The sequence below is a fragment of the Nostoc sp. genome (assembly GCF_036919675.1).
GTDB lineage: Bacteria > Cyanobacteriota > Cyanobacteriia > Cyanobacteriales > Nostocaceae > Nostoc.
In genome coordinates this window covers 1-92482 of the sequence record NZ_JBALCP010000054.1, presented here as the reverse complement: position 1 = coordinate 92482, position 92482 = coordinate 1, and the positions used below count along the sequence as shown (strand labels likewise).

Below are 92482 nucleotides of genomic sequence, written 5' to 3'. Positions count from 1 at the left end.
TTGAGGTGGATGAACGAGTCTTTGAGGTGGATGAACGAGTCTTTGAGGTGGATGAACGAGTCTTTGAGGTGGATGAACGAGTCTTTGAGGTGGATGAACGAGTCTTTGAGGTGGATAAATCCAGTTTTAACTCTCCCCTACTCCCCTCTCCCCTGCCCCCTGCCCTCCACTTAATTATGATGGGATTAATTAAACAACTGCGACGGCGAACCCCTCTAGGATGGCTGCAACTGAATTATGAAAAAAGCCGTTTGTTAGTGGCATTGTCAGGCATTGCCTTTGCGGATCTTCTCATGTTCATGCAGCTAGGCTTTCAGACTGCGCTGTATGACAGTAACACTAGACTGCATCGCAGTTTGCAAGCAGACATTGTTTTAACCAGTCCCCAAGCCCGTAACTTGCCAAGCTTGTCTACATTTTCTCGTCGGCGACTTTATCAAGCAATGGATATACCAGGGGTGAAGTCGGCAGAACCAATGTATTTCAACAACACAATCTGGAAGAATCCCCAAACACATCGTGAGACGGGGGTGTTAGTTATTGGCTTTAACCCAGACAAGCCAGCCTTTGACTTAGCGGATGTTAACCAGCAATTGCAGAAAATTAAGCTGCCAGATACCGTTTTGTTTGATCGTGGTGCAAGAGGAGATTATCAAAAAGCGATCGCTCAAATTGACCAAGGTAAAACCCTAACCACGGAAATAGAACGGCGCACAATTACCATTAGCGGCTTATTCCGAGTCGGGGCTTCCTTTGGCGCAGATGGCAACCTGATTACCAGCGATCAAAACTTTTTGCGGCTATATTCCGGGCGACAGTCCAGCAGTGTCAGTCTAGGTTTGATTGTTCTTAAACCAGGCTATAACCCGAAAAAGGTGGCAGCAACATTGAAAGCCTACCTGAGAGATGATGTCAGAGTCTTAACCCATGCCGAATTTATTGAATTTGAGAACAGCTTCTGGAGAACAAATTCCCCAATTGGATTTATTTTCAGCCTGGGTGTATCGATGGGGTTTGTGGTGGGCGTGATTATCGTCTATCAAGTCCTCTCCACGGATGTTAATGCCCATGTTCGGGAATACGCCACCTTCAAAGCAATGGGATATCGCAATTATTACCTGCTAGGTGTGGTGCTTGAAGAATCGTTGATATTGGCAGCACTGGGCTTCTTCCCCGGATTGGGAGTGTCCTTAGCACTTTACCAACTGACTCGCACAGCTACAAATTTGCCCATGTACATGACTGTGATTCGGGCATTGCAAGTATTAGTGCTGACTATCATTATGTGTGCAATTTCTGGTGCGATCGCCACCCGCAAACTCCAAGCCACCGACCCCGCTGATATGTTTTAAAAATGGGCATGGGGCATTGGAATAATTAACAATCCAAAATCCAAAATCCAAAATCCAAAATTGTTATGCTTCCCGTCATTTCCATCCATAATCTCGACCACTACTTTGGTCACGGCTCACTCCGGAAGCAAGTTCTATCTAACATCAACTTAGAGATTAACGCCGGTGAAATTATTATTATGACCGGGCCCTCTGGTTCTGGAAAGACTACCTTGCTGACCTTAGTCGGTGGGTTACGTTCTACCCAATCTGGTAGTTTGCAGGTGTTGAGACGTGAACTTTGTGGTGCTAGTGCAGAAGAACTAGTGCAGGCGCGACGCCGTAACGGTTATATTTTCCAAGCACATAACTTGCATGGTAGTTTAACGGCATTGCAAAACGTCAAAATGGCTTTGGAATTGCACAAACATCTTGGGTTAAAAATGATGCTAGCTAAGTCAGCCCAGATGCTAGAGCAGGTAGGATTAGGAAATCACCTGCATTACTATCCTGATAAACTGTCTGGGGGACAAAAACAAAGAGTAGCGATCGCTCGCGCCTTGGTCAGTCATCCTCAAATTATCTTAGCGGATGAACCCACCGCCGCCCTTGACAGTCAATCAGGACGAGATGTAGTCAATCTCATGCAAAAACTGGCAAAAGAACAAGGCTGTACCATCTTGATGGTTACTCATGACAACCGCATCCTAGACATTGCTGATCGCATCGTTCACATGGAAGATGGTAAGCTCAAGTCAAAATTAAAACTATTAGCTTAGAGGATGAGTCCTCTCCCAAAGGGAAACGATGCCGCGCAACGAGCGTCACCCGTTCGCCCTTGGCGTTCCCGCAGGGTAGGGCGGTTCGTTTAATAAAAATTAAGTGCATCTTCATAGCGAATTGGTATAAGTTCTGGAATAATCCAGGCAAAGATCGTTGAAGCAGGAATTATGCCACTTCAAGTGGTGTGAGATTTAAAAGCGTTCATTACTCAAGCTCAGGACTCGTAACATCGAGCTTTTTACTCCATTATTCCAGATCAGAACTCGAAACGAGGAAATTTTAGGTAAAATCGCTGCTATTTTACACCCTATCTCAAAACAATTAAAAAATGTTATAAGTATATAAACGGTAATTAGGGTAGGCAAACTGACGCCACAGTATACTAATTAAGTTTTAAGATCATTGACAATGTAATACACCTTGGTTATTAAAGTTAATATCAATTCATTAAATTACAGTTACAAATCATTCTCCCTTGTCTCCTACCCCTGCCCCTGTGCTTTCCATAAGTCCCTAGACGATTTCCCAACATTTGTGGTTTTCAACAACATTTGCTTCAAACAGGAAACACTAGTAGAAATAAGCTAGTCTATTTTCCAATCTAAGCAAGGTATTTTTTATAGCTCTATGATTACTGAGAATCGCGCTAATAATTCAAACAATAAGTTGCTCGGTTTTGATGTCAAAAGTTTGACACCTAATCGCCGTGCAATAAATGTGTTAAAGGGAATATTTGCTGTTCTCCCTCTCACCTTGGCATTGCCTGTAGATGCTTTACAAGTAAAAGTGACTCCAACTAATCCTAAATTAGGAGATACGCTCTCAGTGGAGATTAATCTAGATCATCAAGAGAATGGTACAAATCCAACAGTAGCTAGTGGTAATAATACATACCCAGTCTTTAAAATTGCCCCCAATCAGTATCGGGCTTTTGTTCCCACAACTCCACTAGAAAAAGCTGGAACTAGACCACTTAGGGTTGCAGCCGATGGTCAGGTGCAAAACTTGGCAGTGAATGTGCTAAATCGTAAATTTCCTATACAGCGCATAACTTTGCCACCTGGCAAAGCCGGAGTCGATGCCACAGAATATGAACTAAAACGGGTGGCAGCTTTCAAGGCACTACAAACACCACAAAAGTATTGGAATGGAGCATTTCTGAAGCCCAATGCTGGGCGGATGAGTACAAACTATGGTGTACGCCGCTACTATAATGGTACATTTGCAAAAGACTACTATCATCGTGGTCTTGACTACGCTGGTGCTACCGGTTCACCCGTGATTGCCCCAGCCGCTGGGCGAGTTGCTTTGGTAGGTAGGGTATCGCAAGGGTTTCGGGTTCACGGTAACGTAGTTGGCATTGACCACGGTCAAGGAGTAATCAGTATTTTCATGCACCTGAGTCGTATTAACGTTAAAGAAGGTGATTTTGTGAAAGCTGGTCAACTAATTGGCGCAGTGGGTTCCACAGGTGCTGCTACGGGCCCACATTTACACTGGGGTCTATATGTCAACGGACAATCTGTTGATCCAACACCTTGGCGAACTAAGGTTGTTAACTAGTAGAGGCGGAATTGATCGCGTCTGTGCATAATTTGTGTTTTTTTTGCTGAGAATTAGGCAAAAGAAATTGGATTGATACCGTCCCTACCTTGCTTGGCTAACATAAATGATGATCAGCGTTATGAGTATCGAAAAAATTGTAGAACAAGCTCTCCAGGATGGTTATTTAACACCAGCAATGGAAGCAGAAGTCGGTAGAATCTGTGACAATGCCTCGGAACTCTCAATTGAAGAGTATATGGCACTCGATCGGCTGATGGGAGCACTATTGACTGGTGAGGTAGTGGCGGTACCTCGGAAACAATTCATTAACGTCATGGAAGAATTGGTACTGACCGAAGCGATCGCCCGAGTTGCAGAAATTGAAGCCACCAGCGAAAGTTCTCTAGATGTCGGCGATATTGCTGCTTACGCTCTCAATCGGCTACCACCTTTGTATGCTACTACAGAAGAAGGTGCTACCTTCCAGCGCCAAACGGCTCGGGCACAACTGCAAGAATTAATTTCTCAGCAAGTAAGTGAGGCAATTAACCGTTACCTTGATCGACCCCATTTCTTCCCAGAACGGCAAGCCTTAGGTAAAAACACTGGCAATGAGGTTGTACGCCAAGTTAGTGCTTTACTCCAGACATACGCACCTAACTTTGAGCAAAAATTATAACTTTAAGAGTCATTAGTCATTTGTCAGGAGTTTTAGACAAAAGACAAAGGACTCTTAATTAATCATTCACGCACTAACACTGTTGTCCCTAAACTCACTTGCTCATACAACAATCGGACATCAGAATTACGCATCCTTAGGCAGCCGTGGGATACAGCCGTTCCTACCAGGCCAATATCCGGTGTGCCATGAAAGCCAATTTCATTCCTTCCATCTGACCAAAAACCAATCCATCTGTCTCCCAAGGGACTATCCGTACCAGCCTGAAATACTTTACCAGTGATCGGGTGACGCCAGATTGGATAATGTCGCATGTGGATCACCTGGAAAGAACCTGTAGGCGTTTCCCAACCTTTCTTACCTACAGCAATTGGGTAGCTGGCTATGACCTCATCTCCTGCGTATACATAGGTGCGGCGATCGCTTAAATCAACCATTACTTGCGTCTTGGCATCAGCCAGCCTATTAGATGGTATTTGTTGGGCTGAAGCCTGAGACCATAGAGCTTTTGGCCAACTATCCGCAACTGGATTTTGTCTTTCTGCTTGCGCCACCAGCCGCGTCTTAGTTGGTAGGTCGGTTGCTTCAGCTAGATTATTCTGAATTATTTGGGGCTGAGTTTGAGGTTTAATAGCAGCAGACCTGAGTGTAGGCGTCCTCCGAACAATTGTGTGTGTATCAGTTGCTTTCGCTACATTATTCTTAATTATTTTCGACTGAGTTTGAGGCTTAATAGCAGAGGACTTTGGTGTAAACGCCCTCTGAGGAGTCAAGCCTTGGGTAACTTCACCAACTGGCACAGGTGCACCCAGCGCAATTTCCCCTAAACTCACTTGTGAAACATTCTTGTAGACTTTCTCTGGGCGGCTTCCCTTAGGATTGGTTAGGGTAGAATCTCGCCGCATCGAAGTAGATGCAGACTTCTCAGACTGCCCTTGGGCCGTAGTAATGCGCCAATGGACAGCTAAAGATAAAAATGCTGTGCCAAAACAGAGCAACATTACCATCCGCCCTACAGATTCGTTTCTTACCATTGCCATCGCCTATTGTTTATCCCTGACATATCCAGCCGAGCAATTGGATGTGTTCATCATCCGATTATCAAAAATTTATCAATACTTATCATTTCCGATATAAATCTGCCAACACCTATGGGCAAACTAAGACTATGCAAATTGTCCCAGCAGCAAAACTCCAAGTGACCAACCTCATTCCTCCAAAGTTCTGGGGGTTGTAAGCCAATACTCGGACTTTCTGGTGGAACTTTTGAAATGTAGCAATCAATCATTAATGGTGTAGGTGGGAGAAAAACCATGTTTGAAAAACTATTGCTAGCAGTCACAATTACATTTTCCCTCAATTTCTTTTTTCAAGTTCGCGTACCAGAGCAACAAAACTCTGGTGCTACCTACGGTTCACAACCAGAACAATCAGCAACTATTCTGGTAATAAAATCAAAAAAATAAATCACCATTATAGTAACCACAGCAACCCAACTTCCAGAAATTATTGCCTGAATTTTAAAGGTATCAAGAAGTTAGAATTACAAAATTTTTATCTTCATCCTTATAACTAGATTTAATTATTTTTATCAAGCGTATATACCCAGTTGCTAAAATTACAAAAATGTGCATATTGCTGCGCCTTTGTTAGTTGATGGGTGCAAGGGCAACTATGCGAACAGTATAAGGAAAAAGTGGCTCTCTTTATTGCTATAAATGTATCCAAAATTGTATGCTTCAGTGTTCCAGTCATAAATCCGTCACCTTAGCATGGAACTTCTGTCCCATTAGCAGGTCTAATAGATAGGGATGATTTAGAGCCAGTACGATCTATGAGTCAGTCGATTACTGTATCCTGGTCAACGGTTGATGCAAAGTATCCAGAAGCATCAGTGCAAGTTGACAAACTCCCTAATCACGATTTAATTTTGCGCTGTCAAGCGGGACTGCGACCAGATCGTGCTGCGTTTGCAGAACTATTACGCCGCTATCAAAGTCAAGTTGATAAAGTTCTATACCACCTGGCTCCAGATTGGGCTGACAGAGCCGATTTGGCTCAAGAAGTTTGGATTCGAGTCTATCGGAATATTAACCGATTACAAGAGCCTGCTAAATTTCGGGGCTGGTTAAGCCGCATTGCCACCAACTTGTTTTACGATGAGTTGCGTAAACGCAAACGGGTTATGAGTCCTTTGTCACTGGATGCTCCCCGCTTGTTAGAGGACGGTGAGATGGATTGGGAAATCGCCGGCGATACCCCAGGTCCTGAAGAAGAACTGACAACTAGAGAATTTTACGAGCAACTGCGGGAAGCGATCGCGGATTTACCAGAAGTCTTTCGTACTACTATTGTCCTCAGAGAAATCGAAGGCATGGCATACGAAGAAATTGCCGAAATCACTGGAGTTTCATTAGGAACTGTGAAGTCAAGAATTGCCAGAGCTAGATCGAGGCTGCAAGCTCACTTGCAGAATTATCTAGACTCCTAATTTACAGCATCTAGCCTCTGCCCAATGGCAGAATTTAAGTATTGATTAAGAATTATCACAAAGATGTAGATTGCCTCTGCCCTTAGGAGGAAAATTGGCTAATTTTTCCGAATTTCCGTCCAGTTTACCCGTGTTTGAATTGGTAATAATGTTAAGATGACTACTGATTCTCAGTTTTACGACCGTTCTCCTTTGCAACTTCCTCAAGATTTGTCAGATGGAATGGCCAAGCATACCAATGAATCAACGGGTCTTATGGATATGGTGAAGCGCGATCGCTTCGAGTTATTGAGTGCTTATCTCGATGGTGAAGTCACAGCCCCAGAACGCAGGCAAGTAGAAGAATGGCTGGCAAATGATGCCTCAGTTCAATGCTTGTATGCCCGACTCTTAAAGCTGCGCCAAGGCTTGCGGACTCTCCCAGTGCCAACAGCCCAACAGTCACCAGAAGCAACAGTTCAGCAAGTATTGACACGTTTGCGCCGCCGTTCCCGTTTAAACTGGATGGTGGGAGGTGCAGCCATTGCGGCTTGTGTAATCGGTGCAGTATCTGGCTTAGTATCTGGTGGTTCGAGTCCGCGGCAACTGGCACAACGACCAGAAATAGAACCGATACAAACGTCCTCAGCGTCTATGGTTCCACTTTCCCCGCTGATGGTGGGACTAAATAACCCGGTAATTGAAATTCCTAAAGCAGCAGTAGCTTCTCCAGAAAATCCAATCTATCCGGTACAGCCGCAACGGCACGACTCTAAACAGGATATAAACTAATCGCAAAGTTAACAGTTCACAGATCATAACTGTACTTTGCTGTTAAACCACAGCCTGTCCACCAGCCGTCAGGTTGGAGGAATCCTCCTAATTGGTTAACTTGGTCTAGAGTCATCAAATAAACCCAAGCCCAACCCAGAGAGAGCGACTGTGGCTGATAAACCTCGATAATTTGTCGATTATAGAGGTTTTCTGGTGGTTGTCTAGTGGGCTGGTAATTTTCCAGCACATCTAGCTTATTTAAAATCCTTGGGTTAGAAAAAGAAAGTAAATATCCGTAAACTTGGGTATTCCCTAGTGTCATCGCTGGGTAGCCCATTGGCAGAGCAAACAATTTACCTTGTACAAAAGCTCTTTTAACATCTATTATCTTGTCAGCACAGTATTTTTTATAGTTAGCTTCACCTGGTTTGAGTGTGCCGTAGACAAAAACCCGCACCAAATCGGAAAATTGTATATTTGATTCAACCATCTAACCCTTCATCAAATGACTCTTGCTATACCTGAAACACTAGCAGTTCGGGCATAATCAGGCTGATGCTCAATTATATAAATCTGTGAGTAGTTGACCTACAATATAGGTTAACCTAGCAGGTTGACATAGCAGGTTAACCTAGACAGACCCAGTAGGAGAATTTTTTTGGTGGATTCCCGATATAACCCAGCAGCGATTGAGGAAAAATGGCAAAAAACATGGGTAGAACTTGGCTTAAATCAAACACCTACAGCTAGCAACAAGCCAAAATTTTACGCTTTATCCATGTTCCCTTATCCATCGGGCAGCCTACACATGGGTCACGTCCGTAATTATACGATTACCGATGTGATTGCCCGTCTCAAGCGAATGCAAGGGTATCGGGTAATACACCCAATGGGTTGGGATGCCTTTGGGTTGCCGGCAGAAAATGCCGCCATTGACCGTGGTGTGCCGCCAGCAAAGTGGACTTATCAGAATATTGCTCAGATGCGGCAGCAATTGCAGCGTCTTGGTTTATCCATCGACTGGGAATGTGAACTTGCTACCTGTTCACCGGATTATTACAAGTGGACGCAATGGATTTTCTTGCAGTTTTTGCAAGCTGGGTTAGCTTACCAAAAAGAAGCAGCGGTAAACTGGGACCCCATTGACCAAACTGTACTGGCAAATGAGCAAGTTGATAACGAAGGGCGTTCCTGGCGCAGTGGGGCAATAGTTGAGCGCAAATTATTGCGGCAGTGGTTTTTTAAGATTACTGACTACGCCGAAGAATTGCTGAATGACTTAGATAAATTGACAGGTTGGCCGGAACGCGTCAAGTTGATGCAGGCAAACTGGATTGGTAAATCTACAGGCGCTTACTTAGAATTTCCGATCATTGGGATAGATGAAAAAATCGGCGTGTACACCACACGTCCAGATACCGTTTATGGTGTCAGCTACTTAGTGTTAGCACCAGAACATCCCTTAACAAAGCGCGTCACCACAAAAGAACAACAAGCAGCGGTAGAAGCCTTTATTAAAGAGGTTTCCAATCAAAGTGAGTTGGAACGGACTGCTGAAGACAAACCTAAGCGGGGTATCCCCACAGGTGGGGTGGCAATTAACCCGTTTACAGCAGAAGAAGTGCCCATTTGGATTGCTGACTATGTACTGTATGAGTATGGTACTGGGGCAGTGATGGGAGTACCAGCACACGATGTCCGGGATTTTAAGTTTGCCAAAAATTACGATTTGCCGATTGATTTTGTTATAGCTTCCCCAGATGATGTTGCAGGTTTTGACTTAAGTCCAACATCAGAGATTGATGAAGTCACACAACTGATCCAAATTGAATATAACCAGGCATACACTGAACCAGGAATTTTAATTAATTCTGGGCCTTTTACTGGTATGGCTTCCGCAGATGCTAAACAAGCCATAATTGGATACGCCGAACAACAAGGTTTTGGTAAAATGCGGGTGCAATATCGCTTGCGGGATTGGTTAATTTCGCGGCAGCGTTACTGGGGCGCACCAATACCTGTAATTCACTGTCCCAAATGTGGGATAGTGCCAGTGCCTGATAAAGATTTGCCAGTTCAGTTGCCAGAAGAGGTGGAATTTTCTGGACGTGGCGGTTCACCTTTAAGTCAGTTAGAAAGCTGGGTAAATGTGCCTTGTCCAACTTGTGGCACTCCGGCGAAGCGCGAAACTGACACGATGGATACTTTTATTGATTCGTCGTGGTATTTCTTGCGCTTCCCTGACGCTAAGAATGAACAACAAGTTTTCGATTCCAGTAAAATTAACGACTGGATGCCAGTGGAGCAGTACGTAGGTGGGATTGAACACGCGATTTTACATTTGTTGTATTCGCGGTTCTTTACTAAGGTGCTGCGGGACAGAGGTTTGTTAAACTTTGATGAACCCTTCCAACGCCTTTTAACTCAAGGTATGGTACAGGGTTTAACTTACCTAAATCCCAACAAGGGCGGTAAAGATAAATGGATTCCTTCTAATCTGGTCAATTCTGCCGACCCCCGTGACCCCGATACAGGCGAACCATTACAACGTCTCTACGCCACAATGTCTAAGTCAAAGGGTAACGGTGTAGCGCCAGAAGATGTAATTTCCAAATACGGTGTAGATACAGCACGGATGTTCATCTTGTTCAAAGCACCGCCAGAAAAAGACCTGGAATGGGATGAAGCCGATGTGGAAGGACAATTCCGCTTTTTAAATCGGGTTTGGCGTTTGGTGACAGATTATGTTGCGGCTGGGGTATCCTGTAAGCAAGCCCAATCTGATTTAACTAAGGCAGAAAAGGAATTGCGGCGGGCGATTCATACAGCTATTCAAGCGGTGACAGAAGATGTGGAAGGTGAATATCAATTCAACACAGCTATTTCAGAATTGATGAAGTTGAGTAATGCCCTAACTGATGCCAGCGGCAAAAATTCACCAATTTACGCAGAAGGTATTCAGAATTTGGTGCTATTGCTAGCACCATTTGCACCACACATTGCTGATGAATTATGGCATTTATTGGGTGAAACTGATTCAGTTCACACTCAAACTTGGCCATCTTTTGACCCGGCTGCTTTGGTAGCTGATGAAATCACTTTAGTGATTCAGATTAATGGCAAAACTCGCGGCACAATTCAAGTGCCAGCGCAAGCAGATAAGGCAGCGCAAGAGAAGTACGCCCGTGAATCAGAAGTTGCCCAGCGTAACCTTGAGGGTAAAGAGATTAAAAAGGTGATTGTGGTGCCTGGAAAGTTAGTGAATTTTGTAGTCAGCTAAGAGTAGAGGGAAGAGAACACGGTAGGCGTTCATGCTGACCAACCATTGCTAAATCACATCTGAATTCATAATCTCTGTACTCCTATTTTTTAATGCCTGATTGCGATACCAAGCGGGGAACCGTATCGTCATCAAGATGGCGATCGCAACCAGGACAATGTGTAGAATTGTAGAAACGTTGAGCGGCAGCAGCCAACTGATCAATGCACTCAGCGCGAAGGCAATCCCCCAAGTCAGGGTAAGAATCTGATTCACGCGAATAAAAATAGGACTATTCCAATGTTCTTGAGTAATTTGCTCACGGGCATACTGAATCGTAAATGGGATACCCACGAGTAAGGAGCCAATCGTAATTACCGCCAAGGCACCGTCGGCAAAAAGTCCTGGATGTTGCGTAATGAAAGGATGCCGCAAGTAAACACCCACAACTAGAACGAAGGCAAAAAAGACAACCGTACACCAATCTAAAATGAAGCCTTTACGTAAATTTTCACGTCCAAGAATGAACGTCAGGACGAGTGCAATAATTGCCCCGTGGAGGATACCACTCTCCCCTCTGTTTGCCAACACAGAATAAATGATCCAGGGTAAGAACCCTAAGATAACTCTTTTCATCGTGTTTGTTCTTCCTAATGCCTGAGCAATGGACTTTGTATATTGAGAGAGTGGCAGACCGAATTTGATCTATCCCGACATCTCCCCAGAATCTGCTAAACGTTAGTCTCAGACGGAGAGTACACATTCCTAAATCGTACTAAATCATTTCTTGCCCGTTTCGTACAAGTGCTACTAAATCGATTTCTAAATCAATTTTGCGACCATTGCCTTGGCGGTTATCGTAAGGATTTAAATCGTGTTTGGCGTTGTGGTGATCAAGTCTGTAGAATTTCTTTAATTGTGGCAGGCTTGCTACCTGTGAGACATTGGATAGCAGTCTGATTAATATACCTACTGTTGTTATTGTGCATTTCCAGAGCGTATATAGCGCGTCTTGCTAGTTTATCTGCTCTGCCTAGATGAGTCTTATAGGAGTCACTTTTTAATTCTTCTGTAGGGATGTTAAAGCCATGAAGCATCTGTTGCAAGAAGTTTTGTAACAGTAGTTTCTTTCTCTGGTATATGTGTATTTAATAACATCTATATGATCGTCCAGAGAGTAGGACTGTTTGATTTATACACGAAAAAGCGCTTGAGAGTTTTGCTCACTCAAGCGCTTTCCCGTAAAAGCTTATACCAACTCACTCGTTTGATGTAACATTTGAAATCTGCAACACTCCCTTGACAGGGAGTATTGCGGGGATAACTTGTGACAAACATGTGGTGAAATGGTATCACTCCTTGCACTAACTAAGAATATCTCTTTTGCAAGAAAACCGGGGATCTGGTGAGTGACAGTTTATGAACTGACACTAGTTAAAAACGACTCACCATGAATGGTAACTAACAAGACTAAGCACAATTGTACAATTGTAGCAATTTTGTAAGTATAGTATAAAAATTTATAGTTTCTTCGCGTAGGCGTAGCCCGCAGTAGGCATCGCTTACCACTGAGTGCCGGTTCACAATGTGCAGCATTTGGTAGCATAAATATCTCAACTTCTGCGGCAAATGAATCGCCATCGAGTAAGCCAGAGAAGTCTTGGATATTAGCATCGAAGCGATTTGGACTCAAATAAATCGTCACCTCCTCTATAGATGGAGGTATTCTTTAGAGAATGGCAATTCAATAACAAATCTTCGACCCAAGCAGATTGAAAAATTTGGGTTAGGTATTTTCTATCTCTTAGCAAACGGTGACATCCTAGTCTTCCGCATAGTGTAGGAGGTTACTTCCTTCGTTGAAGCAAAACATAGCTTTTTCACCGACAATTGCCGCGATATTCAAAACGATTTTGCGTGTTTCAATAAAAACAACACAGGCGGATTATAGGTAAGATTTAAGAATTTTTCATACCTGTGCCTAAAATTGTAAAAGTCTAGATAGACGCTTCGCCCTTGGCTAAAATAGCCACTCCCCTACAAACTAGACGCCTTAACCTGGCATCTAGGTGTGTGGTAAAATTGCCTGGAACAGAGGTTTCATCTGAGTTGGAGTCTCATATAAATTGCAAAGGTCAAACTTACCGATCAATAACTCCCACGATACTTTTTCTATGGATTCGGAAAATATACAACAAGACTGGTGACAAACTGAGTGTAATTTGTAAATGAATATCTAGAATTTGCTACCAGACTTAACCAACTTCCCACAATTTTGACTTCTATTTAACTTTAGGATAGACACATGAACGATAAGCTGATGCTGATGATTCCTGGCCCAACCCCGGTGCCAGAAGCTGCCTTACTGGCATTAGCCAAGCATCCGATTGGGCACCGCACCAGTGAATTTAGCAAGATATTGGCAGAGGTGACGGAAAATCTCAAATGGCTGCACCAAACTAAAAGTGATGTGCTGACGCTGAATGTCAGTGGTACAGGTGCTGTAGAAGCTGGAATAATTAATTTTCTCTCTCCAGGCGATCGCATTTTAGTTGGCTCTAATGGTAAATTTGGCGAACGTTGGGTAGAAATCGGTCAAGCCTACGGTTTGAATGTAGAAGAAGTTAAGGTTGAATGGGGAAAACCCTTAGTTCCAGAGGTATTTGCCGAAAAACTCCAAGCAGATACCCAAAAGCAAATCAAAGCCGTAATCATTACCCACAGCGAAACCTCGACGGGTGTGTTGAATGACCTAGAAACCATTAACCGCCATGTCAAAGAACACGGTGAAGCTTTAATTATCGTTGATGCCGTGACTAGCTTGGGTGCGTTCAATCTACCTGTAGATGCTTGGGGTTTGGATATAGTCGCCTCCGGTTCCCAAAAAGGTTATATGATTCCACCGGGATTAGGTTTTGTCTCTGTCAGCCCCAAAGCTTGGGAAGCTTACAAAACTGCGAAGCTACCGAAATATTACTTGGATTTAGGCAAATATCGGAAAGCCACAGCCAAAAATACAACTCCATTTACTCCGCCTGTAAACTTGATCGTAGCGCTGCACACCACGTTGCGAATTATGAAAGAGGAAGGCTTGGAGTCAATATTTGCTCGACACGAACGGCTCAAGAATGCTACCCGCGCCGCCATTCAAGGGTTAAATTTACCTCTGCTTGCAGCAGATAGTTCCGCCAGTCCGGCGATTACGGCTGTAGCACCGCAGGGAATTGAACCGGATAAGATTCGGTCATTGATGAAAAAACGTTTTGATATTGCCCTAGCAGGCGGTCAAGACCATTTGAGTAACAAAATTTTCCGCATTGGTCACTTGGGTTTTGTGAGCGATCGCGATATCCTTAGCTGTATAGCATCCTTAGAAGTTACCCTAAGAGAACTTGGCTACGAAGACTTCACCCCTGGATCTGGTATAGCGGCAGCAGTTAGAGTATTTAGTCAGTCCTGAGTACTGAGCACTAAATCAAAAGAGCGAGTTAAATTATCAACTCGCTCTTTTGATTTGGATGTAAATGAGTAGAAACCGCCACAGTCAATAGACCTATGTATCAAATTTTACACAGGGTAGAGCTGATCTAACAAGCTTTAATTCTCTTAGATGATACCAACTTGCCCTAGATAGTATTATTTACTCCGGAGACAGTCGCACAGCGTATTTGAGACTAAACAATACTAACTTTGGTAACTTAGTATGATCCTAAATTGGCATAAATGCATAAATAGCATTGTTTGAGATTCCGGTAACAGCCTTTTGGTAGAGACTTTTAATCCCTGATGCTCGATAGCACAGCATTAGAGAGTCCGCAAGCGTTTGACTCGTTCTAAGCGAACGCGAACAGCGTCTCGTATAGAAGCCATGCCGTTGGCGTATCCCTACGGGGAAGCAAGCTACGCGGAGCGTGTCGCAGACAAGCCTCTCGTTCACGTAGCCTCTCCCTTTGGGAGAAGAGAAGGCTTTACGCTACGTTATGTGCGGTATCGTCTCACGCCACTTGACGCCAGTCCGCTCAAGTCGGCAGACCCGCCCATACGGCTGGCTCCTCTACTTGGGGAAACCCCTTTGAGCGAGCGTCTCCCCTTCTCCCAAGGGAGACGCTCGCGCCTGCCGTAAGATGCCCGAACGCAAGAGTGTCTCCTGTCTTGAGAAGGGCTGTAGCGAGAAAACTGCGCTGCTTCACCAAAATTCAAAATTCAAAATTCAAAATTCAAAATTCAAAATTGGTATGATCTACGCTGTCTCCAGCCAATCATAAATTTGGTCTAACTGCTCTAGAGTAATTAACCCATACTGCCAAAGAATCATTGCCAAAGGGCCTGGATCTTGCTCTCGATGCCGAAGCGCCACCGCCAGCGATGCTGTGGAAATTGCCAAATCTTCTTGCAAAAAATGAATAAGTCGAGAATATTTTGATGGTGACATTTGTATCTCACCTCCTTGTGCAGAATGTATTGTCATATATTCAGTTCACCATTGCTCGGTAGCCAGTAGCCAATATTTCATCTGTCACTGTGCCGTTATCGGCTATACACCCCAACACAGTTTTTTAATCTGCCTTAAAGAAAGGCTTTTCATAGAGGGTCTGAGAAATAGAAATTTCCGTACAAATCATCTGCTCGATTCTCAAGCGGTATTTTTACCTAGTTAAATTGACTCAATCTTGTTTACTTTTATGCTTTATTTAATTACACATCTAGTAACAAAGATTCCATAGCCTATATTCTCTTATTGGCGACTATTTACATTTACGCCGAAGGGAATATTTTGCAACCAAACCTTAAAACTGCGATTTGAGCTTGGAGACAGTAGAATTTTACATTATTATCACAGTTTTTAAATAGTAGCGTTACAGATGACTGTTTTACCACAATACGTGACATTTTTTACAAAAAAAATATATATTTCGATAGTATCGGCTCTGAACAGAGCAACCACCAAAATCTTTATCCTCACAAAGCGCCGGAGTTTCAAAACTCAATTTTGACAATATCGCCCACTTTCAACTTCAATTCGGCAGCTCTTCCAGAGCGAAGTTCAATCACCTTATCGATTGGTGTATTGGGGCCATAGGTAGGACAAGGCTCACTTGCACAAGGAGGTGCAGCAGCCTGAATATATTTAACTACACCCTTATGTAGAAATACCATATCCAAAGCCACAGGTACATTCTTCATCCAGAAACTGACTGGTTGTGCTGAAGGGAACCCAAACAGCATCCCTCGGTTATCTGGCAAAGCTGGTCGATACATCAATCCCTTCGCTTGCTGTTCTGACGTCTGCGCCACTTCTAGCTGAATCGTTGTGCCATTAGGAACAATGGCTTTTGCAGAAATTGGTAGTGTTTGACCTAAACTCTCTGGTGCTGGATTTTGAGAACCAGACGTAAGGGTGGGAGGTTTAGCTGTTGTTGGCACAGAACAGCCGATCAGAAAAATACTCAGTAACATCGAGAGCAAACCTAGCCAACGAGTCATAATTCTTTTTGATTTTGTAATTTAGATTTCAATTTTACAGTGTTGTAGGCAGAAACCGTTGGGGTGGGAGGCAGCAGCCCCCAAATGTGTATTCCCAGTCTGAGACTGGGAATGAGGCAACGAATCCCCTTGTTAAAGATAGGCAAACTTCCACCACAGCGTACTAGGATTCTCTTAAAACGTACCCTACGCCTCGCACTGTCTGAATAAGGCGCTTTTGACCTTCATCTTCAATTTTTAGGCGCAAGTAGCGGATGTACACTTCAATTACATTTGACTCACCGAGAAAGTCGTAACCCCAAACATTTTCTAAAATTTGTTCGCGGGTTAACACCTCACGAGGATGTTCCATTAAGAATTTTAATAATTCAAATTCCTTCATTGTCAAGTCAATTGCCCGTCCGCTGTGTATGGCACGGCGAGTTGCGATGTCTAAAATCAGATCCCCAAAGCGTAATTGCTCCGTGGTATCCAAATCAGGTTTTAAGTAGAGGCGAATTAACTTTAAAAAGTCTTCTGAGCGGTAAGGCTTGAGGATATAATCATCGGCTCCAGCTTCTAGACAAGCTACACGATCATCGACTGTATCCCTTGCCATTAAAATCAATACAGGCGATCGCATACCAGTGCTTCTCAGATTTTTGCACAATGAGAGTCCTGATTCGCCTGCTAGCATCCGGTCTAAAACAATTAAAGCAGGCTGGCGATCGCGGCAGTGTTGCAAACCACTCGTTGCATCATGAGCCAAAATTGATTCATAGCCGGCTTCTTGCAAATCGCAAGAAAGCTGATTTGCTAGGCTCTCATCGGTTTCAATCACCAAAACACAGGGACTTTGAGCAACTGTCATAACAATTTAGGATATTGGATTTGGGATTGTAAATATATTCCAGTGAAAATCTTTACATCAGTTAGAAGTGCAATTACGAGTTTGTAGTGATGGAGCAATCCTGATTTGACACGTGGCTAAGGATCTTTTAGCACGTTCAGGTGTCAGCCATTGAATTCTCGGATGCAATCTTAATAACTAACTCCAAATACCATCTCCATACCAGTAATTCTGGAAGGAAATCAGCAAATTGAGCATCGGGCATGGGAGCAGAGGAACAGAGGGAAAGAATTTTCTGTTTGCTTCCTCGCTTCTTTAACAATGCCCTGCTTGGCCAATAACTAAGGTAATTCTACCGAAGTTGGTTTTGCGATATGTGGCAAACCCCAACCTAATTTTTCTCGTAAAATTCGGAAAAACTCAGGCGGTTGCAGGCGAATAAATCTGGCACTATATTGCGATCGCTCCATATATACTCTATCTTCTGGTAGGATATAGCACCCGCCATTACCATCCACCACCATCACCAGTCGAGGAATATTGACTGGATAGATGTTGACAGATTCAGTATCTGGAAATACCAATGCTCTAGAAGCTAGGGAATGGGGACAAATGGGTACTAGCTGTAAAGCAGGTACGCCAGGAGTCACCACTGGGCCACCAGCACTCAATGAGTAAGCTGTAGAACCAGTAGGCGTAGAAACAATCACACCATCCGCCGCAATATCTACTGGCGCATGACGCCCGATGGCAATTTCAAAATGGCACATAGAGGTCAAAGGTTCCCGATGCAGCACCATTTCATTCAAGCAGAGGGCTTCCCATAGCACTGAATCTCCCCGAAACACTTTGACAGTGAGCATGGCTCGTTCTTCAATTTCATACTCACCCGCCATCAACTGTTCTAGTGCTTGGGGCAATTGATTCAGGAAGGTTTCCGTCAAAAATCCCATGTGGCCGGTATTCACTGTTAGTAGTGGGATACCACAGGGGGCTACCTGACGAGATGCTGCTAAAACAGTGCCGTCTCCCCCTAACACCACTGCAAACTCCATATCTGAGTCAAAACCAGGGGGTGTCAGACCGTCAATGGGGGTGTGGCAAACAGGACTATCCGGGTTAGAGTAGCCCAGTATGCCACCGATACTCGATGTGATACATACATTCCAACCGGCTGCGGTTAGCTTGTCTTTCAACTCGATAGCGATACGACTCGCTATCGGTTTAACGTCATTGTAGATAATGCCTGCTTTCGGCACACTCAAATATCCAAGTTTAGGCGATGCTCTGTATTATGTAATCCTTACACATTTTTGACCATGTAGTCATTAATCTAGAGTCAAATATCCAGAGTCTAGAGTTTTACGACTAATGTCTGTTTTTTAATGACTATTGACTATTGACTTTTGAAGACTGTTTAAAAGGAGTTTTTTTAGGTTTCTGCTTTTTGGTTTTATTTTTCTGGTAGTCTAACTCCTTGAGCTTCTTCATAATTCGGCTGAAGTACTCTTGTAGATAGCTTTCTAGCGTTGTGGTTTGTTGCTGATCTAAGCCAAAAACTGTATATACTTCATCCATTGGAGCATTTAACTCTTTACCACTAGCCAAGACTTCTGTAAACGCTAGCCTATCTGCTACGTTCCATCCCCATTGAAAGAACCGCATTAAGCCCCGCACAGTACGCAGCAAGTTTATTGGCATCCGCGTTACCCTGGCATCTTTTCCAGATAAGCGTTCGCACAGGTTGATGATTTCCTCTGCACTCCATGCACGAGTACCGACTACAGGAAAAGCTTGGTTTTCCGTTTCGGGCAGACTCAATGCTCGAATAGCAAACTTAGCAATGTCTTGAGTGTCCATATAGGCGATGGGAGAAGAATTACCAGTCACCCAAACTGGTTGTGCTTCCAAAATCGGAATCCCATACTGACTGATTAATCCTTGCATAAACCCAGCTAGCCGCAAGATGGTGTAATTCAAGCCAGACTCAGCCAGGAAGAGTTCTGTACATCGCTTAATTTCCATTAGCGGCACTTCTGGGTATTTATCAGCATCTAAAATCGAAAAGAAGATAAAACGCTCTACACCCGCTGCTTTTGCAGCTTGAATCAATGCTACTTTGCCGTCCCAGTCTACTTGTTTAATACTCAGTGAATCTGTAGGGCGAGATGTTGACGCATCAATAACTTGGGTTACACCTGACAATGCTTCCGCTAGACTTTCGGGGTAACGCAAATTTCCCGGTACGAGTTCTGCACCCCATTCTTTGAGAAAAGCTGCTTTTTTACTGCTCCGAACAAGACAACGTACTTTATATCCCTCATCGATTGCACGACGAGCCACTTGTCTTCCTAAGGTGCCAGTGGCACCGACAATTAATAATGTCATGAGGGTTGTAATAAATTTTAATGTTTTATGAAAAGAATGTTATCAGAATAACCTATGCAAACAAAAGTTTACATCTTTTCTCAGAAAATCAATTTATTTGGATAGGCTCATGGGAAAATGGCTGTCCGGTAAACGGACAAGCTTTTTTCCCAATTAGCGAAAAGTATGAACGCCAGTTTGAGGCGAACAGAACTTTTCAAGGCAAAGGAAAACCTCTTCCCTCTCAATAGCCGATTACTGTAGGGATTATTCTTCTGTGCCTTGAATTTTCAGTAACAAAGCGCCTAAGCCCCAGCCCACGAAGATTAAACCGAAGGACAATAGAGCTGCATCCAAAATTTCGCCGCCCATTGGTGTGATTCTCCTTATGCAAAGTGGTGTGTAAACTAGGTCTACCAGAAGCTTTTCAATAGTTGCTGTAGGATTAGACCTGTGTAAATAATTTTAAACTAGTTTAGCAGGTAATCCCTACTGGTTTAGAGGGCAATCCCTACTGTTGGCAGAGAGGGAGATGGGGAAATTGGGAAAGTTGATGATAATAATTATGAAGAGATTTTATGTATCAAAATAATCAAGATAATTTAGTAAATTTTTGCAAAGAGAATCGTCCGCGTTTGGTGCTGACGGTGGGAGATCCGGCGGGGATTGGGCCGGAGGTGATTTTGAAAGCTTTAGCAGATCCGGAAATTAGTAAAAAATATGACGTTACAGTGGTGGCTAACCGGGATTTGCTGGCACAGAGTTATCACAAACTGAATTTAACTGAGAATTTAGCAGCTTTGGCAAATCCAGACGAGTTGTCAATCAGCGATGTGCAGTTGGATGGGGAAATTAAAGGTGAAATTATCACCGGCATAGGTAATGCAGCGAGTGGTGCGGCTAGTTTTGCCTATATGGAATATGCGATCGCTCAAACACTCGCTGGTAAATTTGATGGTATTGTCACCGGGCCGATTGCTAAATCTGCTTGGAAAGCCGCAGGATATAATTATCCAGGGCAAACGGAACTTTTGGCACAAAAATCAGGTGTTGACCGTTTTGGGATGTTATTTGTAGCGCGATCGCCCCATACTAATTGGATACTCCGCGCTCTACTTGCTACCACACATATTCCCCTACGTCAAGTAGCCGATACATTGACACCGCAGTTGTTGACACAAAAACTGGATTTGCTGGTGGAGTGTTTGGAGAAAGATTTTGGCATAGATAGAGGGAGAATTGCGATCGCAGGTTTGAATCCTCACAGTGGCGAACAGGGACAATTGGGACATGAAGAACAGGATTGGCTTATTCCCTGGTTGGAGCAAGAGCGGCAAAATAGACCACAATTACAGCTAGATGGGCCGATACCGCCAGATACGATGTGGGTTAAGCCTGGTCAAGCTTGGTATGGAAATTCTTTAGTACAAAATCCTGCTGATGCCTACTTGGCACTTTACCACGACCAAGGCTTAATTCCTGTGAAGCTGATGGCGTTTGATCGGGCAGTTAATACTTCTATTGGTCTTCCTTTCGTTCGGACTTCACCAGATCACGGGACAGCGTTTGATATTGCGGGTAAGGGAATTGCTGATGCTACGAGTATGAAAGCAGCAATACATTTAGCAGCTGAGTTGGTTAGTCGAAGGCTGGCTAAGAGAAATTATGAATGATTATGTCTAGAAATATAACTTCTCACCAAGTACTAATTAGAAGTATTTAAGTACAGCTTTGCTCCAAACGAGAAATGCTCATTTTTCCGTTGGTTGTTAACCTTGGTTGTGATCAAGAGTAATTTAGACGTGCGTTTGCTCTGAGCAAACTGTGACGTTGTTTTGTCAAAAAAACAATTATTTTTTAGTACATTTTTCATTTGAATTAACAGCATCATCATAATCTTTATTAGATGGGATACAACTTTTATAAGTATTATTGGCATTAAGATAATCCTGAAGCAAGTCCTCAGATTCTTTCAAAAAACCATCTTTTTCTATTAATTTGTCCGTATATTTTGATAAAATAAATCTGGATTTACGATAAAATCTTGTATGTGCTTCTCCAGCACTTAGATGTAATTCAATCTCTTTTTGATAATTAAATAAATGTTTGAAATGCCGCTAAAGATGCGGAAACAATAGCTAAAAATCTTACAAAAATTACCGTATATTTCAGCGTTAAAAGTTCAAGCAAAGGAGAAAGAATTATAATGTTTATTATAATAATGCATCCACCAACAATTTTATGCTTAACTTGCTTTTTTTGAAAAGCCAGATAATGCGCGGTTTTAACAGTTCTAGAATCTGAGTTTAATTTTTCGACTTCTTGAACAATTTTCTCCATAGGTCTTAAACGAACGTTAGCTCTAATATAGCAATCTGAAATTCTTTGTAAAAAATTACTGACGGGTTAACTCTAGAAACCATTCTCTATCACCCACCAAATCTGACTCTTTCACCTGATACTTGAGAATTTCTGGGATAAGTAGTGAGGGGTTATGATGCTTTGCGATCGCGCTAGTATGAATAATTGGCTGGTAATCAATCCGTAAGCACTGCTGCCACAACGCTACCCATTTGGCATAAGAAAGATAGCCATGACTGAAATACGAAGGCGGTACCATTGCCAAAATATGTAAATGCGGGTGTGCCGAGACTCCATCTTTACTTTTAGTCACTTCAGTGGACTTCACCCAACCTTTCGCAGGCCATGCTTTCAACTCAGTCAATCGCTTAAAAGCTTTATTTATCGAATCCAAGTTATCCTTGAGTTCCTTAATTTGGCAATTCTTTACAGTCAAGGTAATAAACAGCCAACGGTGCTTGGGGTAATCAGTGACAACCTGTGGGAGAATTTTGTAAGCCCTTGCTTTCCACATGAGCGATCGTCGCCACTGACAAATTGGACAGTGACGAACCCTACAGAATCGGGCATCTGATAGCTTTAACTTGAGAATACCTTCCGATTCGTCTGGCACTAATTGAAACTCCAGCAACTCGGAACAGATTCTCATGCGCCAAGCATACTGCTGAAAAAAATGCTCGTCTGCTTTGGCATAATAATGCAAGAGTTTATCAGTATTAGCTCTGTGCTTGTCCCAAATTTTACCTATAGGCGAAACTTCGGATAAGCTCTGTATATTTGAATTTTGTTGAAACTTATCTTGAAACGATATATTAAAAGCAATAAAGTTACTGTCTGAGGCTTGAGCAGACACGAAATTACTAAATCAGTTTGTATCAATGTCCCAAATTAACGCAAGTTATCCAGTCAAGCCTCAGTAAAAGTATTTAAGTAAGCAATAAGACTAATGCTGACTTATCTGAGTCGTTCATTATTATCAAGTACTGCCGAAATCAGAAAGATCAGGAATCAGTATTTTCGTCGGGCGCTTCAAACTTGTAACCATAGCCCCGCACAGTTTTAATAAACTCCGGTATGCTGGCATCGACTTCCATCTTCTTACGAAGCTGACCAATATGCACATCAACCACTCGGCCATCTCCTATGTAGTCGCAACCCCAGATTTTTTGGATTAGCTGTGGACGACTCCAAGCCTGATTAGGATGACTTGCCAAAAAATGTAAGATATTAAATTCCAGCGCTGTTAAAGCCAGAGGTCTATCATTAAGTGTTACCTCCCGACCCTCTGGGTTAATTGCTAGCTGCTTAAAGAGAATACGTTGTGTTGGGGAGGGGTTGATGTAGCGTATCCGCCTTAAAAGAGCTTCTACTCTAACTTCAACTTCTGCAAGACTAAATGGTTTAGTCATGAAATCATCAGCACCTGCGCTCAAGATTTTAATTTTATCAGCCTCGTCAGTCCTACTAGTCAGTATCAGCACTAAAACATTAGTACGACTCTGCATTTCTTGGCAGAGGCTATAACCATTAACATCGGGCAAATTCCAATCCAGAATTACTAAAGTTGGATTGAATTGCTCAAACAACGACAAGGCAGTCTTACCATCTGCTGCCGACTCTATTTGATATTTCCGACTTAAAAAACGATACACGAGATTTCGGACACCGAAGTCGTCATCAACGATCAGAATTTTGGGAGTAGTCTCAGAAACCATAACCATAATGCTGCCTATTGTGGATTGGGCGATTTGCTGTTGTGCCAGTTTTGCTTGAGGTGTTTCTGTTGAGAATGTATTCACACGCGTCTATGCTGAGTACTATCGCTACTGTAGTACTTGTGTACAATTAATTTTCCATAAATATGAAAACTTCAATCATCTAATGCTTATAGAATATATAATTATTGGATGATTTTTGTAAAATTTTTAATTTTTATTGTATAATCATAAACTTTTATAGTGAAGATGAGTGTAATTGAAGACCATCTCCATAACCGCAAATAGTCGAGAGAAATAACAAACACCACAGCAATTGCTACAACTTTGGAAGAGTAACGCACTACCTGATTAATTAGGTATCTACAAAGGCTCACAAACAAAGCTATAAGCCAAACTAGATTCTAAACTCCTATTTCCCCAAATGTACTCTAGGCAACAGGTATGTCTTCTTGAACAGGGTCTACGAAAATTTACTCAGCGTGCATTTACATGTAGCTACCCTCTTAAGCATATAGTATACTACAAGTTTCAGCATAAGACTATGACAAGTCTTGGACTGGCGGCAAGCTAAGGGTCATGTTGCCAGTTTTGCCAAAATTTTTGTCAGATCTTAATCTGGCGAAGGGGAGTCTTGCAGATTGAGATTGGAACCCCACCTGATTGAAAGCCACCAAAAGTTGGTGCTTTTACATTAAACCCGCATCGGGTTGCCGCCTGTGCATTGGGATAGGGAAACAATTTCCCCAAGTCTCCAAATCTGGCCATACCTTGAGTCCTCTTGGTAAAGCCTGGGATGAACAATTAAGAGATATGCTGATTAAGTATCACAATATTGGTTATGGGCAGTTTAACGAACCGCAAAAAGAATTGCTTCAGCAATATTAAGATATCAATAAATTACTGGTAGATTGCTTTAATATAGCGGTTCCCGCATGGGTAAGATACAGAAAAAATAATTAATCACAGATGAACACAGATACAAGGTAGGACACGGCAATGCCGTGTCCTACCTTGATATCTGATTCAAATGAGAATCGCTATAGCGCTGCTTGTATAACTCTAACAGTGCAGCAAGAGATTGAAAAGATATTATTGTTAGCGATCGCAGATATTGAAAAAGTCCAAAATTACTATATTAATGATTGAATATTTTTAATTTTAAACTAAGATTTTTTCAGTTATGTAGGGATTATAGTAAATTTAATTTTATTTAAATTTGGCTGGATTATTCAATATCATCAACATAAAATTTAAATATATTTAATTAACTTAATATAAAATATTGTCTTCTTATAGTCTTAAATGGCTTTATTGGCAATTGATTAATTGGTAGAAATTATTTAAATTACCCACTCTATCTGAGGAGAGAGTTTGAAAATATTCATCCCAGAGAAAGAGCAATTAAATATGCTTAGTCCATTAAATTGCTATTAATATCGTCAATAAAGAATAATTATGACTAACAATTTAGCAGGCGGCATCATTCCCCCACAGCCACCAATAGAAGCACAATCTGAAGCTCATGTCTTGAAGACTCGTCTAGAATGGGGCGAACCAGCTTTTACAATACTGGATGTGCGCGATCGCAACACCTTCAACGAAGGTCACATTATGGGAGCGATGCCGATGCCAGTAGATCAATTAGTAGAGCGGGCAGTAGCTTCTTTGGCTAAGAGCCGGGATATTTACGTTTACGGGGCTAATGAAGAAGAAACTGCCCAAGCCGCACAACAACTGCGTTCTAATGGATTTGAGCATGTCTCTCAACTCAAAGGTGGTCTTGCTGCGTGGAAGGAGATCGGTGGCCCAACAGAAGGCATTGTCGAATCAACAACTCCTCCAGGTGCAGATGACTACAATGTGGTAGATCGGCTAAAAAATCACCAAGAGAATCTGCAAAAGGGAGGCACTAGCCCGACAGAAGCCATTAAAAGGGGAGCCAGTAACCTAAAAGAAGGCATTCAAGAGGGGGCCAGTAATTTAAAGGAAAGCATTCAAGAGGGAGCCAGTAACCTAAAAGAAGGCATTCAAGAGAAAGCCAGTGACGCTAAGGAGAAAGCTAGTGACGTCAAGGAAGGCATTCAAGAGAAAGCCAGTGAGGTAAAGCAAGACATTCAAGAGAAAGCCGGTGACGTCAAAGAAGGCATCCAAGAGAAAGCCAGCGACGTGAAGCAAGACATTCAAGATAAAACCAGTGACGTGAAGTAAGACATTAGTGAATCTAGAACTCCTACAGGTTCAGATGATTCCAATGTTGGCTCTTATGCATAAAATAAGTTAGCAAATCAGCAATAGACTTCTTGCAAAATCTGAATTTCTCGTGAGGAAATAAGTCAGAATTCACAGAGAACTCTGAGCCGCGGCTTTTGCCATTCCCCGTACCCCAATGAGGAAGCAAGCTACGTAATAGCGTGCAGGAGAACAAGTTGCCGTTCGCCCTTGGCGTTGACTATAAGAAAAGGCATGTGATAAGTTGAAGAGTCAGGAGACAAAATATTCTGCCTCCAGAGGCTTGTCCTCCAGAAATATAACTTTTGCAAGAGGTTTACTGTTTGATTCAGTGTTCAAACAAATCCTTGAATTGCAACAAATCCAAAGAAACAATTGTTGGTAGAAATTCAAAACATTCTTGAGCAATTTCCCAACGTTCTTCTCGTTTGAGCATTTCTGTTAACTTCTGCCGCACACTAAGTAAGTAGCGCACATCATTGGCAGCATAACTCAGTTGAGCTTCAGATAAACTAGCAGCATTACCCCAATCAGAACTTTGAGAGCTTTTATCCAGTTCCACTTTTTCTAACTCTTGCACCACATCTTTGAGTCCGTGGCGATTTGTGTAAGTACGGGCTAACTTACTAGCAATTTTGGTGCAAAAAACAGGCTGAACCTGAATCCCCAGATTGGCTCGTAAAGTGGCAAGGTCAAAGCGAGCAAAGTGAAACACTTTTACAACATTTGCCGCTTCCAAGAGTTTTTTTAAGTTTGGAGCGTCAGCTTGTCCTTTGACTATGCGAATTGCAGTCACTTTTCCTTCTAGATTGCACAGCTGGACAAGACACAAGCGATCGCGTTGCGGCAATAATCCCATCGTTTCTGTATCAACTGCGATCGCTGTAGATTCTAAATACTGGCTAAGGGCTGCGTCACTGAGGTCGCGATCACTCACCTGAAAATCTAATAATGTCATGAATTGTTCAAAAATAATTGCAGTGTCCAGCAGATAAAAGTCTTGTCAGACACTACATTATTATTGTGCAAAAAAATCAGAAATTAAATCTACCTAGTGCGAAAAAACATTTGTGTAAGGTAGACTTCGCCTTGATTATTAGTAGCAACGCCAATTCCAGTCAGGTTATAATTTCCTTTAAGATTTTTTAAATGTCCGGGACTGTTGATCCAACCAGTAACAGCTTCGTCCACAGGGTTGCTATATCCCCGATTGAAAGCAACATTTTCCGCCGCACTGTTGTAGCGAATAGGGATAGCTTTGACTCGCCGTTCAAATCCTTGATGGCTAAATGGCGTTTTACCTTTAGCCATATTTTGACTATGAATTCTTGCCTGTCGAGTGATATTTGCATTTGTGGTCAACTTTGGCAGTCCTTTAGAAGCCCGATATCGATTAATTTCGTCAAAAACTGATTTTTCTAGCTCTGTAGTTTTAAAAGTAGGAGTCGATATTGCAACCTGACTGGAAAAAAGTGACAACAGCTTATTACGGGTGGATGTATTTGTAGAAGGATAATTTGGTATCGGAACAGTCGTTAATCCACTAGCAAGGACAAGCGCACTTAAAGCGATGCCAAAAGCAGTTTGTCGGAACATGGAGAATTGCGTAATGTGTAGAGATGACTTCTACTCTATCCTATAGTTCCAACAATATATACCATGATCCTATTAAGGATTGATGAATTTCGGCAATCTGGCTACATCGTTGTACAGGAAGTATAAACAATCATTTCCAATTGTCAATACTTCAATAAATAAGCTTCATGAAATCACGGTTATTTTTACTGATAATTTAAGAATTTTCATCAATTACTCAAAAAATAATCTTGTCTTCAATAGACAAATGTCATTGAAACTACATTATTCAGCCTGCTAGCAGGCTGAAGTCTGGGGAATTTGAGAAAACAAACCTAAATTTTACCAAATCTATCAGCGAAGGAAAATTTGTGTGAAGTAGATTGCGCCTCTACTGTTGCTAGCGACACCAATCCCCGTCTTATCATAATTACCTTTGATATTGGCTAGATGCCCTGGACTTTTGAGCCAGCCTTGAACAGCTATTGTGGCAGGATCACTATATCCCTGGTTGTAAGCAACATTTTCACCAGCTGCTCTGTAAGGAATACCGATTGCTATAACACGTTCTGAAAATCCCGTATGTCCAAAGGAAACTGTACCATTAGCCATGTTCTGACTGTGAATCCTGGCTTGATTCTCGATGGCAGAATTACGAGTCAGCGCTGGTAGCCGTTGGGAAGCTCTGTAGTTATTAATTTGGTTGAAAACCGACTGTTCTAAAGTAGCAGTGTCTATTCTAGATGCTGCAATATTAAAAGTATCACTTAATACATATGAGCTTTTTGATGTAAAAGTTTGATTTGTTACCGGAGTAGCGATCGCTCCACTATTGAGAATAATGCTGCTTAAAGCAAGTCCGTAAATTGTTGTTTTAATCATTTGCTGTAACTAAAGTTACAGACAATCTAACCAAGCTAGGTCAATGTGACAAATTGGTTATCGGTCTATATACCTCTGTTTATGAGGTTTTATGTTCAAAAACTACCAGCAAACGTTTAAATTCACGATTTTACGAAAGTTTCTTCATATTTATAAAAAATTGCCATCTACCATTAGTATGATAATTTTTAGATAAGCCCCTTTATGCACTTCATTGTGTAATACACGAATATTTCCAATATTTGGCTAATAATGGTTAAAAAATAATCAAAAATTCCCAACAATTAGCAGTATTAATATTTAGTAAGAATAATTATTATAAACTATTTTTGAATGTAAAGAGATAAATATACTAAGTACTAATACTGTTTAAATTGCGAAATATAGAATATACAGCAGTTTTCTTTTGCATGAAGTACAAAGCTACGGGTTTGGAGGCAGGAGGTAAAAACTCTTTATATCTGATTTTGAGTCCTGCCTTTTGTAGCTCACTTACTTGCAAACTGCTGTAAATGGCATAAATTTTTTCACTAAAACTTCTGGGCGACTAGCTTTGGTTGAGAGTTTCTAACTCTTCCTGTACCACGCGCAACACCCGCGCAATATATTCTGCACGCCACTGTTCCCGTTCCTTAGTTACTTTGGCATCCGGCTCGTAAGCTTCAATCTCAGTAGCCGATAAAATCCCTTTAACCTCTAACACCTGTTCAATGGTGTCCAGCCGCTCACGCAACACGGATACCTCACCAGTCAAAGCCATGACGATCGCCAACAATTTATCGCTTTGCGGATTGTCTAAGTAAACAGGTCGTTTACCCTTAGCTATTTTTGCCATCCTAATACCAATTCTCCAAAAATAAGACTACACATACAAAAGAAAGAAACCCAGATAAAATCTGACTTTCTCAATTACGTTAGGGAGTCCGCGTTCCTTGCGCGTCTCGTAGAGAGCGTCATTACGATTTACGTTAGCGAGTCCGCGAACGTGATTACGAATTGGTATACTTCCTCTGCTTACTTAGTTGCAGCAACTACAAACCAAGTGCCTTGGCTGCCTGAGTTACCCTTTTTAAACAGGTCATTAGTTACTTTTGCTTTCCATGCCCCATTAGGGACAAACTTCTCGAATGTCTTATCTGCTGCAAAACCAGCCTCAGTAGCTAGCGTCACTAAATCCAGATCGCGTACAGCACTCCAGAAGGGTTCGTTGTTGTTAGCGGTTTGCCAATCAAACATGAACTGTGCATACACATCCATGTGACGATAGAGAGGTGCTTCCACATGGAGCATCATTCCACCAGGAGCCAGTAGACGATAAGATTCTTGCATAACTTTACGGACGGCTGGCGGGGGAATTTCGTGCAGCAAAATGTGAGAAACCACTAAGTCAAATGATTCATCTGGAAAGTTAGTGTGTTCGGCATTTTGCTGAGAGAAGTGTACCCGTTTTCCTAAGGATTCGGCTCTTGCATGAGCATAACGCAACATGGGTGCGCCTACATCTATGGCATGGACTTCTGCATCTGGGAAACCATCTACATAGGGTAATGTGCTATTGCCGGCAGAACATCCCATATCGAGAATTTTTCTGGGTCGAAAGTCGGGATATTCTGGTAGGATGTAGTTCTGGACTATAGATAGCCCTATATCATCGTTAAGCGGCCCCAACCAACCTACACCATAAACGTAAGAGCCGCGATCATAAGTTGCACCAGCAGCTATATCATCAGCAGTGAATTCACTGTGATATCCTCCGGGCATACAGTGAATGTCTACAGCCTTTTCATAAGTAGGTATTTGAAAATTTGGGTCGAGGGTTAAAGTACCCAGTTCACTACCCTGATCTTTGGCACGCTCAATCAACTCTGGCAGTTGTCTGTCAACGCTGGTATTTACAGCATCCCATAACATTTCCTGGTTGATTCGCTTCAGGGCACCCGTCCAGCGGTAGTAGGGTTCATCCTGCATTACTTCCCGAATTTCATAACGATTCTGGGGAGGACGCTGATGTTCTTGTTCAAACTTCGGCTTGGCTAGTTTTTCATAAAGTACTTTATTCCCAGGATAGATATTTCTGGAAATGTGCATAGTCAGACTTTGCACAAAGTTTTGGCGTGCCAACTCGTCGTGAGTGGGTTGCGGTAGCATAGAGTGTTGGAATTGTTGATCCATTATTGCTTTCTCTCAAAAATTAGATATACATTTTTTACGCATCATTTAATAACTTGGCTACTGTATGTACATCCTTATCGCCGCGTCCAGAGCAGTTAATTACAATCCGCGGACTGTCGGTTAGTTGGGGACATAGAGTTTCGAGGTAGGCGATCGCATGGGCTGTTTCCAATGCCGGGATAATCCCTTCCAATTTTGACAATCGCTGGAATGCCGCCAAAGCCTCTGCATCCGTCACACTATAGTATTCGGCACGACCAATATCCTTCAAATAGCTATGTTCTGGACCTACACCGGGATAATCTAAACCTGCACTAATTGAGTGTGCCTCAATGATTTGCCCATCCTCATCTTGCAGGAGATAGCTCATTGCTCCGTGCAATACACCAACTCGTCCTTTTGTCAAGGTTGCTGCGTGTTTTTGGGTATTGACACCTTCTCCGGCTGCCTCAATCCCAATAAACCGTATAGAAGACTCATTAATAAACTCATAGAATAGTCCCATAGCATTGGAACCACCACCGACACAAGCCAAGAGAATATCAGGCAATACACCCCACTTTTCGATTGCTTGGGCGCGAGTTTCTTGGCCAATTACTGCATGGAAATCACGTACCATCATCGGGTAAGGATGGGGCCCTGCTACCGAACCCAGGATGTAGTGAGTTGTTTCCACATTTGTCACCCAATCGCGGATTGCTTCAGAAGTGGCATCCTTGAGCGTTCCTGTTCCCGCTTCCACCGGACGCACTTCTGCCCCCATCAGTCGCATTCTGAACACATTCAAAGCTTGGCGTTCCATGTCATGAACGCCCATGTAAATTATGCATTCCAGCCCAAAACGAGCGCAAACTGTTGCCGTAGCAACTCCATGTTGTCCAGCACCTGTTTCGGCAATAATTCGTTGCTTACCCATGCGCTTTGCCAACAATACTTGACCAAGGGCATTATTAATTTTGTGAGCACCAGTATGATTTAAATCCTCACGCTTTAAATAAATTTGTGGCCCTGTGCGATCGGGTCGGGCATAATGAGCAGTGAGGCGTTCAGCGAAATACAATGGTGTGGCACGTCCTACATAGTCCCGTAATAACTGCTGTAGTTCTGCTTGAAAACCAGGATCATTGCGGTATTGCTGATAAGCTGTTTCTAATTCAGCAAGGGCAGGCATGAGCGTTTCAGGTACATACTTACCGCCAAAGCGTCCAAAGCGGCCTAGCGTATCGGGAACCTGAGCAATTGAACTTGGAGATAGGGGAGTGGTAGTCACAAGCTAATTTTGATGACGGGAATGACTTAATTATTATAGAAAAGTCTGGGGCATATATGGGGAATGGTGATTAGGAACTAAATTCTTCGTTGATACTCAATGCCCAATACAACTCTTGGAGAGGCTGCGCCAACGACGCCGCTCAGTACAAGTGCCCCATGCCCAATTCCTTTAAATCCCTTGCAATGTATTTGTGATGTTAGCCTAGAAATTGATATCCCAGCAGAATGGTTGCGTAGAAGTTTCCACTGCCTTTGAAATTTTCTTAAACATTCATTTTATGTCTTCTTCCAATCCCAAATCTTCTGACAAAAGCTTTGTCTACCGCGAATTTGGCAACGACAACTCCGCCGCCACAGAAAGACCAATTCCAGAACTGCCCTCACAAGAACAAAATCTCAAAGTACAAGCTTCCCGCAAAGGACGCAAAGGCAAAACTGTCACGGTGATTAGCGGTTTTCAAGCCAAACCAGAAACCTTGGCAGATTTGGTGAAACAGTTGAAAACCCAGTGCGGCACAGGTGGGACAATTAAAGATAACGAAATTGAAATTCAGGGCGAACACAAGCAGAAAATTGTCGAGATTTTAACCAAACTAGGTTACAAAGCCAAAATCAGCGGTGGCTAATCTTAAGTGCGGTTTACCGGATCTCAACCGTGACCTAGATTGAGAGGGGCAATGTTATCTTTGAGAGGTACAAATATACTTGAGCAGTGGTGAATCACTTCACCGACAAGCTGTCTTTGGTGAGATTAATAGGAGGTTCAAATGGATTTAGTTCGTCTTTTGTGTGCCATTTTCTTACCGCCTTTGGGAGTTTTTTTGCAAGTAGGTTTTGGTGTAGACTTTTGGATTAATATAGTTTTGACGCTTTTTGGTTACATTCCTGGGATTATTCATGCAGTGTGGATAATTTTGAAGAAATAATTCTTTGTAAGTGGAGGTTGGGTGTACCAACCTTGACAGAGGCAATTCATAAATTGCCTCTAGAAAAAGACTTAAAAATTGGATATCTGCAAAGTTTTGAACAAGAATTTAGAAAAGAGCATTCTGAATTGTGGATTTTACATTCTTATTCAAAAGTTTGCCGGAGGTAAGCTGTTACATATACAACTTGTATTATCAGGCCGGGCAGGATACCCACCCCATAATCATCTTGAAAAAATATTAGTGCAAATTAAAAGCGCAACAGCTTATTACAAGACTGTAGCGAAAAAGTAATTATTTCTTTTACTTAAAATAAAAACTCTAAAGACACGAGCAATCATGTCTCCAAAGTATAACTTTCTGTGGCACTAAATACCGAATTGACTATCATTTTTTAACATGGCGTAGAGTCTAAACTCTAGAAGCAAGGGGCAAGTGTGCAATTGCCATTGTTTAGTTAAGACGTTCAAATCTTTGATCAACCCAGTGCTTATATCTAGTACCCAGCCATGAACCATAGGCGCTTTTCGCTCATAGAGTACCTGACGCATGATGGAAGTTTGGTAAATATTTTTTACTTGCGCCACAACATTGATCTCCGCCAAACGATTCAGACGTTCTTCTCTTGTTGGCAAGGCATCAATTTCTTGTTGTTTCTGTAAATATAGTTCTCGAATCGGATTTACCCAGTTATCAAGAATTCCGATGGTTCTCCCTTCTAAAGCCGTCTTAATTCCTCCGCAATCGTAGTGACCACAAACGATAATATGTTCCACCCCAAGATGTAAAATCGCGTATTCTAAAACGGCTAAAAAGTTAATATCCGTTAGAGAAACTTGATTGGCAATATTACGATGTACAAATAACTCTCCCGGCTCTGTACCGGTAAATCTTGTTAATGCCAGACGACTATCAGAACATCCGATGTATAGAAAAGGTGGTGTTTGTCCGCTAGATAATTCTTGAAAGTAAGTTGGGTCTAGAGCCAGTTTCTCGGTAACCCAAGCCTGATTATTTCTCAATAGTTCATCAATGCTGTTATATTTCATCTTTCGTCCAATTCGAGAGAGAATATCATAAATATTTTAACTGATATACAGTTTTTTCTAAATCAATATTAACTTTTTCAGAGCTAAAATTATTGTGAAGATTACATTTTTTTTATACAGCATTAATTATTGTATGGCTTAGAAAAAGCTAACTTAGTCTTTAGGTAAAAAAGCTATGTATAATTTGATGAAATGAGCTAAAAAAAGTAATATACATTGCTCTATGAATATAAAATTGGCAAGATGCATTACTAAAATGAAAATAATTGAAGTTATAGCGGTTGTTACATACAATATTTGCTATAACAACCCGATTTGATTGCGTGAAAAAATCTAAGTATATGTAGCGTGCGTTATGGACATTAGTCCAAACGCACCAAAGCTTTCGGACGGTGCTTTATACCATTTCAGATTAATAATCATACAAATACGTTTGTAGGGGCATGGCAATGCCCATTAGTGTTAACTTAAGCTATAAACCTCGTAAAATCTCGTTTCCAGTCTCTGGCTGGAAATGCATACCCTGGCGGCTCTGCCGCCAAGAGAGGGAAAGCTTTGTCTACCGCGAATTTGGCAACGACAACTCCGCCGCCACAGAAAGACCAATTCCAGAACTGCCCTCACAACAACAAAATCTCAAAATAGTAAAAGTTATTAAATCAGCGAGTTTAAGAAGTTCAACAGTCAACTGGCGATCGCAATCCGGTTATCTCAGCCAAGGACGCTCTGATTTTGAACGCATCGCGGCACACCCTACCAAGAATATCTTTGCAGCTGTTTATAGACGTTTATAGATGCTCCCTCATCCGGAATTAAAATCTAAGATAAGGAAGCACACATTTGTATTACACTTTCTGATGGTGATAAGCTAACTTAACAAAGATACCAAATTTGAGGTTGAAATATTAAGTTATCAGCTTCAATCGGGGACAACAACTTTGCTACCGTTATGATGGTTGATCGACCAACGGTGATCAACAGTAACAGAGGAAAATTCGCAAATTTCTTCTAGTCGTTTTTGTTGGACGGCAGCTTTGCGGAGAGTAATAATTAGCTGATTCACCTGATGCCGTAAATCTGGATTATCATTTACCGCTAACATGGTTTGTCTTTCTAAAAGTTGAAGTATAAGTTCGTAGTGAATAGGTGAAGGTAGAGGAATTTGCTCCATGAAGTTAAATTTTGATTTCATATTTGGAATTTTGTATTAGTAAAAATTTATCTCTTGTAAATGGATTGTTACATAATAAATAACTACTTGCTTATGGTTTTAATTTGATTAGCAATGAAGATTTGGTAAAGATATTGATGATATTTGATGGCAAAGTGCTGCGTATCTACGCATAGTGTGCCCGATTGCCCAACAATTCAGTGTGGTTAGTTGCCCTGCACTAAGGGGGCAGGGGAGGTGTTTTTTTCAGAAATTCTTCGGCAATATATGGGCGATCGCAGCGCCGGGATCTGGTTGTTTTACCAATGATTCTCCAATGAGTACAGCTGATGCACCTGCTGTAAGCACCAAACTCAAATCATCTGGGTTGTGTAGTCCTGATTCGCTGACAACAAGGATGTTTTTCTCCTGCAATTGGCTACTCCTTGCAGCTAAAACTTGGCAAGTAGTTTGCAGGTCAACAGAGAAATCTTCCAAATTGCGATTATTTATTCCTACTAAGGATACCCCATCTAAGGCTAACACACGGTCAAGTTCTGCCAAACTATGGACTTCAATTAAGGCTGCCATTTTCAGGTTATTAGCAATTTTGAGAAAGTATTTCAAATCTTGATCGCTCAGGATAGCTGCAATCAACAAAATAGCATCTGCACCATGAACCCGCGCTAAGTATATTTGGTAAGCATAAATGACAAACTCTTTGCACAGTAGGGGCAAATCTACCGCAGCCCGAATCTTGGCTAAGTTCTCAAAACTACCTTGAAAGAACTTGACATCTGTTAGCACAGAAAGACAACTTGCTTTGGCTTGCTGATAAGAAAGGGCGATCGCTACTGGGTCAAAATCTTCACGGAAAACGCCTTTGCTCGGTGAAGCTTTTTTAACTTCTGCAATCAATGCTGGCTTAGTCTTACCTTGGCGCAAGGCGGCAACAAAATCACGGGTTGGCGGCGCACTAAGTACCTGCTTCTGCAATTCCTGCAAAGGAACCTTTTCCCGCATTTGGTCATATTCTACTTCTTTCTGCCAGACAATTTCCTCCAAGATGTTGTTTGGCGCTGCATCAGGCACGACAGCCTGATAACGTAATATGGATACATTAATAGCTGGGTTAGGGGAACGGCGACGAATTTGCATAATTAGTGTTGAGTTAGGAGTTATGAGTTAGGAGTTATGAGTTATTCAATTTTGGATTTTAGATTTTAGATTTTAGATTTTTTCTTAAATCCCTTCGGGTTCAGCAGTCGCTCATGGGGGAGACCCCCAAGAACGCGCTGCTTCACCAAAATCCAAGTTGCGCTGGAAGCGCACCAAAGGTGCGACGCAAAATCTAAAATTGACAGAGTTATGAGTTATTAACTCCTCACTCCTAACTCCTCACTCCTAACTTATTAGATAGCGATCGCTCGTTTATAAGCTTCGTCCAGCACTTCCGAAAGTGACGGGTGAGCGTGAACTAGATGTGCGAGACTTTGGACAGATTGACGGTTAGCGATCGCGGCTGACGCTTCGTGAATTATGTCTGAGGCGTGCAGTCCGAAAATGTGGACGCCCAAGACTTCTCCTGTGTCTTTGCGATATATCACCTTGGCAACACCATCGGCTTCATTTTCAGCCAACGCTTTGGAATTTCCTTTGAAGTAACTTTTACTTGTGGCGATTTCAAACCCTTCGGTTTGTCCCAACTCCTTAGCTGCGGTTTCCGTTAAGCCCACATAGCTGATTTCTGGGTGGGTAAACGCCGCTGCGGGGATGCTGCGATAGTCTACTATTCTTTCCCTACCAACTATATTTTCCACCGCGATGATGCCTTGAGCAGAAGCTGCATGTGCCAACATAATCTTCCCGTTAGCGTCGCCAATTGACCACAAATGCGGCACTACTTCACCAGATGATAGCACTGCCATGCGATCGTCAACTGGGATAAAATTCCGCCGATCAAGTTCCACACCCACAGACTCTAAACCAAGATTTTGTGTCGCCGGGATGCGTCCTGTAGCCACTAAGCAAGCATCTACTTCGATGACATCTACATCTTCTTTGGTTTTGAAATCTGCTAACTCAATCACCACAGGTGAACCTGGGATGATTTTTTTGGCATATATCCCTACTTTGGTTTCAATATCGCGGGGAGTAATCAGCACCCGTTCAGCAAGTTTGGCAATGTCGCGGTCAAATCCTGGCATTAGCTGATCTAGGGCTTCAATCAAGGTGATTTCACAACCCAAAGCTGAGTAAATGTCAGAAAATTCCAAGCCGATGTAACCACTACCAATAATCGCCACCCAGTCTGGTAGCGACTCCAACTTAACGCCTTGGTCGCTGGTAAAGACAGTTTTGCCGTCTACTTCAATCCCTGGAGGCACAAAAGGAATTGAACCAGGCGAAAGGATGATGTCTTTGGCTGTGATCGTTTTTTCGCCACCGTCTCCAGTAACAGAGACTTTTTGCGCCCCAGCGATTTTTCCCCAACCCCTGATAATATCGACTTTTAGACGTTTGAGACTGTTGGTTAAGTCGCCTTGAATTTTTGATACCAGATTATTAGCATGATTAGCGATCGCTTGGCGATCAAATTCCACGCTACCAATTTGAATTCCCAGCGACTTGAGGTGGTGGGCATTGCGTAACTCCCGCACACGTCCAGATGCAGCCAGCAGCGCTTTAGAAGGGATACAGCCCCGATTAACACAGGTTCCTCCCATATCAGCAGCTTCAATAATCGCTGTTTTCAGACCACAACTTACGGCGTGTAAGGCTGCGCCATGTCCGCCTACACCAGCGCCTATAATTACTAAATCGTAATCAAATTCTTGACTCACGTTAGTTTCCCTGTGTGCTTCGCCTATTTATTCTCAACTTGACCGACAATCAGCGCAACCCCTTTAACAGTTAGTTATCAGTTTTGTTGCTGGGTTTAAGCCCCCAGCACACAGTTATCAGTGAACATTGGGAATTGGTAACTGATTTAAATCCCCTACCATCCGCCTGATAACTTTTTACTGATTTAACGTTCGGGTGTTGCTAACTTAAATTATGATTCACTCACTTCTGGCAAAAAGATGGATGTTTTCAGTAATTATAGTCAAATCTAGATACTTATTTTTTTTATACTGCAAAGAAAGTGGGGATTAAGGAGTCGGGAGTAAGGAGTAGCCCTGTTAAGGTGACATGTAGCTTTATCTTCAAACCATATTCAAAATGGATTAGAGGATGAATAAATTCGATAATGCTTAATATGTCATTATACCACTTTCTTTGCTCTAAATCTTTTTGCTTATTTTCTGAAGTAATAAGTGTAACCTGGATCGGTTTATCTACCTTTAACAAAGGGATTTTGCCCCAAGTCTTGTTAATTATACCTCTTACATAAATTTAAATTGTCATGTTGAGCGGAGCGGAGCGAAACAGAGTAGTGAGATTCTTCTCTCCACTGCGTTTTGCTCAGAATGACATTCCTGATTTTTTGACTTTTGCAAGAGGTCTATTGAGATATAGCAATCCTAAATGAGTCGTGAAAATCTCCGATTCCTCTCTCTGCGTCTCTTTAGCCTCTGCGGTTAATTTCTTTTTACAAATGATTTAGGACTGCTTATAGTAGGTGGATTTACACGCCGTGCTGTACTAGGTCTATTTCTCTTGCAGCAACAGATAATTCCAACATATCTGCTTGCTTATGCAGTTTGAACACCATCAATGTTTTTAAGTCTGCAATAACCAGATGATTTAGCTTTTAAATTGAGATTTGCCCAAGATATCAACTTTAGCGGCAAAACATGAAGTAAAATTCACATCTGAAGCACTCCCCGTATAATCCCATAATTCCTAACAAAAAATAGTCCAGTGTGATGATTGATAAATATCCTCAGAATCTTATAGTGTCCTGCTTACCGCTGAGTATGCTTGTATTACTCAGCAGCATATTTTCTAGTCCACTAAAAGCCCACGCTGTTGATACTACACAATTACCAACTAGTAATTTCATCCTTTCACAAAGAATTCCACCACCACAGGATGTCCAACCACCCGCACCTTCGCCACTTCCCTCACCCGAACTGCCACAGCCACTCCCCCCACCAGCAGAACTATTTCCCCCCTCTGCCCCAACTCCCACACCTGAGGAACCACTCCCTGGCAACTTTCCTCAAACTATTGTTGTTGAACGGTTTGAAGTTGTTGGTAGTACAGTCTTCAGTCCTGAAGAGTTAGCCCTCGCCACTGCTGAATTTACCAAACGACCGATCTCACTGGTTCAACTGTTTCAAGCCAGTTCTAAAATCAATGATCTATACGTCAACAATGGTTACATTACTTCTGGTGCGTATATTCCACCCCAAACACTCCAATCCCGTGTTGTAAAAATTCAGGTGGTTGGAGGTAAATTAGAAGTACTCAAATCCCATATTGTCAAAATTCAGGTGGTCGAAGGTAAATTAGAAGATATCCAGGTAACTGGGACTCGGCGGTTGAATCCGAATTATGTCCGCAGCCGACTAGCAATAGCGACATCACCACCTCTTAATCGCCAGCGTCTACTAGAGGCGCTACAACTTTTGCAACTTAATCCTTTGATTCAAAAGGTGTCTGCTGAACTCTCAACAGGATCGCGGGCTGGTACGAGTCTCTTAGAAGTCAAGATCAGCGAGGCAAAAACCCTTAGTAGCCAAATAGTTCTTGATAATGGGCGATCGCCTAGCGTTGGTAGTTTCCGCCGCCGATTACAATTGAACGAAGCCAACTTATTGGGACTTGGAGATTCTCTGGGTATAGCTTACACTAATACCGATGGTAGCAACTCCTTTGACGCCAACTATACATTACCACTCAATCCCAAGAACGGAACCCTCACTTTCAACTATGGCACTACATCGAGTCATGTCATTGAACCTCCTTTCGACTTTTTAGATATCGAATCAACTTCTCCCTATTACGAACTGACATTCCGCCAGCCAATAGTTCAAACTCCCACACAAGAATTCGTCCTTGGATTAACGGCGTCTCGACGGGAAAGTGATATTTCGTCCTTGCTACAGAGAAATGGGTTTCCCGGTTCTGTACTTTCGCCTGGAGCGGATGAACAGGGACGCACCAAGGTATCTGCGTTGCGATTTTTTCAAGAATGGACGAGTCGTAATAGCCGTGAAGTCATCGCCCTCCGCTCTCAATTTAGCTTGGGTATAAATGTGTTGAATGCCACAATTAACCAAGATGCTCCCGATAGCCGTTTTTTTGCTTGGCAAGGGCAAGCGCAGTGGGTACGCCTTTTAGCTCCTGAAACCTTACTGTTACTTCGTTTAAATACGCAACTCGCATCCAGAACACTTTTGCCTTTAGAGCAATTTGGCTTAGGTGGGCAAGATAGTATTCGAGGCTACCGTCAAGATTACCTGCTGACAGATAATGGCACTTTTGTTTCTGCTGAAGTTCAAGTACCGATTCTGCGCTTACGCCAGATAGATAGCACGTTACAGGTTGTCCCGTTTATAGATTTTGGTATTGGCTGGAATAGTTCTGGTAGAGAAAATCCCGACCATAATACTTTAGCTGCTGTTGGTCTGGGGTTGCGTTGGTCACAGGGCGATCGCTTCACCGTTCGTCTTGACTGGGGCATTCCTTTAGTATCTGTTGACTCAAATGAGAGAACATTACAAGATAACGGTCTGTATTTTAGTTTACTTTATAATCCTTTTTAAAATTTAGGGGTTCATTGTCCTTCCTTTCGCTACCATAGGCTGCGCCAACAAGAGTTGACGCCATTGAAGCAACTGGCGTGCGATTTCTAATTGTCAGATATTTTTTACCAAGTGGGATGCGTGCAATTAATTTAATTCCTGCCTTGCTCTTATCTATTTCACAAAATTCTGTGAAGCAGTACTAAATAGCTAGGCCTAAATAAATTAAAGTTTGTAGTAAGTTAGCGCGGTCTTCTCCCTACAGCCCTTGTCAAGACAGGAGACGCTCTTGCGTTCGGGCATCCTACGGCAGGCGCTAGCCTCTGGCAATGTGAGAAGGGGAGCCACTCGCTCAGAGAGAGGAGTTTTCCCAAGTAGAGGAGCCAGCCGTGTGGGCGGGTCTGGCGACTTGAGCGGACTGGCGTCAGCCCCTTCTCTTCGAGACGCTACGCGAACGGGGAAGTCAAAAGTCAAAAGTCAAAAGTCAAAAGTCAAGTGGCGTGAGACGATGCCGCGCATAGCGCAGCGTAAAGCCTGCGGTATGGCAACTCTTAGAGACGCTACGCGAACGCTTAGAGCGAGTCTGCGTTCGCGTAGCGTCTCTAAGAGAGCGTCTAGGGGTTTTCCTGATGAACGACAACTTTCCCGTTGGGTAAGGACTTTAGTCCTGATAAACGTTGCTATGAGCGAGAAATTGCTCACTACGAACTAGGATTTTATTGTATGTTTAATTATGCTTACTTATTTATTTAAGTGATTAAAAAATCAAAATCAGATAGTTATTTATATAATTTGGAGTTTCCCCACTACTCAGAATAAAAATCCGCAAATATACCATGTGTTCTATTCAGTATTTGATTTTATTCTGGGTATCCTAAGGAAGACAAGGTTGGATGATATAGACAAAGGGACAAAGTTTATAACTTATGTATGAATGGAGAAAACAGCTAGAACTTCTACTGCAAAAACTGATTGAACAATTAGCCATCTCATTCCAGAAGGTCAATCATGAAGAGAAGGGCTGGTTTGCACCCTCATACCAATTTTGGGATCACAAACAGTGACAACTTTAATTGAGCGAATTTTCCATAAGTTCAGCCTGAAAGTCTTAAATCTATGGCAATACGCTTGGTGTTAGTGATATTTTGCCCCGGAAGATCCCCCCAAGTGGAGCAAGTGGCTTCCCTTAAAAAGGGGGATTTAATTCCCTTCTTTTTAAGGAGGATTAGGGAAGATCAAGCCTTAACCTAAGTGGATTGGAACTTCTGGCAGTAGTATTTTTTAGACTAAGACATAAAGATATGAGAATTTGAGGAATAGCCATGCTAGGAAATGAGCGGGAAAAAATACGCCATATGTTGGTCATCCAAGACCTGCAAGGGCAGCGAACTGTCGTTTTGCAAGAGACTACTTATTCTTTAGGGCGGCATCCCGCAAACACTATTGTCTTGGCTTCCCGGTCAGTATCAATGCAACATGCAATTTTATTGCGAGTAACTGTTCCACAGACTGACCAATACGGCTTCCAGATTATTGATGGCAACTACAAGGGGAAAGGAAGTACTAATGGCTTATTTGTAAATGGCACTAAATGCTTCTCTCATAATCTCAGAAGCGGAGATGTCATTGCCTTTGGCGGTAATCAAGCTCAAGCAAAATATTATGCTATTTCCAACCTCTCAGAACAAGCATTTTCTGAATCTTGTGATGTTGAAGACTTATCTGGTTTCCTATCACAGCAAGCCAGTCCTGCCAATCCTTTTCAAACCCTAGCTATCGATCCCACCTTTGAAGCAGCTAGTGAGTCCGCCCTAGCTCGCCTAGCATCCTTCCCTGAACTCATCCCCAATCCAATTATTGAGATGGATTTTGAGGGAACAGTGACTTATCTCAATCCAGCCGCAGCTCTCAAGTTTCCCAAACTTAGAGAAGTTGGGACACAACACCCTATTTTAACAGGACTCTTGGGTGCAGTTAACAATCTAGAAAAAAATTCTTTTGTGCGGGAGGTGGAAGTAGGTGCAGAAGTTTTTGAACAATCCGTTCTCTACCTTCCTGAAAGTGATTTAATTAGAACTTTTATTGTTAGGGATATTACAGAGCAAAAGCAAGCCACAGCCGAACTGCGCCAGCGCGATCGCTTGCTACAGGCAGTCGCAGAAGCCGCTAATTATTTGCTAGGGGAAATGAATTCCGAAACTGGTATTGATCGAGCTCTAGCTGTATTGGGTGAAGCTGCCAAGGCAGATCGTGCCTATCTCTTTCAGAACCATCCCCATCCTGCTACAGGGGAAATAGCAGTCAGCCTACGGTTTGAATGGACGCACTCCTTTATTGAACCTACCCACCACCATTGGCAGAATCAGCCTTATCAAGCTTCTGGATTAGCCCGTTGGCATACTGTTCTCTCTCGCGGCGAGTTAATTAGCGGACTCACCCAAAAATTTCCTGTCGCCGAACAAGAATTCCTGATTAGAGATGGCATTCAATCGCTTATCCTGGTGCCTCTCCGGTTGGAGAACGAATTATGGGGTTACCTTGGCTTGGCAGACTGCACCTTTGAGCGGCATTGGTCAAGGCATGAAGAATCTACCCTTTTGACGATGGCCGCCAGTATCATTAGTACGCAGCAGCGTCAGCAAGTAGAAGAAAAGATTCGCTATCAAGCCCTTCATGACCTGCTGACAGGGTTGCCTAATCGCCTACTATTTAATGAGCTGCTCAGTAAAACTCTGCCAAACGCCACTCGGAATGGCGAAAGTTTAGCTGTGATCTTCCTCGACCTGGATCGCTTCAAGGTCATTAATGATACTTTAGGGCACACTTTGGGAGACCAATTGTTACAAAGTGTCACTCAAAGATTAAAAGACCTACTCAGAGGCGGAGACACCATAGCCCGTTGGGGAGGTGATGAGTTCACTATCTTACTCCCCCGAGTCAATGATATTGAAGAGGTAAACCAGGTGGCGCAGAGAATCTTACAAGCCTTAGAGGATGCTTTCCATCTTCAAGGGCATGAACTTTACGTGACTGCTAGCCTCGGTATTGCGTTGCTTGATGACAACAGTCCTGACGCCGAAACACTAATCCAGCACGCGGATGCCGCTTTATACTACGCCAAGGACAAAGGGCGGAATAACTACCAATTTTACAGTGTTTCCCTGAGCGCTAAAAATCCTGAACTCCTGACTTTAGAAAAGAGCTTGCGCTATGCCTTAGAACGCAATGAATTTACGGTATACTATCAGCCTCGTGTGAACATTATCACAGAAGAAATTACTGGTATGGAGGCTCTGTTGCGTTGGCAGCACCCAGAGATGGGCTTGGTTGCACCCAGTGTCTTTATTCCCCTCGCCGAAGAAAGTGGATTAATTGTCCCCATTGGTGAATGGGTGCTGCGGACAGCCTGTAGCCAAAATAAAACCTGGCAAGATGCAGGATTACCACCCATCATGATCGCTGTCAATCTTTCTCTTAAGCAGTTCCACCAACCCAAATTGGTGGAAATTATAGCCGAGGTTTTAGAACAAACGGGGCTGGAGCCGCGCTTTTTAGAATTAGAAATTACCGAAACTACAGCTATTGAAAATTTAAATTTTACCAGAAAGGTATTACAAAATCTACAGCAGATGGGTATTTACATCTCTATAGATGACTTTGGTACAGGTCATTCCTCGCTCTCGCGCCTACAGCTTTTGCCACTCCACAATCTGAAAATAGATAAATCTTTTATTCAAGATTTGACACAGGATGTCAAAGTAGCTCATATTATCAAGGCTATAGTTAGCTTGGGACACAGCTTGGGATTGAAGTTGACAGCCGAAGGGGTAGAAAAAGAAGAGGAACTGGAGTTCTTGAAATCTATCAACTGTGAAGAGGTACAGGGCTTTTTACTCTACCGGCCGCTTTCTGCAAAAATTGCAACAGAAATCCTCGAAAGTAAACGACCAATGCTCTAGTACCGCAAGGCGGAAGTCAAAAGTCAAAAGTCACTTGTACTGAGCGTAGCCGAAGTAAAAGTCAAAAGTATTATGGAATAAGCTCTTTAGGGCTTTTCAATGGTCTGCTTATTTACGCCGTGCTGTACTAGTACAAGGAAAAACTGTTTGTACCAGTGAAGATACAATAGCATTCATTGCCCTGCTGCCAACCTTTTTCGTCTTATGCTGCCAGTCATCTATTCCGACGAATTTTTAGATCACAAGACTGGAAAATACCATCCCGAAAGGCCAGAACGTTTAAGTGCGATCGCCACTGCCCTAAAAGCAGCTACCTTTGCAGATAAAATCATGTGGCGATCGCCCACACCAGCATCAGAACAGCCATCACTGATGTCTTCGTTGGTTAAAGCTCATAGCCCAGCTTATATCAAAAAACTTTGGCAAATCGCCTCTAGTGGCGGCGGCCCTTTGGATGGAGATACGCCAGTTTCCCCTCGCAGTTATGATGTGGCATTGTTGGCAGTCAGTGCCTGGTTGGATGGAGTTGAGGCGGTGTTAGAGTCGGCTAATCCGGCTTTTGTACTAGCACGTCCCCCAGGACACCATGCAGAAAGTGATGCAGGAATGGGCTTTTGCCTATTTTCTAATGCAGCGATCGCAGCTTTATTTGCCCTAGAACAACCTGGAATTAACCGCGTCGCCATCCTCGATTGGGATGTGCATCACGGTAATGGTACTCAGGCGATCGTCGAAACTGAAGCACGCATCGCCTACTGTTCCCTACATCAGTACCCATGCTATCCCGGTACTGGAAGATCGACAGAACGCGGCTTTCATAATAATGTCTTAAATTTACCAGTCCGCCCTGGTAGTGATATTGCAGTATATCAGCCACTATTTGAAACACAGGTTGTACCGTTTTTAGCTAACTTTCAGGCGGATTTACTGATTGTAAGTGCTGGTTACGATGGCAATGCCGCAGATCCTTTGGCAAGTATCAATTTGCAGCCAGAAGACTACGCTTTATTTACTGATTATTGTCTAGGGTTAACTCGTATAATTCTGTTTGGCTTAGAAGGTGGCTACGACTTTGAAACTCTTTCTCAATCAGTTGTAGCGACGATTGAACGCTGTTTACTTTAAGCTTTCCTTGTTTACCTGATTGCCGGACAAAAGTTTACAGAAATGATCTACGCAAAGGTTTCTTGACCAAAGGAGCAGAAGGGAAATTGCAGTAAGTCTTTCTTCTCTGCCCCTTCGCCCCTCTGCCCTTTTTTGTAAACTTCATCGAATCTTCAGAAAGAAAAGTTTGAGTTGGTTCAGAAAGAGCTAAAGTTTTGTTAAGATGCAATTGCCAGCAGTTTCTCAGCGAAATTCACCTATCGGGGTGTGGAGAAATAAAAAGTACTAGCAGCACAAAGTTCAAAAGGTGAAGCAATGACCACCTACATTTTTTTCGATGAAGCCTTACGGATGCTGATCAATGCCTATTTGATATCAGTAGTACTGTTAATAGCAGCTTCTGGTATAGGTTTGGCGGTAATTGAAATAATAGAAAAGACAGGAGAACCTTAAGTTTACAGATGGCACTGTAGTTCTTGCCAAAAACCATTGGGTGCAGGTGTTCGCCGTGAATAAATCTTGGGAACACTAAAGCATGAAAGTCTCACAGCGTTGCAGTCTTACCTGGAAACCCACCAAACACACAGGTAACTGTAGCGCTATTGGGACTCTAACCAAGGAGCTACTACAATGGGTCTATTCGACGCCGTGTTGGGTACAGAAAGCCAAACCCAAGCAGCACTCAATCCAGAAGAAGCTTTTGCTGTCATTATCTTGGTGGCAACAGCCTCAGACGGTTACCTTTCTGTTGAGCAAGCAAATTCTATCACTTCTGTGCTGTCCCGGACGAAACTTTTTAAAAGTTATCCCCATGAGATGATGAACAGGCTGTTTGACAAAATCTTGGGCATTCTCCAGGGTGATGATTTTAATACTTTATTTGATGCAGCAAAAAATTCTCTATCTCAAGACTTGCGGGAAGCAGCCTTTGCAGTAGCCACCGATTTAGTCTTAGCTGAAGGTATTGTCGCTGAAGAAGAAAAATACTTCTTAAATGATCTATATCAAGCTTTAGGTGTTTCTAGTGAGATAGCAATCAAAATTGTGCAAGTAATCTTGATTAAAAACCGGGGATAGGACGATAAAACATATGCTTAATTAAACTATATAAATAGCTGATAAACAAAGTGTGCCAAAGGAGTTAAGCTTCTTTGGCACTATTTTTGGTGTTATTGTGACCAAAGAGGGTAAAAAAGGTAAAGCAAGAACAAAGAAATCACTTTTCCCCACACGTTACAAAACAAGTATTTTTAAATATGGGGTTCCCTTTCCTCATCTTTTTCATTAGGCTTAGATTCGCGGCTTTTCCCTTGAAGTCGCAAATCTTGTTGTTTAATGCAGTATTATGTCATAATTCGATTTTATAATTTTGAACTTTAAATTGTAAATTACTTATGCATTGTTCTGCCACCCTAACCCAACTGGTTGAAGTTCTTTTGGCCAGTCCGATAAACTTATCTGAAACTGCTTTAACACAAGTAGGTAGCGGTATACAAACAGATAGCCGTACCCTGAAACCGAGTGAAGTATTTTTAGCTTTGCGAGGCGATAAGTTTGATGGACATGAATTTGTGCCAACTGCGATCGCAAAAGGTGCAATAGCTGCAATTGTAGATTTTGAATACGAAAATCCTGGCTTTCCTATATTACAGGTCAAAGACACCCTCAAGGCATATCAGAAAATTGGCAGATGGTGGCGCGATCACTTCAACATTCCAGTGATTGGCGTAACAGGTTCCGTGGGCAAAACTACAACCAAGGAACTGATCGCCGCAGTTTTAGGAACAAAGGGACGAGTTCACAAAACTTATGAAAATTACAACAACGAAATCGGTGTTCCAAAAACTCTCCTAGAACTTGGCACAGAAGATGACTACGCCGTGATCGAAATGGCGATGCGCGGTAGGGGACAAATTGCTGAACTGACGCAAATAGCGCATCCAACAATTGGAGTGATTACCAATGTTGGGACAGCGCATATTGAGTTACTGGGTTCCGAAGAAGCGATCGCTCAGGCAAAATGTGAATTATTAGCCGAAATGTCTGCTGATAGTGTGGCAATTCTCAACCACGACAATCCCCTATTAATGGCCACAGCGGCGAAAGTTTGGCACGGACAAGTTTTGACTTACGGCTTTTCTGGTGGGGATATCCAAGGGCAGTTAATTGATCACCAAACTGTGGAAGTCTCAGGAATTCAACTACCTCTGCCGTTGCCTGGGCGTCACAATGCGACTAATTTTTTGGCAGCTTTAGCGGTGGCAAAAGTGTTGGGGATCGATTGGGCAAGCCTGAAAGCAGGTGTGGTGGTGGATATGCCCACAGGGCGATCGCAGCAGTTTGCCTTACCCAACGATGTGGTAATCTTAGATGAAACTTATAATGCTGCACCAGAAGCTATGATAGCAGCCTTGCAATTATTGGTAGACACACCCGGAAAGCGAAAGATTGCCGTATTGGGTGCAATGAAAGAATTGGGAGAGCGATCGCAGCAGTTGCACCAGCGAGTGGGAGAAACAGTGCGAAAATTGAATCTAGACGGCTTGTTGGTTTTGGTAGATGGACAAGATGCCGAAGCGATCGCCCTTAGTGCCGAAGGTATCCCATCAGAGTGCTTTGCAACTCATGCTGATTTGGTGGCTAGATTGAAGACATTTGTGCAAGCAGGCGATCGTTTATTGTTCAAAGCCGCCCATTCCGTGGGACTAGATCAGGTAGTCAATCAGTTACGTGCAGAATTTCCCAAATGATACCGCTAGAAACCCAACGTCTGATACTGCGAGACTTTGTGGAATCAGATTGGCAAGCAGTTCATAAATACGCCAGCGATCATGAAGTTGTGCGTTATTTGACCTTTGGCCCTAATAGCAAAGAAGATACCAAGAATTTTTTGCAAAGAGAGATTTCATTGCAAGGCGAAGAACCCCGTCAGCATTTTGCCTTGGCAGTGACTTTAAAAGCCCAAAAGCAATTAATTGGTATCTGTCGCATTTCTACTCTAGATACTGGCAACAAAATAGGCTCTATTGGATACTCTTTTAGTAAAGAATTTTGGGGACAAGGATATGCGACTGAAGGTGTAAAAGCAGTTATATCATTTGGTTTTCAGGAGTTAGGCTTACATTGCATTTTTGCGACTTTTCACCCAGAAAACATTGCCTCAGCACGAGTTATGCAAAAAATTGGAATGCAACAGAAAGGATATTTGCGAGAACACCATTGGATTAAGGGAGAATGGCGAGACTCTTGGCTATATGCGATCCTTGAGCATGAGATGAAGAAGCGTCACCCCCGAACCTGTTGGCGCAGCCTCTCGTAGAGAAGGACTTGTCGTTAGACATCGCTCGGATGTGTAAGGGACTGACAAAAAATAAATTATCCAAAATTAATTTGTACATTTGTAGGGGCACAAAGTCTTATGCCCCTACGATGGGATATTTTTTTAACTGGAAGTCCCTAAATTTTAGGCGTTGTTGGAAAGACTAGGGCTGTTACCATAGCGTCTTTGAAAAAGAATTGCTGCCAAATTAGTCACCAAACAAGTAATTGCTAACCACAGCAAGATATAAGTAGGAGCCATCACCACCCCAACCATGAACCAAGTATATACGTGCATTATCATTACGGAAGCGAAAAAGCTGGCAATTCCAGCAGATTGCCAAACTTGATATGATGGGCGACGTAACGCTACCAAGCTCATCGTTAAAATTGTGACAAGCAAGTTCGCTGGTACGAGAAATGCACAAATACTTATGCAGTTGCCACGAGAGAACTCAACTAAGCTGTTAAAATCGAGCATTTATTTGTTGGGATAGACGTTAGCTTTTTAAGAATTTAATTTATTCTATTTTAAAATAACTAAATCTACATTCATATATGAGTGAGTAATCACATTGCAAATATAACATAAGTTAAACTATTTAGTTGCATTTGGATACTACCAATAGTTAGTTAATTATAAAGATTTTGGATAAGTAGGGTGGAAAACACCCACCCTAGCTGAATTAACCCGGTAAAATTACTGTATCGATAACGTGTACCACACCATTATCAGCTTCGATATCTGCTGCTAGAACTGTGGCATTTTTAACTTCAAAGCCATCAGAAGAATCAATTTTAATGGGTGAACCTTCCACAGAATTAACCGTACCGAGTTGTGCCAAATCAGCCTTTAGCAGCTTTCCTGGAACGACATGATACTTTAAAATCCGCGTTAGCTGGGGAATATTCTGTAACAGAGTTTGGATAGTTCCCGCTGGTAACTTGGCAAAAGCATCGTCATTTGGTGCAAAGACAGTGAACGGGCCAGGACTTTTTAATGTTTCTACTAAACCAGCAGCTTGTACAGCCGCCACCAGTGTTTTAAAAGACTCAGCCGTAACTGCAATATCAACAATATCAGCCATATATCTTACCTAAATCTCTGCAAAAAATTTTAAAGGATAATAAACCTATTTTAAGTTTTATGAAACAAAATAAATTTAAAATCAGATGTTAAATAAACTACACGTAGATGTGTACTTTCCGTCAGACATCTCCGAAACAGTTCTGAGTGCTGAGTAATATCATGTCCGACTAATCAACCTGAATAAAAAATGTTCCTAGTCAGGACTAAAGTCCTGATTTTGTTCGCCTCTGCTCTGGTAGAGAAGACTAAATTCCTGACTAAAAACCAAAGTTTTTATCATGGGTTATTTTGAGGGACATTATATAACGAGTGCGGAGTAAAAAAGTAAAATTAATTACACTGATCCTGGTGGGATAGGTGAAAACTTATGAATGCATGATCAGCGATCGCTTCATTCAAACAATGCCCGATTATACTCTCAAGATGAAGCCTTACCGCCCCAGCATGAAAATTGACTACGACAAAGTAGTTTAGGATAAAACTCATCGCTTCGCAAGTATGGATGTTTGACAAACACGCCTTTGCTACCCGTCTATCAAGGAAACTGCCTTTCTAACTGTTTTCTACCTCTTCATCAGCATCACTAAGTAAATTTTGGGAGTATAAATAATCAAAATTCGCCTTTGCTTGATATTCAAAACGAAGCGAATAATCTTACTAAATGCTTGCCTACAGTACGTTTGCTTCAAAATACAAAAAGGGTATTTATCCCATTTGAGTGTAATTGATGACACCATTGCCAAAATGAGTTACAAATGAGCAGTCATTGACTTGGAAAGTGAACATCTAGTCAAGACACATTAGAACTATTCGTTGGAAAAAATTCTTTTCATCCAAAGGCAGTACTTGCAGCCAGGGTTATTCATGCCCTGGCTATTCTCTGATTTTCATATCCGCATCAAACAAACAGTAATATCTTTAGGAGACACTAACTCATGGACTATCAAAGCCCTTTAGGCAAGAATTCCTCTCGCCGGGCGCTAATAGTGAGTGGAGCAGTCGGTGGTATAGCAACTGCGTTAGGTTTGCCCCTGATTGCCCAAAAAGCTGATGCTCGGACAACAAGTTCTGGGCGAAACGATGCAAAAATTCTGAACAATGCTCTTTATTACGAACACCAGGCGATTTGGGCTTATAGCGCTGCTGCTGGCAAGCTAAGTACTACTGAGGTTGGTAAAGCTGTTTTGGCTTTGGCGCTCCGCAACCAAGCTGATCATAAAAAACATCGGGATGCTCTAGCAGCTACTATCACCAGTTTGGGGGGAACTCCACTAAAAACACAGTCTAGCTATGATCTTTCATCCTACATCAAAAAGGGTGAGGGAAACTTGGATAGCGATGTGAATATTGCCAAGCTGGCTTTAGCTTTGGAGACTGATGCTGCGATCGCCTATAGCCAAGAAATTGCTAAGTTGAAAACTCCAAAATTGATTACTGTCGGGGCGAGTATCGGCTCTACTGAGGCTGCCCATGCTGCGGCTATTCGTGCCACTTTCAAAGCTCTGGGAGTAAATCTCGAAATCGTACCAGCATCTTTTCTTAGCTTTGAAAATCGTGAAGCCTGGGTGTTGAAGGTTTAGATAGGGAGTAGGGAGCAGAGGGGAAATTGCAGTAAGTCTTTCCCCTTCGCCTCTTGTGCCCAATGCCCATTAATTATGATTTGCTTTCCAGTTTGCTAGATCAGTTAAAGAGCGATCGCGGTAACGTCCATAACGCTCTTGTTTACTTTTGATTTTCGCACCCAGTTCGGGAAAAATCCCAAAGTTGGGCGGCATTGGTTGGAAATGCTTCGGCGAAGCAGAACTAATAAATTCCAATAACGCACCCATCATTGTTGTTGGTGGTAAAACTAAAGCTTCTTTACCCAAAGCTAGCCGTGCTGCATTAATTCCCGCCAAGCAGCCACCCGCAGCGGCTGCGGTGTAACCTTCAGTACCAATCAACTGTCCAGCTGCTAACAATGTCGGACGCTCTTTAAATTGCAGAGTAGGATGCATTAGCTGAGGAGCATTAATAAAAGTATTGCGGTGCATCACTCCCAAGCGTACAAACTCCGCCTTTTCCAAACTTGGAATTAGCTGAAATATTCGCTTTTGCTCACCCCAACGCAGATTAGTTTGGAATCCTACCATATTCCACAGTTGACCGACTTTATCTTCTTGTCGTAACTGCACCACAGCATAAGGACGTTCCTCTGTGCGAGTATCTGACAATCCCACTGGCTTTAGGGGGCCGTAGCGCATGGTATCTTCCCCCCGCTGTGCTAGTTCTTCAATGGGTAAACAAGCTTCAAAAAATTTTGCCGTTTCCCGTTCAAAACCTTTGAGTTCTATTTGTTCAGCTTTACAAAGTTCTTCTCGAAACTGCAAGTACTGCTCTTTATTCATTGGGCAGTTGAGATAAGCGGCTTCACCTTTGTCATAACGTGATGCCATAAAAGCAACGTCACGATTAATCGATTCTCCCACAATAATCGGACTAGCCGCATCGAAAAAGCTGAGGTATTCCATCCCGGTAAAGCGGTGCAAATCTTGGGCTAAGTTGGGACTGGTTAAAGGCCCAGTTGCCAAAACCACAATTCCTTCTGGAATCGCAGACACTTCACCCCGACGAAATTCAATTAAAGGATGGCTAGCTAAAGTTTGAGTCAAGTCTTGGCCAAATTGTCCCCTGTCTACAGCTAGCGCCCCACCCGCGGGAACGGCGTGTTCATCAGCTTTAGAAATGACGATAGAGCCAAGTTGGCGTAATTCTTCGTGTAATAATCCAGCTGCGCGATCGCTTGCCATTGCCCCAAAGGAATTACTACATACTAATTCTGCCAGATGTTCTGTATGATGAGCAGGGCTGAAGCGTTTTGGACGCATTTCATGGAGAATTACTGGTACTCCAGCTTGGGCTATTTGCCAAGCTGCTTCAGTTCCAGCTAGTCCACCTCCAATTACTTGTATCGGTTGTTGTTCCATAGTTAAATTTTTAGTTACCAACTTCAATTCACCCATTGACAGTGCGGCGATAGAAGCTCAAGTGCAACGAATCGAATCCTCGCTGAACAATATTACCAAAATCAACACTAGTCTAACCAAATTACCAAAATCAACACTAGTCTAACCAATATAGAAAAAAATACTGAGGGGATTCGGCTAAAGCGTTGAGAAACGAAATTCGGAGTTATTTAAAGGCAATCACTAAAGCTATCAGTAAAAGTAACCAGTAGGTATAATTAAGTTGGTTTGACACTCTCACCGCCAAGCTACGCTGTGGCGGGAGATTCTTGTTTCTCAGAAACCCGCTTTTTGGCACAAGTACCAACGAGTCTTACAGTCTCTCCACAAGCTTGAAGTTCCGAGTGTCCCTCGGTATTTGTTAACAGCCCAACTCTTGGAGCCGCTACGCAAAAGTATGGAGGCTGAGTGTCTTGTAACCAACATTCCGTACTTCAATATGTAATATATTAATATTCAAGAATATTTCCTAATAATCGTTAATCATTAAGTATTAATACTGGCAATGATTGAGAATTTGTATCGCTATTTAACTACCATTAGCCAGTTGTTAGAAATATTCATGTATTACACTATGAAGTGCGGGATGTGGGGTATAGTTACGATTCTTGTTTTACATCGCCAATAGGATTAATTTCTCCAACAAATTTCAACAAATCCACGATGGTAAATGTACCAGGGTTTTCGGCAGGCAATGTTGGTCTCCAATCTGGGTCAGTCGCCAAAAATGAGTTGCTGTCTTCTTCTAGTAAGCCAACAAAAACTTCAGCCAGAATCCGGCTTCCTACCTGACCCAAACGTTGACCTTGATTCTGAATTTGGGCTTCTTTAAGAATGTAGTACCACAACGGTGTCTCAATATCAAACTTATGCTTGGCTGCAACTTCTCCATCAGGGCCAGTGGAGATTTCATCCCTAGTCAAAGGTTCTAATTTCAGGAACCGAGCTACTCTTTGACCGGATGGCAAGCCGACACTCCGACCGCGAAGTAAATTTCTTACAGCGAGTGATTTTGGCTCTGGAACATTGGGCAAATTCTTTAAAGGTTCAACAAGAAAAGGATCTATGTTGCGGCTGTGATTAACTTGCACATCAGAGTCAATCTCAAAAAATCTTCTCCAGTCAATAACCCAATCACTGGGAATCGGAATATTAAAAGGGTCGTCTAACTTCCCTGATTTGGCAGTGAAAGCAAACAAAAGTTCCAGAGTTGCGGGTGCGAATCCACCAGGAAGAGGAGTAAAAACACGGTTGTAGTCATAAACTGCACGCACCATACTATGACCAAGACGATAGGCAGCTACAGAAAACTCTACAGGAATAAATGGCTGCTGATCCTCCTTCAATATAAAAAAGCGTCTGCCCTCTTTAAGCACTAGTTCTAGCTGTTCTTTGTCAATAATGCGAGTCAAGAAGTCATGAACTACTATCCATTGATAGTGCCAAATTACTAATTCTCTGGCCTTTTCAAAATCCGACTTATCTATGGACTTTGATGATTCAATGGTTTTATTCTTGATACCTGTAATTACTTTGTTGTGAAATTTCAGAAAAGCCAGGTGAAGCTGTGCAACGATTAAGTTTTCATCGTTGCGCGGATCTCCAAGTAGTCCCAGACCGCTAGAAGCGCGAGGAAGATCGTTGGGCAATTCTGGGGGAACAGTGGGATCTCCTACTCCAGGGTCTTTATTAGTTGTGCCAATTAAAAACAGATCCTGGTCAGGAAGTTGGTATAGATACGGTTGTACGTCAGGCCCAGAACCATAAATACTATCAAGATCAAGTGCTGGTGTTCGGAAGTTTGTCACAGCCAATGGATCGACAATGATCTCTTTAAGAGTAGTGGTGTCTAAGGTAATATCATGATCGACAAATTGACCGAAATAGGTAAAGCCTGCGGGGATGCTTAGATTGTCTCCCTCCGGTGTATTCGGGCTAGGATCGCTTAATGCATTGCCCAGTTCTTTTAAACTTTCTTCAGATGGAATAAAAGGACGAAGTTTTGGAAATAATCTGCCAAACTTACCTGTTTGGGCAAATTCACTTAGTGGTTGATGTTCACCTTTACGAGGAGTGAATCCATGCTGTCTACTCATACAAGCTCCTTTGGATAAAAAATTATTTTCTTGTTTAAAGAATACTTGCATTTTAGGATGAAAAAATAAGTTCTAATATTACCCTTATGGGTACTATTTCTCTTCTGATCTGCTAGTAAAAACAGAGTGTAAATATCGAGATCACACAAAGCCTGTGCATGACTTGGGAGTTACTCTGATTACTCATTTACCCCCTTTAGCTGATCAAATTTATAAATTAAGATTGCAGGCTGGAGTGCCTTAATGCCAGTAATTATTTTATTTGTAGTTAACCCGCAACTGGGGTTACTAGTTCATGATGGTTATAGAAATTAGGGAATAGGGTAAGAGTTTTTCCCAATCCCTAGTACAACACGGCGTAAATAGAGCAACCATTTAAAAACCCTAAAAAGCCTATTCCGTAATACTTTTGACTTTTGACTTTTGACTTCCGCCTTGCGTTACTAGTCCCCAGTCACTTTATTTATTATGGAAATTTCCGATCGCGCACTTCTACAGCATAATCTTGCACGGCTTTGGTAATCGTCTCGCGCAAATTTGTGTAAACCTTGGCAAAGGGTGGCTGCTTCTCTGTAAGCCCGATTACATCTGAGGTAACTAAAACTTGTCCATCGCAGTGAGTTCCTGCACCGATACCAATTGTTGGAATGCTCAGTTTTTGGGTAATCTGCATTGCTAAATCTGCGGGGATATGCTCTAACACTAGAGAAAATACACCAGCTTGTTCCAGAGCGATCGCTTCAAGTAAAATCCTCTCACTCGCTTCTTGCGTTTTCCCTTGTTGTCGCAAACCAAGTTGATGTACTGATTGCGGTGTCAAACCTATATGACCCATTACCGGAATTCCGGCTTCTACCAAACGAGCCACTGTTTCTGCGATCGCTGGATAGCCACCTTCCAATTTTACCGCTTGAGCGCCTGTTTCCTTCAGTACCCGCCCAGCTGAATGCATCGCTTGCTGGAGACTTTCTTGATACGTCAAAAATGGTAAATCTACAACCACTAATGCGCGTTTAACTCCTCGACGCACGGATTTGGCGTGGTATATCATCTCATCCAAAGTTATTGGCAGTGTTGTTTCATACCCTAAAACTACTGCCATAGAGTCACCCACAAGGATTAAGTCTACACCAGCTGCGTCAAGGAGTTGAGCGATCGCATAATCCCAGGCGGTCAATGCCACAATTGAACGTCTCTGTTGTTTCCATTGAATTAATTGCTGGGTAGTGATTGCCATTGCCAATTTTAGATTTTGGATTTTGGATTGGGGATTAGGTATTGGTTATTAAGTATTGGGTATTAGGAATAAATTTTCCTAGTCCCCAGTCCCTAGTCCCCAGTCCCTACTTAACGGCGCGACTGAAAGCAATATGGGTTTTTGCACTGTTCGTTTTGGGCATTAACCAAGCTAGACCTTCACTAGTACCTATCCATAATTTATTGCCGATGTCAGGTGCAAGGGTAAGAACCCGACTTGAAGGAAGTCCAGCAACTTCTGGGTCTAATACAGCTCCTGTATTTGGATTTAATCGTAACAAACCATTGTTAGTCCCGACCCAAACACTACCATCTTTAGCAAAACGTACTGCTGTCACGTTACGCCCACGTAAGCGAGTCACAGACCGCAACACTGCACCAGTTTTTGGGTTAATAACTAGCAAATTATTCGGCATTCCCGCCCAAATTAATCCTTCTGGACTAATAGCTAAAGCTTGTACAGTCGTCCCTGGTAAATCGGCTATCCGCTTCATAATCGCTGCACTAGCAGTATTTACCCGCACTAATCCATCAAGAGTGCCAACCCACAGTTGACCTTCAGCATCTAAAGTCAAGGTGTTGGCGCTGACACCAGGCAGATTTTTTAATGTTGTCATAATCAAGCCTTGGTCGGGACTAATTAGGGCTAAACCACTATCGGTTCCAGTCCACAAATAACCCCGCTTGTCAAGTAACAGTGACAACACCCGTTTAGAAGGCAAAAATAAATTCTGCGCGGTGATTTCGTTAGTGCGGGGGTCTACTCGGATTAATCCCTCATAACTTCCCACCCACAAACGTCCAACTTTGTCTTGGGCTAAAGCACCAATGGTAACATTCGGTAAACTAACACGAGAAACAATCTTGCCGGTTTTAGGATCAATCCGCGATAGTCCCCGCCAAGAACCTATCCAAAGATTGCCCGTAAAATCTTCTAGTAAGTTGCCGACACGATAATCAGTTTCTGGCGAATGTTCTTGCACTCTCCGCTCATCGGGTAAGGGTTCTACTCGCGGTGGCGGTGCAGAAGGTGGGTAAACTGGGGTTAAATCAGATGAATTAGTGTCAGGGGTTTTTTGTGCCCATCCGATACTTGGCACAGCTATCAACCCCAGCAAGATAGAAGTAATCAATAAACTAGCACGCTTGTAAAACAATACCACGGTGACATTTCCTTTGGAGACAGTACCCATAGCTGTTACCTAAACTGGCTTTGGGTTAATTCCAGTGTTCCCCTAGCTGGGATTAATTAAACGTCATCTGGAATTTTTCTCAAATTTAATGGGCATTGGAAAAGTTTTTCCCAGTTCCCAATCCCTAGTCCCCAGTCTCCAAAGGCTCTATACAGTTATTAATGACACTTTGTAAAGTATTTGTAACAAAATGTTTAAATCTTTATGTAATAACAAATTCATATAGTTAAGTTAAAAACTTTCAAAGAATAACTTATCAATTTCTTGATATATTGTGAAACAAGTTACAAATTACGTGGTGTGGAATTTTTTATCTTTCGCTCACCACTCTGCTAAATCTCTGTCAAGTCAATTTTTTTCTGGTATCTTTTCCATCAACGGGGAAGATATAAGGAGTGTAGAGGCGGGAATGTGTGCCAGCCAGCCCAATCCCCTGAATACCCCAATTTATAAGGGAATTATCTCAATGCTGCCCGCAAAGCGCGGAAGTTTTGGTGAAGTTGAGAAGGTTTAGTTGGGTGCGAAAAAGAGATAAAAAAGAATTTTGATTCGTAGGAAAGGGGAAAAGTAGAAGCGCTAGGACGTGTACCCCTAGAAGGGGAGAACACTGGTAAGGCGGGTTACAACCGCTACCAAAGTGTCTGCCGCAAAAAAACTGCTACCTTTTTCCAAAGACAACCCCTAACAAAAAATTTCCCTGATCTTCTCCCCACAGAAGGGGGGAAAGAGCGCGGTGAAGGGAAGTTGCACAAAACGTGATTTGATAATTAAAAAGAGTGATTTCAGGGAAGGATAAAATATGTCTTACGCTCAAACGAAGACTCAGAGCAAAACTGGGTATAAAGCCGGTGTTCAAGATTACAGACTAACTTATTACACACCCGATTACACACCAAAAGATACCGATCTTCTAGCTGCGTTTCGCATGACACCCCAGCCTGGTGTTCCTCCCGAAGAAGCAGGTGCGGCTGTAGCGGCTGAGTCTTCCACAGGTACTTGGACAACTGTGTGGACAGACTTGCTCACCGACCTCGATCGCTACAAAGGTCGTTGCTACGATATCGAACCAGTTCCCGGTGAAGACAACCAGTACATCTGTTACGTTGCCTATCCTCTGGACTTGTTTGAAGAAGGCTCTGTAACCAACGTCTTGACCTCAATTGTCGGTAACGTATTTGGTTTCAAAGCTCTGCGGGCACTGCGTCTAGAAGACATCCGCTTTCCAGTAGCTTACATCAAGACCTTCCAAGGGCCTCCTCACGGTATCCAAGTTGAGCGCGACAAGTTAAACAAATACGGTCGTCCTTTGCTGGGTTGTACAATTAAGCCCAAATTGGGTCTTTCCGCTAAGAACTACGGACGCGCTGTATACGAGTGCTTACGCGGTGGTTTGGACTTCACCAAAGACGACGAAAACATCAACTCCGCACCATTCCAAAGATGGCGCGATCGCTTCTTGTTCGTAGCTGAAGCTATCAACAAAGCTCAAGCAGAAACCGGTGAAATTAAAGGTCACTACCTAAACGTCACCGCCCCCACGTGTGAACAAATGTTGCAACGGGCTGAGTACGCGAAAGAACTCAAAATGCCCATCATCATGCATGACTACCTCACCGCAGGCTTCACCGCCAACACCACATTGGCTCGTTGGTGCCGTGACAATGGTATCTTGCTACACATTCACCGGGCTATGCACGCCGTAATTGACCGTCAAAAGAACCACGGTATCCACTTCCGTGTATTGGCTAAAGCCCTACGTTTGTCTGGTGGTGACCACATCCACACCGGCACCGTAGTTGGTAAGTTGGAAGGTGAACGCGGTATTACAATGGGCTTCGTTGACCTGTTGCGTGAAAACTACATTGAGCAAGACAAGTCTCGTGGTATTTACTTTACCCAAGACTGGGCTTCTCTACCTGGAGTATTTGCAGTTGCTTCTGGTGGTATCCACGTATGGCACATGCCCGCGCTGGTAGAAATCTTTGGTGATGACTCCGTACTACAGTTCGGTGGTGGTACTCTGGGTCACCCTTGGGGTAATGCTCCTGGTGCAACCGCTAACCGCGTCGCCTTGGAAGCCGTTATTCAAGCTCGTAATGAAGGCCGCAACTTGGCTCGTGAAGGTAACGATATCATCCGCGAAGCTGCCAAGTGGTCTCCTGAACTGGCTGTTGCTTGCGAACTGTGGAAAGAAATCAAGTTCGAGTTTGAAGCAATGGATACCGTCTGATCAAAAGTTAGGAGTTAGAAGTAGAGACGCGACGCCAGTCGCTACAACGGGGGGAACCCCCCTCCGGGTTCGCCAGCCGCCTACAGCGCTGGACTCACCGCAACGCGCTGGCTCATTAATCGCGTCTGTACAGGAGTTAAGAGTTAAGATTTGCATTAATTCATAACTCATAACTCATAACTCTTCAGGGCTGGGGTCAAGCATGAATCTTAAGCAAATTGCGAAGGACACAGCCAAGACTCTCCAAAGCTACCTGACTTATCAGGCTCTAAGGACAGTACTGGCACAGCTAGGCGAAACGAATCCTCCATTAGAACTTTGGTTGCATAACTTTTCGTCTGGCAAAATTCAGAATGGGGAATCATACATTGAGCAACTGTTGCGAGAAAAACCAGATTTGGCTTTGCGAATCATGACTGTTAGGGAACACATTGCGGAAGAAATCATTGAATTTTTACCGGAAATGGTTCGCACTGGCATTCAGCAAGCCAACATGGAGCAGCGTCGCCAGCATTTAGAACGCATCACACGAATAGACACATCTAGCCCCAGTCTGCAACCAGAACAGCAAGCAAGTTCAGATCCGAATTTGGATAACTTATCCAATTAGTTCACTCAACCTAGTAGTAAAAAATCGCAACCCATTATCAAAAGCTATGCAAACTTTACCAAAAGAGCGTCGTTACGAAACCCTTTCTTATCTGCCCCCCCTGTCTGATGCTCAAATTGCCAAGCAGATCCAGTATATTTTGAATCAAGGTTACATTCCAGCGATCGAGTTTAACGAAACTTCTGAGCCAACAGAATTATATTGGACAATGTGGAAGCTGCCCTTGTTCGGTGCTCAATCGACTCAAGAAGTATTGAGCGAAGTTCAAGGATGCCGTTCTCAATTCAACACCAGCTATATCCGTGTTGTGGGTTTTGACAACATCAAGCAGTGCCAAATTCTCAGCTTTCTTGTTCACAAACCCAACAAACCTCACAAATACTAAAGTTAGCAAGCTTTAAATAATTTGTTGATTAGATAATAGGAGAGGTAGAGTTTTCTGCCTCTCTTTTTTTAGAGGACGGGAAACTCGGAGGTTTTTTTTTAGTTTGTGATGCAGAATAGAATCGTATCGACCGACTTTTAATTACACAATCGATAGTGGAAAATATGCCTTTACTGAGTGCCGATAAAATTTTTGATGCATATCCAATAAGACGTGTGTGGTAGGTAGCGTTGCTTTTCTACCAAAAGATAAATAAACAGTTATCACCAAAAAAACTTAACATTACTTTAAGCAGTGCTAGGCAAAAATAATTTTATGGGTTACTACATCGCTCCCCGCTTTCTGGACAAACTGGCTGTCCACATCACTAAAAACTTTCTAAAGCTTCCTGGCGTGCGAGTTCCCGTAATTTTGGGTATTCATGGACGCAAAGGAGAAGGCAAAACATTTCAATGTCAATTAGTCTTCGAGAAAATGGGTATCGAAGTGACTAACATATCTGGCGGCGAATTGGAAAGTCCAGATGCAGGAGATCCAGCCCGCTTAATTCGGCTACGCTATCGGGAAACAGCAGAACTGATCAAAGTACGCGGTAAAATGTGTGTACTGATGATTAACGATTTGGATGCCGGGGCTGGACGCTTTGATGAAGGCACTCAATATACTGTAAATACGCAGTTGGTGAATGCCACACTGATGAATATTGCCGATAATCCTACAGATGTGCAGTTGCCTGGAAGCTATGATTCCACGCCTTTACATCGTGTACCGATTATTGTTACAGGTAATGATTTTTCCACCCTTTATGCACCGTTAATTCGGGATGGACGGATGGAGAAATTCTACTGGGAACCAGACAGAGACGACAAAGTGGGAATTGTCAAGGGGATTTTTGAAGCGGATGGACTATCGCAGCGGGAAGTTGAACAGCTAGTTGATACTTTTGTCAATCAGTCCATTGACTTTTTTAGCGCTTTGCGATCGCGCATTTATGACGAACAAATCCGCAACTACATCCATCAAGTAGGTTTTGAGCAGGTATCCTTGAGTGTGGTTAATAGCGTTAAAGGGCCACCGGAATTTAAAAAGCCAGATTTCAGGCTGTCTCACTTAATTGAGTCTGGTAACTTCCTCGTTGGTGAACAAAAACGGGTGGAAAATTCCCATTTGGTTGATGATTACAATCGACTTAATCGCGGTAGAAATTCTCAATCTGCACCACCTGCTGCGACACCAATTAATCAGCCACCAAGCAATGGTGCAACTCAAGAAGCAAAAACTAATGGATTTCAGCAACAGGAAGTATTGAGTAACCATTTGAGCTTGGATACACAAGCACAAATTAGGCAATTATTGTCTCAAGGTTACAAAATTATTATTGAACACGTAGATGAGCGCCGTTTCCGCACAGGTTCATGGCAAACTTGTGCTCATAGCCACATTGATGCAGAGTCTGATGCAATATCAAACTTGGAAGCAACTCTGGCAGAATATAGCGGTGAGTATATCCGCTTGGTAGGTATTGATCCTAAGGCCAAGCGGCGGGTGATGGAAACGATTATTCAGCGTCCGAATGGAAAAAATTAGGGGTAGATACAGGTGACGTACCCATACCTCCTTTTGGGTAGGTGTGGGTACGTCACCATGCGTGTCAACTTAAGGTGAAAGCCTGCCTAGAACAAGCTTTTAGAGATTGTCTCGTGTCTGGTTAAGAGTCTCCGACTGGGAATGCCTAATCTGAGGCTCCGCCTCAAGACTAGCGGCACCACAATTAAACAGCGTTTCCAGCCAGAGGCTCTTAACGAGGTTTTAAAGGGGTTTGCGCTTAAGTTGACACCAATGGTACGTCATACCAATTCTTTATGAAGCTGCTCTAAATAAGGCTTCAAGAATAAAATCGTAAGAAGTGAGAGAGGCAATCATCGAGGTGTAATTTCTTTGAAGACAACTTTATAGCCCTATCTCTTCATACTCTTTTTTCTGCGAAGGTATTGTTAATCACATCTATTATATCTGGGACAGCAATTAAGCTTATACCTATGGTTAGTCGAGAATGATTTAGTTTTTCCGCTACTAATGGTTATCCGTTTATCAAATGCGTCAACTATATCAACTTTTATAGTAACTGAATGACCACAGTGATTAGTTATAATACCTCCACCAGAAACATATTCTGCTCTAACACATCCTGGCAAAGGCTTTCGCTGACTTGTATCACAGTTATCAGCTAAAGCAGGTAATGCAGTAAATGTCAGAAATAAAAATTCTAAACATATTAAACGTGTAGTTGGATTGGAAAATCTTTTCAAAAAACTCATAACACTTTCCTCCTTGAAAAAATAAGCTGATTATGGAATGACTGCGATATCTAAACATTCTCCAGGTACAAAAAACCGAGGTACGGACTAAATGTAACTAGATTGCCTTTAATGCTTATATATCACCAATTTGGTGATGGCAGATCCTGCCATCAAGGAAAATTGAAAATCTGGTATAAATGTCTACTGGTTAATTGTAGTATGATGTTACTGATTTTGTAAAGTATTCCTTTAGGTATACTTTTTTTGGACTTTGGGGACAATTGTTTTAACGTTAGTAATGAATGTCGCGATGTTGATCATAATGGCTTTTGATGGAAGTGCGTAGACGCATAGCGGCTTGTGATCAGCAGTCCATGTGCAAGGCGCACTTTCAGGATGGAAGAAAGCTAGAGTTACAGTGAGTATTTCTACTTAAGGAAACTAACGCTTGAGTTAAGGCTTGCTCCTCCCTAACCTTTGTAATACAAATAAAAATACAAAATCTGGGTTATTGTCGGTTGGCGCAGCCTGCCGCAGGCATTGCACGCCTACCATTTATTCTCAGTATTAATACTAATACCAATTCTGTATGAACATGCGCCAAACTATATGAGGAACGAACCGCAAAGGGCGCATAGACACGTTCGCGGAGCGTCTCGTAAAGCCTGCGGCATAGCTTCTCTACGAGACGCTACGCGAACGCTTAGGGCGCAGCCTCTCCAAGAGTTGAGAAGTAGCTTCCCGCAGGGTAGGACACAAAGAAAGAAAGAAAGAAAGAAGAAGCCAAGAAAATTTGGCGCAGCCTTACAAAGAAATGGTATAACCATATTGGTTGGTATTGATAATATTATTTGAAACATTAATGTATTGCATTTTGAAGTGCGGAATGTGGGTTTAATTGAACCACATACGTTGTAAGGGCACAACAATGCTGTGCCCCTACCGCATGGTCTATTTAACTGAAAAAGGTTGTAAAGAGGGAATTAGACAAGCCTTAATTGTTTACATTTTTGCAGCAAAGAAATGCTGCTTCACCACATCTAAGCGTGAACAATTCCAATAATCAATATGTGAGATAATCAAACCATCAGAGTTAAGACCTAATTCACTCCAACCAGGAATAGAAATCCGTGGCTTCCAGGGGAGAGGAGTGTTCCAACTGAGTGTCCACTCAGTTTTTATTGTGTCTCCCAAACGTTGAATGCTATGTAAGTCCATTTTGGGATTTAAAAACAAAGTTTCGATGAAATTAATCATCTGTTTGTAACGTTTAACACCACGAAATTTATTCAGCGGGTCTTGAAAATAAACGTCTGGAGTGTAAATACTGTAAGTTTGATTTACAGGGAATCTTTGATAGTCTTCTTTGAGGATTTCAATGATATCCATGATAAATAGATAGATGTATAAATTGCTTTAATATGTAAACGTGGCGCAGATAGGAATCCCTAATTAAAAATTGAAATCAACCTTCATTCCATAATTTTTCTAACTGACGCCGCCAAGCAGTTAGGACTTTTTCTCGCGCCTCTGGGGTTTGATTTATATCGCCCATTAATCCTTCTGCATAAAAGCGTTCTAAAGTTTGCATAGTAGCTTGCAGAGATTGTCTTTGTTGTTTTGCTGCCTGAATAATTTGTCGGATGCGGCTTTCAATTAGTTGATTAAAGACATTATCTAATCCAGCCTGATAAAGAGATACAAGTTGGTTGATTGCATCGGACAAATCTGTACTTACTAAAGTGCCAATATTATGTTGAAATACCCCCCAAATTTTCCCTTCATACAAAGCGTAACGTACTTCTTGAGTGTCATCAAAGTTGGCTTCTAGGAACTGTGCTAAAAATGGTTGCCCTTCCTTTGCGGGCACAATAGGCAGTAAAACTCGCAGCCAAGTATTATCTTCGGAAAGCAGCACCAACAGCCGAAAACCAGAAGAGTCTATTTGCCACGATCCAGGAGCGATCGCATGAACAGCCGATGTACCAAATAATTCTGTTACCGTACCCACAATTTCTTCAGGTGTCATAAGCCTTTATTAGATATAACCTCTAGATTAGCGCAGAGGTGGATCAGCTTATTCACTAGTACTGTACATTCACAAATTAGATGTCGCTGTTCACAGATCAATGTCGTCTTTCACAGATTAATGTTGCTATTTCATCAATTAGTGTCGTTGTTCGTTCTAGATAACCGTTAACAAATTTGTTCCCCCTCTGCCATGCTGGGAGAGAGGGTTAGGGGCTGAGGGTAATGAAGGCTTTTCAAATTCCATCTTTAAAACAACGCTACTTGTAAAGGAATCTTTTCTTCGCTTTCAGCAGCGAGGCAAGAAATTTATGGCCAGGAAATCACTAAGCTGTTGTAAGCGACATCTTCAGCAGCCCAGCCTTTTCTGTCGCAAATGTTATACAGCCGATAAGCTAATTCCCTTGCTGCTTATCCTATGGTTCCCAGTTGAGATGGCAAATTTGCAGCGCCTTGATTTCCAGCACCGTCAAGCAATTCCCTAATTATGTGTTGTGTTGCTTCCCAGACCAAAAAATGTAAAACATCGCTGGCATTGCCCGTCCATCCATAAAGGCGGAATAGGAAAGGGTTTTTTACAGATAGGGTATTTTGATAACAAACGTAACTAATGGCGTAGTTTACCGCCGTAGGCATCGCAAGCGGGGCAATTGGGGAAAATTATAGGTATTAATGCCAACCACTAAAGCATCTTGACTCATTAATTATCAATCGCTCCCATTAGTTTTAATGCTATGCGCTGTGCAGACGTTAGCCCTGTTACACCTGTGATATTCAGCCCTGCACACAGTTTATAGCTAATTACCCGCAGACAGTCGCCAGTAGTTGCATCCCAAATACGGATAGTTTCATCATCACTGCCACTGACAATCCGCTCACCCTCGGGGGAAAACGCCACTGAATTGACCCCATCTTCATGCCCCTGAAGAAACAACAAGACCCTGCCAGAGGATGCTTCCCAGACCTGTACAGTACCTTTAATATCTCCAATCACTAATTTTTTGCCATCTGGACTAAATGCCACTGACAAGACTGTTCCTAGAACTGGTGCAAAGACCGAATTCGTGAGATTTGCTCCCATCAAATTTATCCACCGGAAGCTGGTATTAGCAAAGTTTACATCCGTAATCACAGTATTACTGAGATCAGATTTTTCCAGCCCGTAAGGATTTGCTTCCAGTAGCAATATCACCAAGTTGCCACCCATATAGCCCACCTGAGTCTGGGTTTTCCCACGGGTTGACTGAATTAGTGCTAGCAACTGTTGTTGAAATACTTGCTTGTCTAACATTGGCACAGCTAAATCCAGCACAGCCTTTGCCAAGGGAGTTGTACCCAAATAATTACATAACCTCTCTAAAGATGCGTTGCTAAATAACTTTAGTGGTGCTACTGGGAGCGGTTGCCCATGTTCTTCGCACTGTCGTTGAAAGTATTCTGACCAAGTGTAATCCAGTGGTGGAACAGTGTTGTCTAAACAAGATTGTGCTTGAGCCAGTTCTGTGAAGTCAGGGGCTAAAACGCCTAGCTCTGCTACCAGCTTGTAGGCAGCAAAAAACTCTAATAATGAACGATGGGCAGGGCTGTAGTCTCCTTCCGCATTACGAATCAGCATTGTCTGCCCCATCATGTCATAATGCCAGTGGTCTAAATTCTTTTCTTCCTGAACTACAGAACCAAATAAACGCCGAATGCGATCTGGAAATTCTTTGTAGTTCATGCTCATCTGGTCTGTGGAGAGCATTTCCCACGACAGTTCACACAAAAAATAAAGCTTATCTGCCAATGAGGTAAAGGTGCGCTCGGCTTTGATATCTCTCTGCATCTTCTGCCGCACGGCATATAAATATACCCGTGATATATCCACTGGTTTGCCCGCCTCAATCTCTGGCAAAGCTTCTATAATCAGTTCCGTCATTACCGGACGACGTGCCAAATCCCGCAGTGTCGGATTATTCATTATCTGTTCTACAGTCTCTGGTTCAGCACGAAACCCTAGTACCTGCCGAATTTGCTCGTCATCAAATTTTTCTAATTCCAGCACTTCAAAGCGCGGTGTCTCTAAAGGCAAGTTAATTGTAGATGCTTGCAACTCTGCACTAAGCAAAGCCCTTCCTTCTTTGGCTTCCGGGAAATGTTCAGTGCGACAGGTGAGAATGACCTTTGCCCCTGGTATCACTACTTTCGCCAGTTCCCAGAAGTTGTTAATCATCTCTTGACGATTGACTCTAGCTGCCATTTCATCAAAGCCATCAAAAATCAACAGCAGCTTTCCCATGCGGTTGAGTTGCTCAAAGGCAGAATAACCTGTCAGTGGGATTTCATACTTACGGAAAAAGAATTCCGAAAAAAGCGATTCTACACTGACTGCCTTGGCATAGTCACGTAAAGGAATGACTAAGGGTAGACGTGGACGTTCTACTCGCCGGTGTTGGGCATCACGATAGCGTTGCAGGGCTGTCCAGGCATAATGCAAGCCAAACCAGGTTTTGCCAGTGCCAAATTCACCCAGAATAGAAAGGTGTTCTTTAGCAGGATCATCAAGCCAGCGCTCAACATAACCATCAATCCAACCATCAGCTTGAGCATAACGGCTCATGCCCATTGATGGGATCGAATTCCTCTTTGATACAAGCTAGGGGTACATAGGTGCGGTTAATTCCCCGTTGCTTAATTTCATCTTCCAACCAGTTGAGGTAGCCACTAAAATCGGCATCTCGATCCAGTAACTCATCTAGGGTGTAGCAGGATAAATCCTGGTTTTCTTGTTTGTTCACCTCATCTTTAGTAGCTCGACTGACACGGCGGTTCGTGATTAGCCAGCCTACATCTGTTTTTCGAGCATTTACTGACTGTCGCAAGGCAGCAACATCTGGCATTTCGGCTTCTCCTGTGATGCCACGTACCAAAACTCGGTTATACCCCTTTTTCTCTACAGGGTTGTTGACATTAATAATCCACTCAAAATAATTTTCATTAGACATGTAGACTATCAAGAGCAAAAACAGTACTACTCTGGAAAGAAAAAAATGTATCCCATAAAAAACCAGTTTATTGTATTGCCCAATGGAGAAGATATTGTCGAGATTTATATTGGACAATTAGGAAAAATAAGTGACATTAATTTATTCCGAGAAACACGAGGTAAATTTGATTCTGAACAAAAATTTATTGGAGATAAAGCTTACATAGGAGAATCAACAATTACCACACCTTACAAGAAACCGAGGAAGAAAGAAATTTCGGAATTATAAAAAAAAGAAAACCAGCAGCTATCATCTAGAAGAATAGGTGTTGAACATTTGATCGGGAAGGTAAAAATATTTCGAGTCGCAAGGGATAAATTTCGTTTAGCAAGGCACAAGTATAGCCAGGTAATTATGACCGTCTGTGGGTTAGTCAGGCTACGGCTTAATTGTTGGCTTTCACTTACTATTAATATTTAAACTTTTTGTTAGTAAATAAATTTTATTTTCACCAATATTTTGACCACTAAACTGAGAATTTAGCCGTAATTTATGCTCAAATACCTATTCTTTCGTATACCTAGTCTAGCGATCGCCCATTCCATTATAATCGCTGAAATCCCTTTACCGTATACATTTATCATTTTCGGATAAGTCTAATGCGTTCGCCGAAATAACAAATGAGTCCGCTGAAATAACAAATGCGTTCGCCGAAATAACAAATGAGTCCGCCGAAATAACAAATGCGTTGGCGTAGCCCGCACTTCTCTACGAGACGCTGCGCGTAGCTTGCTTCCCCGTAGGGGTACGACAAAGCTACTTCGACTGCGGCTCCATCGAGCGTTCGCGTAGCGTCTCGTAGAGAAGTCGAGATGCTCAGTACAAGTCAGTGACCACCGCAGGCATCGCCATGATTGCAACAATTTAGCTTTGTCACGCCAGCGTAACGCACCCTTCTCCTATCGGAGACGCTACGCGAACGGGTGACGCTCCTGCGTCGTTCTAAGCGTACCCCTGCGGGGAAGCAAGCTACGCGCAGCGTCTCGTTGGCGGAGCCTCTCGTAGAGAAGAGAAGCCATGCCGCAGGCTTTACGCTGCGCTAACAGCAGTCGCCTGCTCCGGGAAACCCTACCAAGAGCGCTGCTGAACTGCAAATCTTTGGTGGATGAAGTTTTATCCGACTTGTGTGTACACCGTAGCCCTACTTGAGAGAGGGATTTAGGGTGAGGGCAAAAACTACGGTTCTCAACATAGATGAGGTTTATTTTGTTAAACTGCGACATTTAATTTGTGAATGTACACAGAAGTTTGCCTACTTTTAACAAGGGATTTTGCCCCAAGTCTTGTTAATTGAGATGGTAGCTAAATTTACGCACCCGCTGTAAATTTAATCACGAATACGCAGTGGGGGCGCACAGTAAAGTGTACGCCCCCACGAATGAATGTATTCCACTGAATTGAAATATGTGATTTAAATTATCGAATTGCTCAAAAACACGATTCCGATCGCACAGAAACCGAAGCCAGCAATGCTAATTTTCCAGGGTAAAATTCGGTTTATTTCTCCCATACCCATCGCAACACCAATTTTTCTGGCACTCATAGTAACTGCAAACAGAGTTAAGGTAATGCCTAGTATATAGGCAACTAATGACATCATTCCTGCCCCAATAATAGATTCAGCATCAGCGTAACCCTGAAATAAACCAGCACTGACGCCCACCAGAGCAAGTACCATAAAGTTTGGTTGATTTGGCATCATCAGCATAGTACCAAAAACGATGGTAGAAATGGCGATCGCTATTTCTGTGCCTAGTAAATTTAGCTGGAATAAATGAATTACAATGCCCAAGACTGCTGCTAAGACAAAACATCCAGCTATCACAGCGCCACGAACAAACACAGATGAGAGTAAGCCAATAGCAACAATACCAGCTAAACAATCCAAGCCAATTACTGGATCTGCCAGTCCCCAGAAAAAGCCTTCCCAGCAGTTAGAGATAGTATGATGATCTGGTGTTCCACTCAATGAACTCAGTAAGCTAATTAAGATTAGAGCTGCGATCGCCCCAATATGGCGATGCATTAACTTCAACGTGTAAAATTCTCCCCATGCATGGGATTGTGATAATTTAGTTTTGAACATTACCATATGCCAAATTAGTTTTTTCGGTAATTTATACTACCCACATACCCAATAAAACTAACGTGGTAATCACGCCAGATTACACTAGCTTCATCAAGTTATGCAAATCCACGGTTATTGTAAAAGCCTTCTAGTAACGGGCATATTGTGATTCCGAAAACGGTAGTGTTTGAGAATGGTTGTTTTACGTCTTAATGGGTAGACCAAATTACCATCAAACAGACTTGATCCGAATCGGAATCTGGATGATAAACTCTGTGCCTTGAAGCGGTGCAGAAATACACTTGAGTTGACCACCATGCTTGTTGATAATTTGGTAGCTAATCGACACTCCTAAACCTGTACCTGAACCAACAGGTTTAGTTGTATAAAATGGATCAAATATTTTTTGCATTATTTCTTCTGTCATCCCACAGCCATTATCAGCAATCCGAATTATCACTTGATTGCTGTCTAAAATCTCAGTGTAAATGTGAATCTGGGGATTGTTAGTTGTCAGTTGTTGGTTGCCAGTTGTTTTTACATTGCCTACTAACAGATGACAACCAATTATTGATTCTTTCAAAGTATCAATAGAATTATTCAGGATATTCATAAATACTTGGTTGAGTTGTCCAGGATAGCACTCGACTTTAGGCAAGTTGCCGTATTCTTTTATAACTTGAATATCTGGATGATTTCCTTTAGCTTCCAAACGATTTTGTAAAATTAAGAGAGTGCTATCAAGACCTTCATGGACATCAACTTCTTTTTTTCCCGCTTCATCTAGCCGCGAAAAATTCCGCAAAGATAAAACTAGCTTGGAGATGCGCTCGGCTCCCATTTTCATGGAAGATAAGATTTTCGGTAAGTCTTCTTTAATGAAATCAAGGTCAATTTCTTCAATATAAGCTTGAATTTCTGATACTAAATGGTAATTATATTCCTGAGAAAGCGTAATCAAATTGAGTAAATCTCTAGTATATTCACTGACAATAATGATATTACCGTCAATAAAATTTACAGGATTATTAATCTCATGGGCAATACCCGCAACTAATTGTCCCAATGAAGACATTTTTTCAGTTTGAATCAGTTGAGCTTGCGTATTTTCAAGTTCCTTTAAGGTAAGTTTTAGTTGACAGTTAGCTGCTTCTAGTTCTGCCGGACTTGGCAAAGCCAGAGCCTGAGGGATGATGGGTAACAGTGCGATCGCTGTATATAGTGAGATAATAGCCGTAATAAGTTTGATGAAACTGGACAGCCAGTAAGTTGGATGCCAAAGTGTCCATACATCCATCACATGGGTTGTACCACAAGAGACGATAAAAGCTCCAAATAATAAAAGTATCCATTTGAAAGGGAAATCCTTTCGCATGTGGACAAAGTAAACAAGGGCGATGGGAATAGAATAATACACCAAAGCAATCAGAGAATCTGAGAAGATGTTTAGCCACACTAAACTCGGCTTCCAGAGGTAACAATGCCCATGTGGAATAAATGAGCTATCAGTAAAAAAATTTTGCAAAAATTCCAGCATAAACGAGGTAATTTATCAAATCTTGAATGATAAATTATACACGCTGCATCAGAAATTGTCCTTAACGTTAAATGTTGTATTAGTGCAGTAATTCCTCAACTTGATGCTGGCTCCACAAAGTTCTGTACAGACCCTGTTGTTTCACCAGTTGTGAATGATTGCCTATCTGGACTATTCTTCCCTTTTCCATTACAAAAATTCGGTCAGCAGCTGCCGCTGCCGATAATTGATGAGTAATGAAAATTACTGTTTTGCGTTCAGTACCACCAGAGAGATTTTTGAGGATTTGTGTGGCTGTTTGATTATCGACACTAGAGAGGGCATCATCTAAAATTAACACTGGCGCATTGACCAGCATCGCTCTAGCCAAGGCAGTCCGTTGTCGTTGACCACCAGAAAGAGTAATACCGCGTTCACCAACAAGAGTTTCGTATTGCTGGGGAAAATTGTTAATTTCCGATTCAATTTGGGCAAGTTGAGCGACAGATTCTACCTGCTCTTGTTCGCTAATTGGGTCACCGTAGCGGATATTATTTTTGATTGTAGTGCTAAATAGAAAGCTATCTTGAGGAACGTAGGCGATCGCACCTCGTAAAGAAGCCAAAGCTATCTTAGTAATATCCAGCCCATCTAAAAACAATTGTCCTGAGTCAATATCCAACAAGCGCGGCAAAGCATTGGCCAAAGTAGATTTACCAGAACCAATTGCCCCAACAATAGCCACGGTTTCTCCAGGAGCAATGGTAAAGTTAACATTTGCTAAAGCTGGAGTAATGGAACCAGGATAAGTGTAGGTGAGATTTTTAGCTGTCAGTTCCCCTTTAAGTTCAGCCACTGGTAGATTTATGGCATCGGCTGCATCTTTAATTTTCGGTGTGACAGAGAGAATAGATTCAAGCCTATCGATACTAACTTCACCCCGTTGGTAGGCAGTAATTGTGAATCCTAAAAGAGCAGTAGGAAAAACTAGACGCTCTACATAAATTAACAGTGCTAAAAAGTCGCCAACCTGAAGGGTCCCAGAAGACATCCGCGCTACCCCTAGCCAGATGATTACCAGTGAGCTGACATTGGCTAGTCCGCCAATTAGCGGAAACAGTGTATTTCGGAGTTTTGCCAATTCCAGGTTAGCAGTCAATAGCTGCTGATTTTTTTTAGCAAAGGCTCGCCGCTCGTTTGCTTCTTGGGCATAGATTTTAATTAAGGCAATGCCACTGATATCCTCTTGGATGAGTTCGCTGATGTCAGAGAGTTGCTCTTGGACTGCTGCTTGTTGTTTGCGTAAGCGATCGCTAAACAGACTCACTAACAAGAACATAAAAGGGTACACTGCCAGGGCGGCTAGTGTGAGTTCCACACTAATCGTTAGCATTACTGGCAGTGTCAAGGCGTAAGCAAACACCGTATTTGCCAAACTCAAAACTGCAAAACCCAATAACCGCTTGATATTGTCCACATCACTGGTAGCCCGATTAATCAAATCACCAGCACTATTACTGGCAAAATAAGCCGGCTCCAGCTTGAGTAAGTGTTCAAAAATCCGTTGTTTAAGGTCAAATTCCACCTGACGCCCCACCCCAAATAGCCAAATGCGGGATGCCATCCGCATGAGCCACATTGCCGAACTGAGCAAGACAATGATTACTACGTAATGTAGTATTTGGTTCCAGCTGAAGGTTGTCGAGAGTTTGTCAACACCAGCACGAATCAACCAAGGGATATAAACGCCTAGTGCATTGACAGACAACAAAGCGAGAATGCCTAAGGACACTTCGCGCCAATAGGGTTGTAGGTAAGCAGTGAGTTTAGCGATTCGTCGAGATTTTGCCATTAAAGCAATTTTGCAACTTTATATCGTAGATTAACTGCTAGTCCATGAAGGCAGCTATGTAGAGAGAATATTGCTTGTAAATTCAGCTTTTGTCACCTCTTTTAACTGGATAGTTATTGCCGTTCCCTTTCGCCCAAAGCCGAATGGTAATGTCTACTTCAACTTTTGGTGTGGCAGCAATCACAGCTTTAATGAATCCAGCTACTAGTACCGCTACCTGGTGGGGAACGCGGTACTAGGGCGTGGCATTGTGACTTTTTGAGTTTTACTTTTTTAACTTTATTACCGCTGAACACGTAAGAACCTGTAAATTTCCAAGAGATAACTTTCCCAAGTTCTGGTTGTCAATAGTAACGTTTCCGCATTTGGTACAAAGTCTTCAAGTCGTAAACCGCGGGCGCGAATATCTTGAGGACTTCCTTGTAATAGGTAGGGAGGCACTCTCAAATTATAAGAAAGAATGCGATCGCCTGTCACATCTGAAATGTTCGCTGCGGTGGTTTGTTGCCCTAATGCCACCAGTATCCCAGATGTTGGTGCAGCAGTTGCTACATAGGTTTCACCTGCCATTGCTAGAGGTGCCCTATAAAGTAAATAGGCGACTGCTGGTGTACTTGCCAACAGCAAAATCGTCAATGCCCAACCGATCAAGTATCCTCCTGGTTTGTCTATCCCGCCTCCTTTGATTCTCTGAGCTGCAAAAATCATCATTAAAACAGAGGCTCCTAGAGGCTTGAGTGGAAAAGACAGCATCCTCGACAACGAGGCTACAGCTGGTTCATTGGGGTTAACAAATGATAGGGCTATGATTACCAAGATCACGACTAAGATCAATCGCCCGACAAAACTTCCAGAGGGATAAAATCGCTGGAACAGAGAATATACGATAGTGCCAATCAGCAGCCACAGCAGTACCCGACTTAGCAATAGAAACATAGATTAACTCTCAAATTTTCTGGTGCGGTGAGCCAGTGTGGTGGTGAGGCAGTCCGATCTTCTCCCAAAGGGAGGGCTAGCGCCTGCCGTAGGATGCCCGAAGGGCTGTAGGGAGTTATCCACGCCACATGCTTCAACCGGGGGAACCCCGGCAACGCAGTGGCTTCCCAAGAGGAACTGCCGTACATTGGTTTCCCGGTATAAAACAACTAGCGACTTCTTAGCGATCGCGACGCTAGGAGCGTCACCCGTAAGGGTCAACCTAGAGGTTTCGGGAAATGGATTTATTTTATTGTCAAATTGTAATCGCACTGTTTGACTTAAAATACCTCAAACCTCACACCCAAAGACTACCGTCGTAGTGATTTTAGTGCAATTTTTTGACACTGCGTCTATTATTTATAATTTTCCAGAAGAGTAATGTGGCACCGGTAAACTAAATTAATTGAGTAATCCACTCAAAAGGAAAAACTATGTCGCTTGAAAAGCCTACCATTTTGGTGACGGGGGGAGCTGGATATATTGGTTCTCATACAGTGCTTGCTTTGAAGCAAGCGGGTTATAACGTTGTCATCCTTGATAATCTGGTCTATGGGCATCGTGACCTGGTAGAAGGGATTTTACAGGTAGAACTGATAGTAGGGGATACAGGCGATCGCGCCTTGCTAGATCACCTATTTAAAACCCGCGATATTGCCGCTGTGATGCACTTTTCTGCATACGCCTACGTAGGAGAATCGGTGACTGACCCGGCTAAGTATTACCGCAATAACGTTGTTGGTACTTTGACCCTGTTAGAAGCGATGCTGACAGCATCTGTGAAGAAATTTGTCTTCTCTTCTACCTGTGCCACCTACGGGGTGCCGGAATTTGTACCGATTCCAGAAAACCATCCCCAAAATCCGATTAATCCCTATGGCGCTACTAAGCTGATGGTAGAGCGGATTCTCGCTGATTTTGATGTTGCTTACGGTTTCCAATCAGTACGTTTCCGCTATTTTAATGCTGCTGGTGCTAATCCCAGTGGTTTGCTTGGCGAGGATCATAACCCAGAAACCCATTTGATTCCCTTGGTGCTGATGACAGCTTTAGGCAAACGAGAATCTATCTCAATTTTCGGCACCGATTACCCTACGCCCGATGGTACTTGTATTCGAGATTATATTCACGTTAACGACTTAGCAGATGCCCATATTTTGGGATTGGAATATTTATTAAAAGGTGGCGATAGCGAAGTTTTCAATTTAGGTAATGGCAGCGGCTTCTCCGTCAGAGAAGTAATTGCAGCAGCCGAACAGGTGACAGGTATTTCGATACCAGTCGAAGAACGCGATCGCCGTCCTGGCGATCCCCCAATTCTGATTGGCACCAGCGAGAAAGCCAGAACAATCTTAGGCTGGCAACCTCAGTACCTTTCCATAAAAGATATTGTCGCTCATTCGTGGCAGTGGCATCAAAAGCGACATCGGTAAAAAAAATACATTTGTAGGGGATCTTGGCCTTGCGCCCCGGAGATGGGATGTTTTTTTAACTGAAAGTCCCTATGTACCTCATACCATTTTGGATTTTAGATTTTGCCGAAAGTCTGAGCGCCGATTTCCAGCGCTCAGACTTTCCAAGACGGATTGGGAATCGCCTTCTACGTCAAGGTTTTGTGAAGGCATCTGTCGCAATTATTTTTCAAATTAGGATCACAATGCATCAATTAGATGCTTTGGCTTACTCATTTAAAAAAGTAGAAATCGAGAACCAAGGCGCACAGCTAGATGTCCAAAACATTGAAAAAAAAGGCGATAGCGTTATTTTGGTCTTTGGTGAACTGACTCTCAGACTTGCATAAAGGGAGACACAAAGAAAATGTCTCCCCACTTTCCTACTCCCTACCACCTTTCATACTTTGCAGTACGACAACTAAGATGGTGATAAATGCGAAGATTGGCAGTGCGATCGCCCAAATTGGGAATTTCTGAGATTCACCATCCACTAAATCACCATTGACATCTCGCAGATTTCGTGTATTATCTGTAGAGCCACCTGCCACAGTCACTTCAAATTTGAACTTAAACGGTTTGAATCTTCCCCCAGAGACTGGTTTCCCATTTAGTTGCAACTCATAAATACCTGGCTTGGGAAACACAACTTCCGCACCTGGGATGCCTTTATAGCGTTCAGCTGCCACAGATTCTAACTGTGGTTCTAGGAGTGGTGGCTCTCCGGCTGCATAGGGTTCGGCATAAACAGCCAACTGACAATTACACTGTGACAGGGGAATCACCCTTCCACCTCTGCGGGTAAGTGCAAACCAGACTTGGCTTGGTTCTCCAGCCTGGGGGTTATCATTTGGTTCAACGTGGAGGGTGCCACCGACATCTCCAGCTACTTCTACCTGATGAGCAGCAGCAGGGTAAAGATTAGTTATTGAGATGACTAAGCAACTCAGGAACAATAAAGTATTTATTGTTCCTTGATGCCAGGAAATGTCTTTGAGCGGGTAACCTGTCTGTTTTTGACTCGTTGGGATGGAGCCAGAAAACAAGAATGATTTACCGCGATTTGGTTGGGGGAACATAAAACTTTTCTACGGCTAACTTTGACCAAAAAAAGCGCGAACGTACTAGCAAGACACTGAGGGTAATAATTCCCATCAGTACTGCCGCTAATTTATTTCCCCAAGTTGATTGCAAGGAACCCAGGTAATGGGAACCAATCAACACAGCATGAATGGCACTCAAGAGCAAAGCTGGCACACCCAATAGATGAATCTGTCGCCAACGCTTGCCCAAAGATTTCTGCAAGGATTCCCAACTCGTAAAAGCAGCGGGGGACATTAATACCAATGCTACAGCACCCGCAGCCATACCCCACTGAAATTCTTGTGGCATAAAATCAAAGGCGGCAAAATTCCATTGCAATGAGTGTTCTATCATGTGGGCGGTGTGAACCACAGAAAGCACAAAAGCTCCTACCCCCAAGGCACGACGATAACGCAGTGGTGAAGCCCACAACCCACTAATAGGACGCGCAATTAGCGCCAAGATTAAGCAAAATAAAGCGGCGTGTCCGGTGTAATCTACCATTGTGTCACCAGTCCGCAACAAGGTGATGACGCCAATGGTGAGTGTCACCCAACCGCCTAATCGAAACAACTGACTGCGCCTGTCTTTACTTACCAATGATGTGGAGACGCCTACACCTAGCATTGTAGGCAGGGTTCCCAAGCCAAACGCCAGCATAGTTGCCCCACCCATCCATAAATTGCCAGTTTCAGCAGCTTTAATTTGGGCAGCATACAGGAAACCACAGGGCATTAAACCCCAAGTCATCCCCAAAAGCATTGGCGTCCACCATTTGGTTTTGAAGGAAAGCTTAACCATTCCCGCGCTGAGGCGATCGTGTAAACTACCTTGTAATAGGGGATGTAACACGGGAATGCGCGGCAGCAAATCGGGTTTTACTTGTCCTAAGCCAAACCAAATCAGCATTACACCAGTTATAATTGCCATCCAGCGCCGGAAGTCGCTGCCAACACCCGCTAGCTGTCCACCTTGCAGTAATACCGAACCTAGCGCCCCAATCCCAGCACCGACTAGAGCATAGCTCAACATCCGCCCCAGGTTTAGCAAAAGATGAAATTTTAATTGCTGTTGCCAAGTGTCGGACTTTTCTAAGGTTGATGTCCGTCCCAAGGAAGCTTTTTGTGGAATTTTCGGCTGATGAGACAGGGAAAACGCCACTGTTAGAGGGCCACACATCCCAAAACAATGTCCAAAACTCCCCAGGAACCCCAGGATTGCGATCAGCAATAAATCTACCATAAAAAAATTCCTGAGTTCTGAGTCATGAGTCCTGAGTGTCAGAATAAAGATTTTGAAGAATTAAGAAGAAATTCTTTTCTCTTCTTCTTTGCTCAGTACTCAGCACTCCTCTAGTGCGGCAGTGTAAGTGAAGTTGTACTCTCTGTCAAAAGACGAACTGTCAAACTTGATGTTTACTTTAGGGAATTAGTTCTTTTGTACTGGTATAAGATATAGAGGTATTAATCATAAGTAAATACCTGCCTTTAATTAATAATCGTGGAATGGCTACAGTTTTTTTCTCTTATTCACATCGGGATGAAACCCTGCGCGATGAGCTGGAAGTTCATCTTGCTATGCTAAAAAGGCAAGGTTTCATTGAGACGTGGCATGATCGGCGAATAACTGCTGGTGAAGAATTCGATAAGGCAATAAGCAAAAACTTGGAAGAAGCAGACATCATTCTTTTATTAGTCAGTTCAGATTTTCTAGCTTCCAATTATTGTTATGGTATTGAGATGCAACGTGCGATGGAAAAGCATGAGCAAAGAGACTGCCACATTATACCAGTCATCCTGCGTCCATGCGATTGGCGCAGTGCGCCATTTGGCAAGTTCTTGGCCACGCCAACTGATGGCAAGCCTATCACAAAATTCCCTGATAAAGACGATGCTTTTCTTGAAGTAGTCAACGCTGTAAAAGCGACAACTACTCCCTTACAACCCCGTCAGGACACCACGCCACCAAGCAAAAGTTACGGTTCTGCTGTCAAACCACAAATTTTGGATATACCAAGATCGAGCAATCTCCGTATTCGCAAAACATTCTTGGATCGAGACAGGGATCAATTTGTAGAGGAATCGTTTGAATACATAGCCAACTTTTTTGAGAATTCACTTGCTGAATTATCCAACCGAAATCCAGAAGTGGGTAGACATTTTAAACGTATAGATGCAAATCATTTTTCGGCTATTGTCTACATTGCGGGAAAGAAAGCTACTCAATGTCGAATTTGGATAAGAGGAAGTAGCCATCTTTATGGAAACGATATTGCATATTCCTCAAATGCTTCAGGAAGTGACAATAGTATTAATGAATCTATGTCTATAGTTGATGATGGATACGCTCTTTTTCTGCAACCTTTGGGAATGGCTTTCTTTGCAAGCCAACAGAATGTGAAGAAATTATTGTCTCAACAAGGAGCTGCTGAGTATTTTTGGGACATCTTGCTAAGACCATTGCAACAAGGATCAACATGAATGTTCTGTCATAAGGGTCAATCTGTAAACTAAAAGAGACCTCTTGCACAAATAATTTATAGTATAATAACTGATTAACCAAAAGCTAACTGAGGATTACCGTTAACATTTGTATCTTCTAACTTCTAACCACCACTTTTGAGTTTATAATGCAAACCTTGAGACTTCGTAAGATTAAAAACAAATTGATACCATCTTTTCAAAGTCTAAAGTTTAGACATACTAAGAATGGGGTACTTTTAGTTACGAAACATTCTGGTAATCCTCAAACGACACCTTACAAGTCTGAATTTGAAAAGGCCATGGAAGCTTATCAAAAAGTAAGCAGTAAGTATCGGAATGCACTTCGTGAGCTAGCTAAGTGAATGATATTTTTTGGTTGAGTGAGGCAGTCATTAAAGCGATGCACGAAGAACAACTAGCAGAACACGGCGGACTTCCAGGAATAAGAGATACAAATCTGCTTTTAGCTAGTTTAGATAGACCTAAAAATTTATTCGCTTATGGTGAACCTACACCAACTGTTTTTGAGTTAGCTGCTGCTTATGCTTTTGGATTTGTAAAAAATCATGCATTTATAGATGGTAACAAAAGGGTAGCTTTCGTTTCAATGGCTACCTTTCTGATATTGAATGGGTATTCTTTAGAAGTGCCAGAAAAACAAGTTGTATTAATGATAAAAAGACTTTCAACTGATCAAGAAACTCAAGAGTCGATAGCAGATTGGATTAAATAAAATTGTATTAAAATAGACAATTAAACTTATTGCAAAGTGACTTTGCAGGTTTATTTAAGAATTTAAGAAACCAAAATATTAAACCCTTCCTAGCAATTTTGGAAAGTTATGCCTGTGGATTTGCGCTACCTTAAGTCAGGAAGCCAGGGATAAATCACATGAGAAAATGGATTTGGCTGATGCTGTTGGTGCTGATGGCAGTTGCCGTGGTGGGTAGCAGAGGTAGCACGTTTTTTGAACAGCGTCCCTCACCAGCAATTGTTGAAAGCATTCCAGTGAAAACACCCCAACCACAGCCAGAGCCAAAGGAAGTTGACATTGCGCTGCAAGTGTCTACTGACAAGCTGTTAACCCATATCCAAAAGTTAAATTTTCAGCGTTACACAACAACAGAGCGATCGCTTACTCGCACTTATATCACAACTGAACTGAGAAAATTAGGCTGGAAGCCGAAATTGGAAAAGTTCTCTGAGGGTGTGAATATTTTTGCCGAACGCCCAGGAACTAACAAAGCCGCTAAAGCAATTCTTGTAGGAGCGCATTACGACACTGTTCCCTTATCCCCTGGTGCTGATGATAATGCCAGTGGTGTAGCCGTGGTGCTGGAAGTAGCCCGATTGCTCGGTTCCCGTTCCACGCCACGGACGTTACAGTTAGCTTTTTTTGACAAAGAGGAAGCAGGGCTTTTAGGTAGTCAGGCTTTCGTTAGCAAGACACCACGCTTGCAAAACTTGGGCGGAGCGATCGTTATGGATATGGTGGGTTATGCTTGTTACACTGCTGGGTGTCAAAAATACCCTGCCGGATTGCCTGTTACCCCACCTAGCGACAAAGGCGACTTTTTGGCAGTAGTCGGTGATACAGAACATTTGCCTTTGCTGAATGCCTTTCAAAGCTCACAGATGTTCCCCTCAACCGCTCTGAATAAACAAGAATCAAATTTGCCACCAGTCCTAACACTACCAATTCCTTTTAAAGGTTTACTGACACCAGACACCCTACGCAGCGACCATGCACCATTTTGGTATCAGGGTGTGGGCGCTGTACTGGTGACAGATACCGCAAATTTACGGACTCCCCACTATCATAAACCTAGCGATGTTCCAGTGACTATCGAGCGATCGTTTTTCACAGGAGCAGCACAAATTGTAGTCAATGCTACTACTGCCTTGTTAGAGAAAAACGAGATTTTAGAAACTCAACCACCAAGCTCAGTAAATAATTCCTAATTCGTAATTAATCAATTCAGGGACAGAGTGACTTAATTTATTACAGCAGTTTTCATTTCTTTGAACCACATATGTTGTAGGGACACAGCAATGCTGTGCACATAGGGCGTGGCCTATTTATCTGAAAATAACTGTAATGAAAAAATAAATTTATTCATTACTTATTTGCCTACGGCACGCTGTACGAACAGACATGGGGCTACAATTACGAATTATGTTGACCAACTTTTAGTTCAGGGAAAGTCAACGTCCAGTTCTGTTTATCATTGATCTGAAAGTACAAACCTTGGAGAATCAGCCGCAGAGCTGTTCGAGTTCTAATAAACTTCCTCAGCAGATAAGTTCCTGGTTCAGCAAAGATATCATTAAAGTTTTTTTGATAACCAAATTGTTTTGAACAGTAACTGCCAGCACCTTTGACTGTTAACACAAAAAATTGAGCTTGTTTGTATTCATTAGGAATCATAAAGATTCCATATACATGGTGACGACCATGCCACGGCTGAACAATAACCTTAGTAGCATGTACTTGGAATTTTGTAGTTTTTGATGCAAGAATCGCCTCGGAATTGCAATCAGAATTATTCACAGGCCAGTACAGTGTAATAATACTCAGGGAGAGCAGCAAAATTAAAATATAGCGGAGTCTGTGACGCATAAAGCCAAGAAAAATTGTTGATGCAGCTGGTAGATTTTGATGAGTAATGATTGTGCAGCCACAGCAGCAAGCTAAAGGGCAAAGACAAAACATTCAGCGGTCGGTTAAAGTTTCCTGTCAAAACAAATTGCACTCAAGACATCAGCCCACAAAAAGTGCAGATTGGAGATGCGATCGCTTACCCTTTTTTAGAGCTTCGTTACAGTATTAAACTTAGTTGAGAAACAATCGGGCTTTTGTGGCTGTAAACACCGATTTATGCTCAAATTTTTAGCTGTGATGAATTCTACAATTCGTTGCTTTTGTTATGTTTTTGATGTAGCTCTGTTCGCATTAGCAGATGCTTTGAGGATATAAAAGCAACGCTGATAGCGAACGCAAGAGCGTTTCGTAGAGAAGCGTTAGCGAGTCTTGTCTGCGACACGCTCTTGCGTTCGAGCGTCATAGCCCGCCCTTAGACATCGCCATCAAGTTCGAGAAAAAATTTGCTTTTGTTTCTAGGCAATTAATAGAGTAGTCAAATACACAAATATTGGTTATATTCCCGTAAGTAACAATTGGTATAAAAGTTTATGGGAAGAAGTTGGGGAAATATTAAGACAGTTGCGGGTTTCTTTAGCGCAATTGTACTGACACAGTTCGGGGCACATACTTCGGCCATTGCGGCTGACACAGTTGTTGTGCGTTTGGGTTTATTTACAGAATCCATCTCCCTTACTGAGTTGCAAAAGGCTGCAAAAACTGGGGAATTGTCTGGGAGTTTGCAGCCTTACGTTAAAAAATTATCCGAACAACAACGCCGCTTTTTCTTGGGGGCGCTGGGCATGAATGTACCGATGAGTGTTGTCACTGTTAATAAGTTAGTTAATACTCAGATTGGCACAACTATTCTCAATGACTTCGCTACGGCCTTAGCCCGAAAAGACAAAGCTGGGGTACAAGCACTCAGAGCAGGATTGGTATTAGGCTCTACTGCACCGCAGGGTCTTTCTATACTGAGTTTTATTGCTGCTTATCCCAGTAAACGCCTAGAAATTAATTTGCCACAGGCTTTTATAGTTGCAAGGAGTTTGAACACAGCTTTTTGGCGTACCCAGCAATTTATGCTAGCGTTGACGCATAGCGGCTTGCCGTCAGACATCGCTCCCCAACTCGACCCGAAAACACCGCAGATTGCTTTCCCTTTTGATCCCAGCCAACCAGGAATAGCTCAAGTAAAAATACTCAACTTAAGCCTGAATGACCAAAAGCGCGATCGCCAAATTCCAGTTGATATTTACTGGTCAACTGCTGCAACTGCCAATAAACCTGTAATTGTCTTTTCTCACGGCTTTGGGTCAGTCCGCACGGACTTGCGTTACCTAGCAGAACATTTAGCATCCCACGGTTATGTGGTAGCAGCTTTAGAACATCCCGGTAGTAATGAGGCAAATACTAACTCTGCATTTCAAGGCAAAACCAGAGTTGTGATGCCTCAGGAGTTTTTGAATCGCCCTCAAGATATTAGTTTTGTTCTCGACGAATTAGAAAAGCTCAATCAAACAGCTAATAATCCGCTTCAAGGGAAACTTGCAACCAATAAAGTGATGGTTATTGGCTATTCTTTTGGTGGTGGTACAGCTTTAGCACTTGCTGGAGCAGAGTTCCAACTGGAACATCTCAAACAACGGTGCAAAAAGAACTTGACTATCTTGAGTCTGGGAGAAGCTATGCAGTGCATCGCTCAAGAACTACCAGAAAATAGCTATCAACTACGGGATACCAGAATAAAACAGGCGATCGCTCTCAATCCTACAACTTCTCTGATTTTTGGCGAAACTGGGTTAACTAAAGTACAAGTTCCTACCCTAGTGTTAGCAGGTTCCGCAGATAAAACCACCCCAGCTTTAACTGAACAGATTATAGGATTTAACAAGATTCCATCTCCCAAATGGCTAGTTGGTATAGTTGGGGGTACTCATCTGAGTGTAAAAGACCCCAGTAAGACTTTGGATCAGATAGGACAACCGAATACACCAATCAGTGGCGGTGAAGTTGTGGGTGAACAAGCAGCAGATGTTCGCAAGTACGTTAAAGCTATAGCTTTGGCGTTTGCTGCACAGATGACTCCAGAAGCTAAAAACTACGCTATCTTTCTGACATCAGATTATGCCCAGTTTGCTTCAACTGCCGCATTTCCATTTCGCCTAATTACACAGATTCCTCCAGATGCTATGGCAGTGGTAAAAAAATTTGTTGAGAAATAAGCGACTTCCAATTAAAAAAATATCCAATTTTGTAAGGGAGCCAGTGCCTTGCCCAGAGTTGTCTGAGCAGAGGTTTCCTCCGCTCAGAACTAAGAGTAGGGATACGGGGAACGGCAGATGCCGCTGCTTATCCTGCCTCCCCTACGATTAATAGATAAGTCAGTTGGCAAAACTAAACTATGTCTATATTGATAAACTAGGCTAAAACCCTTTTCCCTCCTGCTTCCTAACTTATCCCAACGACAAATTTTTACGTCAGCTTAAGTAATATACAGCTTATAAAATTGGATTTAATTTTTTATATTTTACCTAGATCAAATCATATTAGCTTGATATTCGATTGATAGTTGCTGTTAAGTAAATACTAAAAACTTACAGTGAAAATAACTATTCAAATATCTTTCTACTGGGATCAATACTAACTTGATATTAAACCTATAGTTGCTGTTAAGTCATTACTAAACTTTTACAGTAAAAATAACCACTTAAACATAAACTTTATAATATTCTTCTTAAAAATAATAGAAACTTATAAGTGTAAAAAAAATTAGGAGCATCTGCTGGATCATACATATATCTTCTAGCTAACATGCCAAAAAAAATGAACACAAGTTGCTTGTTGCAAAAATATGTTTGTGTATTTATTGGCGTAATTTTATTTAAATTCACAAAAGTTTTAGAGGATTTTTATCTGCTACAAGCTACAGATAAACCCCAAATAAAAAATATTAGAGCTTGTTTTGTTTACTTAAATAATAATTAGTTTCAAAGAGATAATCTTGTAAAAATAATTTTGGATTCAGAATTAAACAATTTTTCTATTTCACTCAAGCTCATGCAACTCTATACAACTCGTGAAATCGAACGACAATACGAAGACCTTCCTTACTTAATTGAAATTATAAAGTGGGTAAAAAGTTTTTTAGCAAGGCCTCATCCTAACTTAGGAAGACCCGGCGTAGTTTGCCCTTTTGTACCTCACTCTCTCAAGTCAAACAGTATTCGTCTGGCGGTTATTCGCACAAAAGATTTGTATCCAGAACATTTAGAAGAGGTTGTTCGACGCTACCGAGATATCTTTCTTGAGATAGAAGTTAAAGAGCAGGAATTAGCAATCAATAGAGCTTTTTTACTTATATTCCCTGATGTCCATATAGAAGACACTTCTAAAATAATAGATAGTGTCCAACAAAAACTTAAACCTTTGTTTGTTGAGTCAGGACTGATGATAGGAGAATTTCATAAACATAATGAAAGTCCTGGTCTGCACAACCCAAATTTTCGTCCACTTCGTAGCCCTATCCCTTTGTTGGCTATTCGGTTTATGGTTGAAGCTGACCTCCCTTTTCTTGAGAGTCCGGCTGATCCACGCTTACGTATTAGGTATCTGGAAGCTTATCTAAAGTGTTTTGGTAATAAATTTACAGATGAAACAAAGTTTAAAAAAGCTCATCAAGCATTGGCATTAGCGAAAGAAGAACTTAAAGGCGAAAATTTTGTGTATTAGCATATAAAATTAAATGTTTTAATTGGGGGCGATCGCCTGGAGTTGATTTTTGAAAAGGACTTGACAAAATCCATCAAATGTGAGATGGATGAGATGATTAACTGAGTCTTGAAGATTATGTCTGATGCAGAAGAAAAGCCACTGTACGCGAGTAAGTTGAAGCGATCGCATTTCTTTCTTTGTGTCCTACCCTGCGGTCAGCCACAACTCTACAAGACGCTCCGCGAATTGTGTCTATGCGTTCAACTTTTGGAGACGCTGCGCGAATGCAGTTCGTTCCTCATATAGTTTGGCGCATCTTCATACAGAATTGGTATAACCCATCTTTTGTCACTTTCGGCAGAGAATAATCTGTAACTCTTGCCCAGACAGGATTTTGCCATAGAGCTTTGTTTGGAGGTTTCTATTAGTTTGCGATCGCTAATTTTCTGACTAAATCTAGGTTTCATCATTTAGCCTCAATTTTTATTTCCCCAGAGTGACAAAAGAGGGATAACGAATAGAATGAGATTGTTGGCGAATTGATACATAGAATGAGACTGTTGGCGAATTGATACGGGGTCTAACCCATTAGCTTCAATCCATCTGAAATTTCTGGAATTTTAGTGCGTTTCAACGCACTTTAGCTATGAGCAATCAATTTATTGCAGGGCGGGAAAGCAACGCAAAACTAAAATTTTAGGGGTGGGGGGTTAAACCCCTTGTCAATTGACCAGCAGTCTCATAGAATTCGCGGCTACACAAACGTAGGTAAAGCCTTCACTGTGGGTAGTCTGCTGAGACGGAAAGCATGAAAAATACAGGCTTTGAAACCCACCCACGAAGGTGGGTTTTGTCTATGTAGCTGGGGTTTATAACTGCCCTTCTAATATCATGTTCGCTTGATTACTTATTGTATTTTTAGGGAAAATCACTAATCTAAATCTGCTAAATTTGTGTCTTTTAAAGGAATTAAATCATCATAAATTAGTGTATTTTACTCTTTTAGTATAATTTAGAACTTATCACTTAAGTAACCTTATTGGTATGTAATTCAATTGATAAATTTACTAAAATGGAAATTTATTGATTTTTCAGAGAATTTATTATTTAAACTACGGTAACTATATCATTTTATAGATGTATGCAGTCATCTAAACTACGGTAAATGTATCGATATGAGTGTGTTTATGTTTAGTCAAAGCCCGGTAAAATCATCGACTTTTGAGGGAATTTACTAATAAAAATTATGGCAAAATTACTAGTTAAATTTAAATTTAAATATCTGTTTTTTCTTTATAGACAATTAGAAATTGCGTGCTAGAATTACAGCAAAATAGCCTAATAAATAGTCAGTAAACTTGATTTAAGTTGCTGATTTGAGAGGCTGTAGTCTTTCATTTGCTCAGGCTTAAATATGGGTATTTAAAGCAAGACTCAAATTATTGAGTCTTAGATAAAAGTCATTGAGGTAAAAATATAAATTATGAAATACGTTACTAATTTTTTTAGTACTCTATTTGTTGTTAGCACTGGACTATATTTACTACCTCATTCGGTAGCCAATGCAGTTACCTTAAGCAATGGCACGACAGCCTTTGCCCAACCACCACGTTTAGTTAGTGCTAGCACTCCATACAGCAATACAAGTGTTCCGAATACGACATACTATTTCACTCTGGAAGTGCCAGTGACGGCTGGGGAACCGTTGCAACAGGTTACCTTTAACCAGATTGAGGGGACTGAAGATATTGAATTCAATCAGAAAGATACTTTTGCCTTTGAAGGCACACGTAATAGCCAGGGTTCAAAGTTGGCACTTAAAGCTGTAAAAGGCGACGACAAACAACAGACTTTCACAGTAACCTTTGATACTCCTATACCACCAGGTAAGACGGTTACTATTGGTCTGCAAACTTACCGCAATCCTTTTTATGATGGCGTCTATTTATTTGGTGTGAAGGCTTTTCCCTCTGGTAAGCAAACCGCTGGTCAATTTCTCGGCATCGGTCGCTTGCAATTTTACGCACCCACGACTACAGAGAATTAAGTTCATCTAACGCATTCGACGCAGAATCTGTTATTTTAACCATTGAGGACAAGTATAATTCTTGTCCTTTATTTTTTTGAGAAAGTTTTCGCCACAGACTCAATTCTCTTAAGGAGTAATATCAATAAATTTTAATAAACTCTTGTTTTTTAGCACAATCTATGTAAATCTCATAACTATATACTACGGTAAATTAATCGAATTGCCGTAGATTAAGCAGCAAATTATCTGGGTTAGCCAATAAACTCAAAATTTAGTGCCAAGTAAACTTTTAGCGTCTATTACAAGGGTTCTTGAAAGCTATGTCTGAGCCACGCTACGGGATCTGGATTCCCGTTTACGGCAACTGCGGCGTAATGAACCATCCTCTTGAACCTCGTGATGCCAGTTACTCACGAGCTAAGGATCTCCTCCAGTTGGCTGAACGGTGCGGGTTTACAACAACTTTGATCGCAGAACACATCATTAATCCCAGAAATCAACAATTAGATCAGCTGGAAACTTGGACGGCAGCAGCAGCACTTGCCGAAGCAACAAATTCAATCGAAATTATTGCCGCTGTAAAGCCTTTACTTTTTCATCCAGCAATCTTAGCGAAGATGGCACTAGGCATTGATGCAATTAGTGGTGGGCGTTTTGCGATCAACTTGGTAAGTGCCTGGTTTAAGCCAGAAATGGAGAAATCAGGCATATCTTTTCTTCCCCACGATCAGCGTTACCGCTATTCCGACGAATGGATAAGAGTAGTAAAGGCGCTGTGGAGTGGAGAAAGAATTAACTTTCAAGGAGATTATTTTCACATCAGTGACCTAAGCTTCAATCCTCGTCCCGTGGCCAATCCTCATCCGCGTGTGTATGTGGGAGGTGAATCAGAACCAGCGCAGGCATTAGCGGCAAAAGAGGCAGATATATTTTTTCTCAATGGTCGTCCTATAGAAGTGATCCGAGAAACCATTGCTCAGGTTGCTAAACAGCCGCGCGATCGCTCTAAACCTCTGGGCTTTGCGATGTCCGCATTTGTGATTGCTCGACCCACAGACGAAGAAGCCCAAGAAGAATATCACAACTTGAGGGCAATGGTAATAGCACAAGACGATCGCTCAGAGCTGCTCAAAGGAGTCGATTCCGAAGTTGTGATGTTCAAGAATTTGGCCAAGTACCCTGGCGTGGGAAGTAACGGTGGCACAGCTGCTGGCTTAGTTGGTAGTTATGACACCGTGGCTGGTCGCATTGCCGACTTTTCCAGGGTGGGAATCGGCACCTTTATGCTGCAATTTCAGCCGTTCACGACTGAGATGAGGTGTTTTTCCGAGGAGGTAATGCCACGAGTGCAATCGTTAGAACTTGTGGCTGCAAAGGGATAGGGCAGGGGGCAGGGAAGAAATGCCCAATACTTCTCTCCGAGAGGCTGCGCCCAACGACGCCGGCTCCATTGAGCGAAGCCGAGATGCTCAGTACAAGTGCCCAATTCAATAAGTTAGGAGATGTAATCGTGAGTGCATATCAATCTGAGTCAGACAATAGTTCTATTTCGCAACTGAATTTAGAGACTGATGTTCTAGTCATAGGCGGTGGCCCGTCAGCAACTTGGGCGGCTTGGAATGCAGCTGCTCAAGGGGTAAGAGTGGTACTTGTAGACAAAGGCTACTGCGGTACGAGTGGAGCAACAGCACCTTCTGGTACTGGTGTTTGGTATGTCCCACCTGACCCAGAACAACGGGAAGCGGCAATGGCCAGCCGGGAAGCACTAGGGGGTTTTCTCTCAGAGCGTCCTTGGATGGAACGTGTATTAGATCAGACATATACAAACCTGAATAAACTCTCAGATTGGGGCTATCCTTTCCCTGTGGATGATCAAGGGCGTCCCCATCGGCGATCGCTACAACAAGCTCATGATTATATGCGCTTGATGCGGAAAAAGATTACTAGAGCAGGTGTGAAAATACTTGACCACAGTCCAGCTTTAGAACTACTGGTGGACACAGAAGGTGTAGTTGCAGGTGCTAAAGGAATTTGTCGCCAAACAGGCGAATCTCCTGCGGGGACACTTCGTGAACGCTGGACAGTTCGAGCGGGAGCCGTTGTCATTGCTACTGGTGGTTGTGCCTTCCTCAGTAAAGCTTTAGGCTGTAACGTCCTCACAGGCGATGGTTACCTGATGGCAGCTGAAGCAGGTGCCGAAATGTCAGGGATGGAATTTTCCAATGCTTACGCCCTATCACCGGCTTTTTCTTCCGTTACTAAGGGCGCTTACTACCGTTGGGCAACCTTTTATTACCAAGATGGTACAGAGATTGAAGGAGCAGGTTCCCAAAAAGGGCGATCGATCATTGCTCGTACCTTACTCACCCAACCCGTTTATGCTTGCCTAGACAAAGCAACTCCCGAAATTCAGGCGATGTTGCGGACTGTCCAACATAACTTCTTACTGCCCTTTGACCGCATGGGCATTAACCCCTTCACCCAACACTTCCCCGTAACTCTGCGTCTAGAGGGAACCGTGCGCGGTACAGGCGGCATTCGGATTACCGATTATACCTGTGCTAGCACTGTACCCGGACTCTATGCTGCTGGCGATGCGGCAACACGAGAATTGATTTGTGGTGGCTTTACCGGTGGTGGTAGCCATAACGCCGCCTGGGCGACCTCTTCGGGATATTGGGCAGGTGAAGCAGCAGCAAACTACGCCCGCCAACTGGGAACTCAAGCCAATCAACGCACCGTGCGCGGACTTGGAGAAGCTGGAGTGTCTGCCAATAACGCAAATGGCAGCAGCTTTACTCCTTCAGAAGTGATTCGGGCAGTCCAAGCAGAAGTATTTCCCTACGATCGCAACCTGTTCCGTAGAGAGCAGGGATTAACAGAATCCCTTGGTCGCCTAAATCACCTCTGGAAAGAAATCCGCAATAGCCAAGCAGTGTCAGAGGATCAAGCTGTCCAAGCTAGAGAAGCCACTGCAATGGTAGCAACAGCTAGATGGATGTACTCTAGCGCCCTAGAACGCAAAGAAAGTCGTGGTATGCACAAACACTTAGACTATCCTGAGCAAGATCCAAATCAATACCACCGCTTGCTGAGTGGTGGTTTAGATCAAGTCTGGGTAAAGCCCCAAAAACTAGAAACTAGCGCTAAAGAGAGGGAGTTAGTAGCACTGTGATTGAACTAGTTAGTGAATCTCGATGTATTAAATGCAATATCTGCGTTTTGGCTTGCCCTACCAACGTCTTTGACAAGGTGCCAGACGGGCCACCAAGAATTGCTCGTAAAAGCGACTGCCAAACCTGCTTTATGTGCGAACTGTATTGTCCAGCAGACGCGCTGTTCGTTGCCCCACAGGCAGATGAGTCTGTACAAGTTGATGAGCAAACTCTTATAGAAGCAGGATTGTTGGGCGGATACCGGGAAACACTTGGTTGGAATCCCGGAGGTACTCCAGCAGGTGTCAGAGAACAGTCAGCCCGAATCTTTATGGGTCGCAACAATTAATTTGCCTACCGATTCTCAAGCAATTCCAGATGGTAGGTTTATTTCCGCCGTGACGTACTAGAAACTAGGAAATTTACTAATACCCACTCCTCACTCCCCATTCTCCACTCCCCACTCCCCAAAAAATATGACTGCAATCCTCACACGTCCAGCTTGGACAACTGAATTAGAAGTTGAAATTTTCAACAAACTGATTGATAAACACGCTCCTCATCTTCCCAAAACCCGTCAGCAAGACCCCAGACCACCTGTAACACCAGAAGAAAAAGAGAATTTCTACCATTATCGTGTTGCTGGTGCAGCCCATGACTTATTCATTGTCCAAGTTTGTGCCAAAGTAATAGACCAAATTCCCGACCCAGAATTACAGTTGTTTTTGAGCCGACAACTTGGAGATGACGGCGCCCACGCCCAAAATACTCGTCTCAGAGCGCAAGCTATATCTGGATATGACCCTATTGAGGACATCCAAAAGCAGGTGCAAAAGCATTGGGACTACCAAGGAGACTTACCCATTCGTAACTGGCAAGGTTTCTTGTCTTTTGAATTGCATTACGAACTCCATATCGTATCTTTGCTCTTGCTCAACAGCCGGATTAGCAAAATCAATGACCCGGAATCAGCAAAGTTTGCTGCCCAAAGAATCTTGCCAGATGAAGCAGTTCACCGTCTAGGAGTTGTGGATTGGTGGCAGCGTAAATTTGACAAGGCCTCGCCATCTGAGAAAGAGGATTTAATCGCACAAGTTCTAGAAGCGGATGAAGAAGGTCAACGCCGCCGCAGTACCTATCTTAAAGATCATTGGCAGCTGGCTCACCGTGCTATTGGCATTGAAGTTGATGATTTACCAGTCATTTATGATGCGTGGCGGCGCGAAGTACTTTCTTACTTCTTGGATATTCCCGTCTCCAAATTGCCCAAACTGTTTGAGTCGATGGGGGATATTATTCCCCGCACCTCTCGGTTAGATCCGTGCATACGCATTTCTGTGTACACGGCTCCCGATGTTCTTAGCTT

At 42.6% G+C, this 92482-nt stretch carries 83 protein-coding genes and 3 pseudogenes; 45 read left to right on the top strand and 41 right to left on the bottom strand.

What is annotated here, in order from left to right; translation table 11 throughout:
* Nucleotides 1-179 precede the first annotated feature (179 nt).
* From devC to V7K49_RS10565, 4 genes are all read left to right on the top strand, one after another.
* A complete protein-coding gene (gene devC / locus V7K49_RS10580) occupies nt 180-1352 on the top strand; it encodes an ABC transporter permease DevC (protein WP_335205491.1) in 1173 nt (390 codons plus the stop codon).
* Nucleotides 1353-1417: 65 nt separating this feature from the next.
* Complete coding sequence (locus tag V7K49_RS10575; RefSeq protein WP_334871752.1) at nt 1418-2110, top strand: DevA family ABC transporter ATP-binding protein; 693 nt, start codon at nt 1418-1420, stop codon at nt 2108-2110.
* A gap of 631 nt (nt 2111-2741) precedes the next feature.
* Nucleotides 2742-3677 carry a M23 family metallopeptidase gene (locus V7K49_RS10570; RefSeq protein WP_335205488.1) on the top strand — a complete coding sequence of 312 codons (936 nt, stop codon included), beginning with the start codon at nt 2742-2744 and terminating at the stop codon, nt 3675-3677.
* A 121-nt stretch (nt 3678-3798) separates the two neighbouring features.
* Nucleotides 3799-4338 carry a late competence development ComFB family protein gene (locus tag V7K49_RS10565; protein WP_298921257.1) on the top strand — a complete coding sequence of 180 codons (540 nt, stop codon included), beginning with the start codon at nt 3799-3801 and terminating at the stop codon, nt 4336-4338.
* A 62-nt stretch (nt 4339-4400) separates the two neighbouring features.
* Here the strand turns inward: V7K49_RS10565 and V7K49_RS10560 are convergent, their stop codons facing one another.
* Nucleotides 4401-5378, bottom strand: coding sequence for a L,D-transpeptidase (locus V7K49_RS10560; protein WP_442948662.1), 978 nt, complete (start codon nt 5376-5378; stop codon nt 4401-4403).
* Between the two features lie 273 nt (nt 5379-5651).
* On the opposite strand from V7K49_RS10560, the gene V7K49_RS10555 reads away from it, so the two are divergent.
* The 3 genes from V7K49_RS10555 to V7K49_RS10545 all read left to right on the top strand — a co-directional run bounded on the left by V7K49_RS10555 (nt 5652) and on the right by V7K49_RS10545 (nt 7600).
* Entirely contained in the window at nt 5652-5804 is a 153-nt protein-coding gene (locus V7K49_RS10555) for a hypothetical protein (RefSeq protein WP_335067224.1), read from the top strand.
* 368 nt (nt 5805-6172) lie between these two features.
* Nucleotides 6173-6829 (top strand): sigma-70 family RNA polymerase sigma factor, encoded by a 657-nt coding sequence (locus V7K49_RS10550; RefSeq protein WP_273768177.1) that lies wholly within the window; start codon nt 6173-6175, stop codon nt 6827-6829.
* Nucleotides 6830-6985: 156 nt separating this feature from the next.
* Nucleotides 6986-7600 (top strand): anti-sigma factor family protein, encoded by a 615-nt coding sequence (locus V7K49_RS10545; protein WP_335205486.1) that lies wholly within the window; start codon nt 6986-6988, stop codon nt 7598-7600.
* A gap of 16 nt (nt 7601-7616) precedes the next feature.
* Here the strand turns inward: V7K49_RS10545 and V7K49_RS10540 are convergent, their stop codons facing one another.
* Nucleotides 7617-8072, bottom strand: a complete 456-nt coding sequence (locus V7K49_RS10540) for a gamma-glutamylcyclotransferase family protein (RefSeq protein ID WP_334871747.1) — start codon at nt 8070-8072, stop codon at nt 7617-7619.
* A 171-nt stretch (nt 8073-8243) separates the two neighbouring features.
* Here V7K49_RS10540 and leuS point away from each other — a divergent pair, with 171 nt between their 5' ends.
* Nucleotides 8244-10862 (top strand): leucine--tRNA ligase, encoded by a 2619-nt coding sequence (leuS, locus tag V7K49_RS10535; protein ID WP_335205490.1) that lies wholly within the window; start codon nt 8244-8246, stop codon nt 10860-10862.
* Between the two features lie 48 nt (nt 10863-10910).
* Here the strand turns inward: leuS and V7K49_RS10530 are convergent, their stop codons facing one another.
* Nucleotides 10911-11477, bottom strand: a complete 567-nt coding sequence (locus V7K49_RS10530) for a hypothetical protein (RefSeq protein WP_335205485.1) — start codon at nt 11475-11477, stop codon at nt 10911-10913.
* Between the two features lie 781 nt (nt 11478-12258).
* Complete coding sequence (locus V7K49_RS10525; protein WP_335205484.1) at nt 12259-12546, bottom strand: hypothetical protein; 288 nt, start codon at nt 12544-12546, stop codon at nt 12259-12261.
* A gap of 600 nt (nt 12547-13146) precedes the next feature.
* Here V7K49_RS10525 and V7K49_RS10520 point away from each other — a divergent pair.
* Entirely contained in the window at nt 13147-14301 is a 1155-nt protein-coding gene (locus tag V7K49_RS10520) for a pyridoxal-phosphate-dependent aminotransferase family protein (RefSeq protein ID WP_335205483.1), read from the top strand.
* 780 nt (nt 14302-15081) lie between these two features.
* Here the strand turns inward: V7K49_RS10520 and V7K49_RS10515 are convergent.
* From V7K49_RS10515 to V7K49_RS10495, 5 genes are all read right to left on the bottom strand, one after another.
* On the bottom strand, nt 15082-15309 hold the full coding sequence (locus V7K49_RS10515) for a DUF2949 domain-containing protein (RefSeq protein ID WP_323199555.1): 228 nt from the start codon (nt 15307-15309) through the stop codon (nt 15082-15084).
* A gap of 509 nt (nt 15310-15818) precedes the next feature.
* The gene (locus V7K49_RS10510) at nt 15819-16325 is read right to left on the bottom strand and encodes a DUF192 domain-containing protein (protein WP_334871744.1); all 507 of its coding nucleotides are present in this window, start codon (nt 16323-16325) and stop codon (nt 15819-15821) included.
* Between the two features lie 163 nt (nt 16326-16488).
* Entirely contained in the window at nt 16489-17175 is a 687-nt protein-coding gene (gene nblR / locus V7K49_RS10505) for a response regulator transcription factor NblR (RefSeq protein WP_273768161.1), read from the bottom strand.
* Between the two features lie 320 nt (nt 17176-17495).
* Nucleotides 17496-18413, bottom strand: a complete 918-nt coding sequence (locus tag V7K49_RS10500; RefSeq protein WP_334871742.1) for an NAD(+) kinase — start codon at nt 18411-18413, stop codon at nt 17496-17498.
* 130 nt (nt 18414-18543) lie between these two features.
* Nucleotides 18544-19542: an SDR family oxidoreductase gene (locus V7K49_RS10495; RefSeq protein ID WP_335205482.1), complete on the bottom strand. Its 999-nt coding sequence runs from the start codon at nt 19540-19542 to the stop codon at nt 18544-18546.
* Between the two features lie 20 nt (nt 19543-19562).
* On the opposite strand from V7K49_RS10495, the gene V7K49_RS10490 reads away from it, so the two are divergent.
* Entirely contained in the window at nt 19563-19772 is a 210-nt protein-coding gene (locus tag V7K49_RS10490; RefSeq protein WP_334871740.1) for a hypothetical protein, read from the top strand.
* A 16-nt stretch (nt 19773-19788) separates the two neighbouring features.
* On the opposite strand, the gene petM is transcribed toward V7K49_RS10490, so the two are convergent.
* Nucleotides 19789-19893 carry a cytochrome b6-f complex subunit PetM gene (gene petM, locus V7K49_RS10485; protein ID WP_273768155.1) on the bottom strand — a complete coding sequence of 35 codons (105 nt, stop codon included), beginning with the start codon at nt 19891-19893 and terminating at the stop codon, nt 19789-19791.
* 206 nt (nt 19894-20099) lie between these two features.
* Here petM and pdxA point away from each other — a divergent pair, with 206 nt between their 5' ends.
* Nucleotides 20100-21194 (top strand): 4-hydroxythreonine-4-phosphate dehydrogenase PdxA, encoded by a 1095-nt coding sequence (gene pdxA / locus V7K49_RS10480; RefSeq protein WP_334871738.1) that lies wholly within the window; start codon nt 20100-20102, stop codon nt 21192-21194.
* Between the two features lie 421 nt (nt 21195-21615).
* On the opposite strand, the gene V7K49_RS10475 is transcribed toward pdxA, so the two are convergent.
* From V7K49_RS10475 to V7K49_RS10465, 3 genes are all read right to left on the bottom strand, one after another.
* Nucleotides 21616-21861 carry a hypothetical protein gene (locus V7K49_RS10475; protein ID WP_334871737.1) on the bottom strand — a complete coding sequence of 82 codons (246 nt, stop codon included), beginning with the start codon at nt 21859-21861 and terminating at the stop codon, nt 21616-21618.
* Between the two features lie 55 nt (nt 21862-21916).
* Nucleotides 21917-22735 (bottom strand): protein rep, encoded by an 819-nt coding sequence (locus tag V7K49_RS10470; protein ID WP_335205481.1) that lies wholly within the window; start codon nt 22733-22735, stop codon nt 21917-21919.
* A 148-nt stretch (nt 22736-22883) separates the two neighbouring features.
* On the bottom strand, nt 22884-23603 hold the full coding sequence (locus V7K49_RS10465; protein WP_298921358.1) for a response regulator transcription factor: 720 nt from the start codon (nt 23601-23603) through the stop codon (nt 22884-22886).
* Nucleotides 23604-24260: 657 nt separating this feature from the next.
* Between V7K49_RS10465 and V7K49_RS10460 the strand changes: the two genes are divergently transcribed.
* From V7K49_RS10460 to V7K49_RS10450, 3 genes and pseudogenes are all read left to right on the top strand, one after another.
* Nucleotides 24261-24485, top strand: coding sequence for an NACHT C-terminal helical domain 2-containing protein (locus V7K49_RS10460; RefSeq protein ID WP_334871735.1), 225 nt, complete (start codon nt 24261-24263; stop codon nt 24483-24485).
* A 111-nt stretch (nt 24486-24596) separates the two neighbouring features.
* Nucleotides 24597-24746, top strand: a complete 150-nt coding sequence (locus V7K49_RS10455) for a hypothetical protein (protein ID WP_335205480.1) — start codon at nt 24597-24599, stop codon at nt 24744-24746.
* Nucleotides 24747-25055: 309 nt separating this feature from the next.
* A pseudogene (locus V7K49_RS10450) lies at nt 25056-25502 on the top strand (rhodanese-like domain-containing protein); the annotation flags it as partial.
* Nucleotides 25503-26157: 655 nt separating this feature from the next.
* On the opposite strand, the gene V7K49_RS10445 reads toward V7K49_RS10450, so the two are convergent.
* The 6 genes from V7K49_RS10445 to trpB all read right to left on the bottom strand — a co-directional run bounded on the left by V7K49_RS10445 (nt 26158) and on the right by trpB (nt 31728).
* Nucleotides 26158-26787, bottom strand: a complete 630-nt coding sequence (locus V7K49_RS10445; protein WP_334871733.1) for a ribonuclease H-like domain-containing protein — start codon at nt 26785-26787, stop codon at nt 26158-26160.
* A gap of 89 nt (nt 26788-26876) precedes the next feature.
* The gene (locus V7K49_RS10440) at nt 26877-27425 is read right to left on the bottom strand and encodes a CAP domain-containing protein (protein ID WP_334797300.1); all 549 of its coding nucleotides are present in this window, start codon (nt 27423-27425) and stop codon (nt 26877-26879) included.
* Nucleotides 27426-27758: 333 nt separating this feature from the next.
* Complete coding sequence (locus V7K49_RS10435; RefSeq protein ID WP_335205479.1) at nt 27759-28286, bottom strand: CAP domain-containing protein; 528 nt, start codon at nt 28284-28286, stop codon at nt 27759-27761.
* A gap of 547 nt (nt 28287-28833) precedes the next feature.
* A complete protein-coding gene (locus V7K49_RS10430) occupies nt 28834-29121 on the bottom strand; it encodes a hypothetical protein (RefSeq protein WP_334871731.1) in 288 nt (95 codons plus the stop codon).
* A 179-nt stretch (nt 29122-29300) separates the two neighbouring features.
* Entirely contained in the window at nt 29301-30458 is a 1158-nt protein-coding gene (locus tag V7K49_RS10425) for a class I SAM-dependent methyltransferase (protein ID WP_335205478.1), read from the bottom strand.
* Between the two features lie 34 nt (nt 30459-30492).
* Entirely contained in the window at nt 30493-31728 is a 1236-nt protein-coding gene (trpB, locus tag V7K49_RS10420) for a tryptophan synthase subunit beta (protein WP_335071803.1), read from the bottom strand.
* 280 nt (nt 31729-32008) lie between these two features.
* Between trpB and V7K49_RS10415 the strand changes: the two genes are divergently transcribed.
* On the top strand, nt 32009-32356 hold the full coding sequence (locus tag V7K49_RS10415) for a translation initiation factor (protein ID WP_335071799.1): 348 nt from the start codon (nt 32009-32011) through the stop codon (nt 32354-32356).
* A 141-nt stretch (nt 32357-32497) separates the two neighbouring features.
* On the top strand, nt 32498-32656 hold the full coding sequence (locus tag V7K49_RS10410; RefSeq protein WP_334871726.1) for a YqaE/Pmp3 family membrane protein: 159 nt from the start codon (nt 32498-32500) through the stop codon (nt 32654-32656).
* 368 nt (nt 32657-33024) lie between these two features.
* Here V7K49_RS10410 and V7K49_RS10405 read toward each other — a convergent pair whose 3' ends face one another.
* A complete protein-coding gene (locus V7K49_RS10405) occupies nt 33025-33705 on the bottom strand; it encodes a carbonic anhydrase (protein WP_335205477.1) in 681 nt (226 codons plus the stop codon).
* 449 nt (nt 33706-34154) lie between these two features.
* Between V7K49_RS10405 and V7K49_RS10400 the strand changes: the two genes are divergently transcribed.
* The gene (locus tag V7K49_RS10400; protein ID WP_335205476.1) at nt 34155-34499 is read left to right on the top strand and encodes a hypothetical protein; all 345 of its coding nucleotides are present in this window, start codon (nt 34155-34157) and stop codon (nt 34497-34499) included.
* Nucleotides 34500-34624: 125 nt separating this feature from the next.
* Here V7K49_RS10400 and V7K49_RS10395 read toward each other — a convergent pair whose 3' ends face one another.
* The 3 genes from V7K49_RS10395 to lpdA all read right to left on the bottom strand — a co-directional run bounded on the left by V7K49_RS10395 (nt 34625) and on the right by lpdA (nt 37698).
* Nucleotides 34625-34876 (bottom strand): DUF5340 domain-containing protein, encoded by a 252-nt coding sequence (locus V7K49_RS10395; RefSeq protein WP_273769510.1) that lies wholly within the window; start codon nt 34874-34876, stop codon nt 34625-34627.
* Nucleotides 34877-35122: 246 nt separating this feature from the next.
* On the bottom strand, nt 35123-36013 hold the full coding sequence (trpC, locus tag V7K49_RS10390; protein WP_334871724.1) for an indole-3-glycerol phosphate synthase TrpC: 891 nt from the start codon (nt 36011-36013) through the stop codon (nt 35123-35125).
* Nucleotides 36014-36267: 254 nt separating this feature from the next.
* Nucleotides 36268-37698, bottom strand: coding sequence for a dihydrolipoyl dehydrogenase (gene lpdA, locus V7K49_RS10385; RefSeq protein WP_335205475.1), 1431 nt, complete (start codon nt 37696-37698; stop codon nt 36268-36270).
* A 1026-nt stretch (nt 37699-38724) separates the two neighbouring features.
* Between lpdA and V7K49_RS10380 the strand changes: the two genes are divergently transcribed.
* From V7K49_RS10380 to V7K49_RS10345, 8 genes are all read left to right on the top strand, one after another.
* Nucleotides 38725-40569 (top strand): ShlB/FhaC/HecB family hemolysin secretion/activation protein, encoded by a 1845-nt coding sequence (locus V7K49_RS10380; RefSeq protein WP_335205489.1) that lies wholly within the window; start codon nt 38725-38727, stop codon nt 40567-40569.
* Between the two features lie 268 nt (nt 40570-40837).
* Complete coding sequence (locus tag V7K49_RS10375) at nt 40838-41260, top strand: hypothetical protein (RefSeq protein WP_335205474.1); 423 nt, start codon at nt 40838-40840, stop codon at nt 41258-41260.
* A gap of 610 nt (nt 41261-41870) precedes the next feature.
* Nucleotides 41871-44507: an EAL domain-containing protein gene (locus tag V7K49_RS10370; protein WP_334871722.1), complete on the top strand. Its 2637-nt coding sequence runs from the start codon at nt 41871-41873 to the stop codon at nt 44505-44507.
* A 204-nt stretch (nt 44508-44711) separates the two neighbouring features.
* Nucleotides 44712-45632, top strand: coding sequence for a histone deacetylase family protein (locus V7K49_RS10365; protein ID WP_335205473.1), 921 nt, complete (start codon nt 44712-44714; stop codon nt 45630-45632).
* Nucleotides 45633-45926: 294 nt separating this feature from the next.
* On the top strand, nt 45927-46064 hold the full coding sequence (locus tag V7K49_RS10360; RefSeq protein ID WP_334871720.1) for a hypothetical protein: 138 nt from the start codon (nt 45927-45929) through the stop codon (nt 46062-46064).
* Nucleotides 46065-46241: 177 nt separating this feature from the next.
* Nucleotides 46242-46688, top strand: a complete 447-nt coding sequence (locus tag V7K49_RS10355) for a tellurite resistance TerB family protein (protein WP_335082865.1) — start codon at nt 46242-46244, stop codon at nt 46686-46688.
* Between the two features lie 317 nt (nt 46689-47005).
* On the top strand, nt 47006-48361 hold the full coding sequence (locus V7K49_RS10350; RefSeq protein ID WP_335205472.1) for a UDP-N-acetylmuramoyl-tripeptide--D-alanyl-D-alanine ligase: 1356 nt from the start codon (nt 47006-47008) through the stop codon (nt 48359-48361).
* Entirely contained in the window at nt 48358-48930 is a 573-nt protein-coding gene (locus V7K49_RS10345) for a GNAT family N-acetyltransferase (RefSeq protein WP_335205471.1), read from the top strand. The genes V7K49_RS10350 and V7K49_RS10345 overlap by 4 nt, the downstream gene beginning before the upstream one ends.
* A 144-nt stretch (nt 48931-49074) precedes the next feature.
* Here V7K49_RS10345 and V7K49_RS10340 read toward each other — a convergent pair whose 3' ends face one another.
* Together V7K49_RS10340 and V7K49_RS10335 are read right to left on the bottom strand one after the other, a co-directional pair.
* Nucleotides 49075-49410: a hypothetical protein gene (locus tag V7K49_RS10340; protein WP_335205470.1), complete on the bottom strand. Its 336-nt coding sequence runs from the start codon at nt 49408-49410 to the stop codon at nt 49075-49077.
* 205 nt (nt 49411-49615) lie between these two features.
* Nucleotides 49616-50017: a fasciclin domain-containing protein gene (locus V7K49_RS10335; protein ID WP_069073559.1), complete on the bottom strand. Its 402-nt coding sequence runs from the start codon at nt 50015-50017 to the stop codon at nt 49616-49618.
* A 937-nt stretch (nt 50018-50954) separates the two neighbouring features.
* Here V7K49_RS10335 and V7K49_RS10330 point away from each other — a divergent pair.
* Nucleotides 50955-51599: a DUF4439 domain-containing protein gene (locus V7K49_RS10330; RefSeq protein ID WP_335205469.1), complete on the top strand. Its 645-nt coding sequence runs from the start codon at nt 50955-50957 to the stop codon at nt 51597-51599.
* A 69-nt stretch (nt 51600-51668) separates the two neighbouring features.
* Here V7K49_RS10330 and trmFO read toward each other — a convergent pair whose 3' ends face one another.
* The 4 genes from trmFO to V7K49_RS10310 all read right to left on the bottom strand — a co-directional run bounded on the left by trmFO (nt 51669) and on the right by V7K49_RS10310 (nt 57570).
* Nucleotides 51669-52985, bottom strand: coding sequence for an FADH(2)-oxidizing methylenetetrahydrofolate--tRNA-(uracil(54)-C(5))-methyltransferase TrmFO (trmFO, locus tag V7K49_RS10325; RefSeq protein ID WP_335205468.1), 1317 nt, complete (start codon nt 52983-52985; stop codon nt 51669-51671).
* A gap of 638 nt (nt 52986-53623) precedes the next feature.
* Entirely contained in the window at nt 53624-55120 is a 1497-nt protein-coding gene (locus V7K49_RS10320; RefSeq protein WP_335205467.1) for a peroxidase family protein, read from the bottom strand.
* 466 nt (nt 55121-55586) lie between these two features.
* On the bottom strand, nt 55587-56357 hold the full coding sequence (gene panB / locus V7K49_RS10315) for a 3-methyl-2-oxobutanoate hydroxymethyltransferase (protein WP_334871711.1): 771 nt from the start codon (nt 56355-56357) through the stop codon (nt 55587-55589).
* Between the two features lie 106 nt (nt 56358-56463).
* Nucleotides 56464-57570, bottom strand: coding sequence for a ligand-binding sensor domain-containing protein (locus V7K49_RS10310; RefSeq protein WP_334871710.1), 1107 nt, complete (start codon nt 57568-57570; stop codon nt 56464-56466).
* Nucleotides 57571-57844: 274 nt separating this feature from the next.
* Here V7K49_RS10310 and V7K49_RS10305 point away from each other — a divergent pair, with 274 nt between their 5' ends.
* The 5 genes from V7K49_RS10305 (at nt 57845) to V7K49_RS10285 (ending at nt 62382) form a co-directional block, all read left to right on the top strand.
* On the top strand, nt 57845-58084 hold the full coding sequence (locus tag V7K49_RS10305; protein ID WP_335205466.1) for a hypothetical protein: 240 nt from the start codon (nt 57845-57847) through the stop codon (nt 58082-58084).
* Nucleotides 58085-58369: 285 nt separating this feature from the next.
* The gene (locus tag V7K49_RS10300; RefSeq protein WP_334871708.1) at nt 58370-59800 is read left to right on the top strand and encodes a form I ribulose bisphosphate carboxylase large subunit; all 1431 of its coding nucleotides are present in this window, start codon (nt 58370-58372) and stop codon (nt 59798-59800) included.
* A gap of 202 nt (nt 59801-60002) precedes the next feature.
* Nucleotides 60003-60410, top strand: coding sequence for a RuBisCO chaperone RbcX (rcbX, locus tag V7K49_RS10295; RefSeq protein ID WP_335149273.1), 408 nt, complete (start codon nt 60003-60005; stop codon nt 60408-60410).
* 46 nt (nt 60411-60456) lie between these two features.
* Nucleotides 60457-60795 carry a ribulose bisphosphate carboxylase small subunit gene (locus V7K49_RS10290; RefSeq protein ID WP_334871705.1) on the top strand — a complete coding sequence of 113 codons (339 nt, stop codon included), beginning with the start codon at nt 60457-60459 and terminating at the stop codon, nt 60793-60795.
* A gap of 315 nt (nt 60796-61110) precedes the next feature.
* Nucleotides 61111-62382 carry a ribulose bisphosphate carboxylase small subunit gene (locus tag V7K49_RS10285; protein ID WP_334871704.1) on the top strand — a complete coding sequence of 424 codons (1272 nt, stop codon included), beginning with the start codon at nt 61111-61113 and terminating at the stop codon, nt 62380-62382.
* Nucleotides 62383-64097: 1715 nt separating this feature from the next.
* Here the strand turns inward: V7K49_RS10285 and V7K49_RS10280 are convergent.
* From V7K49_RS10280 to V7K49_RS10265, 4 genes and pseudogenes are all read right to left on the bottom strand, one after another.
* Nucleotides 64098-64484, bottom strand: coding sequence for a DUF2358 domain-containing protein (locus V7K49_RS10280; RefSeq protein WP_334871703.1), 387 nt, complete (start codon nt 64482-64484; stop codon nt 64098-64100).
* Between the two features lie 76 nt (nt 64485-64560).
* Nucleotides 64561-65124 carry a hypothetical protein gene (locus V7K49_RS10275; RefSeq protein WP_335205465.1) on the bottom strand — a complete coding sequence of 188 codons (564 nt, stop codon included), beginning with the start codon at nt 65122-65124 and terminating at the stop codon, nt 64561-64563.
* A 410-nt stretch (nt 65125-65534) separates the two neighbouring features.
* Nucleotides 65535-65759, bottom strand: a complete 225-nt coding sequence (locus V7K49_RS10270) for a hypothetical protein (protein WP_335205464.1) — start codon at nt 65757-65759, stop codon at nt 65535-65537.
* 163 nt (nt 65760-65922) lie between these two features.
* Nucleotides 65923-68098, bottom strand: a pseudogene (locus V7K49_RS10265) (NACHT domain-containing protein); the annotation flags it as partial.
* Between the two features lie 54 nt (nt 68099-68152).
* Between V7K49_RS10265 and V7K49_RS10260 the strand changes: the two are divergent.
* Together V7K49_RS10260 and V7K49_RS10255 are read left to right on the top strand one after the other, a co-directional pair.
* A pseudogene (locus tag V7K49_RS10260) lies at nt 68153-68569 on the top strand (transposase family protein).
* Between the two features lie 597 nt (nt 68570-69166).
* Nucleotides 69167-69298: a hypothetical protein gene (locus V7K49_RS10255; protein ID WP_334871044.1), complete on the top strand. Its 132-nt coding sequence runs from the start codon at nt 69167-69169 to the stop codon at nt 69296-69298.
* Nucleotides 69299-69560: 262 nt separating this feature from the next.
* Here V7K49_RS10255 and V7K49_RS10250 read toward each other — a convergent pair whose 3' ends face one another.
* The 5 genes from V7K49_RS10250 to V7K49_RS10230 all read right to left on the bottom strand — a co-directional run bounded on the left by V7K49_RS10250 (nt 69561) and on the right by V7K49_RS10230 (nt 74833).
* On the bottom strand, nt 69561-70235 hold the full coding sequence (locus V7K49_RS10250) for a HupE/UreJ family protein (protein WP_335205463.1): 675 nt from the start codon (nt 70233-70235) through the stop codon (nt 69561-69563).
* 214 nt (nt 70236-70449) lie between these two features.
* Nucleotides 70450-71754 (bottom strand): sensor histidine kinase, encoded by a 1305-nt coding sequence (locus V7K49_RS10245; protein ID WP_334871050.1) that lies wholly within the window; start codon nt 71752-71754, stop codon nt 70450-70452.
* Between the two features lie 79 nt (nt 71755-71833).
* Nucleotides 71834-73585, bottom strand: a complete 1752-nt coding sequence (locus tag V7K49_RS10240; protein WP_335205462.1) for an ABC transporter ATP-binding protein — start codon at nt 73583-73585, stop codon at nt 71834-71836.
* Between the two features lie 282 nt (nt 73586-73867).
* Nucleotides 73868-74521, bottom strand: a complete 654-nt coding sequence (locus tag V7K49_RS10235; RefSeq protein WP_334871054.1) for a hypothetical protein — start codon at nt 74519-74521, stop codon at nt 73868-73870.
* Nucleotides 74522-74524: 3 nt separating this feature from the next.
* Entirely contained in the window at nt 74525-74833 is a 309-nt protein-coding gene (locus V7K49_RS10230; protein ID WP_334871056.1) for a hypothetical protein, read from the bottom strand.
* 161 nt (nt 74834-74994) lie between these two features.
* Between V7K49_RS10230 and galE the strand changes: the two genes are divergently transcribed.
* Nucleotides 74995-75993 (top strand): UDP-glucose 4-epimerase GalE, encoded by a 999-nt coding sequence (gene galE / locus V7K49_RS10225; RefSeq protein ID WP_335205461.1) that lies wholly within the window; start codon nt 74995-74997, stop codon nt 75991-75993.
* Nucleotides 75994-76064: 71 nt separating this feature from the next.
* Nucleotides 76065-76361: a hypothetical protein gene (locus V7K49_RS10220; protein ID WP_335205460.1), complete on the top strand. Its 297-nt coding sequence runs from the start codon at nt 76065-76067 to the stop codon at nt 76359-76361.
* Nucleotides 76362-76394: 33 nt separating this feature from the next.
* On the opposite strand, the gene V7K49_RS10215 is transcribed toward V7K49_RS10220, so the two are convergent.
* Nucleotides 76395-77090 carry a hypothetical protein gene (locus V7K49_RS10215; protein ID WP_335205459.1) on the bottom strand — a complete coding sequence of 232 codons (696 nt, stop codon included), beginning with the start codon at nt 77088-77090 and terminating at the stop codon, nt 76395-76397.
* Nucleotides 77065-78336 (bottom strand): urease accessory protein UreH domain-containing protein, encoded by a 1272-nt coding sequence (locus tag V7K49_RS10210; RefSeq protein ID WP_334871064.1) that lies wholly within the window; start codon nt 78334-78336, stop codon nt 77065-77067. Before V7K49_RS10210 ends, V7K49_RS10215 begins: the two co-directional genes overlap by 26 nt.
* Before the next feature lie 263 nt (nt 78337-78599).
* Between V7K49_RS10210 and V7K49_RS10205 the strand changes: the two genes are divergently transcribed.
* The 3 genes from V7K49_RS10205 to V7K49_RS10195 all read left to right on the top strand — a co-directional run bounded on the left by V7K49_RS10205 (nt 78600) and on the right by V7K49_RS10195 (nt 81539).
* Nucleotides 78600-79574, top strand: coding sequence for a toll/interleukin-1 receptor domain-containing protein (locus V7K49_RS10205; protein ID WP_335205458.1), 975 nt, complete (start codon nt 78600-78602; stop codon nt 79572-79574).
* Between the two features lie 361 nt (nt 79575-79935).
* Nucleotides 79936-80310 (top strand): type II toxin-antitoxin system death-on-curing family toxin, encoded by a 375-nt coding sequence (locus V7K49_RS10200; RefSeq protein ID WP_335205457.1) that lies wholly within the window; start codon nt 79936-79938, stop codon nt 80308-80310.
* A gap of 158 nt (nt 80311-80468) precedes the next feature.
* A complete protein-coding gene (locus V7K49_RS10195; RefSeq protein ID WP_335205456.1) occupies nt 80469-81539 on the top strand; it encodes a M20/M25/M40 family metallo-hydrolase in 1071 nt (356 codons plus the stop codon).
* A 205-nt stretch (nt 81540-81744) separates the two neighbouring features.
* Here the strand turns inward: V7K49_RS10195 and V7K49_RS10190 are convergent, their stop codons facing one another.
* Nucleotides 81745-82197 (bottom strand): hypothetical protein, encoded by a 453-nt coding sequence (locus V7K49_RS10190; RefSeq protein ID WP_335205455.1) that lies wholly within the window; start codon nt 82195-82197, stop codon nt 81745-81747.
* 572 nt (nt 82198-82769) lie between these two features.
* Between V7K49_RS10190 and V7K49_RS10185 the strand changes: the two genes are divergently transcribed.
* The 7 genes from V7K49_RS10185 to V7K49_RS10155 all read left to right on the top strand — a co-directional run.
* Nucleotides 82770-84443, top strand: coding sequence for an alpha/beta hydrolase (locus tag V7K49_RS10185; protein ID WP_335205454.1), 1674 nt, complete (start codon nt 82770-82772; stop codon nt 84441-84443).
* 793 nt (nt 84444-85236) lie between these two features.
* On the top strand, nt 85237-85950 hold the full coding sequence (locus V7K49_RS10180; RefSeq protein ID WP_335205453.1) for a DUF6875 domain-containing protein: 714 nt from the start codon (nt 85237-85239) through the stop codon (nt 85948-85950).
* Nucleotides 85951-87415: 1465 nt separating this feature from the next.
* The gene (locus tag V7K49_RS10175; protein ID WP_334871076.1) at nt 87416-87979 is read left to right on the top strand and encodes a DUF2808 domain-containing protein; all 564 of its coding nucleotides are present in this window, start codon (nt 87416-87418) and stop codon (nt 87977-87979) included.
* Between the two features lie 302 nt (nt 87980-88281).
* Nucleotides 88282-89343, top strand: a complete 1062-nt coding sequence (locus V7K49_RS10170; RefSeq protein WP_335205452.1) for an LLM class flavin-dependent oxidoreductase — start codon at nt 88282-88284, stop codon at nt 89341-89343.
* Between the two features lie 83 nt (nt 89344-89426).
* Nucleotides 89427-91136, top strand: coding sequence for an FAD-binding protein (locus V7K49_RS10165; RefSeq protein ID WP_335205451.1), 1710 nt, complete (start codon nt 89427-89429; stop codon nt 91134-91136).
* Entirely contained in the window at nt 91133-91465 is a 333-nt protein-coding gene (locus V7K49_RS10160; protein WP_335205450.1) for a ferredoxin family protein, read from the top strand. The genes V7K49_RS10165 and V7K49_RS10160 overlap by 4 nt, the downstream gene beginning before the upstream one ends.
* A gap of 127 nt (nt 91466-91592) precedes the next feature.
* Nucleotides 91593-92482: hypothetical protein (locus tag V7K49_RS10155; protein ID WP_335205449.1), on the top strand; the 890-nt coding region annotated here is incomplete at its 3' end.

Bases quoted from the DNA above. Each gene is read 5' to 3' on its own strand.
- devC (WP_335205491.1), top strand. From the start codon at position 180: ATGGGATTAATTAAACAACTGCGACGGCGAACCCCTCTAGGATGGCTG.
- V7K49_RS10575 (WP_334871752.1), top strand. From the start codon at position 1,418: ATGCTTCCCGTCATTTCCATCCATAATCTCGACCACTACTTTGGTCAC.
- V7K49_RS10570 (WP_335205488.1), top strand. From the start codon at position 2,742: ATGATTACTGAGAATCGCGCTAATAATTCAAACAATAAGTTGCTCGGT.
- V7K49_RS10565 (WP_298921257.1), top strand. From the start codon at position 3,799: ATGAGTATCGAAAAAATTGTAGAACAAGCTCTCCAGGATGGTTATTTA.
- V7K49_RS10560 (WP_442948662.1), bottom strand. From the start codon at position 5,378: ATGGCAATGGTAAGAAACGAATCTGTAGGGCGGATGGTAATGTTGCTC.
- V7K49_RS10555 (WP_335067224.1), top strand. From the start codon at position 5,652: ATGTTTGAAAAACTATTGCTAGCAGTCACAATTACATTTTCCCTCAAT.
- V7K49_RS10550 (WP_273768177.1), top strand. From the start codon at position 6,173: ATGAGTCAGTCGATTACTGTATCCTGGTCAACGGTTGATGCAAAGTAT.
- V7K49_RS10545 (WP_335205486.1), top strand. From the start codon at position 6,986: ATGACTACTGATTCTCAGTTTTACGACCGTTCTCCTTTGCAACTTCCT.
- V7K49_RS10540 (WP_334871747.1), bottom strand. From the start codon at position 8,072: ATGGTTGAATCAAATATACAATTTTCCGATTTGGTGCGGGTTTTTGTC.
- V7K49_RS10530 (WP_335205485.1), bottom strand. From the start codon at position 11,477: ATGAAAAGAGTTATCTTAGGGTTCTTACCCTGGATCATTTATTCTGTG.
- V7K49_RS10520 (WP_335205483.1), top strand. From the start codon at position 13,147: ATGAACGATAAGCTGATGCTGATGATTCCTGGCCCAACCCCGGTGCCA.
- V7K49_RS10515 (WP_323199555.1), bottom strand. From the start codon at position 15,309: ATGACAATACATTCTGCACAAGGAGGTGAGATACAAATGTCACCATCA.
- V7K49_RS10510 (WP_334871744.1), bottom strand. From the start codon at position 16,325: ATGACTCGTTGGCTAGGTTTGCTCTCGATGTTACTGAGTATTTTTCTG.
- nblR (WP_273768161.1), bottom strand. From the start codon at position 17,175: ATGACAGTTGCTCAAAGTCCCTGTGTTTTGGTGATTGAAACCGATGAG.
- V7K49_RS10495 (WP_335205482.1), bottom strand. From the start codon at position 19,542: ATGACATTATTAATTGTCGGTGCCACTGGCACCTTAGGAAGACAAGTG.
- V7K49_RS10490 (WP_334871740.1), top strand. From the start codon at position 19,563: ATGTTTTATGAAAAGAATGTTATCAGAATAACCTATGCAAACAAAAGT.
- petM (WP_273768155.1), bottom strand. From the start codon at position 19,893: ATGGGCGGCGAAATTTTGGATGCAGCTCTATTGTCCTTCGGTTTAATC.
- pdxA (WP_334871738.1), top strand. From the start codon at position 20,100: ATGTATCAAAATAATCAAGATAATTTAGTAAATTTTTGCAAAGAGAAT.
- V7K49_RS10475 (WP_334871737.1), bottom strand. From the start codon at position 21,861: ATGGAGAAAATTGTTCAAGAAGTCGAAAAATTAAACTCAGATTCTAGA.
- V7K49_RS10465 (WP_298921358.1), bottom strand. From the start codon at position 23,603: ATGGTTATGGTTTCTGAGACTACTCCCAAAATTCTGATCGTTGATGAC.
- V7K49_RS10455 (WP_335205480.1), top strand. From the start codon at position 24,597: ATGCCGTGTCCTACCTTGATATCTGATTCAAATGAGAATCGCTATAGC.
- V7K49_RS10445 (WP_334871733.1), bottom strand. From the start codon at position 26,787: ATGACATTATTAGATTTTCAGGTGAGTGATCGCGACCTCAGTGACGCA.
- V7K49_RS10440 (WP_334797300.1), bottom strand. From the start codon at position 27,425: ATGTTCCGACAAACTGCTTTTGGCATCGCTTTAAGTGCGCTTGTCCTT.
- V7K49_RS10435 (WP_335205479.1), bottom strand. From the start codon at position 28,286: ATGATTAAAACAACAATTTACGGACTTGCTTTAAGCAGCATTATTCTC.
- V7K49_RS10430 (WP_334871731.1), bottom strand. From the start codon at position 29,121: ATGGCAAAAATAGCTAAGGGTAAACGACCTGTTTACTTAGACAATCCG.
- V7K49_RS10425 (WP_335205478.1), bottom strand. From the start codon at position 30,458: ATGGATCAACAATTCCAACACTCTATGCTACCGCAACCCACTCACGAC.
- V7K49_RS10415 (WP_335071799.1), top strand. From the start codon at position 32,009: ATGTCTTCTTCCAATCCCAAATCTTCTGACAAAAGCTTTGTCTACCGC.
- V7K49_RS10410 (WP_334871726.1), top strand. From the start codon at position 32,498: ATGGATTTAGTTCGTCTTTTGTGTGCCATTTTCTTACCGCCTTTGGGA.
- V7K49_RS10405 (WP_335205477.1), bottom strand. From the start codon at position 33,705: ATGAAATATAACAGCATTGATGAACTATTGAGAAATAATCAGGCTTGG.
- V7K49_RS10400 (WP_335205476.1), top strand. From the start codon at position 34,155: ATGCCCATTAGTGTTAACTTAAGCTATAAACCTCGTAAAATCTCGTTT.
- V7K49_RS10395 (WP_273769510.1), bottom strand. From the start codon at position 34,876: ATGGAGCAAATTCCTCTACCTTCACCTATTCACTACGAACTTATACTT.
- trpC (WP_334871724.1), bottom strand. From the start codon at position 36,013: ATGCAAATTCGTCGCCGTTCCCCTAACCCAGCTATTAATGTATCCATA.
- V7K49_RS10380 (WP_335205489.1), top strand. From the start codon at position 38,725: ATGATTGATAAATATCCTCAGAATCTTATAGTGTCCTGCTTACCGCTG.
- V7K49_RS10370 (WP_334871722.1), top strand. From the start codon at position 41,871: ATGCTAGGAAATGAGCGGGAAAAAATACGCCATATGTTGGTCATCCAA.
- V7K49_RS10365 (WP_335205473.1), top strand. From the start codon at position 44,712: ATGCTGCCAGTCATCTATTCCGACGAATTTTTAGATCACAAGACTGGA.
- V7K49_RS10360 (WP_334871720.1), top strand. From the start codon at position 45,927: ATGACCACCTACATTTTTTTCGATGAAGCCTTACGGATGCTGATCAAT.
- V7K49_RS10355 (WP_335082865.1), top strand. From the start codon at position 46,242: ATGGGTCTATTCGACGCCGTGTTGGGTACAGAAAGCCAAACCCAAGCA.
- V7K49_RS10350 (WP_335205472.1), top strand. From the start codon at position 47,006: ATGCATTGTTCTGCCACCCTAACCCAACTGGTTGAAGTTCTTTTGGCC.
- V7K49_RS10345 (WP_335205471.1), top strand. From the start codon at position 48,358: ATGATACCGCTAGAAACCCAACGTCTGATACTGCGAGACTTTGTGGAA.
- V7K49_RS10340 (WP_335205470.1), bottom strand. From the start codon at position 49,410: ATGCTCGATTTTAACAGCTTAGTTGAGTTCTCTCGTGGCAACTGCATA.
- V7K49_RS10335 (WP_069073559.1), bottom strand. From the start codon at position 50,017: ATGGCTGATATTGTTGATATTGCAGTTACGGCTGAGTCTTTTAAAACA.
- V7K49_RS10330 (WP_335205469.1), top strand. From the start codon at position 50,955: ATGGACTATCAAAGCCCTTTAGGCAAGAATTCCTCTCGCCGGGCGCTA.
- trmFO (WP_335205468.1), bottom strand. From the start codon at position 52,985: ATGGAACAACAACCGATACAAGTAATTGGAGGTGGACTAGCTGGAACT.
- V7K49_RS10320 (WP_335205467.1), bottom strand. From the start codon at position 55,120: ATGAGTAGACAGCATGGATTCACTCCTCGTAAAGGTGAACATCAACCA.
- panB (WP_334871711.1), bottom strand. From the start codon at position 56,357: ATGGCAATCACTACCCAGCAATTAATTCAATGGAAACAACAGAGACGT.
- V7K49_RS10310 (WP_334871710.1), bottom strand. From the start codon at position 57,570: ATGGGTACTGTCTCCAAAGGAAATGTCACCGTGGTATTGTTTTACAAG.
- V7K49_RS10300 (WP_334871708.1), top strand. From the start codon at position 58,370: ATGTCTTACGCTCAAACGAAGACTCAGAGCAAAACTGGGTATAAAGCC.
- rcbX (WP_335149273.1), top strand. From the start codon at position 60,003: ATGAATCTTAAGCAAATTGCGAAGGACACAGCCAAGACTCTCCAAAGC.
- V7K49_RS10290 (WP_334871705.1), top strand. From the start codon at position 60,457: ATGCAAACTTTACCAAAAGAGCGTCGTTACGAAACCCTTTCTTATCTG.
- V7K49_RS10285 (WP_334871704.1), top strand. From the start codon at position 61,111: ATGGGTTACTACATCGCTCCCCGCTTTCTGGACAAACTGGCTGTCCAC.
- V7K49_RS10280 (WP_334871703.1), bottom strand. From the start codon at position 64,484: ATGGATATCATTGAAATCCTCAAAGAAGACTATCAAAGATTCCCTGTA.
- V7K49_RS10275 (WP_335205465.1), bottom strand. From the start codon at position 65,124: ATGACACCTGAAGAAATTGTGGGTACGGTAACAGAATTATTTGGTACA.
- V7K49_RS10270 (WP_335205464.1), bottom strand. From the start codon at position 65,759: ATGCCTACGGCGGTAAACTACGCCATTAGTTACGTTTGTTATCAAAAT.
- V7K49_RS10255 (WP_334871044.1), top strand. From the start codon at position 69,167: ATGCCGCAGGCTTTACGCTGCGCTAACAGCAGTCGCCTGCTCCGGGAA.
- V7K49_RS10250 (WP_335205463.1), bottom strand. From the start codon at position 70,235: ATGTTCAAAACTAAATTATCACAATCCCATGCATGGGGAGAATTTTAC.
- V7K49_RS10245 (WP_334871050.1), bottom strand. From the start codon at position 71,754: ATGCTGGAATTTTTGCAAAATTTTTTTACTGATAGCTCATTTATTCCA.
- V7K49_RS10240 (WP_335205462.1), bottom strand. From the start codon at position 73,585: ATGGCAAAATCTCGACGAATCGCTAAACTCACTGCTTACCTACAACCC.
- V7K49_RS10235 (WP_334871054.1), bottom strand. From the start codon at position 74,521: ATGTTTCTATTGCTAAGTCGGGTACTGCTGTGGCTGCTGATTGGCACT.
- galE (WP_335205461.1), top strand. From the start codon at position 74,995: ATGTCGCTTGAAAAGCCTACCATTTTGGTGACGGGGGGAGCTGGATAT.
- V7K49_RS10220 (WP_335205460.1), top strand. From the start codon at position 76,065: ATGTACCTCATACCATTTTGGATTTTAGATTTTGCCGAAAGTCTGAGC.
- V7K49_RS10215 (WP_335205459.1), bottom strand. From the start codon at position 77,090: ATGTTCCCCCAACCAAATCGCGGTAAATCATTCTTGTTTTCTGGCTCC.
- V7K49_RS10210 (WP_334871064.1), bottom strand. From the start codon at position 78,336: ATGGTAGATTTATTGCTGATCGCAATCCTGGGGTTCCTGGGGAGTTTT.
- V7K49_RS10205 (WP_335205458.1), top strand. From the start codon at position 78,600: ATGGCTACAGTTTTTTTCTCTTATTCACATCGGGATGAAACCCTGCGC.
- V7K49_RS10195 (WP_335205456.1), top strand. From the start codon at position 80,469: ATGAGAAAATGGATTTGGCTGATGCTGTTGGTGCTGATGGCAGTTGCC.
- V7K49_RS10190 (WP_335205455.1), bottom strand. From the start codon at position 82,197: ATGCGTCACAGACTCCGCTATATTTTAATTTTGCTGCTCTCCCTGAGT.
- V7K49_RS10185 (WP_335205454.1), top strand. From the start codon at position 82,770: ATGGGAAGAAGTTGGGGAAATATTAAGACAGTTGCGGGTTTCTTTAGC.
- V7K49_RS10175 (WP_334871076.1), top strand. From the start codon at position 87,416: ATGAAATACGTTACTAATTTTTTTAGTACTCTATTTGTTGTTAGCACT.
- V7K49_RS10170 (WP_335205452.1), top strand. From the start codon at position 88,282: ATGTCTGAGCCACGCTACGGGATCTGGATTCCCGTTTACGGCAACTGC.
- V7K49_RS10165 (WP_335205451.1), top strand. From the start codon at position 89,427: ATGCTCAGTACAAGTGCCCAATTCAATAAGTTAGGAGATGTAATCGTG.